This is a genomic window from Labrys sp. HAY1-8F (assembly GCF_056754975.1).
This window is the reverse complement of the sequence record NZ_JBPGWZ010000002.1, coordinates 2,999,824-3,115,166: the sequence shown is the minus strand read 5'-3', so window position 1 is coordinate 3,115,166 and position 115,343 is coordinate 2,999,824. Positions and strand designations below refer to the sequence as shown.

The 115,343-nt window shown below is 64.2% G+C and carries 94 protein-coding genes and 2 pseudogenes (2 of these 96 only partly in view); 57 read left to right on the top strand and 39 right to left on the bottom strand.

All coding sequences use genetic code 11. The features are described 5' to 3' along the window. The 3 genes from ACR9ZN_RS23445 to ACR9ZN_RS23435 all read left to right on the top strand — a co-directional run. Positions 1-162, top strand: partial view of an AraC family transcriptional regulator gene (locus ACR9ZN_RS23445; RefSeq protein ID WP_434958828.1) — the 3' end only. Its footprint begins 834 nt before the window's first position; only the last 162 of its 996 coding nucleotides appear in the window; its start codon lies off the left edge, out of view; the stop codon is at positions 160-162. 416 nt (positions 163-578) lie between these two features. Further along, positions 579-2,030 carry a biotin carboxylase gene (locus ACR9ZN_RS23440; protein ID WP_454811478.1) on the top strand — a complete coding sequence of 484 codons (1,452 nt, stop codon included), beginning with the start codon at positions 579-581 and terminating at the stop codon, positions 2,028-2,030. 48 nt (positions 2,031-2,078) lie between these two features. Then, positions 2,079-3,056 (top strand): C45 family autoproteolytic acyltransferase/hydrolase, encoded by a 978-nt coding sequence (locus tag ACR9ZN_RS23435; RefSeq protein ID WP_441772255.1) that lies wholly within the window; start codon positions 2,079-2,081, stop codon positions 3,054-3,056. 13 nt (positions 3,057-3,069) lie between these two features. On the opposite strand, the gene ACR9ZN_RS23430 is transcribed toward ACR9ZN_RS23435, so the two are convergent. Continuing rightward, entirely contained in the window at positions 3,070-3,864 is a 795-nt protein-coding gene (locus tag ACR9ZN_RS23430) for a restriction endonuclease (protein WP_434958825.1), read from the bottom strand. A 95-nt stretch (positions 3,865-3,959) separates the two neighbouring features. Here ACR9ZN_RS23430 and ACR9ZN_RS23425 point away from each other — a divergent pair, with 95 nt between their 5' ends. Then, positions 3,960-4,181 carry a SlyX family protein gene (locus tag ACR9ZN_RS23425; protein ID WP_322434554.1) on the top strand — a complete coding sequence of 74 codons (222 nt, stop codon included), beginning with the start codon at positions 3,960-3,962 and terminating at the stop codon, positions 4,179-4,181. Between the two features lie 28 nt (positions 4,182-4,209). Further along, the gene (locus ACR9ZN_RS23420) at positions 4,210-4,521 is read left to right on the top strand and encodes a hypothetical protein (RefSeq protein WP_481273295.1); all 312 of its coding nucleotides are present in this window, start codon (positions 4,210-4,212) and stop codon (positions 4,519-4,521) included. A 70-nt stretch (positions 4,522-4,591) separates the two neighbouring features. Here the strand turns inward: ACR9ZN_RS23420 and ACR9ZN_RS23415 are convergent, their stop codons facing one another. Beyond that, the gene (locus ACR9ZN_RS23415; RefSeq protein ID WP_481273294.1) at positions 4,592-7,897 is read right to left on the bottom strand and encodes a GH36-type glycosyl hydrolase domain-containing protein; all 3,306 of its coding nucleotides are present in this window, start codon (positions 7,895-7,897) and stop codon (positions 4,592-4,594) included. A gap of 407 nt (positions 7,898-8,304) precedes the next feature. Here ACR9ZN_RS23415 and ACR9ZN_RS23410 point away from each other — a divergent pair, with 407 nt between their 5' ends. Then, a complete protein-coding gene (locus ACR9ZN_RS23410; protein ID WP_434958822.1) occupies positions 8,305-9,192 on the top strand; it encodes a bifunctional 5,10-methylenetetrahydrofolate dehydrogenase/5,10-methenyltetrahydrofolate cyclohydrolase in 888 nt (295 codons plus the stop codon). Positions 9,193-9,394: 202 nt separating this feature from the next. On the opposite strand, the gene scpA is transcribed toward ACR9ZN_RS23410, so the two are convergent. From scpA to ACR9ZN_RS23395, 3 genes are read right to left on the bottom strand one after another with little or no spacing between them, the layout of a single operon-like run. Then, complete coding sequence (gene scpA / locus ACR9ZN_RS23405; RefSeq protein WP_481273293.1) at positions 9,395-11,560, bottom strand: methylmalonyl-CoA mutase; 2,166 nt, start codon at positions 11,558-11,560, stop codon at positions 9,395-9,397. Positions 11,561-11,568: 8 nt separating this feature from the next. Beyond that, the gene (locus ACR9ZN_RS23400; protein WP_481274386.1) at positions 11,569-13,572 is read right to left on the bottom strand and encodes an acetyl-CoA carboxylase biotin carboxylase subunit; all 2,004 of its coding nucleotides are present in this window, start codon (positions 13,570-13,572) and stop codon (positions 11,569-11,571) included. 26 nt (positions 13,573-13,598) lie between these two features. After that, positions 13,599-15,131, bottom strand: coding sequence for an acyl-CoA carboxylase subunit beta (locus ACR9ZN_RS23395; RefSeq protein WP_481273292.1), 1,533 nt, complete (start codon positions 15,129-15,131; stop codon positions 13,599-13,601). Positions 15,132-15,219: 88 nt separating this feature from the next. On the opposite strand from ACR9ZN_RS23395, the gene ACR9ZN_RS23390 reads away from it, so the two are divergent. From ACR9ZN_RS23390 to ACR9ZN_RS23365, 6 genes are all read left to right on the top strand, one after another. After that, positions 15,220-16,671, top strand: a complete 1,452-nt coding sequence (locus ACR9ZN_RS23390) for a helix-turn-helix domain-containing protein (protein WP_481273291.1) — start codon at positions 15,220-15,222, stop codon at positions 16,669-16,671. A gap of 13 nt (positions 16,672-16,684) precedes the next feature. Continuing rightward, positions 16,685-17,233 (top strand): cytochrome b, encoded by a 549-nt coding sequence (locus tag ACR9ZN_RS23385; protein ID WP_441772261.1) that lies wholly within the window; start codon positions 16,685-16,687, stop codon positions 17,231-17,233. Positions 17,234-17,323: 90 nt separating this feature from the next. After that, on the top strand, positions 17,324-17,614 hold the full coding sequence (locus tag ACR9ZN_RS23380) for a YciI family protein (protein WP_454811467.1): 291 nt from the start codon (positions 17,324-17,326) through the stop codon (positions 17,612-17,614). Positions 17,615-17,635: 21 nt separating this feature from the next. Further along, positions 17,636-18,055, top strand: coding sequence for an EVE domain-containing protein (locus ACR9ZN_RS23375; protein ID WP_441772263.1), 420 nt, complete (start codon positions 17,636-17,638; stop codon positions 18,053-18,055). Positions 18,056-18,073: 18 nt separating this feature from the next. Then, on the top strand, positions 18,074-18,682 hold the full coding sequence (locus ACR9ZN_RS23370; protein WP_481273290.1) for an HAD family hydrolase: 609 nt from the start codon (positions 18,074-18,076) through the stop codon (positions 18,680-18,682). A 31-nt stretch (positions 18,683-18,713) separates the two neighbouring features. Continuing rightward, on the top strand, positions 18,714-19,154 hold the full coding sequence (locus tag ACR9ZN_RS23365; protein WP_434958814.1) for an acetyltransferase: 441 nt from the start codon (positions 18,714-18,716) through the stop codon (positions 19,152-19,154). Here the strand turns inward: ACR9ZN_RS23365 and ACR9ZN_RS23360 are convergent. After that, positions 19,151-20,062 carry a LysR family transcriptional regulator gene (locus tag ACR9ZN_RS23360; protein WP_434958813.1) on the bottom strand — a complete coding sequence of 304 codons (912 nt, stop codon included), beginning with the start codon at positions 20,060-20,062 and terminating at the stop codon, positions 19,151-19,153. The two genes, ACR9ZN_RS23365 and ACR9ZN_RS23360, sit on opposite strands and share 4 nt — an antisense overlap. Before the next feature lie 101 nt (positions 20,063-20,163). On the opposite strand from ACR9ZN_RS23360, the gene ACR9ZN_RS23355 reads away from it, so the two are divergent. Next, positions 20,164-21,231: an aldo/keto reductase gene (locus tag ACR9ZN_RS23355; RefSeq protein WP_454811462.1), complete on the top strand. Its 1,068-nt coding sequence runs from the start codon at positions 20,164-20,166 to the stop codon at positions 21,229-21,231. 208 nt (positions 21,232-21,439) lie between these two features. Here ACR9ZN_RS23355 and ACR9ZN_RS23350 read toward each other — a convergent pair whose 3' ends face one another. The 5 genes from ACR9ZN_RS23350 to ACR9ZN_RS23330 all read right to left on the bottom strand — a co-directional run bounded on the left by ACR9ZN_RS23350 (position 21,440) and on the right by ACR9ZN_RS23330 (position 26,687). Continuing rightward, a complete protein-coding gene (locus tag ACR9ZN_RS23350; protein ID WP_481273289.1) occupies positions 21,440-22,318 on the bottom strand; it encodes a sigma-70 family RNA polymerase sigma factor in 879 nt (292 codons plus the stop codon). Continuing rightward, on the bottom strand, positions 22,318-22,770 hold the full coding sequence (locus ACR9ZN_RS23345) for a carboxymuconolactone decarboxylase family protein (protein ID WP_481273288.1): 453 nt from the start codon (positions 22,768-22,770) through the stop codon (positions 22,318-22,320). The genes ACR9ZN_RS23350 and ACR9ZN_RS23345 overlap by 1 nt, the downstream gene beginning before the upstream one ends. A gap of 355 nt (positions 22,771-23,125) precedes the next feature. Further along, positions 23,126-23,716 (bottom strand): PqiC family protein, encoded by a 591-nt coding sequence (locus tag ACR9ZN_RS23340; protein ID WP_481273287.1) that lies wholly within the window; start codon positions 23,714-23,716, stop codon positions 23,126-23,128. Further along, complete coding sequence (locus tag ACR9ZN_RS23335; protein ID WP_434958808.1) at positions 23,716-25,419, bottom strand: PqiB family protein; 1,704 nt, start codon at positions 25,417-25,419, stop codon at positions 23,716-23,718. Before ACR9ZN_RS23335 ends, ACR9ZN_RS23340 begins: the two co-directional genes overlap by 1 nt. Next, positions 25,416-26,687 (bottom strand): paraquat-inducible protein A, encoded by a 1,272-nt coding sequence (locus ACR9ZN_RS23330; protein WP_481271086.1) that lies wholly within the window; start codon positions 26,685-26,687, stop codon positions 25,416-25,418. The genes ACR9ZN_RS23335 and ACR9ZN_RS23330 overlap by 4 nt, the downstream gene beginning before the upstream one ends. 394 nt (positions 26,688-27,081) lie before the next feature. Here ACR9ZN_RS23330 and ACR9ZN_RS23325 point away from each other — a divergent pair, with 394 nt between their 5' ends. The 4 genes and pseudogenes from ACR9ZN_RS23325 (at position 27,082) to ACR9ZN_RS23310 (ending at position 31,100) form a co-directional block, all read left to right on the top strand. Further along, complete coding sequence (locus ACR9ZN_RS23325) at positions 27,082-27,972, top strand: phosphotransferase (RefSeq protein ID WP_481273286.1); 891 nt, start codon at positions 27,082-27,084, stop codon at positions 27,970-27,972. A gap of 93 nt (positions 27,973-28,065) precedes the next feature. After that, positions 28,066-30,510, top strand: a complete 2,445-nt coding sequence (locus ACR9ZN_RS23320) for a GcvT family protein (RefSeq protein WP_481273285.1) — start codon at positions 28,066-28,068, stop codon at positions 30,508-30,510. Positions 30,511-30,571: 61 nt separating this feature from the next. Continuing rightward, positions 30,572-30,807: pseudogene (locus ACR9ZN_RS23315) on the top strand (CopG family ribbon-helix-helix protein). Between the two features lie 5 nt (positions 30,808-30,812). Next, positions 30,813-31,100, top strand: a complete 288-nt coding sequence (locus tag ACR9ZN_RS23310) for a type II toxin-antitoxin system RelE/ParE family toxin (RefSeq protein WP_454811452.1) — start codon at positions 30,813-30,815, stop codon at positions 31,098-31,100. A 7-nt stretch (positions 31,101-31,107) separates the two neighbouring features. Here the strand turns inward: ACR9ZN_RS23310 and ACR9ZN_RS23305 are convergent, their stop codons facing one another. Together ACR9ZN_RS23305 and ACR9ZN_RS23300 are read right to left on the bottom strand one after the other, a co-directional pair. Then, a complete protein-coding gene (locus ACR9ZN_RS23305) occupies positions 31,108-32,142 on the bottom strand; it encodes an aldo/keto reductase (protein ID WP_481273284.1) in 1,035 nt (344 codons plus the stop codon). Positions 32,143-32,172: 30 nt separating this feature from the next. Further along, positions 32,173-33,354: an MFS transporter gene (locus ACR9ZN_RS23300; RefSeq protein ID WP_481273283.1), complete on the bottom strand. Its 1,182-nt coding sequence runs from the start codon at positions 33,352-33,354 to the stop codon at positions 32,173-32,175. Between the two features lie 116 nt (positions 33,355-33,470). Between ACR9ZN_RS23300 and ACR9ZN_RS23295 the strand changes: the two genes are divergently transcribed. Then, positions 33,471-34,379, top strand: coding sequence for a LysR family transcriptional regulator (locus ACR9ZN_RS23295; protein ID WP_454811446.1), 909 nt, complete (start codon positions 33,471-33,473; stop codon positions 34,377-34,379). 80 nt (positions 34,380-34,459) lie between these two features. Here the strand turns inward: ACR9ZN_RS23295 and ACR9ZN_RS23290 are convergent, their stop codons facing one another. Then, positions 34,460-35,824 (bottom strand): NAD(P)-binding domain-containing protein, encoded by a 1,365-nt coding sequence (locus ACR9ZN_RS23290; protein ID WP_434958800.1) that lies wholly within the window; start codon positions 35,822-35,824, stop codon positions 34,460-34,462. Between the two features lie 450 nt (positions 35,825-36,274). Between ACR9ZN_RS23290 and ACR9ZN_RS23285 the strand changes: the two genes are divergently transcribed. The 12 genes from ACR9ZN_RS23285 to ACR9ZN_RS23230 all read left to right on the top strand — a co-directional run bounded on the left by ACR9ZN_RS23285 (position 36,275) and on the right by ACR9ZN_RS23230 (position 51,885). Beyond that, complete coding sequence (locus tag ACR9ZN_RS23285) at positions 36,275-36,481, top strand: DUF1674 domain-containing protein (protein ID WP_481273282.1); 207 nt, start codon at positions 36,275-36,277, stop codon at positions 36,479-36,481. A 211-nt stretch (positions 36,482-36,692) separates the two neighbouring features. After that, the gene (locus ACR9ZN_RS23280) at positions 36,693-36,929 is read left to right on the top strand and encodes a hypothetical protein (protein ID WP_434958798.1); all 237 of its coding nucleotides are present in this window, start codon (positions 36,693-36,695) and stop codon (positions 36,927-36,929) included. 808 nt (positions 36,930-37,737) lie between these two features. Continuing rightward, the gene (locus tag ACR9ZN_RS23275; protein WP_481273281.1) at positions 37,738-40,188 is read left to right on the top strand and encodes a PAS domain-containing sensor histidine kinase; all 2,451 of its coding nucleotides are present in this window, start codon (positions 37,738-37,740) and stop codon (positions 40,186-40,188) included. A gap of 77 nt (positions 40,189-40,265) precedes the next feature. Next, positions 40,266-41,798 carry a tRNA (adenosine(37)-N6)-threonylcarbamoyltransferase complex ATPase subunit type 1 TsaE gene (gene tsaE / locus ACR9ZN_RS23270; protein WP_481273280.1) on the top strand — a complete coding sequence of 511 codons (1,533 nt, stop codon included), beginning with the start codon at positions 40,266-40,268 and terminating at the stop codon, positions 41,796-41,798. 139 nt (positions 41,799-41,937) lie between these two features. Next, entirely contained in the window at positions 41,938-42,660 is a 723-nt protein-coding gene (locus ACR9ZN_RS23265; RefSeq protein WP_481273279.1) for a nucleotidyltransferase family protein, read from the top strand. 69 nt (positions 42,661-42,729) lie between these two features. Continuing rightward, positions 42,730-43,347 carry a LysE family translocator gene (locus tag ACR9ZN_RS23260; RefSeq protein WP_481273278.1) on the top strand — a complete coding sequence of 206 codons (618 nt, stop codon included), beginning with the start codon at positions 42,730-42,732 and terminating at the stop codon, positions 43,345-43,347. A gap of 117 nt (positions 43,348-43,464) precedes the next feature. Further along, positions 43,465-45,891, top strand: coding sequence for a DNA topoisomerase (ATP-hydrolyzing) subunit B (gene gyrB, locus ACR9ZN_RS23255; protein WP_454811438.1), 2,427 nt, complete (start codon positions 43,465-43,467; stop codon positions 45,889-45,891). A 137-nt stretch (positions 45,892-46,028) separates the two neighbouring features. Further along, positions 46,029-46,955, top strand: coding sequence for a polysaccharide deacetylase family protein (locus ACR9ZN_RS23250; RefSeq protein WP_454811436.1), 927 nt, complete (start codon positions 46,029-46,031; stop codon positions 46,953-46,955). A 453-nt stretch (positions 46,956-47,408) separates the two neighbouring features. Further along, positions 47,409-48,359: a phosphoribosylaminoimidazolesuccinocarboxamide synthase gene (locus ACR9ZN_RS23245; RefSeq protein WP_434958791.1), complete on the top strand. Its 951-nt coding sequence runs from the start codon at positions 47,409-47,411 to the stop codon at positions 48,357-48,359. A 631-nt stretch (positions 48,360-48,990) separates the two neighbouring features. Further along, entirely contained in the window at positions 48,991-50,064 is a 1,074-nt protein-coding gene (locus ACR9ZN_RS23240; protein ID WP_454811432.1) for an acyltransferase family protein, read from the top strand. 462 nt (positions 50,065-50,526) lie between these two features. After that, the gene (locus ACR9ZN_RS23235) at positions 50,527-50,757 is read left to right on the top strand and encodes a helix-turn-helix domain-containing protein (RefSeq protein ID WP_434958789.1); all 231 of its coding nucleotides are present in this window, start codon (positions 50,527-50,529) and stop codon (positions 50,755-50,757) included. A gap of 396 nt (positions 50,758-51,153) precedes the next feature. Next, complete coding sequence (locus ACR9ZN_RS23230) at positions 51,154-51,885, top strand: glycerophosphoryl diester phosphodiesterase (RefSeq protein WP_454811430.1); 732 nt, start codon at positions 51,154-51,156, stop codon at positions 51,883-51,885. 4 nt (positions 51,886-51,889) lie between these two features. Here ACR9ZN_RS23230 and ACR9ZN_RS23225 read toward each other — a convergent pair whose 3' ends face one another. The 5 genes from ACR9ZN_RS23225 to ACR9ZN_RS23205 all read right to left on the bottom strand — a co-directional run bounded on the left by ACR9ZN_RS23225 (position 51,890) and on the right by ACR9ZN_RS23205 (position 56,586). Continuing rightward, positions 51,890-52,633 (bottom strand): MBL fold metallo-hydrolase, encoded by a 744-nt coding sequence (locus ACR9ZN_RS23225; RefSeq protein ID WP_454811428.1) that lies wholly within the window; start codon positions 52,631-52,633, stop codon positions 51,890-51,892. Between the two features lie 30 nt (positions 52,634-52,663). Further along, on the bottom strand, positions 52,664-53,740 hold the full coding sequence (locus ACR9ZN_RS23220; RefSeq protein ID WP_481273277.1) for an ABC transporter ATP-binding protein: 1,077 nt from the start codon (positions 53,738-53,740) through the stop codon (positions 52,664-52,666). 13 nt (positions 53,741-53,753) lie between these two features. Continuing rightward, complete coding sequence (locus ACR9ZN_RS23215) at positions 53,754-54,545, bottom strand: ABC transporter permease (RefSeq protein ID WP_441770846.1); 792 nt, start codon at positions 54,543-54,545, stop codon at positions 53,754-53,756. 2 nt (positions 54,546-54,547) lie between these two features. Next, positions 54,548-55,411: an ABC transporter permease gene (locus tag ACR9ZN_RS23210; protein ID WP_454811423.1), complete on the bottom strand. Its 864-nt coding sequence runs from the start codon at positions 55,409-55,411 to the stop codon at positions 54,548-54,550. A 92-nt stretch (positions 55,412-55,503) separates the two neighbouring features. After that, on the bottom strand, positions 55,504-56,586 hold the full coding sequence (locus ACR9ZN_RS23205; protein WP_481273276.1) for a polyamine ABC transporter substrate-binding protein: 1,083 nt from the start codon (positions 56,584-56,586) through the stop codon (positions 55,504-55,506). A gap of 121 nt (positions 56,587-56,707) precedes the next feature. Between ACR9ZN_RS23205 and ACR9ZN_RS23200 the strand changes: the two genes are divergently transcribed. Next, on the top strand, positions 56,708-57,331 hold the full coding sequence (locus ACR9ZN_RS23200) for a TetR/AcrR family transcriptional regulator (RefSeq protein ID WP_434958782.1): 624 nt from the start codon (positions 56,708-56,710) through the stop codon (positions 57,329-57,331). A gap of 60 nt (positions 57,332-57,391) precedes the next feature. On the opposite strand, the gene ACR9ZN_RS23195 is transcribed toward ACR9ZN_RS23200, so the two are convergent. After that, the gene (locus ACR9ZN_RS23195) at positions 57,392-58,681 is read right to left on the bottom strand and encodes a CynX/NimT family MFS transporter (RefSeq protein ID WP_481273275.1); all 1,290 of its coding nucleotides are present in this window, start codon (positions 58,679-58,681) and stop codon (positions 57,392-57,394) included. Between the two features lie 235 nt (positions 58,682-58,916). Here ACR9ZN_RS23195 and ACR9ZN_RS23190 point away from each other — a divergent pair, with 235 nt between their 5' ends. Both ACR9ZN_RS23190 and ACR9ZN_RS23185 read left to right on the top strand, forming a co-directional pair. Beyond that, the gene (locus tag ACR9ZN_RS23190) at positions 58,917-60,584 is read left to right on the top strand and encodes an amidohydrolase (RefSeq protein ID WP_481273274.1); all 1,668 of its coding nucleotides are present in this window, start codon (positions 58,917-58,919) and stop codon (positions 60,582-60,584) included. Between the two features lie 98 nt (positions 60,585-60,682). Continuing rightward, the gene (locus ACR9ZN_RS23185) at positions 60,683-62,035 is read left to right on the top strand and encodes an alpha/beta hydrolase family protein (RefSeq protein WP_481273273.1); all 1,353 of its coding nucleotides are present in this window, start codon (positions 60,683-60,685) and stop codon (positions 62,033-62,035) included. A gap of 84 nt (positions 62,036-62,119) precedes the next feature. Here the strand turns inward: ACR9ZN_RS23185 and ACR9ZN_RS23180 are convergent, their stop codons facing one another. The 5 genes and pseudogenes from ACR9ZN_RS23180 to xdhA all read right to left on the bottom strand — a co-directional run bounded on the left by ACR9ZN_RS23180 (position 62,120) and on the right by xdhA (position 69,498). After that, entirely contained in the window at positions 62,120-62,455 is a 336-nt protein-coding gene (locus ACR9ZN_RS23180; protein WP_454811411.1) for a hypothetical protein, read from the bottom strand. A 171-nt stretch (positions 62,456-62,626) separates the two neighbouring features. Further along, entirely contained in the window at positions 62,627-64,570 is a 1,944-nt protein-coding gene (locus ACR9ZN_RS23175; protein ID WP_434958777.1) for a solute carrier family 23 protein, read from the bottom strand. Positions 64,571-64,745: 175 nt separating this feature from the next. Further along, a complete protein-coding gene (gene xdhC, locus ACR9ZN_RS23170) occupies positions 64,746-65,636 on the bottom strand; it encodes a xanthine dehydrogenase accessory protein XdhC (RefSeq protein ID WP_454811409.1) in 891 nt (296 codons plus the stop codon). Beyond that, a complete protein-coding gene (gene xdhB / locus ACR9ZN_RS23165) occupies positions 65,629-68,013 on the bottom strand; it encodes a xanthine dehydrogenase molybdopterin binding subunit (protein ID WP_454811407.1) in 2,385 nt (794 codons plus the stop codon). The genes xdhC and xdhB overlap by 8 nt, the downstream gene beginning before the upstream one ends. Beyond that, a pseudogene (gene xdhA, locus ACR9ZN_RS23160) lies at positions 68,006-69,498 on the bottom strand (xanthine dehydrogenase small subunit). Before xdhA ends, xdhB begins: the two are co-directional and overlap by 8 nt. Before the next feature lie 547 nt (positions 69,499-70,045). On the opposite strand from xdhA, the gene guaD reads away from it, so the two are divergent. Both guaD and ACR9ZN_RS23150 read left to right on the top strand, forming a co-directional pair. Next, on the top strand, positions 70,046-71,377 hold the full coding sequence (guaD, locus tag ACR9ZN_RS23155; RefSeq protein ID WP_481273272.1) for a guanine deaminase: 1,332 nt from the start codon (positions 70,046-70,048) through the stop codon (positions 71,375-71,377). Between the two features lie 336 nt (positions 71,378-71,713). After that, positions 71,714-73,171: an NCS1 family nucleobase:cation symporter-1 gene (locus ACR9ZN_RS23150; RefSeq protein WP_434958773.1), complete on the top strand. Its 1,458-nt coding sequence runs from the start codon at positions 71,714-71,716 to the stop codon at positions 73,169-73,171. Between the two features lie 106 nt (positions 73,172-73,277). On the opposite strand, the gene dctA is transcribed toward ACR9ZN_RS23150, so the two are convergent. Then, entirely contained in the window at positions 73,278-74,582 is a 1,305-nt protein-coding gene (gene dctA, locus ACR9ZN_RS23145; protein ID WP_481274385.1) for a C4-dicarboxylate transporter DctA, read from the bottom strand. A 373-nt stretch (positions 74,583-74,955) separates the two neighbouring features. Next, the gene (locus ACR9ZN_RS23140) at positions 74,956-75,963 is read right to left on the bottom strand and encodes a carbon-nitrogen hydrolase family protein (RefSeq protein WP_481274384.1); all 1,008 of its coding nucleotides are present in this window, start codon (positions 75,961-75,963) and stop codon (positions 74,956-74,958) included. A 529-nt stretch (positions 75,964-76,492) separates the two neighbouring features. Here ACR9ZN_RS23140 and ACR9ZN_RS23135 point away from each other — a divergent pair. Then, entirely contained in the window at positions 76,493-77,455 is a 963-nt protein-coding gene (locus tag ACR9ZN_RS23135) for a hypothetical protein (protein ID WP_481273271.1), read from the top strand. A 13-nt stretch (positions 77,456-77,468) separates the two neighbouring features. On the opposite strand, the gene ACR9ZN_RS23130 is transcribed toward ACR9ZN_RS23135, so the two are convergent. Continuing rightward, the gene (locus ACR9ZN_RS23130; RefSeq protein ID WP_454811401.1) at positions 77,469-78,371 is read right to left on the bottom strand and encodes a LysR family transcriptional regulator; all 903 of its coding nucleotides are present in this window, start codon (positions 78,369-78,371) and stop codon (positions 77,469-77,471) included. Positions 78,372-78,691: 320 nt separating this feature from the next. On the opposite strand from ACR9ZN_RS23130, the gene gcl reads away from it, so the two are divergent. The 6 genes from gcl to ACR9ZN_RS23100 all read left to right on the top strand — a co-directional run bounded on the left by gcl (position 78,692) and on the right by ACR9ZN_RS23100 (position 86,377). After that, a complete protein-coding gene (gene gcl, locus ACR9ZN_RS23125; protein ID WP_434958770.1) occupies positions 78,692-80,467 on the top strand; it encodes a glyoxylate carboligase in 1,776 nt (591 codons plus the stop codon). Between the two features lie 176 nt (positions 80,468-80,643). Next, positions 80,644-81,420, top strand: coding sequence for a hydroxypyruvate isomerase (hyi, locus tag ACR9ZN_RS23120; protein WP_481273270.1), 777 nt, complete (start codon positions 80,644-80,646; stop codon positions 81,418-81,420). A 79-nt stretch (positions 81,421-81,499) separates the two neighbouring features. Beyond that, positions 81,500-82,396 (top strand): 2-hydroxy-3-oxopropionate reductase, encoded by an 897-nt coding sequence (glxR, locus tag ACR9ZN_RS23115; RefSeq protein ID WP_481274383.1) that lies wholly within the window; start codon positions 81,500-81,502, stop codon positions 82,394-82,396. Between the two features lie 138 nt (positions 82,397-82,534). Continuing rightward, on the top strand, positions 82,535-83,809 hold the full coding sequence (locus ACR9ZN_RS23110) for a glycerate kinase type-2 family protein (protein WP_481273269.1): 1,275 nt from the start codon (positions 82,535-82,537) through the stop codon (positions 83,807-83,809). Beyond that, entirely contained in the window at positions 83,809-85,059 is a 1,251-nt protein-coding gene (locus tag ACR9ZN_RS23105) for an allantoate amidohydrolase (protein WP_481273268.1), read from the top strand. Before ACR9ZN_RS23110 ends, ACR9ZN_RS23105 begins: the two co-directional genes overlap by 1 nt. Before the next feature lie 94 nt (positions 85,060-85,153). Then, on the top strand, positions 85,154-86,377 hold the full coding sequence (locus ACR9ZN_RS23100; protein WP_454811391.1) for a M20/M25/M40 family metallo-hydrolase: 1,224 nt from the start codon (positions 85,154-85,156) through the stop codon (positions 86,375-86,377). A 663-nt stretch (positions 86,378-87,040) separates the two neighbouring features. Here the strand turns inward: ACR9ZN_RS23100 and ACR9ZN_RS23095 are convergent. Beyond that, entirely contained in the window at positions 87,041-88,312 is a 1,272-nt protein-coding gene (locus ACR9ZN_RS23095) for a urate hydroxylase PuuD (RefSeq protein WP_481273267.1), read from the bottom strand. A gap of 234 nt (positions 88,313-88,546) precedes the next feature. On the opposite strand from ACR9ZN_RS23095, the gene ACR9ZN_RS23090 reads away from it, so the two are divergent. The 4 genes from ACR9ZN_RS23090 (at position 88,547) to puuE (ending at position 91,650) form a co-directional block, all read left to right on the top strand. Continuing rightward, the gene (locus tag ACR9ZN_RS23090; RefSeq protein WP_454811387.1) at positions 88,547-88,696 is read left to right on the top strand and encodes a hypothetical protein; all 150 of its coding nucleotides are present in this window, start codon (positions 88,547-88,549) and stop codon (positions 88,694-88,696) included. After that, positions 88,689-89,642 carry a LysR family transcriptional regulator gene (locus ACR9ZN_RS23085; RefSeq protein ID WP_454811385.1) on the top strand — a complete coding sequence of 318 codons (954 nt, stop codon included), beginning with the start codon at positions 88,689-88,691 and terminating at the stop codon, positions 89,640-89,642. Before ACR9ZN_RS23090 ends, ACR9ZN_RS23085 begins: the two co-directional genes overlap by 8 nt. A 220-nt stretch (positions 89,643-89,862) precedes the next feature. Next, positions 89,863-90,216 (top strand): hydroxyisourate hydrolase, encoded by a 354-nt coding sequence (uraH, locus tag ACR9ZN_RS23080; protein ID WP_481273266.1) that lies wholly within the window; start codon positions 89,863-89,865, stop codon positions 90,214-90,216. 3 nt (positions 90,217-90,219) lie between these two features. Continuing rightward, on the top strand, positions 90,220-91,650 hold the full coding sequence (puuE, locus tag ACR9ZN_RS23075) for an allantoinase PuuE (RefSeq protein ID WP_481273265.1): 1,431 nt from the start codon (positions 90,220-90,222) through the stop codon (positions 91,648-91,650). A gap of 353 nt (positions 91,651-92,003) precedes the next feature. Here puuE and ACR9ZN_RS23070 read toward each other — a convergent pair whose 3' ends face one another. Next, the gene (locus tag ACR9ZN_RS23070; protein ID WP_434958760.1) at positions 92,004-93,065 is read right to left on the bottom strand and encodes an AI-2E family transporter; all 1,062 of its coding nucleotides are present in this window, start codon (positions 93,063-93,065) and stop codon (positions 92,004-92,006) included. 11 nt (positions 93,066-93,076) lie between these two features. On the opposite strand from ACR9ZN_RS23070, the gene ACR9ZN_RS23065 reads away from it, so the two are divergent. From ACR9ZN_RS23065 to ACR9ZN_RS23045, 5 genes are all read left to right on the top strand, one after another. Beyond that, complete coding sequence (locus tag ACR9ZN_RS23065) at positions 93,077-93,214, top strand: hypothetical protein (RefSeq protein WP_441770864.1); 138 nt, start codon at positions 93,077-93,079, stop codon at positions 93,212-93,214. Between the two features lie 96 nt (positions 93,215-93,310). Further along, entirely contained in the window at positions 93,311-93,787 is a 477-nt protein-coding gene (locus tag ACR9ZN_RS23060) for a DUF992 domain-containing protein (RefSeq protein WP_441770865.1), read from the top strand. A gap of 437 nt (positions 93,788-94,224) precedes the next feature. Further along, complete coding sequence (gene glgX / locus ACR9ZN_RS23055) at positions 94,225-96,342, top strand: glycogen debranching protein GlgX (protein ID WP_481273264.1); 2,118 nt, start codon at positions 94,225-94,227, stop codon at positions 96,340-96,342. 133 nt (positions 96,343-96,475) lie between these two features. Beyond that, the gene (locus ACR9ZN_RS23050) at positions 96,476-96,853 is read left to right on the top strand and encodes a response regulator (RefSeq protein ID WP_434958756.1); all 378 of its coding nucleotides are present in this window, start codon (positions 96,476-96,478) and stop codon (positions 96,851-96,853) included. Between the two features lie 150 nt (positions 96,854-97,003). Then, positions 97,004-97,492 carry a response regulator gene (locus tag ACR9ZN_RS23045; RefSeq protein WP_441770867.1) on the top strand — a complete coding sequence of 163 codons (489 nt, stop codon included), beginning with the start codon at positions 97,004-97,006 and terminating at the stop codon, positions 97,490-97,492. Positions 97,493-97,501: 9 nt separating this feature from the next. Here ACR9ZN_RS23045 and ACR9ZN_RS23040 read toward each other — a convergent pair whose 3' ends face one another. Both ACR9ZN_RS23040 and ACR9ZN_RS23035 read right to left on the bottom strand, forming a co-directional pair. Continuing rightward, positions 97,502-98,731 carry an MFS transporter gene (locus tag ACR9ZN_RS23040; RefSeq protein WP_441770868.1) on the bottom strand — a complete coding sequence of 410 codons (1,230 nt, stop codon included), beginning with the start codon at positions 98,729-98,731 and terminating at the stop codon, positions 97,502-97,504. Between the two features lie 150 nt (positions 98,732-98,881). Then, positions 98,882-99,673: a response regulator gene (locus tag ACR9ZN_RS23035; RefSeq protein WP_441770869.1), complete on the bottom strand. Its 792-nt coding sequence runs from the start codon at positions 99,671-99,673 to the stop codon at positions 98,882-98,884. Positions 99,674-100,062: 389 nt separating this feature from the next. Here ACR9ZN_RS23035 and ACR9ZN_RS23030 point away from each other — a divergent pair, with 389 nt between their 5' ends. The 3 genes from ACR9ZN_RS23030 to ACR9ZN_RS23020 are packed head-to-tail and all read left to right on the top strand — an operon-like array spanning position 100,063 to position 102,528. Next, entirely contained in the window at positions 100,063-100,284 is a 222-nt protein-coding gene (locus tag ACR9ZN_RS23030; protein WP_481273263.1) for a NepR family anti-sigma factor, read from the top strand. Further along, positions 100,271-100,828, top strand: a complete 558-nt coding sequence (locus ACR9ZN_RS23025) for a sigma-70 family RNA polymerase sigma factor (RefSeq protein WP_441770871.1) — start codon at positions 100,271-100,273, stop codon at positions 100,826-100,828. Before ACR9ZN_RS23030 ends, ACR9ZN_RS23025 begins: the two co-directional genes overlap by 14 nt. Before the next feature lie 32 nt (positions 100,829-100,860). Further along, complete coding sequence (locus ACR9ZN_RS23020; RefSeq protein WP_481273262.1) at positions 100,861-102,528, top strand: histidine kinase dimerization/phosphoacceptor domain -containing protein; 1,668 nt, start codon at positions 100,861-100,863, stop codon at positions 102,526-102,528. Between the two features lie 500 nt (positions 102,529-103,028). Here the strand turns inward: ACR9ZN_RS23020 and ACR9ZN_RS23015 are convergent, their stop codons facing one another. Beyond that, positions 103,029-105,014 carry a response regulator gene (locus ACR9ZN_RS23015; protein ID WP_481273261.1) on the bottom strand — a complete coding sequence of 662 codons (1,986 nt, stop codon included), beginning with the start codon at positions 105,012-105,014 and terminating at the stop codon, positions 103,029-103,031. Between the two features lie 746 nt (positions 105,015-105,760). On the opposite strand from ACR9ZN_RS23015, the gene ACR9ZN_RS23010 reads away from it, so the two are divergent. From ACR9ZN_RS23010 to ACR9ZN_RS23000, 3 genes are all read left to right on the top strand, one after another. Next, complete coding sequence (locus tag ACR9ZN_RS23010; protein ID WP_434958748.1) at positions 105,761-106,039, top strand: DUF2934 domain-containing protein; 279 nt, start codon at positions 105,761-105,763, stop codon at positions 106,037-106,039. 233 nt (positions 106,040-106,272) lie between these two features. Continuing rightward, positions 106,273-108,012, top strand: a complete 1,740-nt coding sequence (gene argS, locus ACR9ZN_RS23005) for an arginine--tRNA ligase (protein ID WP_481273260.1) — start codon at positions 106,273-106,275, stop codon at positions 108,010-108,012. Between the two features lie 83 nt (positions 108,013-108,095). After that, on the top strand, positions 108,096-109,037 hold the full coding sequence (locus tag ACR9ZN_RS23000) for a Gfo/Idh/MocA family protein (RefSeq protein ID WP_481273259.1): 942 nt from the start codon (positions 108,096-108,098) through the stop codon (positions 109,035-109,037). 15 nt (positions 109,038-109,052) lie between these two features. On the opposite strand, the gene ACR9ZN_RS22995 is transcribed toward ACR9ZN_RS23000, so the two are convergent. From ACR9ZN_RS22995 to ACR9ZN_RS22970, 6 genes are all read right to left on the bottom strand, one after another. Next, positions 109,053-109,805, bottom strand: coding sequence for an SDR family NAD(P)-dependent oxidoreductase (locus tag ACR9ZN_RS22995; protein ID WP_454811368.1), 753 nt, complete (start codon positions 109,803-109,805; stop codon positions 109,053-109,055). Between the two features lie 66 nt (positions 109,806-109,871). After that, complete coding sequence (locus ACR9ZN_RS22990) at positions 109,872-110,876, bottom strand: substrate-binding domain-containing protein (RefSeq protein ID WP_434958744.1); 1,005 nt, start codon at positions 110,874-110,876, stop codon at positions 109,872-109,874. 40 nt (positions 110,877-110,916) lie between these two features. Further along, positions 110,917-111,915, bottom strand: coding sequence for an ABC transporter permease (locus ACR9ZN_RS22985; RefSeq protein WP_454811366.1), 999 nt, complete (start codon positions 111,913-111,915; stop codon positions 110,917-110,919). 223 nt (positions 111,916-112,138) lie between these two features. Continuing rightward, positions 112,139-113,125, bottom strand: a complete 987-nt coding sequence (locus tag ACR9ZN_RS22980; RefSeq protein WP_454811364.1) for an ABC transporter permease — start codon at positions 113,123-113,125, stop codon at positions 112,139-112,141. Beyond that, positions 113,122-114,669 (bottom strand): sugar ABC transporter ATP-binding protein, encoded by a 1,548-nt coding sequence (locus ACR9ZN_RS22975; RefSeq protein WP_481273258.1) that lies wholly within the window; start codon positions 114,667-114,669, stop codon positions 113,122-113,124. Before ACR9ZN_RS22975 ends, ACR9ZN_RS22980 begins: the two co-directional genes overlap by 4 nt. Then, a protein-coding gene (locus ACR9ZN_RS22970) for an aldo/keto reductase (RefSeq protein WP_441770879.1) crosses the window boundary here: on the bottom strand, positions 114,666-115,343 show its 3' portion. It continues 342 nt past the right edge of the window; only the last 678 of its 1,020 coding nucleotides appear in the window; its start codon lies beyond the right edge, outside the window — the gene reads right to left on this strand; it ends in the stop codon at positions 114,666-114,668. The genes ACR9ZN_RS22975 and ACR9ZN_RS22970 overlap by 4 nt, the downstream gene beginning before the upstream one ends.

Here is a 115,343-nt window from a genome sequence, read left to right as displayed (position 1 = left end):
CGCCTGGCAGCCGAATGGATCGGACGCGACCGCATGTCGATCGACACGGCCGCCCAACGCCTCGGCTATGCCTCGCAGGCTGCTTTCAGCCGCGCCTTCAAGCGCGTGACAGGCATGCCGCCGGGTGCTCTGCGCACGGAAGGCCCCCACGCGCAAGCCTGAGGGCGGCAAAAGACGACACCGATGAAAGTGTGGCTTTCTCCTTCTGCAAGACGAGAAGGCAGTCTGGCTTCATGTGTCTCGACCGAGATCCATCATCCGTTATGGCTATTGCTGGCACGGTTGCCGGCCTGCTGGAAGTGTGTCAGAAATTTGGCGGAGAGGACGTCGCCCCATAGAAGGGAGCCTCATGCCGGCTGGTGAGCCTGTTGTCGCCTGGTTGAGCCGTCGCAGGCCTGCTGCGGCACTTTTGGAGTGCGACAAGGGCGGCTGGGCCAAACGCTTGGTTTTCACCTCGCCGGTTTTCCCTCGCCGATACCCCACGGGACGACGGTGCGCTCTTCGAGCCCCGCGCTTCGCCTCTTTGGCCGTACAAGCCCTCCAACACGGCAAACCCTGCAGAGAATGGGATCCCCATCATGAGCGGACGTGAGAAGCTGCGCAGCCTGAGCGATATCTATCGTTTCCTGCGCATGAACGAGACGCCGATCTATGTCGTCACGCCGACGCCCTTCAACCTGCTCGGGCTCGATGAGTGGGTGGGTGGCCTGGAGTTCATCAATTATTTCGACATTTTCGACGGCAGGCACCCGCGTGTCTTCGTGCCGCCGCGCACCGGGCCGGTCGAGTTCAAGTCGATGGAGGACGTTGCCAACTATCTGGTGGCGCACCCTGCCTTCAGGGCTCGTATCCGCAAGAAGCCGCGTGGCAAGGCGATCTTCGTGATGTTCGACGAGGAGACCGAGGAACTCTGCGCCGAAGCCGGTGTCGATGTTGCCCTGCCGAAGGCCGCCTTGCGCACGAGGCTCGATTCCAAGATCGAGACGACGCGGCTCGGCAATGAGGCGGGCGTCGCCAGCGCCCCCAACACCATGGGCTTGGCCAGCAGCTACGAAGAACTCGGCGTGCTGGCCGCTGCAGCGGGTCTCGGCAGCGACCTCGTGGTGCAGACGCCCTATGGCGACAGCGGGCGCACCACCTTCTTCGTCAAGAGCCAGGCCGACTGGGATAAATACGCCGCCAAGATCATCGGCCAGGACTTGAAGGTGATGAAGCGCATCAATCACCTTCCCGGCACCATCGAAGGCTGCTGCACCCGCCACGGCACGCTGGTCGGCCCGGTGATGACCGACATTACCGGCTTTGCCGAGATCACGCCCTATAAGGGCGGCTGGTGCGGCAATGACGTCTCGCCGACCATTCTGCCAGGCGATGCGCCCGATCGGGTGCGCGAGATGGCACGCAAGCTTGGCGACCGGCTCTATGAGGAGGGCTATCGCGGCGTGTTCTGCTGCGACTTCCTGCTCGATACCGATACGCACGAGGTCTATCTGGGCGAACTCAATCCGCGCGTCTCCGGCGCTTCGCCGCCGACCAATCTGATCACCACCATCTATGGCGGCTGCCCGCTCTTCCTGTTCCACCTGCTCGAATTCCTCGATGTCGATTACGACCTCGACGTCGAGGCTGTGCAGAGCCGCTGGAAGGAATATGACCACTGGACCCAGCTCATCCTCAAGCAGACCGAGGATAAGGTGGAGATGATCACGCGGGTGCCGCAGTCGGGCATCTGGCGCATGAATGATCGCGGCGAGATCGCCTATCAGCGCTCCGCCCTCGACCTGACCAGCGTCGGCGACGAGAACGAGGCCTTCTACATGCGCGTGTACGGCGTGGGAGAATATTGCTACCATGGCGCCGATATGGGCTGTCTGCTGGCGCGAGGCCGGATGCAATCGGACGCCCGGGAACTGCTGGCGCGTGCCAAGAAATGGAACGCCGGCATCAAGGCGCAGTTCGAGTCGGTGCCTCTGTCCGCGATGACCGCCATCGTGCCGCCGGCGGACATGCCGTCAGCCAAATGGATCTAGCGGAAGTGGATCTGACCGAACGCGCCCGAAAGGCATGAGTGGAAAGAAATGAACGTAGGGTTCCGCAGCTTGCGGGAACAGGGGCCTGGCCCGGCTTGGAACGCGGTGTTCCAGGCCGGCTGGCCGGGCTGGCGACAATGGTTTCTGGAACGGGGCGGCGCGCAGGCGCCCAGCCTCACCGATGCGACGCGCGCCGTGCGGCGCTTCATGCCGGAAATGGAGGGGCTGTGGTCCGGACTGGTGGCGGCGGTGCCGTCGGACGAGGATGTCGCCCGCTTCCTGAGTTTCTGGACCCCGCCGCGTTATCTCGTCCATTGCAGCCAGGCCGTATTGGTCGATGATCACGGTCCCATCCTGGTGCGCAATTACGATCTGGCACCGGAGCTGAACGAGGGCACGCTGCTCCGCTCGCGCTGGCGCAGCCGGGACGTCATCGGCATGGTGGACGGTCTATCCGGCCTCGCCGACGGCATGAACGATGCCGGCCTGGTCGTCTCGCTTACCTTCGGGGGCCGGGCCGTGGCCGGCAGGGGCTTCGGCGCGCCGATGATCGTGCGCTATCTCCTGGAGGTCTGCTCCGACACGCATCAGGCGGTGGAGGCGCTGCGCTCGGTTCCCTGCCACATGGCCTACAATGTCACGGTGCTCGATCGCCAGGGCCGTTGGGAGACGGTCTATCTCTCGCCCGACCGGCCGGCGATCGTCTCCGGCAAGGCCTTCACCACCAATCACCAGCTCGGCGTGGAATGGCCGAGGCATGGCCGCCTCTCGCGCACCCTGGAGCGGGCGGCAGCCCTCGAGCAGATCCTGGCGAACCCAGCGCTCGACGGGGAAGGATTGTCTGCGGCCTTCCTGACGCCGCCCTTGCTGACGACGAGTTACGCGCTGGGCTTCGGCACGGTCTACACGGCCTGCTATCGCCCGGCCGCTGGGGCCGTGACCTTGCTCTGGCCCGGCCAGGCCGCAAGGCACTGGACCTTCCAGGACTACGGCCAGATCGAGTTCGAGGTGTCCTATCCGGATTGAGGGTAAAGAAGCCTCATCGCGCCGGCTGCAGCATGGCCTCGAGATCCGGCAATTCACTGTGATGGACGAGGAGCACGCCAAGCTTGCGTGCGAGTTGTTCGGCCGAGTTGGTGAAATCCCGGTTGGAGACCACCACGGCATAGTCGGCGTCGGTGAAGCCGGCGGCGGCATGGGCTTCCTGCACGGCTTTGTTGCCCACGGGGTTGCCGAAATAGAGCTTGCATTGCAGGGCGACGGTGGTGCCATCGCGCTGCGCCAGGATATCGATGCCCTGATCGCCGGACTGCCCTGTCACTTCGGCCTCCCAGCCCGCCTTGCGCAGGAGATCGGCGCAAAGATGCTCGTAATCCTGTGGCGAGATCTCTTCCATGGCGTCGGGAATGCGGGCGTCGGGTTCCACCGCCGCCCATTTGCCCACCATGCGGGTGGCAAGGGCGTCGAAGCGGGCGATTTCCTTCTCGTCGAGAGAGAGCTTGGTGGAGGCGCGAAAGCGCACTAATTCATCCCGCCATTTGTCGAACTCCTCGGCGCCATAGGCATTGACGCGCACGAGCTGGCGATAACGCTTGGTCAGAGCCGGGCCGTGGCGGCGGATCAGGCGGCGCCATTCGGGGCTGTCGCCGCCGACGGGCAAAAAGCCGAACCACGTCAGCAACCAGATCAGCACGAGGGCGGCAAGGGCCAGGCCGGCGGCCAGGCCCGTCAGGCGGTCGAGACGCGCCAGATTCATCGCGACGATGAAAACGATCGCGAATTTGGTCAGGCTGACCCATGCCGACGCGCGAAATATGCCGAATCCCCGAAACATGGGCTGGTTCTAGCGCAAATATCTTGCCAAGAGGTTGGATGAGGCCGGTACTGTCCGACACGACGAAGCGAGAATTGACGAAAGCGGGAATTGCCATGACCGAGATCGAAACGCTCAGCGCCCGTGTCGACGCGCTGGAGACGCGCGTGGCCTTCCAGGACGAGACCATCGAGGATCTAAACCAGGCTGTTATCGCGCAATGGAAACAGATCGAGGCGCTGAACCGTCTGCTCACCCAGCTCTCGGACCGCGTCGAGATCAGCGAGCAACGCGCCGATCTCGCCGGTTTGCCCGAACCGCCGCCGCCGCATTATTGAACACAACGCATTCATGCCGGAACCCATCGTGACCGAACCTTCGCAAACCAACTCCCCGATATCGCTCGCTCAGGCTGCTCACCTTCTGGGCGTGGAAGCCAAGACTCTGGCCAATGTTGCACGCCAGCACGGCTTCTTCACGGCCATGGGCCGCGAGGTCTTCTTCACCGAGGCGCAGCTTAAACAGGTGAAGGCGCTGCTGTCGGACAAGGCGCGAGCCGAGAAGAGGGCGGCCTTGCGCAAGAAAAAGCCTGTCTCCACCTTCGGCATGCACGAGAGCACGGAGCTGCGCAAGCAGCGCCGCCGCACCAAGAAGCGCCAGGGCAAGAAGGAAGAGTAGGGGTTCTTCCGGGTGTGCGGACGTCTCGTCCGCTCTTGGACACGCGGCGCGTGCACCCAGGAAGAGCCTTCTACGCCAGGTTCGACCGGCTGCCCTCAAGTCCTGCCACCATCGGTGGGTTTTCTTCCCTCACCCCGAAATGCCGGCGCTTGCCGAGCACCTGCTCGACGATGGCGCGGGTGAACAGCCCAGGGCCGCTCGAATAGATGCGCCAGCCACCATCGACGTCGATCGTTCCTGTTCGCACGCGACCCCATTCGGCACTGGCGACGTAGCGATCGGGGAAGGCGGCATCGGAAGAAGAGAAATAGGTGTTGCGCTGGCGCAGCGAGGCATTGGGCAAATGCTGCGTCACGGCGATCGGATTGATCAGGGCAAGGCCTTCCCAGGCCTTCTGCGCCTCGCCGAGCTTTGCCAAAGCCTCGCAATAACGCAGATGGGCATGCACATACATCAGGCCGATCTCTCGCCCGAAGAAGGACGAGGATTCGGCGCGGCGGAACAGCTTTTCCGGGCCGCCATCGTAGACGACGGGCCGATCCATCAGATGGGCACCGTCCGGCAGCAACAGATGCTCCTCGATCAGCTTGAGGTGGTGGCGGGCTTGGGTCTGCGTGAACAGGCCGCCGATGATGGGCTGCGTCATCGAGATCAGCGAATAGGACAGGCCCGTCCTGGTGTCGCTGGGATGCAGCAAGAGCTCGACGCCGCCCGATTTGGCGTCAACAGGCGCAATATCGGTCTCACCGGGCGCTGCCTCCGCCTCGCCGAAGATGGCGTGATCGAACAGGCCATAGCCGGCCACAACGCCGTCGCGGATCAGATGCTGGTTGAAATCGCCGCGCATCCGGGCGGCAAGATCGGAAAGTTCGGCACTGCGGGCCGTCTCGCCCCGACGCTTGAGGATGGAAGAATAGCGCACGACCTGTTCGTAGAGCAGCGCCATCGTCCAGCTCGACACCATCCAGTCGCGCAGATGCGGATCGGCGGGCTGGAGCGAATCGTTCCAATCGCCTTCGCCATAGCGCACCAGATGCGTGCCGGGGATGAAGCTGGCCGTGACGGTTTCGAGGAGCTTGTCGACATGGCTCGAGAGCGTCGACCGTGTTGGGGTCGCCGCGTTCTTGTCGTCGCGCCAGGGCGTCTCGGCGTCGAGCACGGTGAGGTCGCCGGTGGCTTCCACATAATCGCACAACGCTTTCAGCGGCCAGACGATGACGTCACCATGGCTGTCGCCCGCCCTTATATAGGGGTAGGGATCGAGCATGAACCATTGCGGCCAGTCCCCCCGCGACTGCGACTGCTCGCCGAACAAAGTGAGGAGGATGTGGCGCACCTCGGCATCGTGCTCGAGGGCCAGCATCAGCTCGATCGGCCCCTGGCAGACGTCGCGGGTGCCCCAGGCGGCGCCGGTATATTGTTCCAGGCCATGCGGCACGGTGAGGTGCATCATGGCGTCATGGGCGAGCCAGGGCAGCATCAGATCCTGCGCCTCGACATCCGGGCCGGTGCCCTCCAGGCGCAGGTCGCGGGTGAGAAGGCTCCAGAACCGCCGTGCCGGGACGAGCAGGCTCTCGGCATCCGGACCGGCGGCAAAGCGGTCGGCCAGCTTCTCGCCCTCGGCGGCCGATGTCATCGAGCCGGTGACGGCGAAGACGAGTTCGTTGGTGGCATGCGAGCGCAGGGCGACATAGGCGCCGTCGCGCGCCTTGCCGTCGACATAGAGGAGTTCGTCACCGCCCACGGTCTCGACCGCGGATGGCGTCGAGGTGACCAGGTGATAGGCCGCTTCCTTGTAGGTCTGCCCCCACAGCCAGTCCGAGCCCGGCGTGAGGCTGATGCGCTTGGCGGCGGCATCGATGGTGATGGTGCCGGTCTGCTCATAATCGCGCTCGCCCATCACAACATGGCCGAACACCAGGAAACGGCAGGGAGCCCCCTCGACGGTGACGCGCCATTGCATGGCCGGCGCATCTCCCGCGGCCACGGCCCGCACGGTCACGGTACGCCCGGGCAGGCGATAGATCCATCGGGCATCGCTGAGCCCGATGTCGAAGGCGCTCGGTACGCCCAGCAGGCTCCAGCCGTCGCCATCGTCCATCAGGATGCGCAGGCCGCTGCCGCGCGTGATGTTGTAGGGATCGCGCGAGACCGAGAACAGCTTGTGAAAGGAGGTGTTGCCGATGGTGAGCTGCGCTCCGAACACGCCATGCATCCAGGCGGTGGAGCACAGGGTCGCATCATCGAGCCGCATGCTGGTGCCGCTGCGTAGCAGGGCGCCGTGGCGGCGTGGCACCTGTGCTTCCTTGGCTGCGAGCACGACATGCCGGTTCTGCCCGCCATCCGGCACGAAGAAGGATAGCAGGGCGCCGTTCTGCACTTCCTCCGCCAGGCGCTCGGGGTAGCGCGCCGCGAGGTCTCCGGCTTCAAGCGGGAGCACCGGCAGCGGGGCGGCATCCTGCACGAGGCTGCGTGCCGGATCGGTCGGAGACGGCGCGTCCGTGCCGGTTTCGCTGGCCCGGCCGGCAGCGGCGACGGCCGCCGGTAGATCGGCTGGACCGGAAGCGGCAGGGTGGTTTGGCGTAAACAATCCGAAGAAGGTAATGTCAGCTTTCGAGCCTTGCCCGATGCTGACGGGCCGGGATTGCAGGGCGATGCAGCCGACCTCGTGCTGGCGGCGCTGCGAGGGCAGGTCGGTGCCGAAAGCCGCGTCGAACACGCCGGTGATGCGATAATCCGGGCCGAGGACCTGGATCGCGTCGGTGGCAAAGGCCACCGCACCGCTGGTGCAGCCTTGCGCCAGCCAGGGGAACTTGCCGCCTTGCGACAGGTTCTGCCGGCTCATCAGCACCGGGCCGAGAGCCTCGTGCTTTTCGACATGGTGATCGAGATATTGCGAGACATAGGCTTCGCTGTTCATCAGGAAGCCGCGGCTGCCCAGGCCGACATCCTGGATAAGGACGAGATCGCAGGGCTGCGCCGCACCTGCGCCCGACAGCTCGATTTGCCAGAACCAGAGCGCCTCGCCGGGATGGAGGGCAAGCCTCACCCGATAGGCGATGCTGCCGGCTTCGCCCTGCCAGACCGCGCTGGAACCACCAGCCGCGAATCGGCCTTTGGCACCGGGGCCGACCAGTTCCTGCACGATGGGGCTTGCGCCGCCGGCGCGCAGATAAAGCCGGCTGATGCCGCCATGGATAGGCGATCCCAGCACCTGGTTGAGCGTGACCCGGTCCTTGCCGTCGTCATGCTCGATGGCGAAGACCGTGCCGTTCTCCAGGAAGGAGACGCTGAGGCCGCCGGTGTTTCGGATGGTCCTGAGCTGGAGATCCTTTTCGCGCGGGATTGTAAATTGGCGCGTGCTGCCATCCGCCATGGCCTGTCTCCTCAAGCTGGCAGACCGATGCAGAGGCCTGCGAATCGCAGGGGCATTGGTCGACCTTGTCAGGACGCTACTCGGAAGGCAAAAGCGGGCCCTGTCAACGGTTCCAGGCGCGCGAGCGTCTACCTCTCCAGTGATGTTGCGGTTCCAAGTTGCGGAAGAGACGTCCGCGCTCTCAGCCGTGGCGGTTCATGCTCGAACCCAACCAATGTCGCGCTGGAAGCGGCGCGGCTGGGAGCGCGGACATCTCTTCCGCATCCTGCCTTTCCAAATCGCCCGTTCATCTGAGGGAAAAACAAGACAGAACAGGACGAGATGGGCTTGTTGCAGAAGGCGCCGCTGCGCTATAATTTATTCTGAAGAAAGAAATTCCACTGTCCGTAAACCATCGAAAGCTCGCCATGACCGAATTGATCGACGGCAACGTCCATGCGGCCAATGTCCGCGCCCGCACCAAGGTTCGCGCGGAGGCCTTTGCCGCCGCTCATGGGCGCAAGCCGCGCCTCGACGTGGTGATCGTCGGCAACAATCCGGCAAGCCGGGCCTATGTGAACACCAAGGCCAAGATGGCGCATGAGACGGCGATCGATGGCCGACTGATCGAATTACCCGAAACCGTCTCCAAGGAAGAGCTGCTCGGCGTGATCGCGGGCCTCAATGCCGATGCGGGCGTCGACGGCATCCTGGTGCAGTTGCCGCTGCCCGACCATCTCGATGGCCAGATGATGATCGATGCCATCCATCCGGCCAAGGATGTCGACGGCTTCCACCCGATGAATGTCGGCAAGCTGTTCACCGCGTCCAAAATCGACCCGGAAGCGATGCTGATCCCCTGCACCCCGCTCGGTTCGCTGCTGATGCTGCTCGACACCGTGGGCAAGGAAGGGCTTTCCGGCAAGAAGGCGGTGGTCGTCGGCCGCTCCAACATCGTCGGCAAGCCGATGGCGCAGTTGTTGCTCGCCTATGACTGCACCGTCACCATCGCCCATTCGCGCACCAAGGACCTGCCCGCCGTCTGCCGTGAGGCGGACATCTTGGTCGCCGCCGTCGGCCGGCCCGAGATGGTCAAGGGCGACTGGATCAAGGATGGCGCCGTGGTCATCGATGTCGGCATCAACCGCGTGCCCACCGAGGATGGCAAGGGCCGCATCGTTGGCGACGTCGCCACCAAGGAAGCCATGGGCAAGGCTTCCTACATCACCCCGGTTCCCGGCGGCGTCGGCAAGATGACGGTGGCCTGCCTGCTGCACAACACCATCGTGGCCGCCGAAGCGCGGGTGAAGGGGTAGGCGCGACACCAGCCGCTCCTTCTCCCCGTTCTCACGGGGAGAAGGTAAGGATGAGGGGAAGCGCAGCGGTAACAAACAGAGCTTTGCACAGCCCCTCACCTCTACCCTCTCCCCGCAAGCGGGGCGAGGGGACACAAGCGCCGTGTCATATTGGGAACCGCTGTCTCTCGTCCAATCCTTCACTTGCTCTTGTGAGTGTCCTTCACCCCTGCCGCCGGGCCTCGTTGCTCAACCGCCCTTCCAGCAGATCGAGCACGGTGCGCGCCGCGTCGAGGACCGGCGTGCCCGGGCCGAACACGGCTGAAACCCCAGCCTCGCGCAGGAAATCATAGTCCTGGCGCGGAATGACGCCGCCACAGACCACGGCGATATCGGCCCGGCCGCGCGCCTTCAGCTTTTCGATCAACTGGGGCAGCAGCGTCTTGTGCCCGGCTGCGAGCGAGGAGACGCCGACGACGTCGACCTTTTCGGCGAGGGCTAGGTCGACAGCCTCGTCCGGGGTCTGGAACAGCGGGCCGGCGACCACCTCGAAACCCATGTCGGTGAAGGCCGAGGCGACGACCCGGGCGCCGCGGTCATGGCCGTCCTGACCGAGCTTGGCCACGAGGATGCGCGGCTTGGCGCCGCGCTGCGCCGTGAAGGCGGCGATGCGGCCGGCGAGAATCTCAACTTCCGGCCCCTCGCCGAAAGCAGGGCGATAAATGTCCGCCACCACCTTGGGACGGGCGCTGTGGTCCCCGAATTCGACCCTGAGCGCGTCGGAGATCTCGCCCACCGTGGCGCGGTGGCGGGCGGCCTGGACGGCCGCCTCCAGGAGATTGCCTGTCCCGTTGCGCGCCACTTCGGTGAGCGCGGCAAGGGCCCTGGCCACCGCCTGCGGGTCGCGCCGGCGCCTGACATCCGCCAGGCGTCGGATCTGCGCCGCGCGCACGGCATGATTGTCGATGTCGAGGCTGTCGATCGCAGGCTCGTCCTCGAGCTGATAGCGGTTGACGCCAACAACCACCTCGTCGCCGCGGTCCACCGCCGCCTGCCGCTTCGTCGCGGCTTCCTCGATCAAACGCTTGGGTAGGCCGGCCGCCACCGCCGCCGTCATGCCGCCCATCGCTTCGACCTCTTCAATCAGCGCCCAGGCCTGGGTGGCAAGGTCATGGGTGAGGCTTTCGAGGTAATAGGAACCGGCCAGGGGATCGACCACCTTGGTCACGCCCGTCTCGTGCTGCAGGATCAACTGGGTATTGCGGGCGATACGGGCCGAGAATTCCGTCGGCAGCGCGATCGCCTCGTCGAAGGAGTTGGTGTGCAGCGATTGTGTGCCGCCGAGGGCCGCCGCCATCGCCTCATAGGCCGTGCGCACGATGTTGTTGTAGGGATCGCGCTCGGCCAGCGACACGCCGGAAGTCTGGCAATGGGTGCGCAGCATCAGCGATTGCGGATCCTTGGGGCCGAACTCGGTCATGATGCGCGACCACAGGAGGCGGGCTGCGCGCAGCTTGGCGACTTCCATGAAGAAGTTCATGCCGATAGCGAAGAAGAAGGAGAGCCGTCCGGCAAAGGCGTCGACGTCGAGCCCCTTGGCCAGCGCCGCCCGCACATAGTCGCGGCCATCCGCCAGCGTGAAGGCGAGTTCCTGCACCAAAGTCGCCCCCGCCTCCTGCATGTGATAGCCGGAGATCGAGATCGAGTTGAAGCGCGGCATCTCCCTGGCGGTGTAGGCGATGATGTCGGCGACGATGCGCATCGAGGCGGCTGGCGGGTAGATATAGGTGTTGCGGGTGATGAATTCCTTGAGGATGTCGTTCTGGATCGTGCCCGATAATTTCGCGCGCGATACGCCTTGTTCCTCGCCCGCCACGATGAAGAAGGCCAGCACCGGTAGCACCGCCCCGTTCATGGTCATGGAGACCGACATCTCTTCGAGCGGGATGGCGTCGAACAGGATCTTCATGTCCTCGACGCTGTCGATGGCGACGCCGGCCTTGCCGACATCGCCCTCCACACGCGGATGGTCGGAATCGTAGCCGCGATGGGTGGCGAGATCGAAGGCGACGGAAAGGCCCTTTTGTCCGGCGGCGAGCGCCTTGCGGTAGAAGGCGTTGGAGGCTTCCGCCGTGGAGAAGCCGGCATATTGGCGGATGGTCCAGGGCCGGCCAGCATACATGGTGGCGCGCGGGCCGCGCAGAAAAGGCTGCTGGCCGGGCAGGGAACCGAGATGGGTGACGCCGGCGAGATCGGCCTCGGTATAAAGCGGCTTGACCGCGATGCCTTCCGGGGTCTGCCAGGTCAGGCTGTCCGGATCGGCCTTGACCTCCTTCCTGGCCAAAGCACGCCAGTTTTCGAGGGGCGTATCGGTGACAGGTACGGACATTACGGACCTCATTCGAATTCGAGGATGAGTTCGTCGACGGCGAGACTGGCGCCCTCAGTCACGGCGATGCGGCTGATCGTGCCAGCCTTTTCGGCGCGCAGCACATTCTCCATCTTCATCGCCTCGATGGTGGCGAGCGCCTGGCCGGCCTCCACCGCTTCGCCCTCGCTGACGGTAATGGCGGCGACCACGCCGGGCATCGGGCAGAGCAGGAGCTTGGAGGTATCGGGCGGAATTTTCTCGCGCATCAGGCGGGCGAGCGCGGCAACGCGGGGGCTGCGCACCTGCACCAGGACGTCGCGGCCATGCCAGCGCAGGCGCAGTCCGCCGGCGGTGACGCCAACCTTCACGGCCATGGCCTCGCCACCGACGCTGAAATGGCCGAGGACCTGGCCGGGCGTCCAGCGGCTGGTGACGGCGAGCAGCGAGCCGTCGGCGAAGACGACATGATAGCCGCCGTCGACGGCATCGATGGTGAAGGGCAAGGCATGGCCTGCCAGGGTGGCGACGAAGTCGCGGCCGATGGCGCGGCGGTGATTGTCCATGGCGCCGGAGATGGCGCTGTCGCGGTGCTGGCGGATATGGCTGATCACCGCGGCCACGGCCGCCAGGCGCGGCAGGTCGGTGTCTCCAGGCTCCACACCGGTAAAGCCGCCCTGGTATTCCTCGGCGATGAAGGCCGTAGTCAGCTTTCCGGTGCGGAAACGCTCATGATCAGCCAGAGCCGCCAGGAAGGGCAGATTGTGGCCGATGCCCTCCAGCTCGAACTGGTCGAGGGCGCGGGCGAGGGCGTCGATCGCCTCCAGGCGGGTCGGCGCATAGGTGCATAGCTTGGCGATCATCGGATCGTAATGGATCGAGATCTCGCCGCCTTCCTGCACGCCGGCATCCACCCGCACCAGGCCACCCTCGCCATCCGGCCCCTCGGCCGGCGGACGATAGCGGCTCAGCCGCCCGATCGAGGGCAGGAAGTTGCGGTAGGGATCCTCGGCATAGACGCGCGCTTCCATGGCCCAGCCGGTGAGGCGGACCTCGTCCTGGGTGAGGGGCAGGCGTTCGCCGGCGGCGACGCGGATCATCGCTTCGACCAGATCGAGGCCGGTGACCAGCTCCGTCACCGGATGCTCGACCTGCAGGCGGGTGTTCATCTCCAGGAAGTAGAAATTGCGGTCCTTGTCGACGATGAACTCCACCGTGCCGGCGGAGTGGTAGCCGACGGCCCGGGAGAGGGCCACGGCCTGCTCACCCATGGCGCGCCTTGTCGCCTCGTCGAGGAAGGAGGAGGGCGCTTCCTCGATGACCTTCTGGTTGCGGCGCTGGATCGAGCATTCGCGCTCGCCCAGATAGATCAAATTGCCGTGCTGGTCGCCCAGCACCTGGATCTCGATATGGCGCGGCTCGGTGACGAATTTTTCGACGAAGATGCGGTCGTCGCCGAAGGAGGACTTGGCCTCCGAGCGTGAGGCGCGGAAGCCCTCGCGGGCCTCGGCGTCGTTCCAGGCGATGCGCATGCCCTTGCCGCCGCCGCCGGCCGAGGCCTTGATCATCACGGGATAGCCGATCTCGGCGGCGATACGGGCGGCTTCGCCCGCATCCTCGATCAGGCCCATATGGCCTGGTACCGTCGACACGCCGGCTTCGGCCGCCAGCTTCTTGGAGGTGATCTTGTCGCCCATCGCCTCGATCGCCTTGGGCGGTGGGCCGATGAAGGCGACGCCCGCCTCGGCGAGTGCCTTGGCGAAGGCGGCATTCTCCGACAGGAAGCCATAGCCTGGATGCACCGCATCGGCGCCCGCCTCGTGGACAGCGGCGAGGATGGCGTCGATCTTGAGATAGGACTGGGAAGAGGGCGGCGGGCCGATGCGCACGGCCTCGTCGGCCTCGCGCACATGCACGGAGTCGCGGTCGGCGTCGGAATAGACGGCGACGGTGGCGATGCCGAGCTTGCGGGCGGTGCGGATGACCCGGCAGGCGATCTCGCCGCGATTGGCGATGAGGATCTTCTTGAACAGGGTGGGCTTCGTCACGGTGTCGATCCTCACAGCGGCATGGTGTCGTGCTTGCGCCAGCGCGTCTCGGCCGCCTTGCGGCGCAGCGCCGCGAAGGCGCGGGCGATGCGCTTGCGCGAGGTGTGCGGCAGGATCACCTCGTCGATGAAGCCGCGTTCGGCCGCGATGAAGGGGTTGGCGAAGCGGGCCTCGTAATCCCGGGCACGTTCGGCGATCTTCTCGGCATCGCCGAGTTCGGCACGGTGCAGGATCTCGGCCGCACCCTTGGCGCCCATCACCGCGATCTCGGCAGTCGGCCAGGCATAGTTGACGTCGGCGCCGATATGCTTGGAGGCCATGACGTCATAGGCGCCGCCATAGGCTTTTCGGGTGATCAGCGTCACCATCGGCACGGTGGCCTGCGAATAGGCGAAGAGCAGCTTGGCGCCGTGCTTGATCACCCCGCCATATTCCTGGCCGGTGCCTGGCAGGAAGCCGGGTACGTCGACCAGGGTCAGGATGGGGATGGAGAAGGCGTCGCAGAAGCGCACGAAGCGTGCGCCCTTGCGCGATGAATCGATGTCGAGGCAGCCGGCCAGTACCAGCGGCTGGTTGGCGACCACGCCGACGGTCTGACCCTCGATGCGGATGAAACCGGTGACGAGATTGCGGGCGAAGGCCACGCCGACCTCGAAGAAGTCGCCTTCGTCGGCGACGGCCAGGATCAGCTCCTTCATGTCATAGGGCTTGGTGGAGCTGTCGGGCACCAGGGTGTCCAGGCGCATCTCCAGTCGCGACGGATCGTCGTGGAAGGGCCGCACCGGCGGCTTGTCCCGGTTGTTGAGCGGCAGGAAGTCGAACAGGCGCCGGATTTCTTCGAGCGCTTCGACATCGTTGTCGAAGGCACCATCCGCCACCGAGGATTTCTGGGTGTGGGTGCGGGCGCCGCCCAGTTCCTCGGCGCTGACGACCTCGTTGGTGACCGTCTTGACCACGTCGGGGCCGGTGACGAACATGTAGGAGGTGTCGCGCACCATGAAGATGAAGTCGGTCATCGCCGGCGAATAGACGGCGCCGCCGGCGCAGGGACCCATGATCACCGAGATCTGCGGCACCACGCCGGAGGCCTCGACATTGCGCTTGAAGACGTCGGCATAGCCGGCCAGCGAGGCGACGCCTTCCTGGATGCGGGCGCCGCCGGAATCGTTGAGGCCGATCACGGGCGCGCCGTTGCGCAGGGCCATGTCCATGATCTTGCAAATCTTCTGGGCATGGGTCTCGGACAGCGAGCCGCCGAGCACGGTGAAATCCTGGCTGAACACATAGACGAGGCGGCCGTTGATGGTGCCCCAGCCGGTGACCACGCCATCGCCCGCGACCTTCTGGGCCGCCATGCCGAAATCCACGGCGCGGTGGGTGACATACATGTCGAACTCCTCGAAGGAGCCCTCGTCGAGCAGGACTTCCAGGCGTTCCCTGGCCGTCAACTTGCCCTTGGCGTGCTGCGCCTCGATGCGTCTGATGCCGCCGCCGAGTCTCGCCTCCTCGCGGCGGCTTTCTAACTGTTCGAGGACGGCGCGCATCGGGCTTGCTCCACACGGACTGACATCCCGCCCTGTTAGCTTTTCTCCGCTCTTTGTTCTTGCTTGAAAGAGTGCGAATGCATGATTTATGCTAATTGGAGTTGCAAATTGCAAAATTGCGAACAAGGGTTTCCACTTGGCCGGCAAGCTCTTCATCGGCGCCCGCCTCAGGGCCATCCGCGAGGCCGCCCACGCGACGCAGGCGGCGTTTGCCCAGCGGCTCGGTATCTCAACCTCCTATCTCAACCAGATGGAGAACAATCAGCGCCCGCTCTCGGCCGCGGTGCTGTTGGCGCTGGCCGAGCGTTTCGACGTCGACATCGCCACCATTGCCCAGAGCGACGGTGACCGCCTGCTCTCGGCCCTGAACGAGGCCCTGGCCGATCCGCTCTTCGATGCCCTGGCGCCGAGCCTGCAGGAACTGAAGCTGGTCACCCAGAACGCGCCGGGCTTCGCCCATGCCCTGATCACCGCGCATCAGGCCTACAGGCGCAATTCCGAGCAATTGGCGAGCCTGGACGGGCGGCTGGCGGGAGGCCTGTCGGAGCCGACGCCCTATGAGGAAGTGCGGGATTTCTTCCACTTCCTCGACAATTACGTGCATGAGCTCGACACCGCCGCCGAAGCCCTGGCCGAGCGCCTGGGCCTGCCCCGCCGCGAGCCCGGCGCTGCCCTGACCGCTTATCTTGAAAGCCGCCACCGGGTCAGGGTGATGCAGGCGCCGGCCGAGGAGGGCATCATCCGCGGTTTCGACAAGGAGGCGCGGGTGCTGCGCCTGCACCCCTATTCCCCTGCCGCCACCCGGCATTTCCAGCTCGCTTTCCAGATTGCCGCGCTGGAGGCGGAAACCGAGATCGCCGCCATCCTGGCCGGGGCCGACTGGCGCAGCACCGAGGCGGTGGAGATTGCCCGCATCGGCCTCACCAATTATGTCGCCGGCGCGCTGACCCTGCCCTACCGGGCTTTCCTCGCCGCGGCGCGGGAGCTGCGCCACGACCTCGAACTGCTCGCGGCGCGTTTCGGCGCCAGTCTCGAACAGGTGGCCCATCGTCTCTCCACTCTGCAGCGGCCGGGCTCCAAGGGCGTGCCGGTGTTCTTCGCGCGCATCGACCGGGCCGGCAACATCACCAAACGCCATAGCGCTGCCAAGCTGCAATTCGCCCGCTTCGGTTCCGCCTGCCCGCTCTGGAACGTGCACCAGGCCTTCGAGGCGCCGGGCCGCATCATCCGCCAGCTCGCCGAAACGCCGGACGGCGAGCGCTATCTCAGCGTCGCCACCGAGATCGCCAAGGGCGGTGGCGGCTTCAACGCAACCCAGCGGCGCTACGCCATCACGCTGGGCTGCGAGATCGCCTACGCCAGGGATTTCGTCTATGCCGACGGCCTTGATCTTTCTAACCGCGCGGGTTTCGATCCGATCGGCATTTCCTGCCGCATCTGCGAGCGCCAGCACTGCCATCAGCGCGCCGTGCCGCCCCTGAAGGCGCATCTGTCGGTGAACCACGACCGGCGCGAAATCGTGCCCTATCGTATCGTCTAGGCTGGAGGCGGCGATGGGTTGGAGCCTGAGGGCCCGGCTGTTCCACTGGATCACGGCGATCGCGATCACCGCGCAATGGATCATCGGCCTCTTCCTCCTCGGCGGCATGGCGATGGCGGGCAATGTCTGGCTGACCACCCATCTGTCACTGGGCCTGGCCATCCTGGCGTTGACCTCGCTCCGCCTCGGTTCTCGGATACTCGACCGCGCACCACGGCGCGTCCGTTCCCCGTTTGCTGCGATCGTTGCAGCTCTCGCTCACAGCGCTCTCTACGCCTTGCTCCTGCTCGTGCCGCTTACGGGCTGGCTCGGCTATCGCCCGGCGCCATTCATGCCGCCGCCGCTCGCCTTCGGCCTGCTGCCCATGCCTGTATTGACGGGGCTGGAGGGCCTGTCGCCGCGCACGATGCTGAGCCTGCATGCGATGCTGACCTGGGCGCTCGTCGCCCTCGTCGTCGTCCATGTGCTGGCGGCCTTGTTCCACGCGGTCGTGCTGCGTGACGGAGTCCTTGGCGGCATGCTGCATGGACGCGGTCGTGGCGATGCCGATCGGGAAGCGTAGGCGCCAGCCGGAATCGGGCCTGGCTTGCCTCTCGACATCGTCTCGCGAAATCGCTACGCGAGGACAACCGACATCAGGAAAGGCGCCGCCATGCTATTTGTCATCCAATGCGAAGACATTCCCAATGGTCTCGAACTCAGGCAGGCGACCCGCCCGGCTCACCTCGATTATCTGAAGACGCAGGACGCCCACATCCTCGGCGCCGGCCCGTTCCTGGATGAAGCGGACAAGATGGTGGGTTCGCTCCTGATCGTGGACTTCCCCACCGAGGCCGAGGCCCGGACCTTCGCATCAAACGACCCCTATACCAGGGCCGGCCTGTTCGCCTCGACGAGCATCCGTCGCTGGCGCTGGGGCATCAAGCCCCCGGCCGGCCTCTGATCCGGCAAGGAGGCGGTTGTCATGGCCCAATGGCTGATCAAGTCTGAACCCGAAGTGTGGAGCTGGGACCAGCAGGTCGCCGCCGGTGCCAAGGGCACGCCCTGGGACGGCGTGCGCAATCATGCCGCCAAGCTCAATTTGATGGCGATGAAGAAGGGCGACAAGGCCTTCTTCTACCATTCCAACGAGGGCAAGGCCGTCGTCGGCGTCGCTGAGGTGGCGCGCGAGCATTATCCGGACCCGGCCACACCAGGCCAACCCTGGGTGCTGGTGGACTTCAAGGCGGTAGCCCCCTTCCCCAAGCCGGTGACTTTGGCCGATGTCAAGGCCGAGCCGAGGCTGGCCAATATGGCGCTGGTGAAGCTGTCGCGCCTGTCCGTGCAGCCCGTGACGGACGAGGAATGGCAGATCGTCTGTGCGATGGGTGGGTACAAGGTCTGAGCCCAGCTGAACCGTCCAATGGACCAGCCGCGCACCATCAAGGCCGTTGCTTTCGACGCGTTCGGCACGCTCGTCGAGGTCACCGACGAGCGCCGGCCCTATGTTCGTATTGCGCGAGCCTCGACAATTGGCGTTCTGGCCGCGTCAATCACGCGGCCGCTCGACCTCGGCGCTTTCGCCGATATGTGCGGCGTGCGGCCAAACCCCGAATGGAATGTTGATCTAGAGGCGGAGCTGGTATCCATCCGCGCCTTTGCGGAAAGCCGTGCGGTTCTTGTTGCGCTACGTCGGGCGGGCTATCGCATTGCCCTCGCCTCTAATCTTGCGCTGCCCTACGCGGCTCCGCTGGAGGCTTTGTTTGCTGATCTGTTGGATTGTGCCTGCCTCTCCTTCGAGGTCGGAGCGGCAAAGCCTGCTCCCGCATTTTATCGATCCCTCTGCCTCCAGCTTGGCTGTACACCAGCAGAAATCCTGATGGTTGGCGATAGCTGGCGAAGCGATTATGAGGGCGCGACGAGATCGGGCCTGCAGGCTCTTCATCTCGATCGCCGCAGCGTCGCGCAGGCTGGGCGGGGAGCTGTCACCATCACGGATCTCCGCCAGTTGCTCGCCATTTTGCCGGTGTGAACGTTATTCTATCTATTTGGACACCGGATTTATGATTACCCTTCGCTCCTCCCGCCCGGCGGATGTGCCCTCCCTGCTCGAGATCTGGCGCGGCTCCGTCAGGGCGACCCATGATTTCCTGCTCCCCGGTGATTTCGAGGCGATCGAGAAGCTGGTCGCCAACGACTATCTGCCGTCAGCGCCCCTGCATGTCGCCGCTGACGGCGACGGCCGGCCATTGGCCTTCATGGGCTTGTCGGTGCGCCATATCGATTCGCTGTTCATCGATCCCGAAAGGCGCGGCCAGGGCATCGGCACGCTGCTGGTCCGCCATGCCCGAGAACAGGGCGAGGGACCGTTGACCGTCGACGTCAACGAGCAGAACACGCAGGCTGTCGGCTTCTACCGCCACCTCGGCTTCGTCGAGACAGGTCGCTCCGCGCTCGATGGTGACGGACGCCCCTATCCGCTGATGCATATGCGCTTGGGTTAGTTTTTCGGAGCCTTGCCCTGATTCGCCGCAACGAAGTCGAGGAAGGCCCGCAGCGGCTGGGCCATCTGGCGGCGGCTGGGATAATAGAGGTGGAAGCCCGGAAAGGGCGGCGACCAGTCCGCCAGAAGGTGGACGAGCTGGCCTGATGCGAGCCCGGGGCGGACCTGATGCTCGAACAGATAGGCGATGCCGACGCCGGCGAGCGCCGCCAGGCAGGCGACCTCCGGTTCGTTGACGATGAGCGGACCTTCCACGGCAGCTTCCAGCGGCCGGCCCTCGCGCTCGAATTCCCAGTGATAGAGGCTGAGATCGGTCGGCCAGCGGAAATTGATGCAGCGATGGCGGGCGAGGTCATGCGGCGTCACGGGCGTGCCGTAACGGGTGAGATAGGTCGGGGCGGCGACGGCCATCAGCCTGAGTTCGCCGCCGAGCCGCACGGCGATCATGTCCCTCTCCACCATCTCGCCGAGCCGCACCCCGGCATCAAAGCGGTTGGCCACGATGTCGATCAGCCTGTCCTCGCTGACGAGGTCCACCGTGATGTCGGGATAGGCTGCGAGGAAGGGGCCGATCAGCGGCCCGATGACATGGATGGCGGCGATACGGGTGGCGTTGATGCGCAGCAGGCCGGCAGGACTGTCGCGCAGGCTCCGTACATCCGCGACGGCGGCGTCGAGATCGGACAGCGCCGGGCGCAGCCGGGCGAGGAAGCGCTCGCCAGCCTGGCTCGGTGCCACGCTGCGGGTGGTACGGTTGAGCAGGCGAACGCCGAGCCTCTCCTCCAGCGAGCGGATGGTCTGGCTCAGGGCCGAAGGCGACAGGCCGAGATGGGCGGCGGCCCGCGCGAAGCTGCCATGTTCGACCACGGCGACGAAAGCCCGCAATTCTACATGCTCGCTGCCGCGCATTCTATATGCTTTCCTTCATAAGCCATGCGCATTCTATAGCATTAACGAAGCAGTCTCCAGGGACCATCTTCCCGGCAGCATCGCAACGGAGGATGACCGCCATGACACTCGCTTTGGATGACTACCGCCTTCTCGGCCGCTCGGGCCTCAGGGTATCCCCACTGTCGCTGGGGACGATGACCTTCGGCACGGATTGGGGCTGGGGCGCCGACGAAGCCGAGGCCCGCCGTATCTTCGACGCCTATGTCGACCGCGGCGGCAATTTCATCGACACCGCCAACCAATATACCAACGGCACGTCCGAGCGCTTCGTCGGCGCTTTCGCCGCCGACCGCCGCGACCGGCTGGTGATCGCCACCAAATACACGCTGCCCTCCCGCCCCGGCGATCCCAATTCCGGCGGCAATCACCGCAGGAGCATGGTGCGTTCGGTCGAGGACAGTCTGAAGCGGCTCGGCACCGACTATATCGACCTGCTCTATCTGCACGCCTGGGACTTCACCACGCCGGTGGAGGAAGTGCTGCGCGGCCTCGACGACCTCGTGCGCTCGGGCAAGATCGTCTATGCCGGCATCTCGGATGCCCCGGCCTGGCAGATCGCCCGCATGCAGACCATCGCCGATCTCCGCGGCTGGGCGCCGCTGATCGCCCTGCAGGTCGAATACAATTTGATCGAGCGCACCATCGAGCGCGAGCTGGTGCCGATGGCCCGCGAATTGGGTCTCGGCGTCATTCCCTGGTCGCCGCTGGCCAGCGGCGTGCTCGCCGGCAAATATAGCCGAGCGGATCTCGACGACAGCGGCGGCTCGGCCGAAGCTTCGGGCACCCGCCGCAATGTCGCGCTGGGCAATGGGGCGCTCACCGAACGCGGCCTCGACATTGCTGAAGTGGTCAAGGCGGTCGCGGGCGAGACCGGGCATACGCCCTCGCAGGTGGCGCTGGCCTGGACACTCGCCAATCCCGCGGTCGCCTCGCCCCTCATCGGTGCCCGGACGCTGGCCCAGCTCGAGGACAATCTCGGCGCGCTCGAGGTGAGCTTCTCGGACGAGCAGCGCGACCGGCTCGAGGCGGCCAGTGCCATCGAACTCGGCTTTCCGCATGACTTCCTCAATCGTCCGCTGACACGCAATGTGATGTTCGGCGGGCTGAAGATCCCGACGCGGGGGTAGGGGTGTAGATTTCCTACAGTCGTGCCGCCCCTCACCCTTACCCTCTCCCCGTAAGGACGGGGCGAGGGGTGTCAGACGTTGCGCCTCGATGCGAGACAGGGCGCCTGCTGGATAGGGCGGGACATGGAAGTCTCCCTCGCCCCGTTTACGGGGAGGGTAAGGGTGAGGGGCAGCGCTACCTCAAACCAAGCTTGCTGCCATCTCCCCCTCAATGCAGGGTTGTCTCCCCGATATGCTTGAGCTTGTCGGGATTGCGGGTGACGTAGATGCCGACGATCCGGCCATCGCGTATGTCGAGGGCCGTGGTCTGCAGCGTGTCGTCGCGTTCGATGGTGATGAAGCCCGGCAGGCCGTTGATATAGGTGTAGCGCACCAGCTTTGACATGGTCTCGGCGAAGTAGTGGGCGAGGCCGGCCTGCAGCTTCATCACGTCATCGAGGCCGAAGATCGGCTTCATCGCGGCCGGCTTCTTGCCGCCGCCATCGGAATGCACGGCGACATCGGCGGCCAGCAGGGCCTGCAGCGCTGTCATGTCGCCGCTGCGCGAGGCCGCGAAGAAGGCGTGGGCGATCTCCAGTCCACGCTTCTTCGGCATGTCGAAACGCGGCCTGGAGGCGCGGACATGGGTGCGGGCCCGGCTGGCGAGCTGGCGGCAGGCGGCGGGATCGCGCCCGATGGTCTCAGCGATCTCGTCGAAGGAAACGCCGAAGACGTCGTGGAGCAGGAAGGCGGCACGCTCCAGCGGCGAAAGCCGCTCGAGCGCCAGCATCAGCGGCAAGGTGACGTCCTCGACCTCGTCCTCGCCCTCCTCGATCATCGGCTCGGGCAGCCAGGGGCCGATATAGGTCTCGCGCTGGCGTCGGGCCGATTTGAGCACGTCGAGGCAGAGCCGGGTGACGGCGCGGGTGAGGAAGGCCATCGGCTCGCGCACCTCGCTGCGATCCGCGTCGAGCCAGCGCAGGAAGGCATCCTGCACCACGTCCTCGGCGTCGGCGACCGATCCCAGCATGCGATAGGCGATGCGGATCAGGCGCGGCCGCAAGGGATCGAAGCTTGCAGCCGCATCGCTCTGGAGGACGCCCGGCATCAGGCCGCCGCTTTCGCGCGCACCGGATGCACGGCATTGAAGCCGACATTGACCCGGTTCCAGCCATTGATGGCGACGATCAGCAAAGTGAGTTTCACCTGTTCCTCCTCGGTGAACTGCGCCTTCACCGCTTCGTAGACGTCGTCGGGCGCGCGCTTGTCGGCGACCAAGGTGAGGGCTTCCGTCCAGGCCAAGGCCGCGCGTTCGCGTTCGTTATAGAGCGGCGATTCGCGCCAGGCGTCGAGCAGATAGAGCCGCTCCTCGCTCTCGCCAAGCTTGCGGGCGTCGAGGGCGTGCATATGCAGGCAGAAGCCGCAGCCATTGATCTGAGAGGCGCGCATCTTCACCAGTTCCATCAGGCTGGTCTCGAGGCCGTCGATCCCGGTCGAGAAATCGAGCCACTGCTTCATGATGGCGGGCGAGGCGGCGAAGGGGTTCAGTCTGGCTTTCATGATCATGTCCTCTTGATCGGTTTGCGCAGACATGACGAGCCAGCCTCCGCCGCTGTGACATGGCGGCGAAATTTTTTCGAAGTGACGAAGGCAACTGCACGATGGTTGGGGGAAGGCGCAACGCCAGCCACTCCTTCGCCCCGTTCTTACGGGGAGAAGGCAGGGATGAGGAGCTGCGCGAGGGATACCAAATGGAGCGTAGCGAAGCCCCTCACCTGTATCCCAGCCCACTCCAAGTGGAGTGGCCGATACCCGTAAGGACGGGGCGAGGGGGCACGAATGTCGCGCTCCTTCATCAATTCCGTCAGCTCGCCCAAGCCGTTGTCCTGACTCAGCCGGTCCGGCGTTCGTCCCTTCAGCGCAGCTTGGCGGCGATGTGTCCGGCGAGCTGGTCGAGGGCCGAGCTCATCGCCTCGACTTGGGCGGGCGCTCCGGTATCGGCCGGGGGCACGGCGATGCTGGCCTGGGCGGCGGCACTGCGGCCGCCATTGCGGTAATGCAGCCGCCATTGCGCCTGCAGCATGACCACGCCCTCGGCATTGGTGTCGAAACGGCTGACCGAAAGCTCCAGCGTCGCCGCTTCCTTGCCCGACACGGTCTGGCTGGTGGTCACCAGCGAGCCGGCGGGCAGGCGCCGGCGCAAATTCTCGGCGAGCACGCGCTGCACCATGGAGCCCATCGGCTCGCCCCAGCGTTCGAACTCGGAGACGCCGAGCTGGACGTCGCCGGAGCGGCGCACCAACTGTGGCCGATCGAGATATTTGGCGACATCCACCGTTTCGATCGACACCGAGACGGGCCGGCCCGCCACCCGTTGTCCGCCCTGGGAGGCCAGGGTGTAGATCTTGGCCTCGGGCGATGCGCAGGCCGCGAGCAGGCAGAGAGCCAGGCCCAGGCCCGTGAGGGCCGCGATGCGTCCAGAACGACGGAAGGAGGAGAACGGCATCAGTTGCTTCCTCTGGTCTTGCCCCGGATCAGGGATTCGGGGTGCTGCTGCATATAGTCGGTGAGCACGCGAATGGACCGCACGGCATCGTCGACCTGCGACATCAGGCGCGTGAGGTCGCGCTTGAAGCTGGACGAGCTGCCATAGCCCTGGTCGAAGGAGCCCAGGGTGGAATTGATGCGTTTCATCGACTGCTGGGCGGTGTCGAGCACCGGCTGCAGCCTCTGCATTGCCGGGGCGAGATCGGTCTTGGCCTTGTCGATCAGTTCCCTCGCGGAGGTGAGGGCGCCGGCGAGCGAGCGCAGCGATTCCTTGATCTCCGGTCCGGCGGCAAGGTCCTGGAACGACTTCATGGTGTCGTTGGCCTGGACCACCAGTTTGTCCAGCGGCAGTTTCGAGATGCGGTCGAGGATGTCGTTGACCGAACGCAGGGCCGAATCGAACTGGTTCGGACTGGTCGGGATCACCGGATAGATAGCGCCGGTTCCCAGTTCCGCCGGCCCGGCCTTGGGATCGATGTCGAACGACACCACGCTCTGGCCAGTCAGGTAATTGCTGGTCTTGATCTCGGCGCGCAGGCCCTTGGCGACCAGCGATTTCAGCACGGTTTCGGGATTGATCGGGCCGTCCGCGCCGACGATCTGGATGCGCTGCGGCTCGATTTCGATCAGCACCGGCGCGCGCGGCGTGTTTTTGGTGACGTCATATTGCAGGTTGATACTGACCACTTGCCCGATCTTGAGGCCATGCCACTCCACGTTGGAACCGGCGGCAAGGCCGCCGACCGAGGAATCGAAATAGACCAGATAGCGCAGGCGAACGGTATATTTGGCCTCGTCGGCACTGGCCTGGTCCCGGTAGAGGGTGAAAGCCGTCTTGGGAGCGGCGCGCTCGTTCGAAAGCACGTCGGCCGGCGTATCGAAGGCGATGCCGCCCGCGAGCAGGGCCTGGATGGAATCGAGCTGGAGCCGAAAGCCCTGGGGACCGGTGGTGAGGGAGACCCCGGAGGCATTCCAGAAATTGGTACTGGTGCGCACTTCCTTGTCATAGGGATCCCTGACGAAGGCGCGGATGGTGATGCCGTCGGCGAGGTTGGAGGAATCGTAGCCGAGGACCTGACCGACTTCGAGGCCGCGATGGAAGATCGGCGATCCCGCGCTGATCGAACCGATCTGCGTGGTCTTCAGGGCAAATTCCGTTCCGGGCGCGTCGGTGGGAATGACGGGAGGCAGCTCGAGGCCGGCGAAGCTGTCGGCTGTCGTGCCGGCCTTGCCGGGATCGAACTCGATATAGACGCCGGAGATGATGGTCGACAGGCCGGAAATACCGGAACTGGCCGACAGGCGCGGCCTGACGACCCAGAACAGCGTGCCCTCGCGCATCAGCGGTTCGGCCTGCTTGGTCATATCGGCGGCGACGATGACGTGGCTGCCGTCCGGCGCAAGCGCGACGCTCTTCACCGTGCCGAAGACGATGGCCTTGTAGCGGATCTGGGTCTTGCCCGGCTCCAGCCCTTCCGCCGTGCGCATGGTGATGGTGATCACGGGCCCCTTCTCCGACAGCGTGACCCAGCCCAGATAGAGCGCGATCCCGGCCGCCACGATCGGGATCAGCCAGATCGCGGACAGGCGGCGACGGCGCGGCGGATCGATATCCGGCGTGGCCGTGTCACTGCCGTTCTTGGAGGCGTCGGAGTCGGTCAATGGCCCTTCTTCCCTGTGTCGCGGCGCAAGACATCCCACATCAGCCGTGGGTCGAATGATTCGGAGGCGATCATGGTGATGATCACCACGCTGGCAAAGGCGATCGCCCCGATGCCGGGCTCGATGGTGGCGATCTCGCCCAGCTGCACCAGGGCGACCAGGATCGAGATCATGAAGATGTCGATCATCGACCAGCGTCCCACGAACTCGATGATCCGGTAGAGCACCGTCCTGTCCTGCAGACGCCAGGTCGAGCCGCGCTGGGTGGTGATCAGCAGCATCGTCAGGCCCGCCAATTTGAGCACGGGAACCAGGATCGAGGCGAAGAAGACCAGGGCGGCCAGTGGCCACAAACCGGCATCGGCCAGGGCGATGACACCGCTGATGATGGTATCGGGCTCGCCATGCCCGAGCGAGATCACCGTCATGATCGGGAAGAGATTGGCCGGTATGTAGAGGATGGCGGCGGTGATCAGCAGGGCCCAGGTTCTGGTGAGGCTGTTGGGCTTGCGTTGATGCAGGGGCGCCGAACAGCGTGGACAGGCCGCGTCATGGCCGGAAGCGGGCAGGTTCGACACGAGCCAGCAGGATTCGCACAGGGCGGTCGGGCGGCTCGGATCCACCCGGGGAGGATGGGGAGCCACGCCCTTGCGCGCAAAGCTGCGCCAGATGGTTTCGTCGTCCAGGAGGGAGCCGGTCGCCACCGTCACCAGCATCAGCGCCACCACGGCGAACACGGCGGGGCCGAGATCGACGTGTGCGAGATCGATCAGCTTCACATAGGCGACGAGAAGGCCGAGCATATAGACTTCGATCATCGCCCAGCGGCCGACGAAACTGGCGCCGCGATGGACGAGCGGCAGCCAGCGCGGCGGGCGCCGCATCCTCAGCCCGGTCAGGACCGTGAGGCGGGCGAGAATCTGCAGGCCCGGCGCCACCAGCATGGTGAAGGCGACGACGATTCCCAGTTCCCACAATCCCTGGTCGTAGAGCGCCTTGATGCCGGTGACGAGGCTGGCCACCTGCGCGCGCCCGGATATTTCGAGCTTGATGAAGGGCAGGAAATTGGCCATGGCAAAACAGATGGCACCGGCCCAGCTATAGGCGTAGGCGTGGCTCAGCGAGATGGCGCGATAATGCTCCATCGTGGCGCCGCAGCGCGAGCAGCGCGCGCGCATGCCGTCCTGGAGCGGCGGCACGTCATGCAGAAGCCCGCAATCGTGGCACTCCATGATCTGGGTGGAGCTTCGCGTCGTCGGGGTGATCACCCGATCTGTCCGGCCGGCTACCATGTCACCGTTGCACTCGAATCACAAAAGAACTCCGGCCCTGCCGCAACGTCATTTTGCCAATGGAGACGATGAATCTCCCCTGAAGTCTCTCATCGAGCCGATCGTAAATCCGATGTCTTAATATCGAACGGCTCTTTCCTAAACGTTCGCTAGCGGACGACTGCATTGCCGCCATCAGCCTTTTCCGGATCCCTTTTGTCGCATGCGGCGCGAAAAGCCAAGGCTTAGACGGCATAAGAATTATTAAGGCGTCGGCATCGCGGGCACCGAAGCGCTGCGCAAGCCTGGTATTGTGAGACGGGATATCTGGACGATTTGGTACCGATCGGGTTAGGCTCCCTCAACATTGAATAAACCATCCGGAGCCGCCATGCCCAAGGTGCCGCTTCATAGCCCCCGCGAGAGGGCGGCGACCCTGATGTGCTGGCACGGCAGGGTCGATCCGCAGCCGCTCGGCGGCGGCATCACCAACACCAATTTCACCGTCGATGACGGCAGCGGCCGCTATGTCGTGCGCATCGGGGATGACATTCCCCTACACCAGATCAGTCGCACTAATGAATTGGCGGCCAGCAAGGCCGCCTTCGCGGCCGGCATCTCGCCGGAAGTGGTGCACCACGAGCCGGGTGCCCTGGTGCTGCGCTTCATCGAGGGGCGCACCTTCACGCCCGAGGACGTGCGCGACCCCCGCAACCATCAGGCCATGATCGACCTCATCCGGCGCTGCCATCGCGAGATGCCGCGCTTCTTTCGGGGCCCCGCGGCGATCTTCTGGGTGTTCCAGGTCGTGCGTGATTACGGCCATACACTGAGGGAGGGAGCGAGCCGGCATCTGCAATTGCTGCCGCGCCTGCTGACCGAGAGCGAACGCCTGGAAGAAGGCGTCGGTCCTGTCGATATCGTCTTCGGCCACAACGACCTGCTCGCCGCCAATTTCCTCGACGACGGCAAGAGGCTTTGGCTTGTGGATTGGGACTATGCCGGCTTCAACTCGCCTTTGTTCGACCTTGGCGGTCTCGCCTCCAATTCCGAGCTCGATGCCGCGGCGCGCGAAACCCTGGCGGAGGCCTATTTCGAACGGCCCATCGATGACGGGTTGCGCCGGCGCCTTGCCGCCATGACTGCGGCCTCGCTGCTGCGCGAGACCCTGTGGAGCATGGTGTCCGAGATCCATTCCAGCCTCGATTTCGACTATGCCGCCTATACCGCCGAGAATCTGCGGCGCTACGAGGCTGCCTATCAGGCGTGGCGGGACGAGTAGTCCCTGGCAGCGCGGGCGTCCTCGCCCGCTGTTTCCTCCATGCGTCGTGTTTCCAAGAGCGGGCGAGGACGCCCGCGCTCCCAGGAGATCTCCATGTCCGACCTGCCCACTTCCGCCAAGATCGTCATCATCGGTGGCGGCATCATCGGCTGTTCCACCGCCTATCACCTCGCCAAGATGGGGCTCACGGACGTGCTGGTGCTCGAGCGCGGCAAGCTCACCTCAGGTTCGACCTGGCATGCCGCCGGCCTGGTGGGCCAGCTCAGGACCAATGCCAACATCACCCAGCTCCTCGGCTATTCCGTCGCCCTTTATGACCAGCTGGAGCGGGAAACGGGCCTCGCCACCGGCTGGAAGCGCAATGGCGGCCTCAGGCTCGCCTGCAACCAGGAACGCTGGACCGAGGTGAAGCGGCAGGCCACCACGGCGACCTCCTTCGGCCTGGAAATGCAGTTGCTCAGCCCGAAGGAGGCTCAGGACCTGTGGCCGTTGATGCAGGTGGACGACGTGGTCGGCGCCGCCTTCCTGCCGACGGACGGTCAGGCCTCGCCGTCCGACATCACCCAGTCGCTCGCCAGGGGCGCGCGCATGGGCGGCGTCAGCTTCCGCGAGGGCGTGACCATCACCGGCATCGAGGTCGAGGGCGGCGTCGCCAAGGCCGTGCTTACCGATCGAGGCCGCATTCAGGCCGAAAAGATCGTGATCTGTGCCGGCCAGTGGTCGCGCGAGATCGGCCGCATGGCTGGGGTCAACATCCCCTTGGTGTCGATGCAGCATCAATATCTGATCACCGAGCGGATCGAGGGCATCACCTCCAACCTGCCGACCTTGCGCGATCCCGATCGCCTCACCTATTGGAAGGAGGAGGTCGGCGGCCTGGTGATGGGCGGCTATGAGCCCAATCCGAAGCCCTGGGCCAATACCTCGGCCACCTCGCCATTCGAGTTCCAGCTCCTGGAGAACGATCTCGACCATTTCGAACCACTGATGGAGCTTGCCATCGGTCGTGTGCCCGCCATGGAAAATGCCGGCATCAAGCAGTTCATCAACGGGCCCGAAAGCTTCACGCCGGACGGCAATTTCATCCTCGGCGCGGCGCCGGAAACCCGAGGTATCTATGTCGGCTGCGGCTTCAACGCCTTCGGCATCGCCTCGGGCGGTGGCGCCGGCATGGCCCTGGCCGAATGGGTGGCCAAGGGCGAGCCTCCCTATGATCTGTGGGCCGTCGACATCCGCCGCTTCGGCAAGAACACGCTCGATACCGGCTGGGTGCGCCAGCGGACCATGGAGGCCTATGCCAAGCACTACACCATGGCCTGGCCCTTCGAGGAGTACCAGTCCGGCCGTCCCTTGCGCCGCTCGCCGCTCTATGACCGGCTGAGGGCGCAGGGCGCCGTGTTCGGCGAGAAGCTCGGCTGGGAGAGGCCCAATTGGTTCGCTGCCGCTGGCGAGGACGCCAGGGACGTCTATAGCTATGACCGCCAGAACTGGTTCGCTGCCGTCGGCCGCGAGCATAAGGCCTGCCGCGAGGCGGCCGTGGTGTTCGATCAGACCTCCTTTGCCAAGTTCACCGTGAAGGGGCGCGATGCCGACAAGGCGCTGTCCTGGCTCTGCGCCAACGACGTGGTCAAGAAGCCGGGCAGCCTCAGCTACACCCAGATGCTCAATCGCAAGGGCGGCATCGAGACCGACCTCACCGTGGCCAGGCTCGGGGATGGCAGCTACTACCTCGTCACCGGCACCGGCTTTGCCAGCCATGACTTCGACTGGATCCGGCGCAACGTCCCCGATGGGCTCGATGTCCAGGTCGAGGACGTCACTTCGCAATTTGCCGTGCTGGTGCTGATGGGCCCCAAGGCGCGCGAGATTCTCGGCGGGCTTACGGCTGAGGATCTCTCAAATGCCGCGGCGCCCTTCGGGAGTGCCAGGCCGTTGCACATCGCCGGGGCACGCGTCCTGGCACTACGCGTGACCTATGTCGGCGAGCTCGGCTGGGAACTGCATGTGCCGATGGAGTTTGCGCTGACGGTCTATGACGCGCTGATGGCAGCGGGTGCTCCGCTCGGCCTGGTCAATGCCGGTTATCGCGCCATCGAATCGCTGCGCCTGGAAAAGGGCTACCGGGCCTGGGGCGGCGAAATCGGGCCGGACCATTCGCCTTTGATGGCTGGGCTCGGCTGGGCGGCGAAGCTGAAGAAGGACATCCCCTTCCTCGGCCGCGAGGCGCTGCTCGACCAAGCCGCCAGGCCGCTGCCGCGCCTGCTCGCGGGCTTCACCGTCGCCGATCCCGAGGTCATCCTGCTCGGACGCGAAACCATCTATCGCAATGGCAAGCGCTGCGGCTGGCTGGCCTCGGCCGGCTTCGGCTACACGGTGGGCAAGAATGTCGGCTACGGCTATGTGCGCGATCCCGCCGGCGTCGATGCCGACTATGTGCTTTCCGGCAGCTACGAGCTCGAAGTCGCCACCGAACGGGTGAAGGCGCAGGTGTTCCTCGAACCGCTCTACGATCCGAAGATGGAGCGGGTGAAGGGGTGAAGGCACATCTTGTGAACCTATGTGGTTCGATTACATTCAAAAAGAACCACATAGGTGCGGCATGAGTGCTTTCACAGTTCGAACTCGCAGACGAAACGACGGACAGGCTCGACCGCCTGGCCGCCAAGCTTGATCGCTCGCGATCTTACGTCGCTGCTCGGGCGATTGAAGACTTTGTCGCCCGAGAAGTCTTGGCAGCTTGCGGAGATCGAAGCGGGCCTTGCCGATGCCAATCGGGGAGACTTCGCCACGGACGCCGAGGTCGAAACCGTTCTGGCCAAATATCTGCGGTCCTGACGGGCGTGGCAGTCCTGCGTTGGACCAGGCGGGCGCTTCGTCGTCTCGACTCCATAGGCGATCATATTGCTCGTGATAACTCAGCAGCGGCCAAGCGAGTGGTTGCGCGAATTGTGTCGGCAGCCGAGCATTTGAAAGCCAATCCGGCCCTGGGTCGAGCGGGACGGATCGGCGGTACGCGTGAACTCGTTCTGGGCGATATTCCCTATATCATTGCCTATCGTGTTGCGGACGCCGATATCGAAATACTCACGATTTTACACACGTCGCAGGAATGGCCTGAGGCTCTCTGACTCCCCCTCATGCTGCCGGCGGGTTCAGGCGGGCAAAGCCTTCCTGGCGGCGATAGGGGAAGTAGGGATAGGCCGCTTCCACGCTGCTCGCCGCGTCGAGCTTTTTGCGCTGTTCCGGCGTCAGGCTCCAGCCGATGGCGCCGAGATTCTGCCTGAGCTGTTCCTCATTGCGGGCGCCGATGATCACCGAGGAGACGGTGGGGCGGCTCGTCAGCCAGTTGATGGCGATCTGCGGCACGCTCTTGCCGGTTTCTGCGGCGACCTCGTTCAGGGCGTCGATGACGCGGTAGAGGCGTTCGTCCTCGACCGGTGGGCCGAAATCGGCGGTCTGGTGCAGACGGCTGCCGGCCGGCAGCGCCTGGCCGCGCTGGAGCTTGCCGGTGAGGCGACCCCAGCCGAGCGGGCTCCAGACCAGGGCGCCGACGCCCTGGTCGAGGCCGAGAGGCATCAGTTCCCATTCATAGTCGCGGCCGATCAGGGAGTAATAGGCCTGGTTTGCGACATAGCGTGTCCAGCCATGCCGGTCGGCGATGGCGAGCGACTTCATGATCTGCCAGCCCGAGAAGTTGGAGACGCCGAGATAACGGACCTTGCCTGCCTGGACGAGGCCGTCCAGCGTCGAGAGCACCTCCTCGATCGGCGTGCCCGCATCGAAGGCATGCAACTGCAGGAGGTCGATATGGTCGGTGCCGAGGCGGCGGAGCGCAGCGTCGACGGAGCGGATGAGGCGCTCGCGCGAGGTGCCGTAATCGCCGGGCCCGTCGCCCATCGGCAAGGCGGTCTTGGTCGAGATCAGCACTTCGCTGCGCCGGCCCTTGATGGCGGCGCCGAGAACCTCCTCGGATGCCCCATTGGAATAGACGTCGGCGGTGTCGAACAGGGTCACGCCGGCCTCCAGGCAGATGTCGAGAAGGCGGCGCGCCTCCTTCTCATCCGTGGTACCCCAGGCGCCGAATAGCGGGCCGCTGCCGCCGAAAGTGCCGGCGCCGAAACTGAGGACCGGCACTTTCAGGCCGGATGCGCCGAGACGACGATAGTCCATGATGATGTCCTTTCGAGAAACGGAACTAGATCAGGCCGACTGGCCGATGGCCTCGGGATGGCGGTCGAGCGCGGCACTCCACAGCGTCAGCACGAGGGCGGCGGCGACCAAGGCAGCACCGATCAGGGGCGTCATGCCCAAGCCGAGCGGTGAAGCCACCACCAGGCCACCGATCCAGGCACCCAGTGCGATGCCGAGATTGAAGGCGGCGATATTGAGGGCAGAGGCGACGTCGACGGCGGCCGGGCGATGGGCCTTGGCAAGCTGCACCACATAAAGCTGCAAGCCCGGCACATTGGCGAAGGACAGGAAGCCGAGGGCTGCCAGCGTCACCAGGGTCAGCATGGGCGAGGTCGCGGTGAAGGCGAAGACGGCCAGCACGGCAGCCTGCAGGGCGAATAGGACGATCAGGGCCTTGGCGGGATTGCGGTCAGCGATGCGGCCGCCGACGAGATTGCCCACGGCGATCGCCGCGCCATAGAGCACCAGGATCAGGCTGACGCTACCGGCGGCAAAGCCGGTGATCTTCTCCAGGATCGAGGCAAGATAGGTGAAGGCGACGAAGGTGCCGCCATAGCCGAGCGCCGTCATGGCGAAGACGAGCAGCAGGCGGCCGCTGCCGAGAACCCGGACCTGATCGATCAGCCTGGCCGGCGGCGCCTTGCGCAGCGTGGCGGGCAGCAGCACGGCGATGGCAATGAAGGCGATCAGGCCGAGGCCCGCGACGCCCCAGAAGGTGGCGCGCCAGCCGAAGCTCTGGCCGATGAAGGTGCCAAGCGGCACGCCGGTAACGATCGCCACCGTCAGCCCCATGAACATCATGGCAATGGCCGAGGCACGACGATCGGGTGCGACAAGATCGGCTGCGATGGTGGCACCCACCGAGAAGAACACGCCATGGGCGAAGGCAGAGAGTACGCGGGCGACCAGCAGCAATTCATAGCTGGGGCTGAGCGCGGCCGCGCTGTTGCCGACGACGAACAGCGCCATCAGGCCGAGCAGCAGGCCCTTGCGGCCAAGACGTCCGGTGAGGGCGGTGAGGATGGGTGCACCGAAGGTGACGCCGAGGGCGTAGACGCTGACGATCAGGCCGGCGAGCGGCAGGGTGATACCGAGATCGGCGGCGACCGTCGGCAGCAGGCCGACGATTACGAACTCCGTGGTGCCGATCGCATAGGCCGCGATCGTGAGGGCAAGGAGGGCGAGGGGCATGAGAATGGTCCCGATAAGGGTGAATGAGTGTTGGGACCAATATGATCGCTACGCATTGCCACGATAATCCGGCATAATGGGTGAATAGCTTTGAATTGAATTCATAAGAGGCTGCCATGGACAATCGGGCCGGCGAAATGGAGGTGTTCGTCACCGCGGCCGAGTTGCACAGTTTCTCGGCCGCCGGGCGCAAGCTGCATCTGTCCCCCTCGGCGGTGAGCAAGCTCGTTACCAGGATCGAGGACAGGCTCGGCGCCCGCCTGCTGGTGCGGACCACGCGGACCCTGCAGCTCACGCCCGAGGGGGAGACCTATCTCGCGCGCGCCCAAGCCATCCTCGCCGACATCGCAGAGACGGAGCGGATGATCTCGAGCGGCGGCGAGGTCGTGCCATCAGGGCGGCTGCGTGTCAGTGCGTCGGTGGGATTCGGGGCGCGCTGCGTGGTGCCGGTACTGCCCGATTTCCTGGCGCGCTATCCCAAGGTCGAGCTCGACCTCTCCCTCACGGACGAGGTCATCGACCTCGTCGAGGAAAGGGCCGACATCGCGATCCGTTCGGGGCCCCTTCGCGATTCGGGGCTGAAGGCGCGCAAGATCCTGGAAAGCCGGCGGGTGATCACTGCTTCGCCCGGCTATCTCGCCCGTCATGGCATGCCCGACAGGCCCGAGGACCTCGAGAGGCACAATTGCCTGCTGTTCAACTTCCGGCGCGGCCTCGACAGCTGGCCGTTCCGCGACCCCGGCTCGGTCATGGTGCGGCGTGTGCAGGTCGCCGGCAATCTCATGGCCAATAATGGGCCGACCATGCGCAAGCTCTGCATGGACGGCCTCGGGCTGGTACGCCTCGGCCGTTTCCACGTTCAGCCGGATATCGATGCCGGGCTGTTGGTGCCGGTGCTGGAGGACTACAACGCCCTCGACGTCGAGCTGATCCATGCCGTCTTCGTCGGCCATGACCACCTAGCCGCCCGCATCCGCGCTTTCGTGGATTTCCTGGCTGAAAAAATCGGGCGGGAGGAGCGTTGAACCCCTGGCGGTCCCAGGAAACGCAAACACCGGCCCCGCGTGAGTCGGGGCCGGCGTCCTGAATTCCGATCGCGGCTGCCTTACGCCACCTTGGTGGCTGCCTCCGGCTCCGTGCGCAGATAGGTTTCCATGCTGTCGTCGAGCGCCTCCACCCAGCTTGTATGGTGCTTGGGCGCCATGGTGCCGGTCATCAGAGAGCGGTAGCCATGGTCGCGGAAGCCCATGATGTCCTCCATCTTGTGGTGCTCCCACTCCATGAAGGTCTTGTTGGTGGCTTCGATGTCGAACTGGGGATAGTCGGTCTCGGCCAACAGTTCCTTCACATAGTCGCCCTGGTACCAGATCATCTGCTCGGCATTCTCGAGAGTTTCCTCGCGGGCACGCCAGGCGTCGAAATTGGCCTTGAGCTCGGCTTCCGGCGGCAGCTTGATGCGGCCCATCATCACGTCGCGGGCCCACCAGGCCTGCACGTCGAACATGTTGAAGGTGTAGAACTGGTCTTGCATGCCGATGTAGAAGAGCTGCGGGTTCCCGTCGAAAATCACGCCCTTGTAGAGATGGTCGGCCCACAGCCGGTTGGCCGTCTTCAGGCGCAGATCATCCGGCAGGAACGGGAAGTGGTGCTGATAGCCCGTGCACAGGATCAGCGCGTCGACCTCCTTGCTGGAACCGTCGGCGAAATAGGCCGTGCGGTTTTCCAAGCGCTGCAGCAGCGGGCGCTCCTCGAAATTGGCTGGCCATTTGAAGCCCATCGGCTTGGAACGGTAGGTGGTGGTGACGGACTTCGCGCCATATTTCCAGCATTGCGAGCCGATGTCCTCGGCCGAATAGCTGCGGCCGACAAGCAGGATGTCCTTGCCCTTGAATTCCAGGGCATCACGGAAGTCATGCGCATGCAGCACGCGGCCGTTGAAGTTCTTCACGCCCTCGAAATAGGGCACGTTCGGGGTGGAGAAGTGACCGGAGGCGACAACGACATAGTCGAACTCCTCGTCATACATGCGGTCTTCGGTGCGTTCATGCGCGGTTACCGTGAACTTCTTGGTGGCTTCGTCGAAGCGCACCATGCGCACCGGCGTGTTGAAGCGCACCCATTTGCGCACGTCCGCCTTCTCGACGCGGCCCTTGATATAGTCCCACAGCACCGCGCGCGGCGGGTAGGATGGGATCGGCTTGCCGAAATGCTCCTCGAAGGAATAGTCGGCGAATTCCAGGCATTCCTTGGGGCCGTTCGACCAGAGATAGCGGTACATGCTGCCATGCACCGGCTCGCCATATTCGTCGAGGCCCGTGCGCCAGGTGTAGTTCCACAGTCCGCCCCAATCGGACTGCTTCTCGAAGCAGACGATTTCGGGAATGGAGGCGCCCTTGCGGGCGGCGGATTGGAAGGCGCGGAGCTGAGCCAAGCCCGAGGGACCGGCACCGATCACGGCAACTCTTGTCATATATTCTTCCCCTCTGCCGTTATGGCGGTTGGTTTGAGCGTCTGGATTTCTATACTTATTGGCGCTCCGCCGGCCTCGTTCAAAGCCGTCGCCGCGCTGCTTGGCCGCCGCTGGCCCGATGGGGCTTGCTTGCATGACGCCGGGTGGGAGATGCTCGCCGGCATGCAATCCAAGCTCCGCGAACTTCACTGCGGATAATATTTATTTCCTGACTATAATCTCACCTGCCGCTGTGACAAGTCGGCTCTTCGTTTTTTTGATCTGGCTCCCATCTACGGGGAGAGTCTGCGAAGCGGGCTTGCCATCCCGACATGGTGAGCTTCACCTTCCAAAGGTCAAGTCTCATGGTCTTTGCGAGCGGGCAAGGCATTGCTCGCCGCTTCCCGCGAAATCGAGCCGGCTTTCGCAGAAGTACTTGATCGAACATACCATATTTGCGATGGAGGACCCATGTCTGCTCCTGAATCCGACACGCCTCCCAATGCTGCGCCTGGCAAGGTCCTGAGCGAAGCGGCCAAGCGCGCGCTCGTGGAGGCGGCCGAGCGCCGCAAGGCGGAAAAGCCGGTCGAGCATCCGCGCGAGATCAATGGCCGCGATGGCCCCGAACCCGTGCGTTATGGTGATTGGGAAGTGAAAGGCATCGCTTCCGACTTTTGAAGCCGTCATTGCCGGATGTATGGCAGCGCGTTGATCGCAGAATTGCCGCAAGTATTGCTGAATTGTTTCCGATGTATTCCTATCGGTAAATTCGTCATCACGAATAATTCACGCCTCAGATCTTTCTCGTGAATTGCGAGTGTGGACGCTACGTCGTACCTTCTGGATCATTGCACGCTCGTTTTTCATATGAGTTTTCGAGGAGATGGTCATGAAGATCTTTGCGATTTCTACGATTGCAGCGTTTGGTATCGTCCTTGCCGCTACGGCCGCCAATGCCCATGGCCGTCTGGTTACCGGGCCTGAATTATACGGTGCGCCCGCCTCGGCCCAACAGACGGGTGACAGTGATCAGCGCTTCGGCACCAGTGACAATGCCGTCCAGCCCCGCAAGGTCCATGCCGTCCAGCACGGTGCCCACCGGCTTCCTGACAGCCAAGCCTACTGAACCGCCACGCCGGACGTTTCATCACCTAGGCGTAGAAAGGCGTTCTTTTCCATCAGATCATAGTGAAGTGATATTGCGCGCCGCCCCGCTTGCCGGGGCGGCGTTTTTGTTGTGCTGCCGATTGCATGTTCCCTCGGAGATTTCCGCCGGCGATCAAGGCTTGTTAAGCCGGTAGTAACCATAATCGGTGCCAAGATGGCGGGTCGCTTCGTCATGTCTGGTTCCCTCATTGGGAGCCTTCACCTGCAAATTTCCTTGCATAGCCGCCGAATGACCTCTTCCGGCGGGAGTCAAGGGGAGGGTAAAGTGAACTGATTCGGGGGACGGGTTCACGGTCGTGCAGACCGGGAGGCCGCGCCTCCGCGCAAGGCCGGACGTCATGCGCAATGACAGCCGGTTCCCTTTGTGGGCGGGGCCGATCTCCATTCGGTCCGCGGGGCCCGCAAATGTGCGAGGGCAGGGCGCGTCGGTGCCTGCGCCCTTGGCAGACGGGGTCGCAGCAGCCTGGCGGTTTCCGCCCGTCGAAGGACGGGCGAGGCTGTCGCGGTCCTGCCAACGTCGCGTTGCGTTTCAGGGTGAGCGGAACGTCATTCGCCGGCGCCTGTCCGGTACCGAAGGGATTCGTCGAAGCAAGATGCGACAGGACAGACGGCAAGCCAGGCACAAAGGGTGGAGATTCCCAGGCGGACTCCCAAGCAGATTCCTGCTGATCGGGCCACGGACCCGATCAGCAGGAATCTGCAAGATATCAAACACAAGCAGAATTTCCTGGCGAGGCCCATCCGCGGACCTCGCCAGGAAATTCTGCTTGTCCGCCGGCATTTCCTTGACGGCCATGCTGCCCGTATCAGCCGCATTGGCCGCCGATGCCGTGCCGGCGACATCGGGCCTGTTCGGCAATCTCTCCAGTGCCGATCGCCGCATCCTTGCCATGCTGGCTCTGTTCGCCGGCCTGCTGATCCTGGCAACGGGCCTCGCCGTATTCTATCTGCGCGCCCGCAATGCCTGGCTCAAGCGTGACCGCGCCGCCAAGGCCGAAGCGCAGGTGCTGGCCGCTCGCGCCGAGCGTGCCGAAGCCCTGCTGATGTCCGAGCCGCAGCTGATCGCGGTCTGGTCCGGCACCGAGGACCTGCCGCTGCTGTCGGGTGAACTGCCGGGCGTCGCCATCTCTCCCTCCCGCCGCGGCCTGATCGGTACGGGCTGGCTCGATTATCACGATACCCGCACATTGGAGGAGCACATCGCGGCGCTGCGCGGACGCGGCGAGAGCTTCCACATGGTGGCGCGCTCGCGCCATGGCGGTTATGTCGAAGCGGATGGCCGCGCCATTGGCGGTCGTGCCGTGCTCAGGCTGCGCGACGTCACCGGCGACCGCCTGGAACTCGCCCGCCTCGCCGACCGGCATCGCCGCGCCAGCGAGGAGATCGAGGCGATCCGTTCTCTGCTCGACGAGGCGCCGGTGCCGCTCTGGCTGCGCAACGCCAACGACAAGCTGGTCTGGGTCAACAAGGCCTATGCCAGGGCTGTGGATGCCCAGGACGAGAACGACGTCCTCAGCGGTGATATCGAGCTGCTCGACCGGCCGGCGCGCGAGGAGGCCAATGCTGCGCGGCATGATGGCAAATCCTTCCTCAAGCGCGTGCCTGCTGTGGTCGGCGGTGCCAGGCGCACGCTCGACGTGATCGACATTCCCTCTTCCCGCGGCTCGGCCGGCATGGCGATCGACGTCTCGGAAGTCGAGACGATGCGGGCCGATATCGGCCGCCAGATCGAGGCGCATGTGCGCACCCTCGACCAGCTCGCCACCGCCGTAGCGATCTTCGATGCCGATCAGCACCTCACTTTCTACAATGCATCCTTTGCGGCGCTCTGGCAGCTCGACGCGGCTTTCCTGGACGGCAAGCCGACCGACAGTGAGATCCTCGACCGCCTGCGCGCCCAGCGCCGCCTGCCCGAGCAGGCCGATTTCAGGGCCTGGAAATCGAAGCTGCATGAAGCCTATCGCGCCTTCGAACCGGCCGAGCATTGGTGGCATTTGCCTGATGGCCGCACCTCGCGCGTGGTTACCACGCCCAATCCGGCCGGCGGCGTCACCTATCTGTTCGAGGACGTCACCGAGCGCATCGATCTGGAGGCCCGCTACAAGGCGCTGTCGCGCGTCCAGGGCGAGACGCTGGAAAATCTGAAGGAAGGCGTCGCCGCCTTCGGGTCCGACGGCAGGCTGCGCCTGTCCAATCCGGCTTTCGCCGCGATCTGGCGGTTGCCGCACGAGATGCTGGAGCAGCGTCCTCATATCGACGACGTGGTCTCGCGCTGCTCGGTCCTGTTCCGCGACGAGGCGGTCTGGCAGGCGCTCAAGGGGGTGATCACCTCCTTCGGCGATGCCCGCCATTCCACCGACCAGCGCATGATGCGGGTCGATGGCACGGTCATCGACGTCGCCACCGTGCCGCTGCCGGATGGCGGCACGCTGGCCACCTTCACCGACGTCACCGATTCGGTGAATTTCGAGAACGCCCTGGTCGAGAAGAACGAGGCGCTGGAGGAAGCCGCCCGCCTGAAGAACGACTTCGTCCACCATGTTTCCTACGAATTGCGCTCGCCGCTGACCAACATCATCGGTTTCGTGCAGTTGATGGCCGATGGCGCCGCCGGGCCGCTGAACGAGAAGCAGCGCCAATATGCCGGCTACATCAAGACCTCCTCCGACGCGCTCTATGCCATCATCAACAACATCCTCGACCTCGCCACCATCGATGCCGGCGCCATGACGCTCGACCTCGGCAAGGTCGATATCCGCGAAGCCATGCAGGGCGTGGCCGAGGCAGTGCAGCCGCGCCTGGCCGAGACCGGTGTCCGGCTGGAGATGAAGGCGAGCCAGGCCATCGGCAATTTCGAGGCAGACGGCCAGCGCGTGCGCCAAGTGTTGTTCAACCTGCTCTCCAACGCCATCGGTTTCTCGCAGGCAGGCGGCACCGTGACGCTCTCGGCCCTGCGCAAGGGCCAAGAGATCGTCTTCCGCGTCGAGGATCGCGGCCGCGGCATTTCCCAGGCTGTGATCGATCGCGTCTTCGACCGCTTCGAATCCCATGGCGGCTCGAGCGGCCATCGTGGCGTCGGCCTCGGCCTGTCCATCGTGCGCTCCTTCGTGGAGCTGCATGGCGGCACGGTCGAACTGGTCTCCGAGGAAGGCCGCGGCACCATCGTGACCTGCCGCTTTCCGGTCGATGCTTCCGCCCACAGGGAGGCTGCCGAATGATGAAAAGCCTGCCTATCCGCGTGGATCGCGCTCCATACCTTAACGATTATGCTCCGACGATCTGAAGGCCCAGCCCATTGACCGATCTCCTGACCCACCAATGGACCGTCGACCTCCCGAGCGAGGCGGCGACCGAGCTGCTTGCCCGCGACCTGGCGGCGACGCTGCGGGCCGGCGATCTCGTCACCCTCTCGGGCGATCTCGGCGCCGGCAAGACCGCCTTTGCCCGCGCCCTGATCCGTGAGATTGCCGAGGATCCGGAGCTGGAAGTTTCCAGCCCCACCTTCACGTTGATCCAGCTCTACGACACGCCGGTTTTCCCGGTTGTGCATGCCGATCTCTACCGCATCGGCCATGCCAGCGAGCTGGACGAACTGGGCTGGGACGAGGCGCCCGACGGTGCGCTGGTGCTGGTCGAATGGCCTGAAAAGGCCGGCGAGACGCTTCCCGCCGACCGACTCGACATCCGCTTCGTGCATGCCGGCCGCAGCGAGACCGCTCGGCGCGCGACGCTGACGGGCACAGGCGAGTGGTCGTCCCGGCTGCGCCGCTTCTCGCAGACCGGCGATTTCCTGCGCCATGCCGGCTGGCAGGATGCGTCACGTGAACATGTCCAGGGCGATGCCTCGACCCGTTCCTATGCCCGCCTCAGGCGCGGGGACTCCACGATAATCCTGATGAATTCGCCGGCGCGTACCGACCGCACGCCGGTGCGCTACGGCAAGACCTACAGCCAGATCGCCCATATCTCCCAGGATGTGAAACCCTTCGTGGCGATGGCGAAGGGGTTGACGGAGCGCGGCTTCTCGGCGCCGCAGATCCTCAAGGAGGATCTGCTGCATGGCCTGCTCCTGCTGGAGGATTTCGGCACGGACTTCATTGCCGAGGACAACAAGCCGGTTGCCGAGCGCTATGGCGTGGCCATCGACCTGCTCGCCCGCCTGCATGGCATGGAGCTGCCGGATACGCTGCCCGTCGCGTCGGCCATCAACCACAAGATCCCGCCCTTCGATCACGGCGCCCTGGATATCGAGGTCGAGCTTCTGATCGAATGGTACATGCCGATGATTGGCGCGCCCCAGTTGTCGCAACGCAATCGCGATCATTTCACGGCGCTCTGGCGCTCGGCCCTCGCGCCCGTCGTCAAGGGCGAGCAGAGCTGGCTGCTGCGTGACGTGCATTCGCCGAACCTGATGTGGCTGCCCCAGCGCGAGGGCATCAAACGCATCGGCCTGCTCGACTTCCAGGACGCCATGATCGGCCCGCCCGCCTATGACGTGGCTTCGCTTTGTCTCGATGCTCGGGTGAGCGTGGACCAGGAGCTCGAACTCCACCTCCTGACGCGCTATGTCAAGGCGCGCCGCGGCGCCGATGCGGCTTTCGATCCCGCCGGCTTTGCGCGCGCCTATGCGGTGATGGCGGCCCAGCGCAATACCAAGCTGCTCGGCCTGTTCGCCCGTCTCGACAAGCGCGACGGCAAGCCCGCTTATCTCAAGCATATTCCGCGCATCCGAGCCTATCTCGACCGCGCTTTGGCCCATCCCACCTTGGCCGACCTGAGGGAATGGTTCGAGACCTTCGTCTTCGCGATCGAAGCGAAGATGTCATAATACCAAGAGTCATTTTCAATGACTCTTGGTTCCTTCTGATGGTTTTCGTCAAATCTTTGATTTGATTTCGAAAATCGTCAGGTGTTCAAGCTGGGAATGCGCCAGCATTTTTTAAGCTTGATATGAGGACCGGTATCACATGACCCGCCCCTTCTCGACCGCCATGCTGCTGGCGGCCGGCCTCGGCAAGCGCATGCGCCCCCTGACCGATATCAGGCCCAAGCCGCTGATCGAGATCGCCGGCAAGCCGCTGATCGATCATGTGCTCGATCGTCTCGCCGCATCGGACGTCGAAACTGCGGTGGTGAACGTTCACTATCTCGCCGAGCAGATGGAGGCCCATCTCGCCGGCCGGCAGCAGCCGAAGATCCTGATCTCCGACGAACGCGCCGGCCTGCTCGATTCCGGCGGTGGCGTGCGCAAGGCCCTGCCCTCGCTCGGCAAGGCCCCCTTCATCGTCTGCAATTGCGACAGCTTCTGGATCGAGGGGCCGCAGAACAATCTCGAGGCGCTCATGGCGGCTTGGGATCCCGAACGCATGGACATCCTGATGCTGGTGGCGGCGACGGCAACCAGCATCGGCTTCGACGGGCGGGGCGACTATCATCTCGACAGCCGGGGCCTGCTCTCGCGCCGGCGGGAGAACGAGACCGCCCCCTTCGCCTATGCCGGGGTGCTGCTGATCAAGCCCGAACTGTTCGAGGGCACGCGTGAGATCTTCTCCCTAAACCGGTTGTTCGATGCAGCCGAGACCAAGGGCCGCCTGTTCGGGCGGCGTCTCGACGGCGTTTGGCTGCATGTCGGCACACCCGAGGCCGTCGGCGCGGCCGAAGCGAAGATCGCGCAGTCGGCGCTGGAGTGATCGGCGGTCCCAGGAAGCTTCCCACCCCGGCTACGACCGGCTATAAGGGGGTCCCACCGGAGCCTCCTCATGCTCGATCCCGCTGCCCTCGCCGTCTATGCCGGCGCGCTGTTCGTGGCCGCGGCCACGCCGGGGCCGGGCATCGCGGCGCTGGTGGCGCGTGTGCTCGGCAAGGGGGTACGCGAGAGCCTGGGCTTTGTTGTCGGCATTGCGCTCGGCGATCTCGTCTGGCTCGGATTTGCCGCGGCCGGCCTGGCCGTGCTGGCGCAGAGCTTCGCTGGCGTTTTCCTGGTGATCAAATATGCGGGCGTTGCCTATCTGCTCTATCTTGCCTGGAAGTTATGGACGACGGCGAACCTCGCCCAGGCCGTCGATCGCGACACTCGCAGCGAAAGCGGCTGGCGCAGCTTCCTCGGCGGTTTGTCGATCACCCTCGGCAATCCCAAGGTGATGGTGTTCTACACTGCGCTTTTGCCCAATCTGATCGATCTCGGCCATCTTTCGCCGGCGAGTTTCGTCGAGCTCGCCATTGTCACCGAGGCGGTGCTTGCGGCCGTGTTCGCCTTCTATATCGCCCTGGCCGGGCGGGCCCGGTCCCTGCTCACCAGCCCACGGGCGATGCGGCTGCTGGCGCGAAGCTGCGGCACCATCATCGCCGGCACGGCGGTGACGATCGCTACGCGATGAAAGATGCCAGTCATCCACTGATAAATATCTGATAAATCACAAAAATGTGCCGTTTTGGCATGAAATTCGGGTCGGGAATCCCTATATTCCTTTCCGAATCAAGGAATGAGTTGCTCAATGGCTGAACCCGCTTTGTCCGACACGCCCGAAAATGACTATGGCGCCGACAGCATCAAGGTCCTCAAGGGCCTGGACGCGGTGCGCAAGCGCCCCGGCATGTATATCGGCGACACGGATGACGGCTCGGGCCTGCATCACATGGTCTACGAGGTCGTCGACAATGCGATCGACGAGGCGCTGGCCGGCCATGCCGATATCGTCACGGTGACGCTCAACCCCGACGGCTCGGTCACCGTCACCGACAATGGCCGCGGCATCCCCACCGCTATTCATGCCGAGGAGGGCGTGTCGGCGGCCGAAGTGATCATGACGCAGCTGCATGCCGGTGGAAAGTTCGACCAGAACTCCTACAAGGTCTCGGGCGGCCTGCATGGCGTCGGCGTTTCCGTGGTCAATGCTCTCTCCTCCAAGCTCACTTTGCGTATCTGGCGCGACGGCGGCGAACACACGATGAGCTTCAGCCATGGCGATGCCGATGCGCCGCTCAGAATGGTGGGGCCGGCCGGCGACAAGCGTGGTACCGAGGTGACCTTCCTGCCTTCGACCGGCACCTTCACCAAGGTCGAGTTCGACTACGCCACGCTGGAGCGGCGCCTGCGCGAACTCGCCTTCCTGAATTCCGGGGTGCGCATCGTACTCACCGATCGCCGCCATGGCGGCGAGAAGAGCGAGGAACTGATGTATGAAGGCGGCCTCGACGCCTTCGTGCGCTATCTCGACCGCTCCAAGACCGCCCTGGTGCCGGCGCCCATCTATGTGAAGGTCGAACGCGACGGCATCGGCGTGGAAGCGGCGATGTGGTGGAACGACAGCTATCACGAGACGGTGCTGTGCTTCACCAACAACATTCCCCAGCGCGACGGCGGCACCCACCTGGCCGGCCTGCGCGGCGCCCTGACGCGCCAGGTCACCGGCTATGCCCAGTCCTCCGGTATCTCCAAGAAGGAGAAGGTGGAAATGACGGGCGACGATTGTCGCGAAGGCTTGACCTGCGTGCTCTCGGTCAAGGTGCCCGATCCCAAATTCTCGTCCCAGACCAAGGACAAGCTGGTCTCCTCCGAGGTGCGTCCGGTGGTGGAAAGCGCCATGAACGAGGCGCTGTCGACCTGGTTCGAGGAGCATCCGGCAGAGGCCAAGGTCATCGTCGGCAAGGTGGCGGAAGCCGCCGCCGCGCGTGAGGCCGCCCGCCGAGCCCGCGAACTCACGCGCCGCAAGGGCGTGCTCGACATTGCCTCCCTGCCCGGCAAGCTCGCCGATTGCCAGGAGCGCGACCCCGCCAAGTCCGAACTCTTCATCGTCGAGGGTGACTCGGCCGGCGGTTCCGCCAAGCAGGGCCGTTCCCGCGAGTTCCAGGCTGTGCTGCCGCTGCGCGGCAAGATTTTGAATGTGGAGCGGGCGCGCTTCGACAAGATGCTGTCCTCCGAACAGATCGGTACGCTGATCACCGCTCTCGGCACCGGCATCGGCTCGGAGGAATTCAACCCGGACAAGCTGCGCTACCACAAGATCATCATCATGACGGACGCCGACGTCGACGGCAGCCATATCCGCACGCTGCTGTTGACCTTCTTCTTCCGCCAGATGCGCGAGATCATCGACCGCGGCCATATCTACATCGCCCAGCCGCCGCTCTATAAGGTCTCGCGCGGCAAGTCCGAGCAATATCTCAAGGACGAGCGCGCGCTCGAGGACTATCTCATCGACACCGGCGTCGAAGGGGCGGTACTGCGGCTCGGTAGCGGCGAGGAACGCGCTGGCCAGGATCTGCGCGGCGTCATCACGGATTCGCGCACCATCCGCACCCTGCTCGGGCAACTCCACAGCCGCTATAACCGCACCGTGGTGGAACAGGCAGCCATCGCCGGCGCACTGAACATCGCGGTGGTGGCAGATCCCGCACTGGCTCAGCAGGCGGCCGAGGAGACCGCCCGCCGCCTCGATGAAATCGCCGAGGAATTCGAGCGTGGCTGGACCGGCCATCTCGACAGGGGCGGCTATGTCTTCGAGCGCATGGTGCGCGGCGTCAAGGAAGCCCACACGCTCGACGCCCAATTGCTCGCCACCGTGGATGCCCGCCTGCTCGACGAGCGCTCTCAGGCGCTGCGCGAAGTCTATGGCAAGCCGGCGACCCTCACGCGTCGTGGCGAGGAGGTCGAGGTGCACGGTCCCGTGGCCTTGTTCGAGATGCTGACCAATGCTGCCCGCAAGGGCCTGTCCCTGCAGCGCTACAAGGGCTTGGGCGAAATGAATCCCGACCAGTTGTGGGAGACCACGCTCGACCGCAATGCCCGCTCCCTGCTCAAGGTGCAGGTGAAGGAGGTGGTCGAGGCCGAGGACATCTTCACCAAGCTGATGGGCGACATCGTCGAGCCGCGCCGCGAGTTCATCCAGGACAATGCGCTGACCGCCCAAGTCGACGCCTGAGGCGCGGCATGCGCCGGTGGCTGCAGGCGCGGATCCGATTTTGCGATCGGGTCCGGCGCCGCAGGCTGCCGACGTCGTATGGATTTTGCCGAGAACTGATTGCCACTTTTCGGCGCGATGCTCTGGCGGGCGTCCTCGTGATATTAGCCGGTATCGGTCTGGCGCGGGCCGAGCCGGTGAAAAGCGTCGCCATCACCTTTGATGACCTGCCCTTTGCTGGCGCGGTGGGGGCGAGACCGGGCAATATCTCGCCGGTCGAGGTCGCCGCACGCAACAGCGAAGTCCTGGCGACGTTGCGCCGCCATCGGGCGCCTGCCATCGGGTTCGTGGTCGAGACGGCCGTGCAGGGCGTCGGGAGGCCGGCGACGGGCATTCTCGAGGCCTGGACCCGCGAGGGCCTGTCGCTCGGCAATCATGGCTATGCCCATATCGACACCAACAGCCTCGATCTTGCCGGCATCAGGGCCGAGATCGAGCAGGGCGAGACCACGATCCGGCCCCTGATGGCCAAAGCCGGCCAGCCGCTGCGCTTCATGCGCTTTGCCATGAATCACACCGGCGATACGCCGGAGAAGCGCGATGGCATCGCTGCCTTGCTGGCTGAGCGCGGCTACGAGCCGGCAGCCTCGACCATCGACAGTTCCGACTATATATTCGAAAAAGCCTATGGCCGCGCCTTGGCGGCAGGCGCCGTGGGAGACGCCGGGAAGATCCGTGCGGCCTATCTCGACCATACCGATCGGCAGATCGATTATTATGCCGGGCTGAGCCGACAGGTGCTCGGCCATGAGCCGCCACAGGTGCTGCTCCTCCATCTCAACCGCCTCAATGCCGCCGCGCTGGAAGAGATCCTGATGCTGTTCGAGCGCAAGGGCTATCGCTTCGTCACATTGGCCGAAGCACAGGCCGATCCGGCCTATGGCCAACCCGTCCGTTTCGTCACGCATTTCGGCCCGATGTGGGCTTATCGCTGGGCACGCGATCGTGGCATTGCCGTCGACGGCAAGAGAGAAGTCGAGCCGCCGCAATGGGTGGTGGACTATCAATCAAGCCAAGCAAAATGACCCGCCGAACGGTCCGATCGAAGTGAGGGGGAGATAAGGGGCGGTTTGCTCTGAAGCCGCCAAAGTCGCGCCTAGTCATCCGGCGTTCGATAGGCCTGAGGCCTCTTGGACCGGTTGCCCAGTCCTTGGCTGAGTCTATGGGCTCAGTCATCGAAACGGAACCGGTTCCCCGCGATCCGTTAATACCTATGATAGCAGAAGTCCGGGGTGAGTTGAACCCTGGAATTGCCGGTGCTTGCGCCCAAGCCGGTTCCTCATGATCGGGCCATGGCTATGATCACGAGAAATCGGCAAGACATCAAACATTTGTGGATCCTCCTGCCCACCGGATTTGCGGGCGTACATGGGTCCGGCACGGCAATGATCCGACATCGGGAACGGTGCGGCGGGTGTGACATGGCGGACGGGCCGTGCCATAAGCGCCGCATCCCCTTGCCTCAACACGGTCTTCCCATGCCCGATATTGCCGCCCTGCAAGATGCCTTCATCCCGGAACTGCCGAATTACTATCGCGGCAAGGTGAGGGAGAACTATGATCTTGCCGATGGGCGCCGCATCATCATCGCCACGGACCGCCTGAGCGCCTTCGACCGGGCGATCGCCAGCATCCCCGGCAAAGGGCAGGTGTTGACGCAGACGGCGCGCTATTGGTTCGAGCATACCGGCGATATCTGCCCCAATCATGTGCTCGATTATCCCGACCCCAATGTCGTGGTCGGGCAGAGATTGACGATCCTGCCGGTGGAGATCGTGGTGCGCGGCTATCTCGCCGGTACGACGGGTACTTCCATCCTGACCCTCTACAAGCAGGGCCAACGCGAGATGTATGGCACGCGTTTTCCCGACGGCCTGCGCGACAACGAGGCCTTGCCGCAGGCCATTATCACGCCGACGAGCAAGGCTTTCGATGGGGGCCATGACGAGCCGCTTTCGGCCGACGAGATCATCGCCAAAGGTCTGCTGAGCCAGCGTCAGTGGGATGAAGTGTCCGGCTATGCGCTGGCGCTTTTCGCTCGCGGCCAGGCCTTGGCCCGTGAGAAGGGGTTGATCCTGGCCGATACCAAATATGAATTCGGCACCGACGGCGAGGGGCGCATCGTCCTGGCGGACGAAATTCATACGCCCGATTCCAGCCGATACTGGTTTGCCGCCAGCTATCCGACGCGCTTTGCTGGCGGCGATAAGCCCGAAAGCTTCGATAAGGATTTCGTGCGCAACTGGGTGGCGGCGCGATGTGACCCTTATAAAGAAGCGATCCCTGCCATTCCCGCCGAACTCATCGCCGAAACCTCGAATATCTATATTCAGGCCTATGAGACGATAACCGGACAAGTCTTCGAAAGCCCGCACGGTGCAGACAAGCCTCTGGAGCGCATCCGCCGCAACCTCGCCCGTTACTTTTGAGGAATCGGGCAAACCGGCCCTTTCCATCCTGTCAGGCTTGGCCGCGCCCTCGAAAAAGGGCGCGGCCAAGTTCTATGGTCGCCTATGTTGCATAGCTCGAACATTACTGCTTGGCGATTGTGCCTGAGGCGCGACGAAGATTGACTTCACTAGGCCAGCTTATCTTGGGAAGCATTTACGTTGCATTCCTTGAATCTTGAATGAATTTCTGCAAAGAAAATCAAATCATTGCAGTATGTATTCAATATCATTTTCAATTAATGCGAATTAGTTTTTATATATATAGCATGAACTGTAAGAATATATAATATTTTTGTTTTATCATGGTTAAGAGTGTTGCAATTATTCGATTTTTGTGCAAACATTCCCGTGCGTCACTATGGAGTTTCGGCTAGGAGAAATCCTGCGCTGGCAATGAAGGTCGGCTGTCTGGGTGGGCGCAGTCGGCGGCGATGCGGTCGTGCCGGCTTCATCATGCGGCTTCGCAGTCACCGGCAATAGGCCGATGACCCTCAAGCGCCTTACGCTCCGAGGAAGGCACTGCATATCGCGAAGACGCGTGGAAACAAGGCGTTAGAGCAATGAGGCGTTCAGGCATGAACGCCCTTGCTCAAGACAAGGCGAGGTAAGGATGCAGCGTCATTTCGCGATCCCCGGCAATGGGGCCGCCAAACCGCATTTCCTGTTGCTCGACGGTTTGCGTGGCTTTGCCGCGTTTTGCGTGATGCTGATCCATCTCGGCAGCTGGCTGGCGGTACCCTGGGTCGCCAGGAACAGCTATCTGGCGGTCGATTTGTTCTTCTGCCTTAGCGGCTATGTGCTGTCCTATGCCTATATGGGGCAGACCCGCTCGATGGACAGTTTCAAATTTCTGCGCGTACGTCTGCTGCGCCTCTTGCCGCTGACAGTCCTCGCCCTCGCCATCAGTGCCGCCTATCTCGTTGTCCGCGGCGCCATCGAGCACGCACCGGTTCCCTATGCCGAGTTGCTGAATGCGCTGATGCTCTCCACCTTCAGCCTGCCGAATTTCAGCGCTCCTGCCGAAATCGGAGGGCCCAGTTTTTTCCCGCTGAATGTACCGCAATACACCATCCTGCTCGAGATCACCGCGAATCTGCTGTGGTGGCGCCTGCGCCACACCAATCTGGAGAAGGTCGCCGCCGCCATCGCCCTGGCCTGCCTGTGCGTCCTGATGATCACCGGCTTGGGCGGGGATACCCCCAATACCTTCCTTGCCGGCTTCCCGCGCGTCGGCGCCTCGTTCTTCATCGGGATCGTGCTCTATCAGATGCGGGACAGGCTGCCGGCGTGGGAGGGATGGACGGTTGTATTCGGGCTGCTGGTCGGCGTGATGGCCATCTTGTTCTTCTGGCCGACGGAACTGCCGCGGGCGATGCAGCTCACCTGGGTGGCTCTGGTTTCGCCCGCTTTGGTGGTGGCGGGTGCCAGGGCTCATTGTTCGGGCAGGCTTGCATCGTTTTGCTCGACGGCGGGTACCGTATCCTACCCGCTTTATTGCCTGCATTTTCCGATCTTCTGCTGGGTCAACGGCCTCTACCGCTCATTCTTCGGTGCGCAGAATTTCTATGTCGAAGCTCCCATCGTCGTGGTCGTCGCGATCATCGGCGGTTTGCTGGCGCATTATTGCTATGATGTTCCCATTCGCCACTATCTGAGTGCCAGGGCAAAGCGTGTTCATGCCTGAATTGTTTTTGTTGTAATTCTTTGTTTTAACGTTCTTTTTTGACCTCCTCGGATGTCGCCAGATCGCGAAATGGTCCGGATGTGGGCGACCCTGCAAAGGACGGCTTGATCTCCCGGGCGCGAGCTGTCAGTATCCGTGCGTGGCAACCATGGCAGGTGGAGTGCGATCCTTGCCGGTGGTCAAAAAGCCTAATTCGCTCCTGTTCCAACCAAGACAGATTAAAGGCAATACCTAAGGAAAGGGCCGATCTCCCTAGGCCTTTTCCCGTGTTTGATCGATATTGCAAAGCTGAAACAGTAGCTTAAGTAGTCCCTCGTGCAGTGTTGTGCTCGCAATGCACAAGCCGCGCAGACGGATACTTGGCAAATCGTTAATTGGAAGGCATGTTGTGCCGCCTTCACCATCCAGGACGGGAGACACACAACAAATCCATTTCCCCGGTTCTCAACAAGGAGGATTTATATGTCCCATACCGGAAGCGATCATACCCTTGCCCAGACCTGCACTTCCTCGGTGCCCGTCGGTACGGACCTCTTCAGGCAGGTCCGCGAAGCCAAGGGATACAGCAGGGAAGATCTCGCGGTCACCTGCGGTCTCACGGTCGATGAGATAGAAGACCTCGAACTGGGCAACGATGTCAGCCCCGCGCATCTGCGCCGCGTCGCGGCCGCCCTCGGCTTGCCGAGCGAATAACCGGCTGAGCCTTCCCTTCTGAGCTGCCTCAAGGGCCTGACGCCCTGGTGCAAAGCGTGGGCTTTGCGAGGTGGTTCGCTCAAGCGGACCTGGTCCAAGCCGAAGACCGGCACCGCCACAGTTCGTTCAATCGTCTCATGACCTAAGATTTGAGGTTGGCGTTCCCGGGGGGTGAACCCAGCCGATCCGAGGTCGGTCCAGGGACCGGTCCTCACTAAAAATCTGAAAAAATCAAAATTGCGTCTCCGCATCCCTATCCGGGTGCGGGGACGGTGCGTCTGGATCGGCCTGCCGTCGTGCGAAGAAGTGGGGGCAGCTGGGTTCGTGATCTTGCCATTGGCGGCGCTTCGGGCCATGGAGCGTGTGATCCTCTTGATCCGCTTCTGGAGACCGACGATGCCCCTCACCCTTCCCCGTGTCATTGGGCATCGCGGCGCTGCCGCGCACGCGCCGGAGAACACGCTCGAATCGATCCGCTGCGCAGCAGCCTTTGGCGTTGCGATGGTCGAGATCGACGTGCAGCTCAGCAAGGACGGGGTGCCCGTCGTCATTCATGACGATACGCTGGAGCGAACCACCACGGGGCGGGGACCGGTCATCGACCTTACCTGGCATGAACTCCAGGCTCTCGATGCGGGTGTGCGCTTCGGCCGTCCATTCGCCGGCGAGCGCATTCCAGACCTGCCTTCGGTGCTTGCGCTGTGCAAGGAGCTGAAGCTTGGCCTCAATGTCGAGATCAAGCCCTCGCCTGGCACCGATGTTCGCACCGCAGAGGTCGTCCTGAAGACGATCCGCGCCTTTGGCCCGACCGGGGCGCCGCTGATTCTCTCCTCCTTCTCGGTCGAAAGCCTGGAAGCGGCGAGAGACCTCGCCCCCGATCTGCCGCGTGGCTATCTGATCTGGGATCGCCCGGCCGATTGGGCCGACATTGCCGACAGGGTGGCAGCGGCCTCTATCAATTTCGACCAGGAGCGCGAGACGCCCGAAAGCATCGCCGCCTACAAGGCGACTGGACGTCCGCTGCTGTCCTATACCGTCAACACCGCCGAGCGGGCGCTGGAGCTGTTCTCCCTCGGCGTTGCCGGCGTCTTCACCGACTTCCCGGGCCGCATCCTGCGGGTGGCCTGAAGCGTCACGCCGGCGGCACACTCCTGCCCTTGCCTTCGAGCCAGGTGCGGATCAGCTGACGGTAGCGCTCGCCGCTGAAGCTGGGAAAATGCCCGCCATGCACAATGCCGACGGGCAGGCGCAGCAGCCGCTCCATCGAGGCGACGTAGTCCTGTGCGTTGGCGTGGTAGGTGTCCTCGATCAGCGGCCCGTCATAGAGGATGTCGCCGGAAAACAGCGTCGCTGTGCGTTTTTCCCACAGCGCGATGCCGCCCGGTGAATGGCCGGGCGTGTGGATCACCTCGAAGACGCGGTCACCGAGGTCGATGATATCGCCATCCTCCAGGAGGCGTGTGGCCGGTGCCCGCTTTACGGCATAGCAGGTCGAGCAATAGGGCTCCGGCGGCAGGGCGTCGAAAATCTCGTCGGTAACATAGGGATCGGCCAGGGTATTCTGCCGCGTCGGGTTGGCGAGAAGATCCGCTTCGGCACTATGGACGGCGCGGCATTCGAACTCGTGATGGCAGCCGATATGGTCGAAATGGGTGTGGCTCGCCACCGCGATCAGGTCCCGCTCGGTGACCACGGGCACCCATTCGCGCAGGGACACCACGCCCATGCCGCTATCAACCAGCATGTCGCGGTCGCGCCCGCGGACATGCCAGATGTTGCAGCGATAGAATTCCTGGATATAGGGCTCGCCGATGGCGGTGATGTCGTCGCCAAGACGCCTTACCTCGTACCATTTATCGGGGCTTATCCGCTGCATCGGGCGTTTTCCTGTCGTCGTCCGGACGCGTCAGGACAAGATCACCACATCATCGGGCTTGACCGCAAGCGCCAGAGACTGCCCCTCCATGAGGCCGGCCGATTGCGGCAGATGCGCGACCAGGGCCGGCCCGGCGGCGGGTTGGAGATGGCAGCGGTAATGCGTGCCGAAGAAAGCCCCGCCCGTGACTATGGCCTCGCCCAGGGAAACCATCGGCCCTTCCTCGCCCGCCGTCGGGCGGAAATGCTCGGGCCGGATGCAGAGCGTCACCGCCTCGTTCCTGCGAGGCTCGCCCGCAGTGAAGCCGGCGCAGGGCAGCACGATACTGCCCAGGGCGGTGTCGATGCGGGTCTGATCGCCCGAGAGATCGGCGACCTCACCGGCAATGAAGTTGGCCTCGCCCATGAAGCCGGCGGAGAACAGCGAGCGCGGCCGCATATAGACCTGGGACGGCGGGCCGAAATCTTCGATATGGCCTGCATTCATCACCACGATGCGATCGGCGATGGCCATCGCCTCCTCCTGGTCGTGGGTGACATGTACGAAGGTGGTGCCGACCCGCTTCTGGATCGCCTTCAGCTCGTCCTGCATCTGGCGACGCAGCTTGAGGTCGAGCGCGCCGAGCGGCTCGTCGAGCAGCAGCACGTCGGGATCGACAGCCAAAGCGCGGGCAAGGGCGACGCGCTGGCGCTGGCCTCCCGACAATTCATGCGGCTTCTTGGCGGCCGCCTTGTCGAGGCCGACCAGTGCGAGGTAGCTCAGCGCCTTCTCCTCGCGCTCGGCCCGCCCCATGCCGCGCATGCGCAGGCCGAAGCCGACATTGTCGATCAGGCGCATATGCGGGAAGAGGGCATAGTCCTGGAACATGGTGGTGGTGGGCCGCCGCGCCGGCGGCACGTTCGTCATGTCCTTGCCGCCGATCAGCACCTGCCCGGCGCTCGGCGTCAGGAAGCCGCCCAGGATCGAGAGCAGGGTGGTCTTGCCGCAGCCGGAAGGGCCGAGCAGCACGATGAACTCGCCGGCCGCGATCTCGAGCGAGACATCGTCCAGGGCGGTGAAGGCCCCGAAGGTCTTGCTGGCATTGCGGACGGAAACCGAGGCGGTCATGATTTCGGTTCTCTCATGATTTCTTGGCCCTTCCGAAGACGGTGAGTTCGACGATGACCAGCACCAGGATGGAGATGAGGAAGACCAGCGAGCCGATGGCGTTGGTCTTGGGGTTGAGGCCCGAGCGCAGGAGATTCCAGATCTCGACGGGCAGGGTGACGTCGAAGCGGGACAGCAGGAAGGCGATGATGAATTCGTCCCAGCTGAAGGTGACGGACAGGAAGAAGGCGGCGAGGATCGAGGGCGTGAGCATCGGGGCGGTGACCAGCGCCATCACCTTGAGGTCGCTGGCGCCGAGATCGCGGGCGGCTCGCTCGATGTTGATGTGGTGGTCGCCCATCGAGGAATAGATGATGGCAAAGCACAGCGGCAGGTTGATCACCACATGGCCGATGCTCACCGTCCACAGCGAGAGCGGCAGGTGCAGGGCGTTCAGCACCGTCAGCAGGCCGAGGGCGATGATGAGGTAGCTCACCGTCATCGGCGCGATCAAAAGGCCGCGTTGCAGCGCCGAGCCGGGCAGCTTGTAGCGCGCCAGGGCATAGGCGGCGAGGAAGCCGAGCAGGCAGGCGACGACAGAAGAGCCGATACCCACCATGAGGGAATTGAGCATGGCCGCCATCAGTTTGCCGTCGGCGAACACGGCCCGGTACCATTGCAGCGAGGCCCCGTTGAACGGCGGTACCGGCAGGCGGCCGTCCTGGAAGGAGAACAGCACCAGCACCGCCACCGGCAGGAAGATGAAGCCGAAGATCGCCACGGCATAAAGGCCGCTGAGGGCGTTGAACAAGGTCTTGCGCGTCATGCTCAGGCCCTCTCGATCTTCAGCCAGCGCGCGCAGGCGACATAGGCCAGCGTCACCACCACCATCAGGATGATCGACAGGGTGGCGGCCATGGGCAGGTCAGCCCGGCGCCCGAGCTGGAGCATGATGATCTGCGGCAGAACCAACTCGTTGTTGCCGCCGAGGATCTGCGGGGTGACATAGTCGCCGATGCAGAGCACGAAGGTGAGGAACGCTCCCGTCATGATGCCGGGCAGGGTCAGGGGGAGCACCACATGCCAGAAGGTCTGCAGGCCGTTGGCGCCGAGATCGGCCGCGGCCCGCCGGTAGTTCGGCGAGAGCTGGATCAGATTGGCATAGATGGTCAGCGTCAGCAGCATCACGAAGAAATGCACGAAACCGATCACGGTGGCGGTGCGTGTCGAGGCGAGGTCGAGTGGCTCGCCGATCACCCCGAGCGCGAGCAGTGCCTGGTTGATCACGCCGGCCTTGGAGAGCACCAGCAGCCAGGCATAGGAACGCACCACATAGGAGGTCCAGAACGGCAGCACCGCCAGGATGAGGGCGAGGCGCTGATAGCGCTTGGGCACGCGTTCGGCGATGATCCAGGCGAGGGGATAGGCGAGCAGCACCGAGAGCACCGTCACCATCGCCGTGATTTCCAGCGAATTGACGAGTCCCTTGAGGAGGGACTCCTTCTGGAAGAAGGCGAGATAGTTGTTCAGATCCCAGCTCTGGACGATCTGCCCGCCCTGTAGCGACCACAGGCTCATCGCCGCCATGAAGCCGAAGGGCACGACGAAGAAGGCCAGCGTCCAGCCGAGCGCCGGCAGGACGAAGCCCCAGGCCCTGCGGTGCTCGGCTGCTTCGAGACTGGATGCGGTCATGAGGGCTCCTTGGAGCGCGGACTTCCAGTCCGCTCTTCCCATCCTGCAAGCGAGGCGTTTTCAAGAGCGGACTGGAAGTCCGCGCTCCAACCTCACTGCTGCATCATGTCGGTCCAGGCGTCCTGCATCTTCTTGTCGAGATCGGCATTGGGCGCGGGATAGAGCTGAGCCTTGGCGAGATAGCCGGCCTGGTCGTTCCAGCGCAGGGCCGTCTTCTGGGCATCGGTCAGGTGGTCGCCGGCGCGTCTGTTGGCGGGCATCGCCCAATAGCAGGAGGAGGTGGCGAGGCGCGCCTGGCCTTCCGGGCTGAGGATGTATTGCACGAATTTCAGGGCCAGCTCCTTGTGGGCGGCATCCTTCATCACCCCGATCGACTGCGCCCAGCGCACGGCGCCCTGGTCCGGCACGGTCCAGTCGAGATTGGGCTTTTCGGCCGAGAGCGCAGCGGTGATCCATTCGCCGCCACCGACCAGGATGTCGACTTCGCCCGTGGCCAGGGCGGTCTGCGAGGCGGTGACCTCGCTGACCTGCTTGGAGACCTTCTTCATCGCGGCAAGTTTTTCCTGGATGGCCGGCAGGTCGGCGTCCGAGAGCTCGGCCGTCTTCTTGCCGAGGCCGACCTGAACCAGGCCCATCACCGGCATGTAATAGTCATAGATGGCGATGCGGCCCTTGTATTTGTCGGACCACATCACCGACAGGTCCTTCATGTCCTTCGGGTCGACCTTGGTCTTGTCGTAGGAAATCGTGTTGTAGCCGAACTTTTCGGTGGCGGCGTAGATCTTACCGTCCTTGCTGTTCTGGGCCTCCATGCGCACTCCCGGGAACGTGTCGGCCAACGGCAGGGCATCGGCGGGCATTTCGGCCAGCAGATTCTGGTCGACGGCGCGCTTGACGTCGATGGCGTCGATCACCAGCACGTCCCAATCGCCCGGCCGGGACTGGGCGATGATGGAGAGGCCCGCGCCGGTGCCTTCATAGGTCTTGAGGTTGACCTTGACGTTGTTGGCCTTCTCGAAGGGCTCGATCAGGGCCGGGTCGGTATGGTCGCACCAGACCAGGGCATTGAGCTCGTCGGCGGTACGGGCGGTTGCCATGCTCGAAAGGCCGGCCGTGCTGGCGAGGATGGTGGCGAGGAGGAGACGGCGCGCAGGGGCGCGGCTTGCGAATGTCATGTCAAACCTCTGGCTGGCGGCACGCATTGACGGTGCTCTAATAAAGAAATTGAGTGAGTTCATTTTTTAAGTCAATATCAATTTTAGAACACATTCAGAGGATGCGGCCAAGGGAGGTGATATGGCGGGACTACGCGCAAAGCAGAAGGCGGACAGGAACCGGCGCATCCTCGAGGCGGCCACGTGGCTCTTTCGGGACGTGGGCTATGATAGCGCCAGGATCGAGGACATCGCCGAACGCGCGGAAGTATCGGTCGGCACGCTCTACAACTACTACCAGAACAAGGGCGACATCCTGCTCGCCGCCGTCACCATGGAGGTAGAGGAGGTGCTGGATGCGGGCCGCCGCATCGTGGCCAATCCGCCTGCGACCGTCGCGGCGGCCCTGCAGGCACTGATCGAGCAATATTACGACCATTCCCTGGTCTATCTGTCCAAGGAAATGTGGCGGGTTGCCATGGCGCTGTCGATCCAGCAGCCCGACAGCCCGTTCAGCCGGCGCTACACCGAGCTCGACCGGCGGCTCTGTGGGCAGGTCTCGAGCCTGGTCCAGACCTTGCAGAGGCGCGGCGCCGTCCGTGCGGATGTAGACGCGGCCGCAGCCGGCGAGATGTTCTTCAACAATCTCAACCTGATGTTCATCGAATTCGCCAAGGACGAGGCCATGCCCCTGGAAGCGCTGAAGGCCCAGGTGGAACGCCAGAACCGGCCACTGTCAGGCTTGATCGCGGACACAGGGACTTGAGGCGGACCAGAACCGGCCGCGACGAGCCTTCTCCACTGCGTGAAGAAGGCTCGTTACGCCTCACTCAGCCTTCACCTGCACCATCTTGTCCTGCCCCGCTTCCAGGGCACTCCAGGCGGCGATGAGGGCGAAGGCGATGAACAGCAGCGTCGGTGCCGCAAAACTGCCGGTGATGCCGCGCAGCAGCCCCGCAAGCAGCGGGCCGAAACCGGCAATGATATAGCCGAAGCCCTGCGCCATGCCGGACAGGCGGGCGGCGACATGCGCATCGGGCGAGCGCAGGATGATCAGCGTCATCGCCACCGCGATCAGGCCACCCTGGCCGATGCCGCAGAAGATGGCGCCGATCCAGGTGAGCGACAGGGGCAGCCAGTAGCAGCCGGCAAATCCGACCGCGCCGCAGGCGAGCAGGACAAGGCAGACGAGGCGCTGATCGCGCCCGCGCATGGCCAAAGGCGGCGTCGCCAGGCAGGCCAGCATCTGCACGACAACGGAGCCCGACACCAGAAGCCCCGCACTGGTGCCTTCCATGCCGCGATCGCGCAGCATCGGTGCCATCCAGCCGAAGACGATATAGGCCATGGCCGATTGCAGGCCCATGAACAGCGTGACTTTCCAGGCGAGCCTGTCACGGAACAGCCCCTTGACGGCCGGCTTGGCGGCAGCGTGGTCATGGCCCGCCTTGAAAGCCTGCGGTGCCCAGATCATGGCGGCGGCGAGTGCCGGCACCCCCCACAAAGCCAGCGCGGCGGGCCAACTGCCGGACAGTGCCTTTTCGAGCGGCACGGTAAAGGCCGCGGCAGCGGCCGCGCTGCCGCACAGCGCCATGGTGTAGAGCCCCGTCATCAGGGCGATCTGCTTGGGGAAGTCGCGCTTGACCAGCCCGGGCAGCAGCACATTGATCATGGCGATGCCGGCGCCGGCCAGGAAGGACCCGACGAAGAGGAGTGGGGCCTGGCCGAGGCCGCGCAAACCCGTGCCGAGCGCGATGGTCAGCATGGAGGCGAGGATGACGCGCTCTGCCGAAAAACGCCGGGCAAGGCTCGGGGCGGGGAAAGAAAAGATGCCGAGGCAGACCACCGGCAGTGTGGTCAACACGCTCGACCACAGGGAATTGAGACCGGCGTCACGCACGATTTCCGGCAAGACGGTCGACAGGCTGGAGAATACCGCCCTCAGATTGGCGGCGATCAGCACCAGGCTGACGCCGAGCAGGACGCGCGCCGTCAGGCTCGCTCCACCGGGTTCCGGCCCCTCCTCGACATCGATCAGCGGCTCCCCCGGGAGCGGGTGCAATGCCTCAGGATCGGCGGAAGGCCGCAACGGCTTCTCAAAGGATCTGTCGGTCAAACGATGTTCGTTTCGAAATGGAGGAAACAACGGGCAGCCGGTGCGGGAAAGCGGCGCGAATAGTCCTAGCAATAGAGACATCGGCCATGGCGCTCAACCATCCTGCGTCCCGATGCATGCAGGGGAGGCATGCGCCAAAACGCGGCAGGCCCGCGGTGCCTCAATAGCTTGCCCGGCCTGCCGGAATAGGCTCTGTTGCGCGCCTTATTGCAACGGCAGGATTTCCGGGGGGCACATGCCGCAGGCCGATCTCATCATCCACAATGCCCGCATTCTCACCATGGATGAGGAGCGCTCGCGCGCCCAGGCGCTGGCGGTCGCCGGCAACCGACTGCTTGCCGTGGGCAGCGACAGCGAGATCCTGGCTCTGGCGGGGGAAGGCACAAGGCGCATCGATGCCAGGGGTGGCACTGTGCTGCCGGGCCTCAACGAAGCCCATATGCACATCTTCGGCGGCTCGGTGTCTCTCACCCAGCTTTCCCTGTTCGGCGTGAAAGGCTTCGAGGCCTTGAAGCAGGCCGTCACCGCCTATGCGGCCGCCAATCCCGATCTTCGCCTGCTCGTCGGCCTGTCGGCCGACTACACCATCCTGTCCGAGACCGAGAAGGTCAGCCGCCACCATCTCGACGCCATCCTGCCGGATCGGCCCTTCATGATGCTGGCGCCCGATCGCCATACCGCCTGGGCCAACACGGCCGCGCTGAAGGCGGCCGGCATCCTCGAGGGGCGCGACGTCGGGGTGGGCAACGAGATCGTCATGGGCGAGGACGGCCTGGCCACCGGCGAGCTCAAGGAAACCAACGCTATCGACCCGGTGGCGGAGATGGGCGTTACCGCCGGGCGCGACCATCTCGGTATCGGCACGGGCGGGGATCCCGATCATGTCACGCCCGAGGAGCGGGCTTCCGATCTGGCGCTGATCCGCCGGGGCCTCGCCTATTGCGCCGAACTCGGCCTCACCAGCGTGCAGGCCATGGACGGCAATCTCTACCAGCTCGAAATCCTGGAGCAGATCGAGCGCGAGCATGGCTTGCCGGTGCGCGTGCGCATGCCCTTCCACATGAAGAACTTCATGGATCTGAGCATGATCGAGGCCAAGGCGGCAGACTGGCGCCGGCGCTTCGACAACGACAGGCTGCGCTGCGATTTCGTCAAGGTCTTCGTCGATGGCGTCACCGAATCCGGCACCGCCGTGATGGTGGACGATTATGCCGACGAACCGGGTTGGAAGGGCGATCCGCTGTTCACGCGCGAGCATTTTGCGCGCGTCGCGGTCGAGGCCGACAGGCTCGGCCTGCAGGTGGCCGTGCATGCCATCGGCGATGGCGCCGTGCGCATCGTGCTCGACGGTTATGAGGCCGCGCGCAAGGCCAACGGGCCGCGCGACAGCCGGCATCGCATCGAGCATGTCGAGGTCGTCCATCCCGACGACGTCAAGCGCTTCGCCGAGCTCGGCACGGTGGCGTCCATGCAGCCCACGCATCCGCCCGGCTCGGCGGGCCTGCCCCTGGAACCCTATCTCACCCGCATCGGCGAGGCGCGCTGGCCGCTCGCCTTCGCCTGGCGGACCCTGAAGGATGCCGGCGCGCGTATCGTCTTTGCAACAGACTGGCCGGTCTCGCCATTGTCGCCGCTGAGCTGCATCCAGGATGCGATGACCCGCCAGCTCTGGAAGGACGGCATGCCCGACCAACGCCTGAGCCTGACGGAAACGCTTGCCGCCTATACCAGCGAGGGAGCCTGGGTCGAGTTCATGGAAGACCGCAAGGGCCGGCTCAAGCCCGGCTACCTTGCCGATATCGTGATCCTCTCCGGCGATATCGAGGCCACGCCTGCGGCCGAACTGGCGGCGCTGCGTCCGGTCGCGACGATCTGCGACGGCAGGATCACCCACCAGGCCTGAAACCCGGTCCGTTCACGAAGGCGTCACGACTTCGGTCGTTTGCTGTTCCCCGGGCAAGGCTTGGCTCCACTGCCAGGCCTTGATTGTGGGGACATGCGATGCCGGGTCGCAAGAGTGCCGTCATTCTCACCCATGGCATGGGCGAGCAGATGCCCATGGCGACCCTGCGGGGCTTCGCCGAAGCCGTCTGGGTTCACAATCCTGACATTGACGGGCGCCGGCGGGACGATCCGCCGAAGGGTGGAAACCCGGTCTGGTGGAAACCGGACACACGCAATGCCTCCTACGAACTCTATCGCATCACCACCCGGTCAGGCGGTCATCACGAGGGAAGCGATGCGCCGCGAGTCGATTTCTTTGAATTCTACTGGGCCGATCTCACCACGAGCACCACCACGGCCCAGTTGCGCGATTGGTTCATGTCGCTGCTCCTGCGTCGGCCGGGCCGGGTTCCCAGCGATGTCCGTGGCATCTGGCTGGCGCTCTGGATCGCCACGATCGGGGTGATCGGCCTCCTTTCTCTGCAGGGCCTGGCACAAATCCTCGATTGGAAGCTGGATAGCTGGGTGAAGGGGTTGCTCTGGGCCTTCACGGCCCTGAGCGCCATCTTCATCGGCTTCGCCGTCGCCTATTTCGGCGATGTGGCGCATTACATTCGGGCCAAGCCTGCCAATATCCAGGCGCGCCGCGAGATTCGGAAACGCGGCCTCGAACTCTTGCAGACACTCTCGAGGAGCGGCGAGTATGACCGCATCATCCTGGTCGGCCACAGCCTGGGCAGCGTCATCGCCTATGACCTGGTCCGGCTCCTGTGGGCGGAAGAATATGCGGCACGGACATTCGCGCCGGCGGGTAGGGTGGCGGATGCCTTGGCGGCGGTGAGAAAGGCGGGCGAGGACCTCAATGCAAAACCCTCCCACGCCGGTCTCCTCGATGCCTATCAAATCGCGCAAAAGGGGCTGTTCGCAGGCCTGCGGGAGGCGCATTCAGACCCGAAGAAACGCTGGCTGATTTCCGACCTCGTCACCCTCGGCTGCCCGCTCACCCATGCTGAATTTCTGATTGCGCGCGATCTCGAGGCCCTGAAGCAGGATGTCGAGGCACGCCGGCTGCCGAGTGCCCCGCCGGCCACGGAAGCCTCGGGCGATTATGCCTATCCTGTGCCCGATCCGACGGCGGCAGCGATGCGGCTGCACCACGCGGCCCCCTTCTCGCTGGTGCGTTGGACCAATATCTACGACCCGGGCAAGCTGGCCCTGTTCGGCGATATCATCTCGGGGCCGGTTCGCGGCAATTTCGGCACAGGCGTCAGGGATGTCGCTGTCAGAATAAGCGGGCGGGTGCCCCTGATCGGGCGGATCTTCACCCATACCCGCTATTGGGATGAGGATAAGGGAGCCGCCCAGAGCCTGGTGGCGCTGCGCCAGGCTCTGAAACTCGACGAACGATAGCACGAGCCCAGAATCGGGCGAACCCAGCAAGCAGACCTGCCGTTCCCGGCACGTTCGAGGGCCGTAGGCTCTCGGTGCCAACCCTCAGGATTTCTTGGGCTTCTTCTCCGGCAGGGGCAGGCTCGCCGCCTTGGAGTCGGAGGCATTGGCCTTGCCGGAGCTTTCCTCCGACGCCTCTTCGGCTTCCTCAGCGCCACTACCGGCGAGCCTATGCTTGATGGCCAAAGCATAGATCGTGTTCAGGACGTTCCGATCAGTCAATTCCGGATCGCTGAGGGCGAGGAAACCTGCCCGGGCGATACGTTTGCTGTTCGCCTTGGAGACACGGCCTACAATATACGCATGGATCTCTTCGTCGGTCAGACCCGACGTCGCTCCTTCAATCAGATATTCATAAATTTTCTTCTTGGTGTCGCCCACGTGTCGGTCCTTCGATTGTGAATCGGGCAGACCATGCGTCATCGGGGTGTCACAAACAACCCTGCCCGGGCGGCACCGGCGCGAGGCAAGGATTACAAACGCCGAAAGCCCCCGACAGGCGATGCGGGGGGCTTTCTTCGCGATCCGTCTGGCGTCAAGCGCCCGGGCGCTTCACACGAACCGCTCCTGCAATTGCACCAGATGGGAGGTGGCGATCGGATTGGCATTGGCGACGAGCTTGTCGAAGCGATGGTTGGCGATCTTGGCGATTTCGATCAGGCCCGTGGAACGCTCGACCGTCGGCGAGTTGGCCATGCGCGACCAACCGGTCGCCAGCACCCGCTCATAGCGCTCGACTTCATGCGCGCAGATGATCAGCGGGAAGCCGAAATGCTTGCGATAGGCCACGGCCAGCCTGTTCACCTCGGCCAGATCTTCATTGTCGATGCCTGCATCGGCGTGATCCAGCAGATAGGTACTGCCTGCGTCGCCTTCGCTGCCGAGATCGGCGAAGGAGTTCAGCAATTGCAGCTGTTCCGCGGCCGAGCCGGTGAGCAAGGCGTCATGGAAGGCCGAGCGCAGTGCGATGGTGTCGGCGAAGGGCCGCAAGGCATAGGCCCGTTCCAGCACCCAGGGCGTATTCTCGACCAGGCCGCCGAAGGTCCTGGCGAATTCGGCGCTGCTCATCTTGTTGACGTCGGCGAGGGTGACCAGCGTATGGCCGGGGCGGCCGGCCACGGCCGGGCTGTGCACCTTGCCGACATGGTTGAAGATGATGTTGAGCGCAATGGCCGAAATGGCGCCCAGCGTGATGCCCGAGCCGAAGATGATCTGGGCCCATTGCGGAAAGGCGTTGGCCACGAAGGGTTGCGACGTCACCAGCATGCCCAGGCCCACGCTGGTCGAGACGATCACGATGTTGTTGTGATTGTTGAAATCGACCTTGCTGAGCGTCTGGATACCGACCACGGCCACCGCCGCGAACATGGCGAGCGCGGCGCCGCCGAGCACGGGATGCGGGATGCCGGCCACGATGGCAGCCGCCTTGGGCAGCGAGCCCAGGATGATCATGATCACGCCGGCGGCAACGATCACCCAGCGGCTCTTGACCTGGGTAAGCCGGACCAGGCCGACATTCTCGGCAAAGCAGGTATAGGGAAAGGAGTTGAGTACGCCGCCGATGAAGGTGGCGACGCCGTCGGCCCGGATGGCGCGGCCGATGTCCTCGGGAGCGATGCGCTTCTTGACGATCTCGCCGGTGGCGAAGACGTCGCCTGTGGTCTCGACCATGGTGATGATCATCACCACCATCATCGACAGGATGGCGGTGATCGAGAAGGTCGGCCAGCCGAAATAGAAGGGCGAGGTGTAGCCGACCCAGCCGGCATTGGCGACTTCGCTGAAATGGGCATCGCCCAGGGCCCAGGCCACCAGCGTGCCGGCGACCAGGCCGATCAGCACCGCGACGGTCTGCATGAAGCCGGTGAACACGCGCTGGATGCCGACGATCAGAGCCAGCGTGCCGAAGGCGTAGGCGAGGTTCTTGAGCAGGACCGGGTCCTGCATCGCGTTTGGCCCCTTGCCCACCACGATGTCGTTGGCGGCCACGGGCAGCAGCGCCACGCCGATGATCAGGATCACCGACCCCGTCACCACCGGCGGGAAGAAGCGGGTCAGCCTGGCGAAATAGGAGGCCACGGCGAAGGTGAACAGGCCGGCCACCAGCACGGAGCCATAGATGGAAAGCAGGCCTTCGGTGCCGCCGCCGACGGCGAGGCCGATGGCGATCATCGGGCTCACCGCGGTGAAGGTCACGCCCTGGAGCAGCGGCAGCCGGACGCCGATATTGCCGATGCCGACCGCCTGGATGATCGAGGCGATGCCGCAGGTGAAGAGGTCGGCATTGATCAGGTGGATCAACTGCTCGGGGCTGAGCTTGAGCGCGCTCGCCACGATGATCGGCACCAGCACCGCACCCGCATAGAAGGCGAGTACGTGCTGGAAGCCATAGGTCGCCAGCTTGGCGAAAGGCAGAACCTCATCGACGGGGTGCACCCGCGCCGTTCGCTCCGAGGCGGTGCCGGCCGCCTCGCTGATCTGGGTTAGCGTTGTCATCGGGCGTCTTCCCTCCTGAGTTTGGCGGCCATCGCACCGGCCTCAGCAGGGTGTCGACGGCATTCTTATTGCTGTGGCATGGGCGTGCAGAGGCGATCCTCGCCGCGAGCGGGAGAAGGGCGCCGGTACTTCAGGTCAGGTTCTGGCCGGAGTCTGGCCGGTACGAGACCGGCGATCAGCCGGTCGAGGCTGCGATGCCCGTCTTGGCCGGAGCCCAGGCGGGGCGTTGCAGCCTGGCGGCGCGCTGGGCGAAGCATCGCACCAGCTCGGCCGCCGTCAGGCTGGCAATGATCTCGGGGCGCTTGTCGTCGACATCGGCGCCGCCGATCGGGCAGGTCAGTTCACCGAGCATGGCCAGGGTGCCGCTGTTGCGCAGGAACTGGCTTTCGAACCGCTTGCGCTTGGTCTTGGAGCCGATCATGCCGACATAGGCGGCATCGCGGCGTTCCAGGGCCGCCTCGGTCAGCCGGTAGTCGAGCGCATGGCTATGGGTGAGGATGATATAGGCGGCGCCGGCCGGGGCGTCCGCGATGGCATCGGCCGGATCCTCCAGATGGCGCACGCGGCAGTTTTCGGGCAGGCCGGCGAGCGTCTCGGCGCGATCGTCCACCAGCGTCACCGCGAAGGGCAGCAGGCTGAGCATGCTCGCGAGCGCCCGGCCGGTATGGCCGAGCCCGAATACCAGCACCGGCGGCCGCGCATCCATGAGCCTGGCCTCATGGTCGCCCAGCCAGGCGGCCACCTTGGTGGTCACCGGCGCGAAGCGCAGGGTGACATGGCCACCGCAGCACTGGCCCATCATCGGGCCAAGCGGCAGGTCCATGCTCTGTGCCTTGGGGCCGCAACCTTCCTTGCCCTCGGAGAGCATGGAACGCGCCACGTCGATGGCATGGAATTCGAGATGGCCGCCGCCGATGGTGCCGGCAACCGCATGGGATGTCACCAGCATCAGCGCGTCGACGCCGCGTGGCGTCGAGCCCAGCGCCGCCGCGATCTCGACCAGAATCGCCTGGCGGCCATCGGCTTCGATCGTGGCGAGGAGCTTGCCGATCTCGAGATCAACCATGGCCCCCGCTCCTCTCCCGCACCTTCGCGCGCATCGCCTCGACGGCGAAGAGGACGCGCTCGGGCGTGGCGGGCGCATCGAGATCGGGGAAGATCTTGTGGTCGCCGATGCTGGCCACCGCATCCGACAAGGCGTGCAGGACGGAGACCGGCAACACCAGCGGCGGCTCGCCCACGGCCTTGGAGCGGTGGATCGAAGGCATGTGGTTGGGCTTGTTCAAGAGGTCGATGTTGAAGATGCGCGGACGGTCCGAAGCCACCGGGATCTTGTAGGTGGAGGGCGCGTGGGTGCGCAGGCGCCCCTTATTGTCCCACCACAATTCCTCGGTGGTCAGCCAGCCCATGCCCTGCACGAAGCCACCTTCGATCTGGCCGATGTCGATGGCCGGATTCAGCGAAGCGCCGACGTCGTGCAGGATGTCGACCCGCTCGACCCGGTATTCGCCGGTGAGCGTGTCGATCGTGACTTCCGAGGCGGCGGCGCCGTAAGAATAGTAGTAAAAGGCGCGCCCGCGGCCGGCCTTGCGGTCCCAATAGATGTCCGGGGTGCGATAGAAGCCGGAGGAGGAGAGCTGGATGCGGTTGCTATAGACCTCCTTGACGAAATCCGGCCATTCGATCTCGCGATTGCCGACGCGCACGCGGCCGGGCAGGAATTCGACCTGGTCGGCGGGAATACCGTGCTTCTCCACGGCGTAGGCGACCATGCGCTCCTTGATGTTGTTGCAGGCGTTCAGCGCCGCCATACCGTTGAGATCGGTGCCGGAGGAGGCCGCCGTCGGCGAGGTGTTGGGTACCTTGGCGGTGGTGGTCGGCGTGATCTTGACCATGTCGAGATCGATCTGGAAGGCCTGCGCCACCACCTGGGCGACCTTGATGTAGAGGCCCTGGCCCATCTCGGTGCCGCCATGGTTCACGCTCACCGAACCATCGGTATAGACGTTCACCAGAGCGCCGGCCTGATTCTGCCAGCTATTGGTGAAGGAGATGCCGAACTTCACCGGTGTCAGCGCGATGCCGCGCCGGAAGACGCCACCCTGGGCATTCTGCCTGGCATTTTCGGCGCGGATTTCGGCGCGTCGGGCCTGATAGTCGCTCGATGCCTCGAGCTTAGCGATGATCTCGGCCGAGAGGTCTGCCTCCACCGTCTGGTGATAGGGGGTGAGGTCGCGGCCCGGCCCGCCATAGAAGTTGAGCTTGCGGATTTCGAGCGGATCCTTGCCGGTGGCATAGGCCACTTCCTCGATCAGGCGCTCGGCGCCGATCGCACCCTGCGGCCCACCGAAACCGCGGAAGGCGGTGTTGGAGACGGTATGCGTCCGCAAGGGCTGGGCGTTGAGGCGCACGGCCGGATAGAAATAGGCGTTGTCCGCATGGAAGAGTGCGCGGTCGGTCACCGGGCCGGACAGGTCGGCCGAGAAGCCGCAGCGGGCGGCGAACAGGATATCGACAGCCAGGATATGGCCTTCATCGTCGAAGCCGACTTCGTAGTCGATCACGAAATCGTGGCGCTTGCCGGTGGCGACCATGTCGTCGTCGCGATCGGGCCTGAGCTTGACCGCCTGGCCGGTGCGCCTTGCCGCCAGGGCAGCGATGGCGGCGAAGATGTTGCCCTGGGTCTCCTTGCCGCCGAAGCCGCCGCCCATGCGGCGGATCTCGCAGGTGATGGCGTTGCTCGGCACATCCAGTACATGCGCCACCGCATGCTGGATCTCGCTGGGATGCTGGGTGGAGGAATAGAGGGTGACGTCGCCGTCCTCGCCCGGCACGGCGAGGGCGATGTGGCTTTCCAGATAGAAATGCTCCTGGCCGCCGAGATTCATCGAGCGCTTGATGCGCCGGGGGGCGGCAGCCATCGCCGCATCGAGATCGCCGCGGTTGAGGCTCATCGGTTCGGCGACGAGGTCCAAGCTACCGGATTTCTGGCCGTCCTTACGGGCGGCGGCGATGTCGAGAACCGCAGGCAATTCCTCATAGGTGATCTTGGCCTTGGCCGCAGCCAGGCGCGCCTCGTTGCGGGTGCGGGCGATCACGGCGAAGATCGGCTGGCCGTAGAACATCACCTTGCCCTCGGCGAAGACCGGGTCGTCGTGATGGTTGGAGGGGCTGACATCGTTGACGCCGGGAACATCGGCCGCCGTAAGCACCAGTTCGACGCCGGGACTGTCCTTCACCGCCGAGAGGTCGATCTCCTTGATCAGGCCATGGGCACAGTGTGACAGGCCGAGAGCGGCATGCAGCAGGCCTGCCGGTTCGGGCATGTCGTCGATGTAGAGCGCCTCGCCGGCCACGTGCTTGTGACCGGAATCGTGACGGGTGGATTGATAGACGCCGCCGGTGACCTGATCGCGATTTGCAGCGAAGACGGGCTTATGCATGGGCGTCACTCCGGAGGATGCCGGCAACCCGGTGGACGGAACCGGTGGTGGTCTCGGCCTGGAAACGGCGGATCAGATTGGCGGCTACCGTCGAGCGGTAGCGTGCGCTGGCGCGCCAGTCGTCGAGAGGCTTGAAATCACTGGCCAAGGCGAGGGCCGCAGCTTCGGCGGCCTCGGCATTGAAGGCCCGGCCGGCGAGAGCCGCTTCGGCCGCGGCTGCGCGCTTGGGCGTGGCGGCCATGCCGCCGAAGGCCAATACGGCATTAGTGGTCAGGCCCGCCCCATCCAGCTCAAGGCGGAAGGCGGCGCACACGGCCGAAATGTCCTCGTCGAAACGCTTGGAGATCTTGGAGACGTGGAACAGCGTGCCCGGCCTGGGCTTGGGTACGATCAGGGCCTCGACGAAATCGCCAGGCTGGCGGTCCTGCTTCTTGTAGGCGATGAAGAACTGCTCGAGCGGCACGGTGCGCCGCTCACCGCCGCGCCGCAGCGTCACGCTGGCGCCGAGCGCGATCAGGAGCGGGGGGAATCGCCGATAGGCGAGCCGTTGGCGACATTGCCGCCGATGGTGCCGGCATTGCGCACCTGCTCCGAGCCGAAGCGGCGGATGAGTTCGTCGATCTGCGGGTCGAGTGCGCCCAGCGCGGCGCGCGCGTCGCTGACCGAGACCAGGGCGCCGATGACGAGGTGGTCGCCCTTGTCTTCGATGAGGTCGAGTTCACCGACGCGGCCGAGCGTGATCACGGTGGCCGGACGCAGCAGCATCTTGGTGATCCACAGGCCGACATCGGTGGCACCGGCCACCAGCGTGGCATCGGGATGGGCGGCCGTGAGTTCGGCGAGCTGGTCCGAGGTGGCGGGAGCGAACAGCCTGCGCCCGCCTTCGGAAATCTCGATGACCTCCTGGTCGGCAAGACCGGCCAGCTTGCGGGCGATCTCGACGCGGCCGACATTCAGCGAGTCGGCGCTGGTGGCCTCGATCTCATAGGCTCGGTCGAGCGCCGATACGATCGGGCCATAACCGGTGCAGCGGCACAGATTGCCGGCAAGAGCCTCCTCGATGCGCTCGCGCGAGGGCGCTTCGGCGGCGCCCAGCCACAGGGCGGTCAGCGACATCACGATGCCGGGAGTGCAGAAGCCGCATTGCGAGCCGTGCAGCTCCACCATCGCCTGCTGGACGGGGTGCAGGCCTCCACCAGCCTTCTTCAGATGCTCGACGGTGACGATGTGGCAACCGTCGAGAGTCGCCAGGAAGCGGATGCAGGCATTGATCGCCTCATAGCGCAGTTCGGTCTTGCCGTCGCCCTCTTGGCGCAGCCGTCCGACCAGCACGGTGCAGGCGCCGCAATCGCCCTCGGCGCAGCCTTCCTTGGTGCCGATGAGCCGGCGCTCGTTGCGCAGCCAGTCCAGCAGCGTCAGCGTGGGGTCGAAGCCCTCGAGCGAGAACTGGCGATCGTTCAGTAGGAATCGTACGGTCCGGCGCATGATCATCCATGTGGTTTTGGCGAGGACTGTTGACCAGTTTCCCGGTGTAGCCAACCCTGCAGCATAGTCGATGAAGGCACTGAAGCGAGCCAGGCGAAAATGCCCGGCCCCGAACATACCAATGCATGCCCGGCGACTGGCGACCCGAGAGTGGGTGCGCGGCGACGAACATGCCGGAGGGCTGGAGCCCGGCCGATCCACAACGGGATCGGACTATGTTTGGGGGGTGTCGATCCGGCCTCCCTGCGCCGGCGCCTCCTCCCAAGATTTCAACCGGGCTCGTTCCTGGCCTCTTTGTAGCACTTATAATTTCTCGTGGGGCGTCGCAGCGGTAGACAGGCCTCGCATGAAGGACTTCCCAATAAAATGTGACAATCGCCTGAAAGGGATATGGTTATGATGACTGGCATGATCGGTGAGCCATGCCATGGGATCCTGACGCAGTCGCAGGTCCCACGCTGGTGCCCGCATTGAAGGCACGGCGTCTTCACCGGAGAAAAGCGCTCTAGTCGCGCGCCCTGTGCGCCAGCCAGAAGGAAGTGACGTTGTGACGACGAAGGATATCTCGCGGGCGGATACGGCCCTGCGCGGCCGCCTGTTGTGGTTCGTAGAGCGCCCGGAGGAGCACGGCGCGAGCGCCGTGCGTTATATCGAGGACGGTCTGCTGGTCCTGGCCGGCGGCAAGATCCTGGCGGTCGGCGAGACGTCCGTTCTGCGTCCCCAGCTTCCCGCCGGCGCGGTTGTTCACGATCATTCGGGCAAGCTGATCACGCCCGGCTTCATCGATCCGCATATCCATTTGCCGCAGACGCAGGTGGTGGCGTCCTGGGCAGCCCAGCTGCTTGACTGGCTCAATACCTACACTTTCGTCGAGGAGCAGAAATATGGCGATCCGGCCCATGCGGCCCGCGGCGCCGCCTTCTTCTTCGACGAACTGCTTTCCAACGGCACCACCACGGCGGTCGCCTTCTGCTCGGTACATTCCACTTCGGCGGAAGCCTTCTTCGCCGAATCCGAGCGGCGCAACACCCGTATGGCCGCCGGCAAGGTGATGATGGACCGCTATGCGCCCGATGCTCTCACCGACACCGCCAAGTCCGGCTATGACGAGAGCAAGGCCCTGATCGGACGCTGGCACGGCCGAGGCCGGCAGCTCTATGCCATCGCGCCACGCTTTGCCATCACCTCCACGCCCGAGCAGCTCGAAGCTGCTGCCACCTTGTCGCGCGAACATTCGGACTGCCTGGTCGAGACCCATATCTCCGAGAATCTGGAAGAAGTCGCCACCGCCAAGCGGCTCTATCCCGACTGCGCCGACTATACCGCGATCTATGAAAAATACGGGCTGCTCGGCCCGAAGTCGCTGATGGGGCACTCGATCCATCTGTCCGAGAGCGAGCGCCAGCGTTATGCGGATGCCGATGCGGTGGCGGTGTTCTGTCCGACCTCCAACCTCTTCCTCGGTTCGGGCCTGTTCGACTGGAAGGCGATGCGCGATCCTGCCAGGCCGGTGCGCATCGGCGTCGCCACCGATATCGGCGGCGGTACCTCCTATTCCATGCTGCAGACCATGAACGAGGCCTATAAGGTGCTGCAATTGCAGGGCCAGCGCCTGGATTCGCTGGCGCTGTTCCATGCCATGACGCGCGGCAATGCCATTGCCATCGGCCTCGAAGATCTGATCGGCAGTTTCGAACCGGGCCATGAATGTGATGCCGTCGTGCTCGACGCCAAGGCGACGCCGGCCATGGCGCATCGCATGGAGACGGTGACCACCCTGGCCGAGGAGCTCTTCGTGCTGATCACGCTCGGTGATGACCGCGCGGTGGAGGAGACCTATGTCATGGGCGAGCCGAAGAAGCCGCGCAAGCGCAGCTGAGACGGAGTATCTGGCCTGAATTCGCCCACCGTCGCGGATTGGCGACGGTGGACTTTTTATTGCCGGCCTGCTGCGACTTTGCGCGCGCCCATGGTTTGCGGCTGTGCAGGTTGCTTCTCATTCGAGCAGTATTGGCTGAGTTGGCGATCGGGAGAGGTCAGTACAGATAAAATATCGGTTCTTATTGTTTTGATGTTGATTGACTTGTCTCTTGAGAAGGCTCTGACTGCGACATGCAGGGCCAAGATTCGGCTCAGCCATGACGAATGGAATTGCCGCCGGACATTACCAGACGTCATGCCATGATCTCCGGCGGCAGGGCAGGAGAGTCGATAAATGGAGATCAAGGGGGCATCGCCCGACCTCTACAACGAGGATCTGGCACCGGCAAAAGTCCGCAATTGGGGGCCGTTCAGCATCTTCAACGTCTGGACATCGGACGTGCACAGCCTGTGGGGTTATTATCTTGCGGCCAGCCTGTTCCTGTTCTGCGGCGGCTTCGTCAATTTCATCGTGGCCATCGGCATCGGCTCGCTGGTCATCTACGCGCTGATGAACCTGGTGGGTTATGCCGGCGTGAAGACCGGCGTGCCCTATCCGGTGCTCGCCCGGGCCTCCTTCGGCATCTGGGGCGCGAACCTGCCGGCTCTGGTGCGGGCCGTGGTTGCCTGCTTCTGGTATGGCGCCCAGACATCGGCCGCCTCGGGGGCCATCGTCGCGCTGCTGATCCGCTCGGAGAGCTTGGCCCAGTTTCATCGCGACGTGCATTTCCTCGGCCATTCCGGGCTCGAAGTAATCTGCTTCGTGGTGATCTGGGCCCTTCAGCTCCTGATCATCCAGAAGGGCATGGAGACGGTGCGTCGCTTCCAGGATTGGGCCGGCCCGGCGGTGTGGGTGATGATGCTGATCCTGGCGATCTATCTCTGCGTCAAATCCGGCAGCTTCGCCTTTTCCAGCGATATTCCCCTCGAGGTTCTCCTGGAGAAGACCAAGGATGCCGGCGTGCCCGGCACGCCCGGCTCCTGGACCTCGCTGTTTGCGGTCGCGGCGATCTGGGTGACCTATTTCTCAGCGCTCTATCTGAATTTCTGCGATTTCAGCCGTTACGCGCCCGACAAGGCCGCGGTGCGCACGGGCAATCTCTGGGGTCTGCCGGTCAATCTGGTACTGTTCTCCATGGTGGCTGGCGTCACCACCATCGCGGCCTATGACGTCTATGGCGAGGTGCTGCTGCATCCCGACCAGATCTCGGCGAAATTCGACAGCTGGTTCCTGGCTCTCCTCGCCGCGCTGACCTTCGCGGTGGCGACGCTGGGCATCAATGTCGTGGCGAACTTCGTCTCGCCGGCCTTCGACTTCGCCAATGTCTTCCCGCGCCGCATCGACTTCAAGAAGGGTGGCTATATTGCAGCGCTGATCGCCTTGGTGCTCTATCCCTTCGCGCCCTGGGAAGGCAGCGCCGCCAGCTTCGTCGGCGTCATCGGCTCCACCATGGGGCCGATCCTCGGGGTGATGCTGGTCGACTATTATCTCATCCGCAAGGGCGAGATCGATGTCGAGGCGCTCTATCGCGAGGATGGCGAGTTCCGCTTCCAGGGCGGCTGGCATGTCAAGGCGCTGATCGCAGCCGGCATCGGCGCGCTGTTCTCCTCCATCCTGCCCAACCTGACCAATTGGCTGCCGGCCTGGTGGGGCATCTATGGCTGGTTCTTCGGCGTCGCCATCGCGGGCGTCATCTACTATGTGCTGCGTTCGCTGGCGCCGGGCGTGAAGGTGTCGGGGGCAAAGGCGTAAAAGGTACTTGGGCGAGGGAGATGCGCCGCCGCCGCTCCCTCGTTCCGTACGAAGCTGGGGCGATGGCTCCATCCCTGACCCAAAGTGGGGCGAGTGGCCTTCTTTGTCAGTCCGCCATGTCGCCATTCTCTCCGAGCACCTTGGCGGCTCTTGCCCGGTCGAGGTCCCCTTCCCAGGCGGCGATGACCACGGTGGCGACGCAGTTTCCGACGAGGTTGCCGACGGCGCGGGCCATGCCGATGAACCAGTCGACCGAGAGGACGAGCACGAGGCCGATGGCGGGGATGGAGGGGATCGTGTTGAGCGTGGCCGCCAGGATCACGATGGCCGAGCCCGGTACGCCGTGGGCCCCCTTCGAGGTCAGCAGCGAGACCCCCAGCACCAGAAGCAGATCCCCGAGCGACAGCGGCGTGTTGGTGGCCTGGGCGATGAAGACGACAGCCAGCGTGAGATAGATCGAGAAGGCATCGAGATTGAAGGAATAGCCGGTGGGAATGACGAGGCCGACCACCGATTTGCGCACACCCAGATACTCCAGCTTGCGCATCACCTGCGGCAGGACGGCGTCCGAAGAGGCGGTCGCCAGGACGATGGCGAGTTCCGCGCGCAGATAGGCCAGGAACCGGAAGATGTTCAGGCCGGTCATCCACATGATGCTGCCCAGCACCACGATGACGAAGGCGGCGACGGCGACATAGTACAGGCCGACCAGCGAGACGAGTTGCTGCAGCGATCCGACGCCGTATTTGCCGACCGTGTAGGCCACGGCGCCGAGGACGCCCAGGGGCGCGAGGCGCACGATGAGCGACATGGCCTTGAACAGGATCGTCGCCACGGCATCCACGAAGGAGGAGATCCTTTCTGCCTTCTCGCCGCCCACGAGCGCGAGGCTGATACCGAAAACGATGGCGAAGAACAGGACTTGCAGCACGTCATTGCGCGCGAGGGCATCGATCGAGGTGGTCGGGATGATGTTGAGGATGAAACTGCCGACGCCGGCGCCCTGCATCTTGTGCGCATTGTCGGCATAGCTGCCCATAGCGCCGGCATCGAGCTTGGTGGCATCGACATTCATGCCGTGGCCGGGGCCGGCGACGAGGGCCAGCAGCAGGCCGAGGGCGAGGGCCACCGTGGTCACCACTTCGAAATAGATCAGCGCCTTGACGCCGACGCGCCCGACCTTGCGCAGGTCCCCGGCGCCGGCGATGCCGTGCACCACCACGCAGAAGACGATCGGCGCCACGATCATCGAGATCAGCTTGAGGAAACCGTCGCTCAGGACCTTCAACTGAACGGAGAAGCCCGGCGCGGTCATGCCGAGCACGACGCCGAGCGCGAGGGCGACGAGAACCTGGAGGAAGAGGGAATTGATGAGTGGTTTTCGGCCGGCCGGGGCCGTGATGGCATCCATGGTCATCGGAATAGTCCTGTCCGAAGGGGCAGCGGTCGGTGGTTGTCCCGCAACCGGCCGGCACGTCTTGCGCCTGGGGTGACGACGAGCCCACCCCCGCGTCGCCGACGGCGCGCGTCAGGCTCGCTCAGGAAATTCAAGCAAGGAGCATGCCAGCTGGTGTTTGCCGTGGCCTTCGTGCCGAAAGGTGGACACCCTCTTGCGCAGCAATGATGCGGCGACAGTGACCAAAGGGGCCAGGGGGCAATGCAGTTCACATAAGGAGGAAACGCTCCGATTTGTCATTGCCGGGTCAAGCCCGGCAATGACAAAGGTCGTGCAAACTCGAAGACGCTTAAGTGAACGGCATTGGCCTTTGGGTCTCTTTTGCCGATCAGAACGAAGTGCGGGCGTCGCTTCTGGGATCGCCGTCTATCTTATGCGCCTCGTAAAGATCGGAGCGGGCGGTTCGTCGCCATGGCCGCGCGGGATGCTCGCGATCGGCCGAGATGTCGGAGACGAGGAGGGCCGGCGTGCCGTCTGACGGGCATTGGGCTTTCCATCGGCCGTCCGGCGCGGCTATTCCAGCGGGGATCGTCACGCTTTGCGGCGCATGGGCGGCGTAACTGACCCAATAGGCATTGCTGGCGGCATGTCCCAATGCCTCCGCCGCGAAAGGCGGCGCGGCCGATGGGGTCTCTCCCGTCGTCGAGAACAGGACGCAATCGACATCCAGACTCTCATACTCGGTGAATATCTCCGGATAGTGCGCCTCCATACCGAGCGCACAACCGAAACGGAGGTCGTCGACCTCGAAGGTCACCGGGCCTTTCCCCGGCGAATACATGAAGGAGATCTTGGTGTTCGAGAGCAGGCGCTCGTCATAGCGGGTGACAAGGTCGCCGCGATCGGAGACGACATAGAGGCTGTTGTGCGGCCGGTGCGGCGGCGTGAGGCGATGGACCGACCCGAACGCTGTCCAGAGCCCAAGTTCCCGCGCGAGCGTGCTGATCATGTCCAGTTCCTCGCGAAGAACCGCCCAGTCGAATCGAGTCCAGTCGGAAGGGCCGATATCCCCAGGGCCGTTCTGCGACATGATGCGCTTGTTGGGGGAGCAGGTTGCGCCCTCTGGGAAATGGATGAGCCGCGCGCCTTCCTTATGAGCCTCACGCATCAAGCGCCGCATTTCCTCGCCAGTGGCGCGGAAACCGGAACTATCGCGGGGATCGTTGAAGAGCGAGGTTTGCGCGACCGCCAGCCGTAGCGATTGCGTGTCGGTATGGCTCGGCGACGGATCATGTCCCGATGTCTGGCGAATATGTCTGAGAGCGGCGGTATAGGACTCGCCCGTTTTGGCTGCGCGCGCACGGACACGGCGCTTGAGATTGCCATTCTGCGTCATTGTCAGGCCTTTCACGCCCCGGACGCAAGTTCCCCAGCAACCACGCCCGAAACGACCGGACCACGACAACGACCCGAGACAGAAGTCCCTTTGCCTCCGTTTAAGGCCATGCTGGGGAAGGCCTTGGGAGGTTGGGCGTCGGTCACGCCTATGCGCAAAATGTCGGCCCGGTGGTAATTCGTCAAGTGGCCATGGACGCGTGCAAACCCGCCGCGGCAACCTCCCTAGTCCATATTACCCGGGGGCGTTGCCGAGCTCGAAGCTCTCCACCATGCCTTCCGAAGTCTGGAGGCGAATGCGGACAAGATGGCTTGGAGCATGCCACAGGTCTACTTGCTTCAAGATCGGAGAAAATCTTCTCTCTCTCATAATAATTCTCTCCTACGGCACCGATTGTATCGAATTTATCTCAAGAGGTATGCATCTACCGCGCGGCAATTTACATAATTGTCAAATAATACTTCTTGAGAGACATCGATGCGTCCGTATAGACTGCTTCATATACTTCGCAGGTCATTCGGGGTGGGCAATGAACTGGAACGGCGCCTTTCCTTTCGACAGTCACGACATGTCGGTGCTTTACACCATGGAGGTCGCACGGCACGAGGAGCGGCAAAGGCGCGGTGCCGAGATCGCAGCGGCCAATGCCGCGCTCGATATCTATGCCGGCATCGACGGCACCGGCCCCTATTCCGACCGGGCCTATGAGACGGAGTTCGGCAATAGTTTCGTACAGCGCCTGTATCGGAGCTGGGGCAACGAAGCGCGATATTACCGGCGCGGCCCGAGCCTCGACGGCGTCTCGACGCCGGCCCTGGGGATCGGCGCCTATCGCTCTGTGCGGGAGCGCTATCGGCACAAAGCGTCCGGACCCAAACGTATCTTCTTAGCCGGCTATAGTCGTGGCGGTGCGGCAGTGGTCTATACCGCTTCGCTGCTCGCGCTGAAGGGGATTGCCGTCGACGGCCTATTCCTGTTCGATGCGGTCGACAGGCAGCCCTTCAATGCGCCGCTCTTCATTCCGCCCAATGTCCGGGTGTGCTTCCATGCCCGCCGGGATCCGAAGACGGGTTCACGGTCGCTGTTCGGCAGCTATGCGACACGGCGCATGCCGGGCGCGCCCACCATTTACAAGCAGCAATATTTCTTCTGTACCCATGGCGGCATGGGTGGCACGCCCTGGGGCGTCGCCGACCCGGACGGCATTATCAACGAATCCAACGATTATCTGCCGCCCGGCGCCGGCGGGGCGCGGCGTCCGTCCGTTTCGGCGGCGGAGCGGCTGGCCGGCGACCGGACGACCCGCGAAATCCTGAAATATACGGCACCGGGAGCCTATGGCGCCCTGGAGGCCAATGACGCCTACAAGCATTTCGGCAGGACAAAGGTGACCTTGGCCCAGGAGCAGGCCGAGTCAGCCCGGGTCTGGATCTGGATGTCGACGGCCCTGAAGGTCCTGCGCCGGGAACTGGCTGCCGTCCCGGTCTCCTGAGCAGCGGAAACGTTTATTGGCGGCCTGGCTGGGCCCGCCAATCGGCCAGGAAGCGGCGCGCGAAGCCCAGGAAGCGTGCCAGCACCGGGCTGGGCTCTCGCTGATAGACCATGCTGACGTCGGCAGTGGGGGTCGGTGGCACGAGGTCGCGGTAAATAACTTCGGGCCGCGACAGGGCGCTGACGCTGCGCGGGGCAAGGGCGATGCCGAAGCCCGCCGCGACCAGGCTGGTGAGTGAATAGGATTCGATCACCTGTTGGCTGATGCGGGGAATGAAGCCGGCCTCGACGCAGCATTGGCGCAGATAGACCGCAAAGCTGGAATCGCGCAGGCGCAGGAAGACATGCTCGTCCTCGTGGAGTTCGGCGAGAGCGATGGAGCCGCGCTCGGCGAGGCGATGGCCTGATGGCAGGAAGACGCCGACAGGCTCGCGCCAGGCGGTCTCGCGGACGAGTTCGGCATCCTCGGGCGGCATGCGCAGGAAGCTGACGTCGACGGCCCGGGTCGAGAGCGCATTGAGCTGGGCTTCGGGGGCCATTTCGTGCAGGCCGATCACCACGCCCGGAAAGCGGCGCCGGTAGTCCGCCATCAGGGCGGCGAGCGGGCCGAGCAGCATGGAGCCGGTTGCCGCCACGTTGAGCGCGCCCGTCATGCCCTGGCCGATCGCCTTGACCTGCGTCGCGGCAAGTTCGGCGCTGGCGATGATGCTGCGCGCATGGGCGAGAAAGGCCGTGCCGGCTTCGGTGAGCATCACCTTGCGGCTGGTACGCAGGAACAGCACGGCGCCGAGCTCATGCTCGAGGTCGCGGATTTGCTGGCTCAGCGGGGGCTGCGAGATGTGCAGGCGCTGCGCGGCGGCCGTGAAGCTGAGTTCCTCCGCCAGGGCGATGAAGTAGCGCAGATGGCGCAGTTCCATGGCAGCCACCGATCCATATCTTTTAGCTATTGATTATACCGAACCATATATTGGACTAATAGTCGTTCCCCTGCAATCTTCAGGCAGCAATGAGCGGGAAAGACCGCTCCGTCGAACAATTCATACCGCCTTGGATTCGATCCCGTCGGTCGCATGCGAGGCGCGATTTTCAAGAACGACATTCAATCCCGTTGAATCGAATATCGTTCATGATTTCAAAAAGATAGACGCGTCTTTCCGATCCAGTCGGATCGGAAAGCGCTATGAAACCGACGCAAATTCCGATCCGCGGATCGAAGAATGCTTGAGGAGAAACGCTCATGGCCCGCATGACCGCGGCGGAAGCTGCTGTGCACATCATGGAGAAGGAAGGCGCCCAGTGTGCTTTCGGCGTCCCCGGTGCTGCAATCAACCCGCTCTATGCCGCGCTGCGCCCGCGCAACCAGATCAAGCATGTCCTGGCCCGCCATGTCGAGGCGGCGTCCCACATGGCCGAAGGCTATACGCGTGCCAAGGCCGGCAATATCGGCATTTGCATCGGCACCTCCGGCCCGGCCGGCACCGACATGATCACGGGTCTCTACTCGGCGGCGGCCGATTCCATTCCAATTCTGTGCATCACCGGCCAGGCGCCGCGCGCCCGTCTGCACAAGGAGGACTTCCAGGCCGTCGACATCGCCGCGATCGCCAAGTCCGTCACCAAGATGGCCGTCACCGTGATGGAGCCCGCCCAGGTGCCCGGCACCTTCCAGCAGGCCTTCCATCTGATGCGCTCGGGCCGCCCCGGCCCCGTGCTGATCGACCTGCCCTTCGACGTGCAGACGGCCGAGATTGAGTTCGATCCGGAAACCTATGAGCCGCTGCCCGTCTACAAGCCCAAGGCCACCCGCGCCCAGATCGACAAGGCCATCGCCCTCCTCCAGGCGGCCGAGCGCCCGCTGATCGTGGCCGGCGGCGGCATCATCAATGCCGATGCCTCCGACAAACTCGTCACTTTCGCCGAACTGACCGGCGTGCCGGTGATCCCGACCCTGATGGGCTGGGGCACCATCCCCGACGACCACCCCTTGATGGTGGGCATGGCCGGCCTGCAGACCAGCCACCGCTACGGCAATGCCACGCTGCTCGCTTCCGACTTCGTGCTCGGCATCGGCAATCGCTGGGCCAACCGGCACACCGGCACAATGGAGGTCTACACCAAGGACCGCAAATTCGTGCATGTCGACATCGAGCCGACCCAGATCGGCCGGGTCTTCGCGCCCGATTACGGCATCGCCTCGGATGCGGGCCTGGCCCTCGATGTCTTCATCGAAGCCGCCCGGGAACTGAAGGCGCAGGGCAAGCTCAGGGATCGCTCCACGTGGCTGGAGGAATGCCGCGAGCGCAAGAAAACCCTGCTCCGCCGCACCCATTTCAGTGAGACGCCGATCAAGCCGCAACGCGTCTATGAGGAGATGAACAAGGCTTTCGGCCGCGACACCACCTATGTCTCGACCATCGGCCTGTCGCAGATCGCGGCCGCCCAGTTCCTGCATGTCTACAAGCCCAGGGGCTGGATCAATTGCGGCCAGGCCGGTCCGCTCGGCTGGACGCTGCCGGCGGCGCTCGGCGTCTGCGCTGCCGATCGCAGCGCTTCGGTGGTGGCGATCTCGGGCGACTACGATTTCCAGTTCCTGATCGAGGAGCTGGCCGTCGGCGCCCAGTTCAACCTGCCTTATGTGCATGTGCTGGTGAACAACGCCTATCTCGGCCTGATCCGCCAGTCTCAGCGCGGCTTCAACATGGACTTCCAGGTCCAGCTCTCCTTCGAGAACATCAACACGCCGGAACTGGGCGTCTATGGTGTGGACCATCTCAAGGTGGTCGAGGGCCTGGGCTGCCGCGCCATCCGCGTCACCGACCCCGAGAAGCTCTATGACGCCTTCCAGGAGGCCAAGCGCCTGGCCGCCGAACTGCGCGTGCCGGTGGTGGTCGAGGTGATGCTGGAGCGCGTCACCAACGTCGCCATGGGCACCGATCTCGACAAGGTCACGGAGTTCGAGGATCTCGCCCTCGACGCCTCCGACGCGCCCACCGCGATCGCGCTGCTGGACTGAGTTTTTACCCTCCCCTGGAGGGGGAGGGTCGGCCAATAGGCCGGGGTGGGGTGAGAACCGCTGCCCCTGGCCAATGTGATTGAATGAGAGCTCGTTCTCCGACGGTCGAGCCATCACCCCACCCCGACGCTAGCGCGTCGACCCTCCCCATCGAGGGTAAGACACCGGGAACCGCCATGCCTAAATTTGCCGCCAATCTGACCATGCTGTTCAATGAAGTGCCGTTCATGGAGCGCTTCGCGGCAGCCGCCCGCAACGGCTTTGCGGGCGTGGAATATCTGTTCCCCTATCCTTTCCCGGCGGCCGATCTGGCTGCCGCCCTGAAGGAGCACAAGCTCACCCAGGTCCTGCACAATCTGCCGGCCGGCGACTGGGCGGGCGGGGAGCGCGGCATCGCCGTGCTGCCCGATCGCAAGGCGGAGTTCCGTGAAGGCGTTGCAGAGGCCATCACCTATGCCAAGGCGCTGGACTGCAAGCTGGTCAACTGCCTGGCCGGCATCGCGCCCGCCTCCGTCGATGCGGGGCAGGCAAGGGCCACCTTCGTCGAAAACATCGGCTATGCCGCAAGCGAGCTCAAGAAGGCCGGCATCCGCCTGGTGATCGAGGCGATCAACACGCGCGACATTCCCGGCTTCTACCTGACCAACACCCGCCAGGCGGCCGAGATCATTGCCGAGACCGGCTCGGACAATGTCGGTCTGCAATACGACATCTACCACATGCAGATCATGGAAGGGGATCTGGCCCGCACCATCGAAAAGCACCTGCCTGAGATCTGGCACGTGCAGCTGGCCGACAATCCCGGCCGCAACGAACCGGGCACCGGCGAGATCAACTACCCCTTCCTCTACCAATGGCTCGACCAGCTCGGCTACGCCGGCTGGATCGGCTGCGAATACAAGCCCAAGGGCGAGACCGAAGCGGGCCTGGGCTGGTTCAAGCAGGCTCGCTGAGCCCGTCCCATAAATCCCCTTCTCCCCTTGCGGGAGAAGGCGACTGGCTGGCGCTTGCGCCTAAGGAACAAGGATCTTCATCATGAATATCGGCTTTGTCGGACTTGGCATCATGGGCGCCCCGATGGCGGGACACCTGATTGCGGCCGGCCACACCCTCTTCCTCAACACGCTCGGCAATGTGCCCGAGGACCTGATCAAGGCCGGCGGCAAGGCCGAGGCGAGCGCCGCCGACGTCGCCCGCAAGGCCGACATCATCATCACCATGGTGCCCGACACCCCGGATGTGGAGACGGTGCTGTTCGGCAAGGGTGGCGTCGCCGAGGGCCTCTCCGCCGGCAAGCTCGTCATCGACATGAGCTCGATCTCCCCGGTGGAGACCAAGAAGTTCGCCAAGCGCATCAACGAACTCGGCGTCGACTATCTCGACGCGCCGGTCTCGGGCGGCGAAGTCGGCGCCAAGGCGGCCTCCCTCACCATCATGGTCGGCGGTCCCGAGGCCGCCTTCGAGCGCGCCAGGCCGCTGTTCGAAAAGATGGGCAAGAACATCACTTTGGTCGGCGGCAATGGCGATGGCCAGACCACCAAGGTCGCCAACCAGATCATCGTCGCCCTCAATATCGAGGCCGTCGGCGAGGCCCTGCTGTTCGCTTCGCGCGCCGGTGCCGACCCGGCCAAGGTGCGCCAGGCCCTGATGGGCGGTTTTGCCGCCTCGCGTATCCTGGAAGTGCATGGCGAGCGCATGGTCAAGCGCACCTTCGATCCAGGCTTCCGAATCGCCCTGCACCAGAAGGACCTCAATCTCGCCTTGACCACGGCCCGCCAGCTCGGCCTCTCCCTGCCCAACACCGCCACCGCCCAGGAATTGTTCAATGCCTGCGTCTCGCATGGCGGCGCGGCCTGGGATCATTCCGGCCTGGTCCGGGCGCTGGAGATCATGGCCAATCACGAGATCGGCGCACCGGTCAAGGGCTGACGCCAGCCATCGGTCTTTCCCGCTCCCGGGTGGGGGAGACCGTCGGTTCCGGTGCAGAAGCTCCTCGTTTCGACGTATCTTTGCGATTCCAGACGCTTCCGTCTGATCGCAAAACGCTTTGGCACAGAAAGGTTCGCCATGCCTGAACGGGCATTGTTGACATCGATGTTCGAGGCAGCGGTGGCTGCGGCGACACCTTCTGCCTGCATGCCGGCCTTCCTGCCGCGGCCGCCGAAGGGGCGGACCATCGTGGTCGGGGCCGGCAAGGCCGCCGCCGCCATGGCCAAGGCGCTGGAAGAGTCATGGCCCGGCCCGCTCGAAGGCCTGGTAGTGACGCGTTACGGCCATGCCGTGCCGTGTCGGCGTATCGCGGTGATCGAAGCCGCCCATCCCGTACCGGACCTCAACGGTGTCAGGGCGGCGGCACGCATGCTCGCCCTGGTGGAAGGGGCTGGCGAGGACGATCTCGTCATCGCGCTGATCTCCGGCGGCGGCTCGGCCCTGCTCAGCCTGCCGGCGGAAGGATTGCTGCTTTCCGACAAGCAGGCGATCAACAAGGCGTTGCTCAAATCGGGCGCGCCGATCGACGAGATGAACTGCGTGCGCAAGCATCTGTCCGCCATCAAGGGCGGGCGGCTGGCCGCCGCCGCCTTCCCGGCACGTGTCGTCAGCCTGGTGATCTCGGACGTGCCGGGCGACGATCTCGCCGCCATCGCCTCTGGCCCCACCGTGGCCGATCCCACCACCTTTGCCGACGCCAAGGCCATCCTTGCCCGCTACGGCATCGATGGGCCGGCACCGGTGATCGCTCATCTCGAAGCGGCCCAGGAGGAGACACCCAAGCCCGGCGATCGGCGCCTCGCCCGCGGCGAGATCCATCTGATCGCCTCGCCGCAGCAATCGCTGCTGGCAGCGGCCGCGGTTGCCCGCAAGGCCGGCATCACCCCGATCATTCTGGGCGATTCCCTGGAGGGGGAAGCCCGCGACGTCGGCATCGTCATGGCCGGTATCGCCCGCCAGGTCGCCCAGCACGGCCAGCCCGCAGCCGCACCCTGCGTGCTGATCTCCGGCGGCGAGACCACGGTTACCGTGCGCGGCAAGGGGCGGGGTGGGCGCAATGTCGAATATCTGCTCTCGCTTGCGATCAAGCTCGGCGGACAACGTGGCATCCATGCCCTGGCCGGTGATACAGACGGTGTCGACGGCGCCGAGGAAGTGGCCGGTGCGATGATCGATCCGACAAGTCTTGCACGCGCACGCGCCGCCGGGCTTGATCCGATCGCCAGCCTCGACAACAACGATGCCCATACCCTGTTTCAGGCTCTTGGCGACCAGATCGTCACCGGTCCGACCTTGACCAACGTCAATGATTTCAGGGCTGTGCTGATACTGCCCGAAGGAATGAAGCTGTGATGAGATTAGCCCTCGCAACATCAGCCATCCCCAGTGGTGTCCGTGCCATGGCCCGGCTCGATGAGTTAGCATTCTGCTCCGCCGACGAGGGAGCTCTGACCCGGCTCTATCTCACGCCTGAGCATGCCGCGGCCATCGCGCTGGTGAAGGGCTGGATGGAAGAGGCCGGCATGACGACGCAGCTCGATGCGGCCGCGACGCTGATCGGCCACTATCCCGGCGCCACGCCCGATGCGCCCGTGCTCATCCTGGGTTCCCACATCGATACCGTGCGCAATGCGGGGCGCTATGACGGCAATCTGGGCGTGATCGTCGCCATCGAGGCGGTGGCGGCGCTGCATCGCGCCGGCGAGAAGCTGCCCTTCGCCCTCGACGTCGTCGCCTTCGGCGACGAGGAGGGTGTGCGCTTCCCGGTGACGCTGACGGGGTCGCGCTCGCTCGCCGGCACCTTTCTATCCGGCAATCTCGACGCAACCGACAAGGCCGGCATCAGCCTGCGCGAGGCCTTGATCGATTTCGGCTGCGATCCCGACGCCGTGTCCCGCCTCGGCCGCGATCCCCGCCGCACGCTGGGCTATGTCGAGGTCCATATCGAACAGGGGCCGGTGCTGGAGGCGGAGGATCTGCCCGTCGGTGTCGTCACGGCCATCAATGGCGCCAGCCGCTTCAAGGTCGAACTCACTGGCAAGGCCGGCCATGCCGGCACGGTGCCGATGGGGCTGCGCCTCGATGCCGGCGCGGCTGCGGCCGAGATGATCCTGGCGACCGAGCTGATCACCACCACCTCGGGTGATCTCGTCGCCACGGTCGGCGCCTGCGAATTCCGCCCCGGCGCGGTCAACGTCATCCCCGGCAGTGCGCATTTTTCGGTCGATATCCGCAGCCCCGACGACAACATCCGCAACGCCGCCATCGCCGAGCTGACGGCCCGGTTCGAGGCGATCGCGGCCCGTCGCGGCGTCGCCTTCGCCATCCAGAAGACCTATGACGAGCCCGCGGCCCGTTGTGATGACGGCCTGATCGAGACCTTCGAGGCGGCGGTGGCCGCGACCGGCCTCAAGCCCCTGCGGCTATCGAGCGGCGCTGGCCATGACGGCCTCGCCATGATCAGCCTGTGCCCGATCGCCATGCTGTTCCTGCGCTGCAAGGGCGGTGTCAGCCACAACCCGGCCGAAGCCGTCCTCACCGAGGACGTCGGCGCTGCCCTGGAGGTGCTGATCGACTTCCTCAAGCGCCTGCCCGCCTCCTAACTCTTTACCCTCCCCTGGAGGGGGAGGGTAAAGCAACCGAACCTTCGAGGCCGATCTGGAATTGGCCCATCCACCCCATCTGAACGAGACCATAATGAGCATCAAGGACACTATCCGCACCTATCTGGAAAGCGAGCGTGAGCGGCAGACCGAATTCCTCGCCGAACTCGTGCGCACCCCGTCCGACAATCCGGCCGGTGATTGCGCCGCCCATGCCGAGAAGGCCGCGCGCCTGCTCGAGGGCCTCGGTTTCACCGTCGAGCGCCATGTCGTGCCCGAGGCGCTGGTGCGCCAGCACGGCATGATCTCGGCCACCAATCTGATCGTGCGCAAGCGCTTCGGGGACGGGCCCGTCATCGCCCTCAACGCCCATGGCGACGTGGTGCCGCCCGGCGAGGGCTGGACGCGCGACCCCTATGGCGCCGAGATCGTCGATGGCTGGATGGTCGGCCGCGGCGTCGCCGTGTCGAAGTCCGACTTCGCCACCTATGCCTTCGCCCTGCTCGCTCTGGAAAAGGTCGGCCGCGAGCTCAAGGGCACCATCGAACTCCATCTCACCTATGACGAGGAAGCCGGCGGCGAGATCGGTCCCGGCTGGCTGCTGTCGGAAGGCCTGACCAAGCCGGATCTGGCGCTCGGGGCCGGCTTCTCCTACGCCGTCGTCAACGCCCATAATGGCTGCCTGCATCTCGAAGTCGAGGTGAACGGGCGCTCGGCCCACGCCGCCAAGCCCTGGACAGGCGTGGACGCGCTCGAAGCAGCCACCAACATCCTCGGCGCCCTCTATACGTGGCGCGCCTCGCTGGCCCAACGTGTTTCGGCGGTGCCTGGCATCGGCGCCCCGCAGCTCACCATCGGCCTCATCCATGGCGGCATCAACACCAATGTCGTGCCCGACCGGGTGACCTTCCGCCTCGACCGGCGCATGGTGCCGGAAGAAAAGGGCGGGGACGTCGAGGCTGAATTGCGCAAGGTGATCGAAGGCGCGGCCCAGGCGAGCCCTGCCGCGCGGGTCGAGGTCCGCCGCATCCTGCTGGCCGAGCCGCTGACGCCGCTGCCGGGCTCAGAACAGCTCTCCGAAGCGCTGACCCGCGAGGCAAGCCGCGTGATGGGTGCGCCTGTCACCACCAATGGCGTGCCGCTCTATACCGATGCCCGACACTATGCCGCCAAGGGCATTCCGATCGTGCTCTACGGCGCAGGTCCCCGCACCATCGAAGAGGCCAACGCCCATCGCGCCGATGAGCGGCTCTATTTGCCCGACCTCTACAAGGCGACCGAGGTCGTGGCCGCTGCGCTGGCAGATCTGCTCTCCTGATTCAGCGCAGGCGAGGGAAAGGTCACCGTGCCCGCACGCCTGCCTTCACTCGTTGGACCCGATTTGCCGAAGGGCCTTCCCCGCAAAGGGGAGGCCCTTTGTTTTGAGAGGCCCTTTTCGAGCGTCGGCGATCCCTGTCTCGACCGGCCGTCGCGTCCGGCCGTGCCCGTCGCTTCTGCCGGCGGGACCGGGACGGGTGGCATCGTTTCGGGCTGCACATCGGTGTTTGCATACGGTCGCCAAACGGACGGTTGGGGAGGGTGGGCAATGCGATATCCGCCGAGCGCTGGCGCGACGGTGACGCGATCTCGTTGCATGCGGAGACCGTTCGATGCAGCCTCGCCGGGACGCTGTGATCGGTTGTTCTGGTCGCGATGCCTGCATGCGGCAGCACGCAGCCGAGGCAGGACGTCGTCTCCCTTCTTGTTGAGTCCGGCAATTTTATCGCGCGCGATACCATCGCTCGGCAAGGAAAGATGGCAGGCCACTTGCAATGTCGGGCGTGATGCTTGTTCGCCCTGGCGTCAATGGCCCGCCTCCTCACGCAACAGCGGAGCGGCATGCCGACAGGACCTGCCTGGCACGTCACGCAAAAAAGGCCCCGCGAACGGGGCCTTGCACGATGGTTCTGGAAAGGGAGGAGGGATTGGTGCCGGCCCGGCCTCAGCGGCCGGCGAGCTGAACGGCTGGCTTGGCTTGCGCCGCGGCCTTCTCACGCCTGAGCACCCACTCGCGCACCACACGGCGTTCTTCCGGGGTCATCTCGGTGACGTTGTTCGGCGGCATCGCGTGGGTCATCACGGATTGCACAAACACTTCATGCTCGTTGCGGGCGATATTGGTGGGCGAATCCAGGAGCACGCCCTTGGGCGGCATGTTGATGCCCTGATAGACCGGCGTCTCGGCATGGCACATGGAGCAGCGGCTGGTGATGATGTCGTGCACCGCCGCCGGAACGGTGGCGGCGAGAACGGTTTCGGTTGCCGCCGGCGCCTCGATGGCGCCGAGGTCGAAGGCATCGCGGAAGGCCGGCGAGCGGAAGGCGCTGATCCAGATGGCGCCGAAGATCAGGATGGCCGCAAGCGCCCAGGTCCACCACTTGTCGCCGCGTCCGGCATGGCGTTCGTTGTAGAACACCCGGATCAGCGCGCCGGCGACCAGGATCAGGCCGACAACCAGGAAGGCGAAGGGACTGGAATAGGTCAGCGGATAGTGGTTGGACAGCATCAGGAACAGCACGGGCAGCGTCAGATAGTTGTTGTGCGCGGAGCGCTGCTTGGCTGCCTTGCCGAGCGCCGGATCGGGCACCTGCCCGGCCTTGAGCGCAGCGATCACCTTGTGCTGGTTGGGGATGATGATGAAGAACACATTGGCCGACATCATCGTCGCCATCAGCGCGCCAGTGTGGATGAAGGCGCCGCGGGCCGAGAACATCTGCTGGAAGAACCAGGCCATGAACACCACGAAGACCAGGCCGATGCCGGCCAGCAGCGTCTCGTTCTTGCCGATCGGGGATTTGCACAGGAAGTCATAGACCAGCCAGCCGGCGGCCAGACCGCCAATGCCGACCACCAGGGCCACGGCCGGCGACAGCACCCGGACGCTGGGATCGATCAGGAGCAGGCTCGACTGGGCGTAATAGACCCACAGCAACAGGCAAAAGCCGGTCAACCAGGTCGAATAGGACTGCCATTTGTGCCAGGTGAGGTGCTCGGGCAGGAAGTCCGGCGCCACCAGATATTTCTGCACCTGATAGAAGCCGCCGCCATGGACTTCCCAGGCTTCGCCGCCCTGCCCCGCGGGGATCTTCGGGGTGGGACGCATGCTCGCGTCCAGATGCATGAAGTAGAACGAGGAGCCGATCCAGGCGATTCCGGTGATGACATGTGCCCAACGCAACATCAGACTGCCCCATTCGTACAGGGTCATCAGCATTGGTTATTTCCTCCCATTTCCGTCGTAGTCCGCAAAGCCGTCCTTTACTACGGGCTTACGGGCTGCATGATTGTTCCCGACAGTCACGGCAACAAATGCCGCCCTGTGGAGCTGACAGGCAAGAATCTCGCCAGTTTGATGACCTTCGACCCTCATTCAGATCGTCGAATGGGTTCGAAGGTGGATAGTCGATCCAGGCCAAAGATATTGGCCGCAAGCAGAACGAGGTGAAGCATGATCAAGCAGAAGCGAGGTTTTGGCCGGCGCTCCGGGTGTGCCGGTCAACCGATGACGATTGCTCCCAGTCACCTTCGTTTCATCCCGTCGAAGCTGGTCGAAACCACAGCCGACGATCTGCCTTACGGAACCGCCCGCCATGCTTGAAAATTTCCGTTCCTTCGCCCGTGCCGTCGAAGCCGGCAGCTTCTCCGAAGCCGGCCGTCGCATGCGCGTTTCCGCCAATGTGATCAGCCAGCGCATCCAGGCGCTGGAAAACCACCTCGGCTGCCGGCTGTTCAATCGCACCACCCGCAATATGGGCCTGACCGAACAAGGCCGGATCTTCTACGACCACGTCATCGACGCCCTGCACACCATCGAAATGGCCGAGGCCAATATTGGCGAGCTCGGTGCCATGCCGCTCGGTTCGATCCGGGTCGCCGCGCCGCTCGGCCTCGGCCGGCGCCTTGTCGGCCCGACCGCAGCGGCCTATCGCGATGCCCACCCGCAGATCGACGTGCAGTTGCGCCTGTCCGAGCGCCGCCTCGACATCATCGCCGAATCCTGCGACCTCGCGCTGCAATTCGTCACCTATGCGGACAGCTCGATGATCATGCGCAAGATCGCCGACGCCGAGCGTGTCCTGTGTGCCTCCCCCGCCTATATCGAACGCACCGGCATGCCGATGACGCCAGCCGATCTGGCGCGCCACCAATGCCTGCTGCTGCGCTTTCCCGGTTCGCGCGAGTTCCGCTGGTCTCTCAGCCAGGACGGCGATGAGATCAGCGTTCCGATCAAGGGCTCGCTCGATGCCGATGACGGCGATGTGCTCACCGCCTGGGCGCTCGACGGGCGCGGCATCGTGCTCAAGCCGGTCTACGAAATTGCCGATGCGCTTGCCCAAGGTCGTCTTGTTCCCGTTCTGACCGCCAATCCGCCACCGCCTGCCACGCTGGCCGTGCTCTATCCGACGCGAAATCTCGTACCGCTCAAGGTGAAGGCTTTTGCCGACCTGTTGGTCGAGCGGGGCCGACGCTATCTCGCGACCGAACTCGCCCGACTGGGTCCCCTGCCGTCAGGCCTGTCATCCTTGCAGGAGAATGAAGCCTGATACGCTCCATCAAGCCTGAGGATGGCCTGCAGCAGAAGAGTATTCTTTACCGAAACATCTTCACAAAATATTTGGAAATGCCGGGCCGCAAATTCGTTATCGTCTGGGGTGCGCCTTTAATGGCCGTGCCAGATTTCCGGAAGCAAAAACATTTCACGATCCGGGTGGATCGCAAGGGCGTGCTCCAAGCCGCTCAGGGACAGGATTGGGTGAGGACGATATGGGAAGGCTCTCCACGCATGTGCTCGACGTCAGCCGGGGCAAGCCCGCGCAGGGCGTGACCATCGAACTCCAGCGTCTGGATGCATCGGGCGGGCGCGTCACCGTGACCACGACGACGACGAACCAGGAAGGCCGCACCGATCAGCCCCTGATGGTGGGCGATGCCTTTGTGCCCGGCGTCTATGAACTGGTTTTCCATATCGGCGCTTATTTTCGTGGTCTCAGTGCCATCGGTGCCGGCGAATTTCTCGATGTCGTGCCCCTGCGCGTAACGCTGGCCGACAAGGACGGACACTATCACGTGCCGCTGGTCTGCTCGCCCTTCAGCTATTCCACCTATCGGGGGTCGTGAGCGATGAGCGAGACGTCACAAGCGCCCTATGATCGCGATCTCATCGGCTATGCCGGCAAGCCGCCGCAGGCGGCCTGGCCCGGCAAGGCGCGGGTCTGCCTGCAATTCGTGGTGAATTACGAGGAAGGCGGCGAGAACTGCATCCTGCATGGCGATGCGGCCTCGGAAGCCTTCCTGTCCGAGATCGTCGGCGCCCAGCCCTGGCAGGGCCAGCGCCACATGAACATGGAATCCATCTACGAATATGGTTCGCGCGTCGGTTTCTGGCGCCTGCACCGGATGTTTACCGAGCGCCGGATCCCTGTCACCGTCTTCGGTATCGCCACCGCCATGCAGCGCAATCCCGGGGCCGTGGCCGCCATGGCCGAGGCCGGCTGGGAAATCGCCAGCCATGGCCTGAAATGGATCGATTATCGCGACTACACCAAGGAAGGCGAGCGCGCGCATATCGAGGAAGCCATCCGCATCCATGCCGAACTCACCGGCTCCAGGCCGCTCGGCTTCTATCAGGGCCGCACCTCGGCCCGGACGCTGGAACTGACCATGGAGGAAGGTGGCTTCCTTTACTCGGCCGATTCCTATGCCGACGAACTGCCCTATTGGGTCGAGGGGCCCCGCGGTCCCCAACTGATCGTGCCCTATACGCTCGATGCCAATGACATGCGCTTCGCCACGCCCCAGGGCTTCAACAGCGGCGATCAGTTCTTCGCCTATCTCAAGGACAGCTTCGACACGCTCTATGCCGAAGGCGGCGAGCAGCCGGCGATGATGTCGATCGGCCTGCATTGCCGCCTGGTCGGCCGGCCCGGCCGCGCCGCCGCGCTCGCCCGCTTCCTCGATTATGCCCGCGGCCATGCCGATGTCTGGTTCGCCACCCGCCTCGACATCGCACGCCATTGGATCCGCCAGCACCCGCCGGAAGGCGGCTATGTGCCGACGCGCATCAACCGGGCTCTGTTCGTCGAGCGTTTCGGCGGCGTGTTCGAGCACTCGCCCTGGGTGGCTGAGGGCGTCTATGACAAGGGGCTGACGCCGGCCGAGGACACGGCCGAAGGCCTGCATGCGGCCATGACGAAGGTGCTGAACGCAGCTTCCGACGAGGCCAAGCTCGCCTTGATCATGGCGCATCCCGATCTGGCCGGAAAACTCGCCCAGGCCAAGATGCTGACCGCCGAATCCTCCGCCGAACAGGCCTCTGCCGGCCTCGACCGCCTCACGCCGGAGGAACTCAAGCGGTTCACCGAGCTCAACGACGCCTATAAGGCCCGGTTCGGCTTCCTGTTCATCATGGCGATCAAGGGCCGCTCGAAGGCCGAGATCATCGCCGCCTTCGAGCGGCGCCTGCAGCATGACCGGGCCCAGGAATTCGCCGAGGCCCTCAAGCAGATCGGCGAGATCGCCCGCCTCAGGCTGAAGGACATGCTGCCCGGCTGAGCGGCGGCAAGGGGAAGGGCAGCGCGCCGACCGCAAGATGGTTGCACCGTCGTCGTGGCGACTCACCCCTTCGAGGTCGCGTCGCCCCTCACCCGTACCCTCTCCCCGCGAAAAGCGGGGCGAGGAGGACTTCGACCGAGCGCCTCATGCCGGAAACGCGCGATCTCGCCTGACCGTGGGGAGAGATGAAAGACAACAGGACCATTCGCGACGACTGCGCTCCCTCGCCCCGCCTGTTGCGGGTGTCGTCCACTCCATTTGGAGTGGACTGGGGTAAGGGTGAGGGGCGGCGCCACCGTGAGCGGTGAGCCATGGTCACCGCACTTCCTTCAACCTCGCTTCGCGAGACAACTTCAGGCTTCCAGGAAACGGCCGATATTGTTGAGGGGGCCGACCCCGTCGCAGATGATCTTGAGGATGGCGAGCATCGGAACCGCCAGGATGGCGCCCGGCGCGCCCCACAGCCAGAACCAGAAGATCAAGGCGAGGATGATCAGCACCGGGTTAAGCGTGAAGCGCCTGGCCAGCAGCATCGGCGTGACGATCTCGCCCTCGATCAGATGGATCACCAGATAGAGCCCGGCTGGCAGGAAGGCCGCCAGCATCGTGTCGAACTGCAGCAGGCCGGCAAAGGCGAACAGGGCGACCCCGAAGAAGGGCCCTATGATCGGCACGAAATTGAGGGCGAAGGCGACGACTCCCCACAGGATCGGATCGCCGAGCCCGGTGGCCCACATGGTCAGGCCGGTGGCCAGCCCCACCAATCCGTTCATCACGGTGATCGTGGCCAGATAGATCGAGATGTTTTCCTCGATCTGCTGCGACAGCGTGACGACCTGCCGCTTGTCGCTGAAGCGGGGCAGGATTTCGACCATCCTGCGCAGGAAGGTGTCCCCCGATACCAGCAGGAAGTACAGGATCAGGATCGTTTCGAAGAAACCGCTGGCGAAATGCTGCGTGCCCCGGAAGGCCGCACCGAGAATGTCGACATTGGCGCCCCCACCGGCGCCGATCTGCTGCATGAAGCTCTGGAAGGTCTGGATCGGTCGACTGAGGACGGACAGGCGCTCCTGCAGTCGCGGCAGGGCTTCCGGTAGGCGGGTTGCCCATTCGGTGGCCGGCCCCGCGACGGCGGCCCCCAGCCCTACGAACAGGCCGAAGAAGACGAAGATCATCAGGAGGGCCGCGATGCTGCGCGGCAGGCGAAGTCGCTCAAGCTGGCGCATGACTGGTTGAAACAGCAGTTTCAGCACGAAAGCAAGCACCAGCGGCAGGATGATGTCGGCAGCGACATAGGCGATCGCCAGGCTCGCCAGGACCAGCAGGCAGGCCTGGATGATGGTTCGGGGATCAAGAGGAAGGCGTGCCTCCTCCAGTTCGCCTTTGATGTCCGTCTGGGCGGTGGGTGTGTTCACTGGAATAGGTGTTGTCTGATCTTGCATGCAAGGCCCTGCTGGTGGTCCGAGGCTGCCGCATCGAGGCATTGGAATGCCCGAGCCCGATCTGCAGCGTAACGTCCAACGTGGTTGGCGGCATCAGAGTTCCGGTCGATCCGGATGTGTGATGCCGCGATCGCACGCAGGACCATCGCGGAACCATCCATGACACGGATGGTTAGCATCCGTGAATGCTTCGGCAATCATCGACGAAAGGATGTTCCATGCGTGGTTCCACTGTCGTGGCTGGTACAGCTTTGGCGATTGCACTCGCCTGTGGGGGTACGGCTTCCGCCGCCTCCAGTGTCCGGCTCGGCGTCTTGCGCTGCAATGTCGCCGGCGGGCTCGGGTTGATCGTGACGTCCTCCAAGGAAATGAGCTGCGTCTTCAGATCCAATCGGGGCTATTCGGAACGTTATTACGGCACGATCCGAAAATTCGGCCTCGACATCGGCCGCACCCAGCGTGGCGTGTTGGTCTGGGGCGTGTTCGCGCCCGGTCAGGGCCGCATGCGTGGTGCGCTTGCCGGCAATTATGGCGGTGTCGGTGCATCGGCGACGCTCGGGGTCGGCGGCGGGGCCAATGCACTCGTCGGTGGATCGGGACGTTCGATCACCCTGCAGCCATTTTCGGCCCAGGCCCAGACCGGCATTGGTTTGGCCGCGGGCGTTGCCGCACTCGATCTGCGGGCTTTCCGCTGAAGCCGATCGAAGAGCGCCAGGGCCGTCACGAATCCAGCGTCGCGACGGCCGCGGCGCTTTCCGGACCTTATGCGTTTCATGTGAAACCGGATCTGCGACGATGCCCGGGGAGTGGGGTGGTCTCATAGTCTCGTGTCAAAACGTAAAGTTAGGTATTCTGGTATTTAAAATTGAATATATGTGACAATAATATCAGAGCAATATCACTCGGTTTTAAAGTAAGGACATTGCGTACTTTCATGTACATGCGGTTGCGAAAAAATATCTTAAACGAAAGAGGTCTTATCCAAATAGCATTGCCTGTCTGCCGTTTCGCGATGGGGTGCAAATGCTTGCATCTGCCCATGTTGCAGTGCAATGTGTGACGGTGATGCGTTGCATCTCCCGCTGCTCGATGCGCGGGTGGCTCGCAGGACGACCGAACGGGAGACGACGGTATGACCCAGTTCTTCGGCACGAGGGTGCGTGAGGGACATCCCCATCCGCGCGGCGCGATCTGGGACGGGGCCGGTACCAATTTTGCGCTGTTTTCGGCGCATGCCAGCAAGGTCGAGGTCTGCCTGTTCGACTCGAGCGGCGAGCAGGAACTTGAACGCATCGAACTGCCTGAGTTCACCGACGAGATCTGGCATGGGTATCTGCCCGATGTCAGCCCCGGCACGCTCTATGGCTATCGTGTGCACGGCCCTTACGAGCCGAAGGCCGGTCACCGCTTCAATCCCAACAAGCTCCTGCTCGATCCCTATGCACGCGCCCATGTCGGCGCGCTGAAATGGGATCCGGCCTTGTTCGGCTATACGCTCGGCGAGGGCGATCTCAGCTTCGACACGCGCGACAGCGCCCCCTTCATGCCACGCTGCATGGTGGTCGATGCGCGCTTCGACTGGCCGGGCAATCGCTCGCTTGTGCCCTGGGACCAGACCATCATCTACGAGACCCATGTAAAGGGGTTCACCAAGCGCCATCCCGGGATCGCGCCGGCCCTGCAGGGCACTTATGCGGGCCTCGCCTCGATCCAGTCCCTCGAGCATATCCGCTCGCTTGGCGTCACCACGGTCGAACTCCTGCCGGTGCATACCTTCGTCGACGACGACCAGTTGCTCCAGCGCGGCCTCAGGAACTACTGGGGCTATAATTCCATCGGCTTCTTCGCACCCGATCCGCGCTATGCCGCCGATCCCCCGGGCGTGCTGGCCGAATTCAAGCAAATGGTGGCGCGCTGCCACGATGCAGGCCTCGAGGTCATCCTCGACGTCGTCTACAACCACACGGCGGAGGGCAACGAACTCGGCCCGACCCTGTCGTTCAAGGGCATCGACAACGCCTCCTATTATCGGCTGATGCCCAACGAGCCGCGCTACTACATCAACGACACCGGCACCGGAAACACCCTCAATGTCAGCCATCCGCGCGTGATCCAGATGGTGACGGACAGCCTGCGCTACTGGGTGAACGAGATGCATGTCGACGGCTTCCGCTTCGACCTCGGTACCGTGCTGGCCCGCGATGTCGACGGCTTCAATCCCGACAGCGGCTTCCTCAAGGCGGTCAGCCAGGATCCCGTGCTGGAGAACGTCAAGCTGATCGCCGAGCCCTGGGACGTCGGGCTCGGTGGCTATCAGGTCGGCGGCTTCACGCCCGGCTGGGCCGAGTGGAACGACGTCTATCGCGATACCGTGCGTGACTTCTGGCGGGGCGAGGCCCGGCCTGCAGCCCTGGCGCCCCGCCTGTGCGGCTCACCGGACAAGTTCGACCATCGTGGCCGCAAGTCTTGGGCCTCCGTCAACTTCGTCACCGCCCATGACGGTTTCACGCTGCGCGACCTGGTTTCCTATAATGACCGCCATAACGAAGCCAATGGCGAGGACAATCGGGACGGCAGCTCCAACAACCGCTCCTGGAATTGCGGCGCCGAAGGGCCAAGCGACGACATAGCCGTCAAGGATCTGCGCGAACGCCAGATGCGCAATTTCCTGGCGCTGCTGCTGCTCTCGCAGGGGACGCCGATGATCGTGGCCGGCGACGAGTTCGGGCGCAGCCAGCAGGGCAACAACAATGCCTATTGCCAGGACAACGAGATCAGCTGGCTTGATTGGCAGGCAGCGCAAGAGGGCAAGGCGCTCACCGATTTCGTCCGCAGGCTGACGGTTCTCCGGCGCAAATATCCGATCCTGCGGCGATCGCGTTTTCTGATCGGCGAGCGCATCAACGAGGCGATCGACGTGCGCGAGGCGACCTGGATCCATCGCAGCGGCGAGGAAATGACGAGGCCGCGTTGGGACGATGCCGATGAACCCTCCTGCTTCGGCCTGTTGCTGGACGGCCGGGCCCAGGCCAGCGGCATCCGCAAGCGTGGAGCGGACGCCACACTGCTCGTCCTGCTCAATGCCCATCACGAGACGCTGAACTTCACCTTGCCGCCCTGCTATGACGGTTCGGCGTGGAAACGCCTGATCGCCACCGATGATCCGGATCTACCTGAAACGAACATCGCCGTCGGTCAGGCCTATGCGCTCTCCAGTCGTTCCCTGGTTCTGTTCGAGCGGGTCGATTGAACCGGCCCTGTTTTCCCGTCGGATAGGCTATAGTGCCGTGAGTGCCCGAAGCGCCCATTTCAGCAGCTAGTGATTCTCCGTTCCGGAAGCGGTTTTCCGGCAGCAATCCCGATTTGAGTTCGAGATCCGAAGCATGGCCGACCACGACAAGAGAACCATTCTCGTCGTCGAAGACGAGGCAGTCATTCAGTTGCTCGTCGTCGATATCCTGAACGATCTCGGCTTCGCCACGCTTGAGGCCAAGGATGCCGATTCGGCCATTTCCCTTCTGAAGAGTGCTGATAGCATCGATCTGCTGATTACGGATATCGGGCTGCCGGGCATGAATGGCTGGGATCTGGCTCGGCTGGCACGCCAGGCCACGCCGGCCCTGAAGGTGCTCTTCCTCACCGGTTACGAGGCTGCCGAGCGCCAGGATCTCGAAATGGATGAAGGGCAGGACGTCATCGTCAAGCCCTTCGAGACCGGTGAATTCGAGGCCAAGGTCCGGTCGATGCTGCCCGCAGGCTGAGCCGGAACAAAGGCGAGCTTCGGGCGTTCGTTCCCCAGAGCAGCATATTGAAGCGACGACGCGGCCTTGTTCCAACCCGTTGTTTCAACACGCCTTTGCGATGCCAACCCATCGCAGGACGTCCTGACGGAGCCTGAGGGGACAAGAGTCGTGAAACAGCAAGCCTTCGCCGAACCGGCAATGCACAACGCACCGGAACACCATGCCGGCCCACGCAAGCCGGCGCATGGCAGCCCCGGTGCCGCACCAGGACGTGACGATATCGCTAGCTCCCCTCCGGTAACAGTGGTGCTGGTCGACGATGACAAGGATGTCAGGCTGATCACGGCCGATCTGCTCGAAGATGCCGGCTTCAGGGTTTTGCAGGCGGCGCGCGCCGAGGCGGCGCTCGACATCCTGGCCTCGAACGGGGATGCCCGGGTGCTGATCACCGATGTTCGCATGCCCGGGCCGATGAGTGGCTATGACCTCGCCTTGAAGGCCAGGGAGCGCTGGCCCACGCTGGAAATCATGTTCGTCTCCGGCTTTGGCTTGCCGGAGCGCCGCCGGCTCTATTTCGACTGCCTTCTCGTCAGCAAACCCTTCAATCCCGACGACTTCGTCAACAAGGTCCGCGGTCTGGCGGATCGGGCAGGCTGAACCGCCCGCTCAGGCCATGTCGGGCAGGGCTCGCAGTCTCGGCACGCGGGAAAGCAGGATCACCAGGAGCTGCACCAGGAAGCCGATAGCCGCCGCACCCAGGCAGGCCGCCGCGCCGGCGTGAGAGGCGATGAAGGCGCCCGCCGCCGCTCCGACTGGCCTCGCGCCGAAGGTTGCGGTCATGACCAGCGCCGAGACGCGTCCGAGCATGGCGTTGGGTGTAACCGCCTGCCGGAGGGTGGTGGTGGTGATCGTCCACAGGATCGGTCCGGCACCGAACAGGAAATAGCTGAATCCGGCTATGATCGGGGAGGGGAACCATACGGTCCCCAGCATGAGGAGCGCGGCGCAGAAGCCGCCAAGCGGCCCGAGCACGATCATGGTGCCGAACGAGACGCGCCGCGCCAGCATCGGTGCGGCGCTGGCACCGGCAATCATGCCTGCGCCGTAGATGCCGAGGGTGATGCCGACTTCAAAGGCCGTCATCCCGAGGACTTGCACGGCATAGGCGACATAGATGGCCTGGATGCAGAACCAGCCGATGTTGAAGAAGACGGCGGTGAGGAGGATGGGCCTGAGCAGGTCGTGGCTGGTGACGAAGACGGCGCCCTCCTTCAAATCGTGCAGGAGCCTGCGGCCGGTATGAGCCGCCATGTCTTCCTTCGGCAGGCCGGCAAGTAGGACCACCGCCCAGATCGAGAGGATGGTGGAGAGGACATAGGCGACCGGTGCGCCGATCCAGCCGACGAGGGCGCCGCCCAGGGCCGGGCCGCCGGCATAGGCGGCACTGCGCGCCAATTCCAGCCAGCGATTGGCGTCGGCAAGCTGGGCGCGTGGCACCAGCGTAGGAATCAGAGCCGGCGCAGCCACGCTGTAGCACACGGTGCCGATGGCACCGGCGCAGCCGAGCAAGGCCAGCAAGAGCAGATTCATCTGGCCGAGGCCGAGCAGCAGGATGGTGAGCGCGAGGGAGAGCGCCCGCAGCGCTTCCGATGCCACCATCAGTCCTCGCCGCGAAGCGCGATCGGCGACCAGACCGGCCGGGATGGAGAGCAGGAGAAAAGGCAGGGTCTGTGCGGTCTGCAGCCAGCCCGTCTCGGCGGGGCCGGCGGCAAACAGGATCACGGCCGCCAGGGGAGCGGCGGCGAGGGCGATCTGTTCGGAGAGCTGGGCAAGAAGATTCGACCAGCCGATGCGCCGGAAGGCCGGCGGCAGGCGGTCGGGGTGGAACGTCCTCATGACAATCCTCGGCAAGAAAGGGCTGCCGGGACAAAAGCCGATGGCGCGAGTGCCAGCCACCCGTTTCCTGTGCCTGCCGTGGAGGCGGAGCTTATCGGGCTCTCAGGACGAGATTCGCCTGGACGGCACGCATCAGTGCTGTCGTGGTCTTCAGGCTGGGCGCAGACTGGCCCGCTTGTCGAAGAACAGCGCCTGGCTAATGGTGGCCTTCACGATTTCAGGCCGGAAGGGTTTGGTGATCAGGAAGGCCGGTTCAGGCTGCTGGCCGGTCAGCAGCCTTTCAGGATAGGCGGTGATGAAGATCACCGGCAGTTCCACGCTCGCCAAAATCTCGTTCACGGCCTTCAGGCCGGAACTGCCGTCGGCGAGCTGGATGTCGGCGAGGATCAGGCCTGGCGGATGCTCCCTCACCCGGGCGAGCGCCTGGGCATGGGTGCGTGCGATGCCGACGACACGATGTCCGAGTTCCTCCACGATCGATTGCAGATCGAGCGCAATGATCGGCTCGTCTTCGATGATCAGGATCTCGGTGGCAATCTGGCGAGCGACGTCCTCGGTGGCCTCGGTCACCAGGGCGATGACTTCCTTTTCGTCGATGCGCATGATGGTGGCGGCCTCTTCCGAGGCAAAGCCTTCCATCGTGGTCAGCAGGAACGCCTGGCGCGAGCGCGGTGCCAGGCGCTCAAGGCGCTGTTCCGGCGAGATGCCCTCGACCTGCTTGGCAGGCTCCATGTTCAGAGACAGGGAGGACCACAATCTCAGGAACACCTGATAGAGCGCGATGCGCGGCGGCAGGGCGCGCGGAAAGGACGCTGGGTCGGCAACCAAGGCCTCCAGCGTCTCGACCACATAGGCGTCGCCGCTGGCCTGGCTGCCGCTCAGAGCCCGGGAAAAACGCCTCAGATAAGGCAGTTGCGGCGCGATCTCGGCTGCGATCGACATTGTGTTTGCTCTAACTCTTTGTTTCGACGCGTCTTTGCGATTCTAGGTGATTCCGTCCCATCGCAAAACGCTTTGATCGGTCGCTCATGCGGCCCGGAAGAGCACCACAGACGAATAGTTCCTGACAATGAATTTATTTCTTCGACAGGATGGAACGTATCCGAAGGGGGATGCGTTTCGCCGATTGGCATTGCATGATCTCTTCACCCAAGACAGGCCTTCTCGCCTGCTCAGGTCGAATTTACCGGCGAAGCCCGTGGTTGGGCCTCGCCGGGAAATTCTGCAAATGTTTGGTATCTTGCAGGTTCCCCTCCATCGGACCCATGGCGATCCGTGAGGAACCTGCTTGGGAGCGATGGTGGTGCCGGTGCCGTTTCACGGGAGTAGTGATGTCGAGGAATAAGAAGCCAGACGAGGATCTGCCCAATCAGAGCCCCCCGGGTGACGGCAAGCTCGATCCACAGATCCGCGACTATGTCGCTCGCTCCCTCCAGGCCCATTACGAATCGATCGTCCGGGCCCCCGTGCCTGACAGGTTTTTGACACTCCTGGCCGAGCTCGAAGAGCAGGAGAAGAAGGCCGGGGAGGGCAAGGACGATGAGCGGCGATAGCTTCAAGGACGGGCTCGTCGCACATATTCCCAGTTTGCGTGCCTTTGCCGCGTCTCTGTCGGGCTCGATCACCCTGGCGGACGATCTGGTGCAGGATACGCTGCTGAAGGCCTGGGCCAATGCCGACAAGTTCGAGCCAGGCACCAATATGCGGGCCTGGTTGTTCACGATTCTGCGCAACATCTACTACTCGCTCTACCGCAAGCGTTCGCGCGAGGTGCAGGACAGCGATGGGATCTATGCCGAACGTCTAGCCGTTCACGCCGACCAGGAAGGGCATCTGGCGATCGCCGATTTCACGGCGGCCCTCGCCAAGCTGCCCGAGGAGCAGCGTGAGGCCCTGATCATGGTGGGTGCCTCGGGCATCTCCTATGAGGAGGCGGCGGAGATCTGCGGCGTCGCCCTCGGTACCATCAAGAGCCGCGTCAACCGGGCGAGATCGCGGCTGACCGAGATGCTCTCGACCAATGATGCGGACGATACGGGGCCGGATGCCAAGATGCTGGCCGCCCTGCGGGTCGGTGGACGCGAGCCTCCCTCGTGACGGCCCGCTTTCGCCATACCTTTAATAAGGTCTTGGCCTTCGATACGGTCCAGGCCAAGCTTCTGACCTTCTTCCTGTTGGTCGCCATACCGGTCGGCGCCATCACCAGCATCATAGCGGTGGTGACCTATCGCGACAACGTCAAGACGATCGAGACGTCCCAGGCGCAGACCGTCGGCAATTTCGTCGTCCGCATGGGCATCTGGTATGTCGGCGTGCTCCGGGGACTGATGATCTCGGCCGCCGAGGTTACGACGGGCGCCTCCTGCGAGGCGGTCGGCAAGGCCAATGTGGGGCAGCTCGACGGCTACCAGGCCCTGCTGATCCAGGGTGACGGCGGCCCGACCTGCCTGTTTTCCGACATATCCGGCCTGGACCAGGCCGCTCTCGCCGCCGAACTGGCGGCGCAGGCCGCCAAGCCGGTGATCCAGCCCCGCGCCGTGCTTTCGTCGGTGACCAGCCGTTACGATTCGATTGTGCTCGCGGGCGAGCGCCGGCTCGTCGTCTATGCCAGGCGCGAAGGCAAGCCGGATGCGCCGGGCTGGCAGGCGCTGCTGGTGATCGCCCCGCAGGCCCTCGATCGTGTCTTCAATCTCGGCGAGGGCGATCGCGATTTCGTCGCTGCCCTGATCACCGCGCATGAGGATATCGTGTTCGCTCGGGGGCGCCCAGCCGGCGACAATGGCTGGCTGCCGGGCAAGGGCACCTTTCCCGTCACCCGTCAGCGCTGGGTCGCCGTCAGCGGAGCCGGCCAGACGCGGGTCTATTATGCCATGCCGGCGGCGGCACCCGATCTCTACATCGTCGCCAGCTTCCGCGACATTCATCTGCGGGCGGCGCGTTCGCAATTCCTTTTCCTGCTGCTGGCGCCCCTCGCCGCCCTGCTCTTGCTGCTGGTGGTCTTTGCCCGGGTGATGAAGCGGCATCTGGTGCAATGGCTCAAGGGCATCGAGGCCGCGTCCCGGGCCCGGCGGCATTCCGGCTGGGGGCGCGTACCGCTCAGCGCCCAGATGCCATCGGACATTCGCAATGTGGTCGTCGCCTTCAACGACATGGTGGAGGAGCAGGAAGCCCGCGAGAATCGCCTGCAGACGACGCTTGCGGCCAATCACGCCCTCACCCGAGAGTTGCATCACCGGGTGAAGAACAATCTTCAGGTGATGCAGAGCTATATTGGCCTTTCCAAGAACGCCTATGCCGGCGATGCCCGCATGGCTCTGAGCGAAGCCGAATGCCGGGTTCACGTGCTGTCGGCCGCCTACCGGGGAGCCCTGTCCGAGGGCGAGATGCATCCGGTTGCGATCGAGCCCTTCCTTCGCGACGTCACGCTGGTGATCGGCAGGTTGCTGTGCCACTCCGGACAAGATGTGACTTTACGTGGCCTCACCGAGACGACGCTGCCGGTGGATCGGGCGATCCCCCTCGGCTTACTCGTGGTCGACTATGCCTCCACGATCCTGCATGCCGGCTCGGCACTCGTCCTTACCCTCGATATCGAGGATCTCGATGGCGGGCGGTTCGGTTTCGGGTTTTCCGCCGACAGGCCGGTCGAACCACCACAGTCCTCGCGCATCCTGCTGGGCCTCGTGCAGCAGCTCGACGCGGCCGAGACGAAGGACGTCGTCACGCGCGATCTGGGCGCCTGGGAACTGGCCGTCGCAGTCGATGAGGAGAAGCAGATGGGAGGCCGGGCGCCCTGAAATTTTTTACCGGCGCAGCGCCTTCAATCGACGCTTCCGCAGCGGAATAACTCTTGCCAACGGTCGTATAGTGCCTATGTTTTCCAGGAGGGTACCGGCAGGCGGCCGTCGGTTTGGCGATGTTCTCCCGCCGGTGCTGCTCAGGCTAGGTGCCGCCTTATGTCCGGTCCCGGCTGGATTGTTAGGAAATTGTAACTGAACTTTGCGCCCCCTGGCGCGTTAACAATCAAGCATGATCGGACGTTCGGCCGAGTATCAGGGGTATAGAACATGATGAACACTCTGCTTGCGGTTCTTTCGACCTTACTGGCCACGGGGCTTTGCGCCCTCGCGGTAGCGTCGATGCGCCAGCCAGCCCGCGTCAGGGTCGTCGCGCGGCGCAACAGGCGGTTCCCGCCCCGGGACTGAGCCGGTTTCATAGCAAGTAGGACGGAATGGGGGAGGAACGCGGGTTCCTCCCCCATTCCGTTTATTGTGACCGTTCCTGCTGAAAATCCGTCTCATCCGTCGATCGCCGCCCGGATGCGGCGCGAGAGCTGGTCGATCGAATAGGGTTTGTAGAGCGGCCTCGTGTCGAGGCCGGGAATGTCGACCCGGCCATTGTCTTCCGGTGCATAGCCGGTGGTGAACAGCACCTTGATGTCCGGGGAATGGGCTCGGGCGCGGCTGGCGAGCTCGCCGCCGTTCATCCCGGGCATAACGATGTCGGTGAACAGCAAGGTGATCTGGCGGCCGGCTGCGACGAAACCGAGCGCCTCGCTCGGGGATGCGGCTTCGAGAATGGTGTAGCCGAGCCCACTCAGGGCTTCCACTGCCATGGAGCGCACCCTTTCCTCATCTTCCACCACCAGCACAATCTCACCGGGATGGCCATGGAAGGTGGCGGGAAGTCCGTCCCATAGGGGGCGCTGGGCCTCGGCAGCCTCCGACCGCGGCAAATAGAGCTGGATGGTGGTGCCCTGTTCCGGCATGGATGCGATGGTAACGTGACCGCCGGTCTGGCGCACGAAGCCGAAGACCTGGCTGAGGCCCATGCCGGTGCCCTTGCCCACGCCCTTGGTGGTGAAGAAGGGGTCGAAGGCGCGAGCGGCCACTTCATCCGACATGCCGATACCCGTATCCATCACAGCCACACTGAGATAGGGGCCGGATGCGATGCCGAACTCCTCGGCCTGGCTGCGGCCCAGCATGACATTGCTGGTCTCGATGCTGAGTTCGCCCCCGTCGGGCATGGCGTCGCGGGCATTCACCGACATGTTGAGCAGGGCGTTCTCCAGCTGACTCCTGTCGGTCTCCACCGCCCAGCCGTCCGGAGCCAGGATGGTGGTGATGTGGATATGCTCGCCGAGCGTGCGCGACAACAGATCGGTCATGTCGGCGATCATGGCGTTGGGCGACACCGCTTCCACCGTCAGCGGCTGCTGACGGGAGAAGGCGAGCAGGCGCCTGGTCAGCGCAGCGGCACGCTCGGCGCCGTCGAGCGCGCCGTCGATATAGCGCCCCACATTGGTCTGGCCGCGTTCCAGCTTGCGCTTGAGCAAGGTAAGGCCGCCGATGACCACGGCCAGCATATTGTTGAAATCATGGGCGATGCCGCCGGTGAGTTGCCCCAGGGCCTCGACCTTCTGCAACTGATGCAGGCTGTTCTCAGCCGTCGCCCGGGCGGCTATGGCGGCCTGGACGCGCTGCTCCAGCGTCTCGTTGAGTTCGCGAAGCTCGGCCTCTGCCTGTCTCTGCCTGGAAATGTCGGTGTTGGTGCCGAACCAGCGCAGGATGCGGCCGCTATCGTCCTTGACGGGGGCGACGCGGGTGAGGAAGGGTCGGAAGACGCCATCCCTGCCGCGGAGCGGGAAGACCATCTCGAAAGCGCTGCCTTGTTCGAGCGACTCCCGCCAGCCGCCGATGATATCAGGCAGCTTCGCGCGGTCATGTACCGACCGCCAGCCCCATCCCTGCATCTGCTCGAACGAGGATCCCGTATAGTCATACCAGCGCTGATTGTACCAGTAGATGCCGCCATGCGCGGCGGCCATCCAGCACAGGATCGGGATGTTGTCTGCCAGGGTGCGGAAATTGGCCTCGCTCTCGCGCAGGGCCGTTTCGGCCGAGCGGATGCGCAGCAAGGCGCGGACGGAAGCGACGAGCTCGACCGGCTCCCAGGGTTGGGCGAGGCAGGAATCGGCGCCAGCTTCCAGCGCCCGCATGCGATGATCACCCGAAACGAAGGAGGCCGAGGTTTGCAGTACCAGGGTTTCGGGATAATCCCGCTTGATGATGCGGCAAAGATCATAGCCGCTGATGTCGGGCAGCCTCTCTTCGAGAAGCACCAGGGTCGGCCGTCGCTCGCGGACCAGGACGAGAGCATCGAAGCCCGAGCCTGCCTCGACCACCTCGATTTCGCTCGCTCGGCCGAGAGCCTCGGTCTTGGTGCGCCGATCCGCTTCATGGTCGTCGAGGTTGAGGACGAGATGGCGTCGAAACTCCATTGTACACCCACCTCGATGACGGCCCTGCCATAGGCGGGGCTCCAGTCCGCATCCTAATACCAAGTTTTAAAAATATTGACCCGTGGAGGCCATGCTTTACCGGGTGCGACGCCCACAATGGGTCAATATTTTTCAACCTGGGCATACATGGACGCCCACAACGTTTTGCTTGGGAGAACGCCCCGCATGGTGGAAGGTTCCGGCTCGATGCACAGCCGGTCTTCGAACGGTCCGGCGTCCTTGGCGCCCGTCGCCACGGTCCGATATTGCCGTGCCCAAGGGCGTGAAGCTTGACAGATGGGGTCATTCAAAGCGCTTTGAGATGTCGATTTTGGTTGTAATCCGGCGTCCTCACTCTATCTTAAGCATGGTCGTGCGCCCGCCTTCCGAAGATTACTCCGCCAAGGGGGAAGGAAATTGATCGCAGTGGGGAACCGCGGGGATCATGGCGGGTTGAGGTTAAGTACCACAGCGCGATGATTGTCATGCCTGGCTTGTTCCGGGCACCCGGATGACATGCGTTCAAGGTCGTCCGCGGGGACCGGAAGCGGCCGATCGTGGCAGATCCATGTCGAGCCTCATGAAGGCGTGCATGCTCTAGAGCAAAGCGCGTTCATGGCTGAACGATCGTTTGCTCTAGGTTCTTGTTTCGACGCGTCTTTGCGATTCTTGCCGCGTCCGTCAAATCGCAAAACGCTCTAGGCCATGGGCGTTCCTTGCCATAACCCAGACCGGGAGAGACATCGATGAGCAATGAGATAGAACAAAAGATCCGCGACAAGGCCCATGAATTGTGGGTTTTGGACGGACAGCCGGAGGGGCGCGAATTGTTCCATTGGGACTTGGCGCGCCAGCTCGTCCTGCAGGAGAATACGGCGGAGTTCACGCTCGTGCCGACGCCGCCCTGCGTCGAGGATTTGATCGACCCTCTGGCCGCACCGGACAATCTGCGTGAGATCCCGGACCTGACCCATCTCGGGGAAGAAGCGGTGGAAGCCGAAGTGCCGCTCAAGAGGATCGCTTGAGCCCGATCGCCGAAGGTGGGCTTGTCCCTCCGAATGGCCGGGGCGCAGGGTGCGTTCCGGCCCGAATTGCGGTGGCTTGCGTCGCCTCTGCATTTTCCAGACCCAATCCTTGAAAATACGCCCTTTCGAGCGGCTGAAATCGCAAAATCCGGCCCCGATGTGTGCCCGACACTTGCCTCTGCGCCGCAAGGTGCTTACTGCGAACGCTGACCGAATTGATAGGAAGCGTCCGCATGTCTGCCTCTTTGAACCGCCTCGTCGACGAGATGTTGGCGAATGCCTTTTCAGCCTGTGGATTGCCGACCGAAACAGCCCGTGCCGCCCGCTCCACGCTGCCTGAGCTTGCCGACCTGCAGTGCAACGGCGCCATGCCGCTGGCCAAGAGCCTCAAGCGCAATCCACGCGAGCTGGCAGAGCAGGTGGCCGAAAAGCTGAGGGACCTGCCGGCCTTCAAGGAAGTGTCGGTAGCCGGCCCCGGCTTCCTCAATCTGCGCCTGTCCGATGCCTTCCTGTCCGAATGCGCCGCCGCCCAGGCCGCCTCGCCCGATCTCGGCATCGTCCAGCTGCCGGCGGACACCGTAGTGCTCGACTATGGCGGCCCCAACGTCGCCAAGGCGCTGCATGTCGGTCATATCAGGGCGCTGGCAATCGGTGAGAGCCTGAGGCGTATCAATGCGGCCCAGGGGCTGGACGCGATTTCCGATATCCATCTTGGTGACTGGGGCCTGCAAATGGGCCAGCTGATTTCGGAGATTCGCCTGCGCTGGCCCGACCTCGGCCCGGGCGAGACGCCGGATCTGACAATGGACGATCTGCAGCGCCTTTATCCGGAGGCTGCCGCGGCCTGCAAGGCTGATCCCGCCCGCATGGAGCTCGCCCGCGCCGCCACGGCCGCTTTGCAGGCCGGCGATCCCAATGCCACCGCGATCTGGCAGAAGCTGCGCGACATCTCGCTGACGGCTCAGCGCGAAGACATCGATCTGCTCGACACACATTTCGACCTTTTCCTGGGTGAAAGCGATGTGCAACCGCTGATTCCGGACATGATCGCCGACATGCGGGCCAAGGGTGTGGCCGTCGAGAATGACGGCGCCCTGATCGTCGACGTCGCCATTCCCGGCGACAACAAGCCGATGCCGCCGCTGCTGCTGCAGAAGAAGGATGGCGCGGCGCTCTATGCCACCACCGATCTCGCCACCATCGTGGCCAGGGTTCGGGATCAGGATCCCAGCCGCATCATCTATGTCGTCGATCAGCGCCAGGAGCTGCATTTCCGGCAGGTCTTCCGCGCAGCCGAACTGGCCGGGATCGCGCCGGGCGTGGAATTGATCCATGCCGGCTTCGGTACGGTGAATGGTGCGGACGGCAAGCCCTACAAGACCCGCGACGGCGGCGTTGCCCAGCTCAAGGATCTGCTCGCCGATGCGATCGAAAAGGCGCGTCAGCGCCTCGACGAGGTGATCGCAAGGCGCTCGGTCGATCCCGCGTTGGACCTCGACACGCTGGCTCGTCAGGTCGGCATCGGCGCGGTTAAATATGCGGATTTGTCGTCGTATCGCCTCTCCGGCTACATTTTCGACATCGAGCGGATGACCGCCCTGGAGGGCAAGACCGGTCCCTATGTGCAATATGCCTGCGTACGTACCGGCTCGATCCAGGCTGAGGCCCGGCTCAAGGGCTTCGAAGTCGGTCCGATTGCGGTCGAGGCGCAGGCCGAGCGCAATCTGGTGCTCGAATGCACCCGGTTGCCGGAGGTGGTTGCGTCTGCCACCCGGAACAACGCGCCCAACGAGATCGCCGACCACGTGTTCACGGTCGCCCAGGCTTTCAGCCGCTTTTACGATGCCTGTCCCGTTCTCAAGGACAACACCGAGGCCGAGCGTGCCTCGCGCCTGGCTTTGTGCGGCCTCGCGCGCGCCGTGCTGGAGAAGGAACTGTGGCTGCTCGGCATTGAAGTGCCGGAGAAGATGTAACGTCAGGCGCGGGAGTCTCTTCCCGCGCTTCCCGTTTGCTGCTACGCACGCCTCTAATTGACTGACAAATAGAGGCAGATAGCATGAGCCAGCATTCCATCGCCATCATCGGCGTCGGCAAGATCGCGGTCGACCAGCATCTGCCGGTCATCGCCAAGAACCCGGCCTTCCGGTTGGCGGGCCTGGTCAGCCAGCGCGGCATCGAGCAGCCTGGCGTGCCGACCTTCCGCACGCCGGCCGAACTCTATGCCGCCCTGCCGGATCTCGACGCGGTGGCGATCTGCACCCCGCCTTCCGTGCGCCACCAGGTGGCGCTGGAGGCGCTGAATGCCGGCATGAACGTGCTCCTGGAAAAGCCGCCCGCCCCGACCGTGAGCGAACTGGCCGATCTCGTGCGCCAGGCCGCTGCCCGGCGCTGCGTGCTGTTCGCCACCTGGCACTCGCAATACAATGCCGGCGTCGCGGAAGCGAAGAGACATCTTGCCGACCGGAAGATCGCATCCCTCGCCATCACCTGGAAGGAGGACGTGCGCCGCTGGCATCCAGGGCAGGAATGGATCTGGCAGCCCGGCGGCTTTGGCGTGTTCGATCCCGGCATCAACGCCCTGTCGATACTCACCGAGATTGCGCCGGAGCCCTTCTTCGTCACGGCCGCGACGCTGACCTATCCCGCCAATCGCGATACGCCGATCGCGGCCAACCTTACCTTCGCCTCCGATGCCGGCCAGCCCGGCGCGGCGTTGACGGCCGAGTTCGACTGGCGCCAGACCGGAGACCAGACCTGGACGATCGAGATCGTCGTGGAGGACGGCACCAGGCTCACTCTCAGCGATGGCGGTTCGAAGCTTGCCGTGAACGGAACGCTGGTCGTGACGGAGCCGATGGCCGAATATGAGGGCATCTACGCCCGCTTCGCCGACCTGCTCGATCGTGGCGAGAGCGCGGTGGATGCCGCTCCCTTCCATCTGGTCGCCGACGCGATGGTGGTGGGCAAGCGCGAGACGACAGACGCCTTCGAGTGGTGATCGCTCGAAGCGGCCTCAATAGGTTGCCCGGCCGCCCGAGAGATCGAACACCGCGCCCGTGGTGAAGGAATTCTCCTTGGTGGCCAGCCAGCAGATCATCGCGGCCGCCTCGGCGAGCTCCAGCATGCGTCCGCGCGGAATCTTGGAGAGGATCATCTTCAGGAATTCGGGATCCTGGCTCATCGCCATCGTCGTCTTGGCCACGGCGGGCGTTACCGCATTGACGGCAATGTCGTATTTGGCGAGTTCCTTGCCCAGCGACTTGGTCAGGGCCAGCACCCCGGCCTTGGTGGCGGAATAGGCCGGTGCGCCGGGATTGCCTTCCTTGCCGGCGACCGAGCTCAGATTGACGATACGCCCGTAATTGCGGGCGATCATGTGCGGCACCACGGCATGACAGACGTGGAAGGTGCCGACCAGCCCGACATGCACCACCTCGGCGAAGGCCTCAGGCGGGTATTCCCAGGTGTTGGCGTTGGGACCGACGATCGCAGCATTGTTGATGAGCACGTCGATCTGGCCGAAACGCGCCAGGGTCTGCTTGACGCCGGCCTCCACCGAGGTGAGGTCGCCGATATCGACGTTGAGGGCCTGGACCTTGCCGTCCCGGCCATATTTGGCCTCCAGGGCCTGCAGGAGGGAAGCATCCCGATCCCAGATCGAAACGTTGCCGCCGCTGGCCAGAATGCGTTCGGCGACCGTCAGCCCGATGCCCTGGCCACCTCCGGTGACGATGGCGGCCTGTCCTGCAAAATCGTAGCTGTTCATGGGAACGTCCGGGGAAACTGAGGTGAGGGAAGGCCGGCGCGGGCGAGTTCCCGCGCCGGGTCGGAATCAGAAGTTGAACTGGTCGATGTTGCCGGCGTCGAAGGTCGTCAGCTCGGCCTGGGTGTTGATGATGTGATCGGCCCCGATGGTGATCTGCCCGAGACCGGGAACCTCGAATTTGGTGCCGGGCTCGTTCTTGATGGTGCCATTCTTGACGCCCACGGCGAAATAGGAGGTAAGCAGGCCTTCATTGTAGGGGCTCCAGAGCTGGAAGGCCTTGAGCGTGCCGTCCTTGATGAAGGGCCGCATCTGGTTGGGCGTGCCGAGGCCGGTGAGCGTGATCTGCTTGGCCTTGCCCTGGGTCTGCAGCACCTGCGCCGCCGCGGCGACGCCTACGGTGGTTGGCGAGATCACGCCCTTGAGGTTGGGGTATTTCTGGATCAGCGCTTCCATCTCCGTGGTGGATTTCTGCGGATCGTCGTCGCCATAGGCCACGGTGACCAGCTTCATCTTGGCATATTTGGGATTGCTGGCGAGGCTCTCCTTCATCGCCGCGATCCAGGTGTTCTGGTCGGGTGCGTCGGTGGTGGCGGAGAGGATGGCGATCTCGCCTTCATAATTGATCTGCGAACCGAGGAGCTCGACCTGGCTCGGCCCGGTCTTGGTGAAGTCGACGGGCAGGATGCCGGCATCGCGATGGTCGAGATTGCCGACGAGGTCGCCATTAACAGCCAGCACCAGGATGCCGCGCGAGCGGGCGCGGTCGAGCACCTGGTTGAGGGCATCAGGGCTGTTGGGGGAGATGGCGATCACACCGACGCCGCGCTGGGTCTGCGCGGTGATGAAGGGGATCTGCGAGGTGGCTTCGGCGGTCGCCGGGGCCTGCATGTCGAAATCGCAGCCGACCTTGGCGCAACCGTCCTGGAAGCCCTTCACCAGTGAATCGAAATAGGGATTGCCGGTGTTCTTGGGAATATAGACGATCGAGACCTTGTCAGCCGCCTGCGCATTGACGGCGGCGGTCAAAGCGAGCCCGAGCGACAGCCCGAGTAGAAGCGTTTTCCTCAGCATGGTTCCCTCCTGATGATGATCGCAGGCCGGTTTCTCCCGGCTATCTCTGGTTGCGGGCGTAGATCGTGTTGGTCGCGATGATGGAGATGATGAGAAGGAGGCCCATCACCGTGAGCTGGTAGGTCACGGGGATGTTGGCGACCGTCATGCCCGTGGCGATGATCACCAGGAGCCAGGAGGCGATGAAGGTGCCGGCGATGGTGCCGCGCCCGCCGAAGATGTAGGTGCCGCCGAGCATGACGATCAGCACCATCTGCAATTCGCCGCCGGTGGCGAGATCGTAGCGCACCGAGGCCAGCCGCGAGGCCGCCAGCAGGCCGCAGAGCGCGCTGGTGAGGCCCATCGCCAGGAACAGGGCGAACTTGATGCGCCTGACCTTGATGCCGGCATGGCGCGCGGCGATCTCGCTGGTGCCGATCTGGTAGATCTGCCGGCCCAGAATGGTGGCGCCGAGCACGAAGGCCAGCACCAGCGAGGCGGCGGCAAAGATCAGCACCGGCACGGGCACGCCGAAGAGGGTGCGATAGTCGATGCCGACGAACCAGGCCGGGAACTTGCCGATGGATCTATCGCCGGCCAGCACCTGGGCGAGGCCGCGATACATGATCAGCGTGCCGATGGTGACCATCAGCGAGGGTAGGCGCAACCACAGCACCATGAAGCCATTGAAGGCGCCCATGACGAGGCCGGCGGTTAGGCTCGCCGCCATGGCCCAGCCGATCGGCAGGCCGGCCTGGTACGCGGTGCCGAACAGGCAGGCCGTGAGGGCCATGGTGGAGGCGGGAGACAGGTCGATTTCACCGGCGATGATCACCAGGGTCAGCACCAGGGCGATGATGGAGAATTCGGCGTAGTAGGTGGCGCTTTCCAGGATGAAGGTCAGCGAGGCGAAGAAGGGCGAGAGCAGGCAGGCGATGACGATAGCGCCAGCCAGCAGCACCAGGGTCATGGTCTCAGGCCGCACCAGCACCGTACGCCAGAGCGGCAGCGGCTTGGCGGCGTCCTGCGGGGAGACGGCGGTGGCGGGGGTGTGGCTCATGGGAGCCTCCTTTGCCGGCCGAGGCGCGGGTTTTTTACCCTCCCCTGGAGGGGGAGGGTCGGCCTGAAAGGCCGGGGTGGGGTGAAAAAGTGCGAAGGTGGTAATGATGGAGCCTGTTCCTGTGAAGAAGACACCCCACCCCGAAGCTTCGCCTCGACCCCAGGCACTTCCAAGAGGAATGGCCGATCCCTCCAGGGGAGGGTAAAATGCGTGCCGGTGCTGGTCATGCCGCATCCCTCGCCAAGAGGCCCTTGAGGCCGCCCTGCCGGACGCTGCGGTCGATCACCAAAGCGGCGAGGATCACTGCGCCGTAGATCGCCTGCTGCCAGAAGCCGGACACGCCGAGGATCGGCAGGGCCACGCTGACGGCGCCCAGCAGGAGCACGCCGAGCACGGTGCCGGCGACCGAGCCCGAGCCGCCATTGATCGATACCCCGCCGATGACCACGGGCGCGATCACCGTGAATTCGAAGCCGACGCCGGTGATGCCGGGGTTCACATAGCCGAAGCGCGAGGCGTACATCACGCCTGCGAGCCCGGCGAGCGCCCCGGACAGCACGAAGACCAGCACGGTGATCGGCGCGGCGCGGATGCCGCGCAGCGGCGCCGCCACCGGATTGGAGCCGATGGCATAGATCTGGCGCCCGAGCCTGGAATAGCCGAGGAAGAGATAGGTCGCGATCGCCACGGCAAAGGCGATCAGGATGATCCAGGGGATGCCGAAGACCGGCGACGTCTGGCTGAGCTCGATCAGGCCTCGCGGAATATATTGCGGATCGACCTGGCGGGCGTCGGAGATGAAGAAGATCAGGCCGCGATAAAGGCTGAGCGTGCCGAGCGTCACGATGATGGACGGCAGCTTGAAGGTCGTCACCACCAGCCCGTTGACCAGGCCGAGCAGGGCGCCGACGGCGATTGCGGCGATGACGCCGACCAGGACAGGCAGGTCTGGATGGTCACGCCAGAGCATGCCGGCGACGATGGCGGAAAAGCCGAGGATCGAGCCGATGGAGAGGTCGACATGGCGGGCGACCAGCACCATCATCTCGCCCATCGCCGCCACCATGATCAGGGGCACGGCCAGCAGCACGATGCGTAGCGTTTCGGTGGAGAGGAAGCGCGGCTGGATCAACCCGACGATGAGGGCAAAGAGCGCGATCATCACCACGATGCCGGCTTCGCGGCGGCGGAAGAGGTCAGCGATGTTCATGCGGCGGCTAGTCCATCCCGGCTCGACTTGCGGCGCGGCACGGCGGCCTGCATCACGCTCTCCTCGGTGGCCTCGCCGCGGGGGAGATTGGCGGTAAGGCGTCCCTCCGACATCACCAGCACGCGGTCACTGAGCGCCAGGAGTTCCGGCAGTTCGGAAGAAATCAGCAGCACGGCCCGGCCCGAGGCGGCCAACTCGCCGATCATCTCGTAGAACTCTGCCTTGACGCCGATATCGATGCCGCGCGTCGGTTCGTCGAGGATGAGAACGTGCGGATCGGTGAGCAGCCAGCGCGCCAGGATGGCCTTTTGCTGGTTGCCGCCCGAAAGCTCGCCGATGGGCTGGCGCTGGCTGGCGAGGCGTATGCGCAATCGGCGCACCTGTTCGCGGGCGATCGAACGCTCGAGGGCGCGACGGATCACGCCGCCCGGAGCGATCCTGCCCGGCACGGCCGCGGTGATGTTCTGCTCGACCGGCAGGGTGCGAAAGATGCCGGCGACCGCCCGGTCCTCCGGCACGAAGGCGAGGCCATGGGCCACCGCATCCGCCGGCTCGCGGATGGTGACGGTCTTCCCGTCAACCTCGATGCTGCCGCTGGCGGCGGGAACCACGCCGAACAGCGCGCGGGCGACATCGGTGCGGCCGGCACCGACCAGGCCGCCGAGGCCGACGATCTCGCCCTTGCGCACCTCGAAGCTGATATCCTCGAACTTGCCGGGTAGGCTCAGGCCCCGCACTGCCAATGCAACCGCACCGATCTCGGACTTGTGCTGGGGAATGTAGCCCTTCACCTCCCGGCCGATCATCAGGCGGATGATGTCGGCGTCGGAGAGCCTGGCGGTCTCTTCGGTGGCGATCTTGCTGCCGTCCCGGAAGATGGTGAGGCGGTCGCACAGCACCCGCACTTCCTCGAGCCGGTGGCTGATGAAGATGATGGTGCGGCCTTCCTGCCGGAGCTGGCGGGCGATGCCGAACAGGGTTTCGACCTCTTTGGGCGTCAGCGGGGCCGTAGGCTCGTCCATGATGATCAGCCGGCTGTCGCTGGCCAGCGCCCGGGCGATTTCCACCATCTGCTGGTCGGCGATGGAAAGACCGCGCATCGGCTTGGCGACATCGATGACGATGCCGAGCCGGGCCATCAGGCCCTCCGCTTCGCGCCGGAGTTCGCTCCAGCGCACCCGCCCGAGCGCCGGGCCTTGATGGCGGCCGAGCACGAGGTTTTCGGCGACGGAGAGATCGGGAAAGGAGATCGGCTCCTGATGGATCAGGGTGATGCCGAGCTTCTGGGCGATCAGGGGCGTCGACACCTCGACGGGCGTTCCGTTCAGGGTGAGCGAACCGCGGCTGGGCCGATGCACGCCGGCGATGATCTTGGCGAAGGTCGATTTGCCCGCCCCGTTCTCGCCGAGCAAGGCGTGGATTTCGCCGGCACGGAGGTCGAGATCGACGTCGCGCAATACTTCCACGCCGGCAAACTGCTTGGAGATGCCGCGGGCCGAGATCAGGATCGGCAGCTCCGTTGCAGGTTTGCCCGCATGGTTCATGGCGTGGGCGCGTCCTTGTCGATCAGGCCTTCCGTCTTGAGGTCCGACCAGAAACCGGGAGGGATCGGGGCGTGATGCGAGGCGACGTTCTCCACCATCTCGCTCGGCTTCACGGCGCCCGGGATTTCTGAGACAACGGCAGGGTGGGCCAGCACGAATTGCAGCGCCGCCGCCGGCAGGGCGACGCCATGGGCCTTGCAGACCGCCTCGATGCCACGCACCTTGGCCTGCACGGCCTCTGGCGCCTTGCTGTAGTTGTAGTTGGCGCTGCCGCCGGAACCGGTGACCAGGATACCCGAGGCGAAGGGGGAGCCGATGACGACGCTGACCTTGCGCTTCACGCATTCGGCCATGCCGGTATGCAGGCAGCCCTGGTCGATCAGGGTGTAGGGCATCGCCACCAGCACGAAGTCGAGATCGACCAGCGGAGCTACGGTCTCCAGGGCGTCGGCGGTGTTGATGCCCATGCCGATAGCCTTGATCTCGCCGCGCTTCTTCAATTCCTCCAGCGCCTTGATGCCGGAATAGACCAGGTCCTTCTTGCGATAACCGAAATCGGGGCCCTGGTAGGCGGCGTCGAGGTCGTGGATGACCAGGGCGTCGATGGTGTTGAGGCCGAGCCGCATCATCGACTGCTCGTAGGAGCGCATGATGCCGTCATAGCTGTAGTCGTA

Bases quoted from the DNA above. Each gene is read 5' to 3' on its own strand.
- ACR9ZN_RS23040 (WP_441770868.1), bottom strand. From the start codon at position 98,731: ATGAGGACGTTCCACCCCGACCGCCTGCCGCCGGCCTTCCGGCGCATC.
- ACR9ZN_RS23440 (WP_454811478.1), top strand. From the start codon at position 579: ATGAGCGGACGTGAGAAGCTGCGCAGCCTGAGCGATATCTATCGTTTC.
- ACR9ZN_RS23060 (WP_441770865.1), top strand. From the start codon at position 93,311: ATGCGTGGTTCCACTGTCGTGGCTGGTACAGCTTTGGCGATTGCACTC.
- ACR9ZN_RS22980 (WP_454811364.1), bottom strand. From the start codon at position 113,125: ATGAACATCGCTGACCTCTTCCGCCGCCGCGAAGCCGGCATCGTGGTG.
- ACR9ZN_RS23240 (WP_454811432.1), top strand. From the start codon at position 48,991: ATGCAGCGTCATTTCGCGATCCCCGGCAATGGGGCCGCCAAACCGCAT.
- ACR9ZN_RS23300 (WP_481273283.1), bottom strand. From the start codon at position 33,354: ATGCCCCTCGCCCTCCTTGCCCTCACGATCGCGGCCTATGCGATCGGC.
- ACR9ZN_RS23000 (WP_481273259.1), top strand. From the start codon at position 108,096: ATGAGCCAGCATTCCATCGCCATCATCGGCGTCGGCAAGATCGCGGTC.
- xdhC (WP_454811409.1), bottom strand. From the start codon at position 65,636: ATGGTTGATCTCGAGATCGGCAAGCTCCTCGCCACGATCGAAGCCGAT.
- ACR9ZN_RS23095 (WP_481273267.1), bottom strand. From the start codon at position 88,312: ATGCTGATGACCCTGTACGAATGGGGCAGTCTGATGTTGCGTTGGGCA.
- ACR9ZN_RS23360 (WP_434958813.1), bottom strand. From the start codon at position 20,062: ATGCGCGGCAGCGAGCATGTAGAATTGCGGGCTTTCGTCGCCGTGGTC.
- ACR9ZN_RS23290 (WP_434958800.1), bottom strand. From the start codon at position 35,824: ATGACAAGAGTTGCCGTGATCGGTGCCGGTCCCTCGGGCTTGGCTCAG.
- ACR9ZN_RS23340 (WP_481273287.1), bottom strand. From the start codon at position 23,716: ATGCCGTTCTCCTCCTTCCGTCGTTCTGGACGCATCGCGGCCCTCACG.
- ACR9ZN_RS22990 (WP_434958744.1), bottom strand. From the start codon at position 110,876: ATGCTGAGGAAAACGCTTCTACTCGGGCTGTCGCTCGGGCTCGCTTTG.
- ACR9ZN_RS23010 (WP_434958748.1), top strand. From the start codon at position 105,761: ATGAGCAATGAGATAGAACAAAAGATCCGCGACAAGGCCCATGAATTG.
- ACR9ZN_RS22975 (WP_481273258.1), bottom strand. From the start codon at position 114,669: ATGAACCATGCGGGCAAACCTGCAACGGAGCTGCCGATCCTGATCTCG.
- ACR9ZN_RS23035 (WP_441770869.1), bottom strand. From the start codon at position 99,673: ATGTCGATCGCAGCCGAGATCGCGCCGCAACTGCCTTATCTGAGGCGT.
- argS (WP_481273260.1), top strand. From the start codon at position 106,273: ATGTCTGCCTCTTTGAACCGCCTCGTCGACGAGATGTTGGCGAATGCC.
- ACR9ZN_RS23410 (WP_434958822.1), top strand. From the start codon at position 8,305: ATGACCGAATTGATCGACGGCAACGTCCATGCGGCCAATGTCCGCGCC.
- ACR9ZN_RS23305 (WP_481273284.1), bottom strand. From the start codon at position 32,142: ATGGACTATCGTCGTCTCGGCGCATCCGGCCTGAAAGTGCCGGTCCTC.
- gyrB (WP_454811438.1), top strand. From the start codon at position 43,465: ATGGCTGAACCCGCTTTGTCCGACACGCCCGAAAATGACTATGGCGCC.
- ACR9ZN_RS23110 (WP_481273269.1), top strand. From the start codon at position 82,535: ATGCCTGAACGGGCATTGTTGACATCGATGTTCGAGGCAGCGGTGGCT.
- ACR9ZN_RS23130 (WP_454811401.1), bottom strand. From the start codon at position 78,371: ATGGAACTGCGCCATCTGCGCTACTTCATCGCCCTGGCGGAGGAACTC.
- ACR9ZN_RS23280 (WP_434958798.1), top strand. From the start codon at position 36,693: ATGAAGATCTTTGCGATTTCTACGATTGCAGCGTTTGGTATCGTCCTT.
- ACR9ZN_RS23050 (WP_434958756.1), top strand. From the start codon at position 96,476: ATGGCCGACCACGACAAGAGAACCATTCTCGTCGTCGAAGACGAGGCA.
- ACR9ZN_RS23375 (WP_441772263.1), top strand. From the start codon at position 17,636: ATGGCCCAATGGCTGATCAAGTCTGAACCCGAAGTGTGGAGCTGGGAC.
- ACR9ZN_RS23215 (WP_441770846.1), bottom strand. From the start codon at position 54,545: ATGACGCGCAAGACCTTGTTCAACGCCCTCAGCGGCCTTTATGCCGTG.
- ACR9ZN_RS23210 (WP_454811423.1), bottom strand. From the start codon at position 55,411: ATGACCGCATCCAGTCTCGAAGCAGCCGAGCACCGCAGGGCCTGGGGC.
- ACR9ZN_RS23395 (WP_481273292.1), bottom strand. From the start codon at position 15,131: ATGCGCGCCGTCCTCGAACAGTTAGAAAGCCGCCGCGAGGAGGCGAGA.
- ACR9ZN_RS23260 (WP_481273278.1), top strand. From the start codon at position 42,730: ATGCTCGATCCCGCTGCCCTCGCCGTCTATGCCGGCGCGCTGTTCGTG.
- ACR9ZN_RS23325 (WP_481273286.1), top strand. From the start codon at position 27,082: ATGCCCAAGGTGCCGCTTCATAGCCCCCGCGAGAGGGCGGCGACCCTG.
- ACR9ZN_RS23245 (WP_434958791.1), top strand. From the start codon at position 47,409: ATGCCCGATATTGCCGCCCTGCAAGATGCCTTCATCCCGGAACTGCCG.
- ACR9ZN_RS23230 (WP_454811430.1), top strand. From the start codon at position 51,154: ATGCCCCTCACCCTTCCCCGTGTCATTGGGCATCGCGGCGCTGCCGCG.
- ACR9ZN_RS23350 (WP_481273289.1), bottom strand. From the start codon at position 22,318: ATGCCGGGCGTCCTCCAGAGCGATGCGGCTGCAAGCTTCGATCCCTTG.
- ACR9ZN_RS23175 (WP_434958777.1), bottom strand. From the start codon at position 64,570: ATGACAACGCTAACCCAGATCAGCGAGGCGGCCGGCACCGCCTCGGAG.
- ACR9ZN_RS23355 (WP_454811462.1), top strand. From the start codon at position 20,164: ATGACACTCGCTTTGGATGACTACCGCCTTCTCGGCCGCTCGGGCCTC.
- ACR9ZN_RS22995 (WP_454811368.1), bottom strand. From the start codon at position 109,805: ATGAACAGCTACGATTTTGCAGGACAGGCCGCCATCGTCACCGGAGGT.
- ACR9ZN_RS22985 (WP_454811366.1), bottom strand. From the start codon at position 111,915: ATGAGCCACACCCCCGCCACCGCCGTCTCCCCGCAGGACGCCGCCAAG.
- ACR9ZN_RS23100 (WP_454811391.1), top strand. From the start codon at position 85,154: ATGAGCATCAAGGACACTATCCGCACCTATCTGGAAAGCGAGCGTGAG.
- dctA (WP_481274385.1), bottom strand. From the start codon at position 74,582: ATGGATGCCATCACGGCCCCGGCCGGCCGAAAACCACTCATCAATTCC.
- ACR9ZN_RS23205 (WP_481273276.1), bottom strand. From the start codon at position 56,586: ATGACATTCGCAAGCCGCGCCCCTGCGCGCCGTCTCCTCCTCGCCACC.
- ACR9ZN_RS23015 (WP_481273261.1), bottom strand. From the start codon at position 105,014: ATGGAGTTTCGACGCCATCTCGTCCTCAACCTCGACGACCATGAAGCG.
- xdhB (WP_454811407.1), bottom strand. From the start codon at position 68,013: ATGCATAAGCCCGTCTTCGCTGCAAATCGCGATCAGGTCACCGGCGGC.
- glgX (WP_481273264.1), top strand. From the start codon at position 94,225: ATGACCCAGTTCTTCGGCACGAGGGTGCGTGAGGGACATCCCCATCCG.
- ACR9ZN_RS23320 (WP_481273285.1), top strand. From the start codon at position 28,066: ATGTCCGACCTGCCCACTTCCGCCAAGATCGTCATCATCGGTGGCGGC.
- ACR9ZN_RS23030 (WP_481273263.1), top strand. From the start codon at position 100,063: ATGTCGAGGAATAAGAAGCCAGACGAGGATCTGCCCAATCAGAGCCCC.
- ACR9ZN_RS23140 (WP_481274384.1), bottom strand. From the start codon at position 75,963: ATGACGCAGAATGGCAATCTCAAGCGCCGTGTCCGTGCGCGCGCAGCC.
- ACR9ZN_RS23380 (WP_454811467.1), top strand. From the start codon at position 17,324: ATGCTATTTGTCATCCAATGCGAAGACATTCCCAATGGTCTCGAACTC.
- ACR9ZN_RS23225 (WP_454811428.1), bottom strand. From the start codon at position 52,633: ATGCAGCGGATAAGCCCCGATAAATGGTACGAGGTAAGGCGTCTTGGC.
- ACR9ZN_RS23220 (WP_481273277.1), bottom strand. From the start codon at position 53,740: ATGACCGCCTCGGTTTCCGTCCGCAATGCCAGCAAGACCTTCGGGGCC.
- gcl (WP_434958770.1), top strand. From the start codon at position 78,692: ATGGCCCGCATGACCGCGGCGGAAGCTGCTGTGCACATCATGGAGAAG.
- ACR9ZN_RS23135 (WP_481273271.1), top strand. From the start codon at position 76,493: ATGAACTGGAACGGCGCCTTTCCTTTCGACAGTCACGACATGTCGGTG.
- ACR9ZN_RS23435 (WP_441772255.1), top strand. From the start codon at position 2,079: ATGAACGTAGGGTTCCGCAGCTTGCGGGAACAGGGGCCTGGCCCGGCT.
- ACR9ZN_RS23235 (WP_434958789.1), top strand. From the start codon at position 50,527: ATGTCCCATACCGGAAGCGATCATACCCTTGCCCAGACCTGCACTTCC.
- ACR9ZN_RS23090 (WP_454811387.1), top strand. From the start codon at position 88,547: ATGATCAAGCAGAAGCGAGGTTTTGGCCGGCGCTCCGGGTGTGCCGGT.
- ACR9ZN_RS23025 (WP_441770871.1), top strand. From the start codon at position 100,271: ATGAGCGGCGATAGCTTCAAGGACGGGCTCGTCGCACATATTCCCAGT.
- ACR9ZN_RS23190 (WP_481273274.1), top strand. From the start codon at position 58,917: ATGCCGCAGGCCGATCTCATCATCCACAATGCCCGCATTCTCACCATG.
- ACR9ZN_RS23265 (WP_481273279.1), top strand. From the start codon at position 41,938: ATGACCCGCCCCTTCTCGACCGCCATGCTGCTGGCGGCCGGCCTCGGC.
- ACR9ZN_RS23185 (WP_481273273.1), top strand. From the start codon at position 60,683: ATGCCGGGTCGCAAGAGTGCCGTCATTCTCACCCATGGCATGGGCGAG.
- ACR9ZN_RS23365 (WP_434958814.1), top strand. From the start codon at position 18,714: ATGATTACCCTTCGCTCCTCCCGCCCGGCGGATGTGCCCTCCCTGCTC.
- ACR9ZN_RS23370 (WP_481273290.1), top strand. From the start codon at position 18,074: ATGGACCAGCCGCGCACCATCAAGGCCGTTGCTTTCGACGCGTTCGGC.
- ACR9ZN_RS23085 (WP_454811385.1), top strand. From the start codon at position 88,689: ATGCTTGAAAATTTCCGTTCCTTCGCCCGTGCCGTCGAAGCCGGCAGC.
- ACR9ZN_RS23430 (WP_434958825.1), bottom strand. From the start codon at position 3,864: ATGTTTCGGGGATTCGGCATATTTCGCGCGTCGGCATGGGTCAGCCTG.
- ACR9ZN_RS23200 (WP_434958782.1), top strand. From the start codon at position 56,708: ATGGCGGGACTACGCGCAAAGCAGAAGGCGGACAGGAACCGGCGCATC.
- ACR9ZN_RS23425 (WP_322434554.1), top strand. From the start codon at position 3,960: ATGACCGAGATCGAAACGCTCAGCGCCCGTGTCGACGCGCTGGAGACG.
- ACR9ZN_RS23345 (WP_481273288.1), bottom strand. From the start codon at position 22,770: ATGAAAGCCAGACTGAACCCCTTCGCCGCCTCGCCCGCCATCATGAAG.
- ACR9ZN_RS23105 (WP_481273268.1), top strand. From the start codon at position 83,809: ATGAGATTAGCCCTCGCAACATCAGCCATCCCCAGTGGTGTCCGTGCC.
- ACR9ZN_RS23385 (WP_441772261.1), top strand. From the start codon at position 16,685: ATGGGTTGGAGCCTGAGGGCCCGGCTGTTCCACTGGATCACGGCGATC.
- scpA (WP_481273293.1), bottom strand. From the start codon at position 11,560: ATGTCCGTACCTGTCACCGATACGCCCCTCGAAAACTGGCGTGCTTTG.
- ACR9ZN_RS23150 (WP_434958773.1), top strand. From the start codon at position 71,714: ATGGAGATCAAGGGGGCATCGCCCGACCTCTACAACGAGGATCTGGCA.
- hyi (WP_481273270.1), top strand. From the start codon at position 80,644: ATGCCTAAATTTGCCGCCAATCTGACCATGCTGTTCAATGAAGTGCCG.
- ACR9ZN_RS23295 (WP_454811446.1), top strand. From the start codon at position 33,471: ATGGACAATCGGGCCGGCGAAATGGAGGTGTTCGTCACCGCGGCCGAG.
- puuE (WP_481273265.1), top strand. From the start codon at position 90,220: ATGAGCGAGACGTCACAAGCGCCCTATGATCGCGATCTCATCGGCTAT.
- uraH (WP_481273266.1), top strand. From the start codon at position 89,863: ATGGGAAGGCTCTCCACGCATGTGCTCGACGTCAGCCGGGGCAAGCCC.
- ACR9ZN_RS23390 (WP_481273291.1), top strand. From the start codon at position 15,220: ATGCTAATTGGAGTTGCAAATTGCAAAATTGCGAACAAGGGTTTCCAC.
- ACR9ZN_RS23285 (WP_481273282.1), top strand. From the start codon at position 36,275: ATGTCTGCTCCTGAATCCGACACGCCTCCCAATGCTGCGCCTGGCAAG.
- ACR9ZN_RS23415 (WP_481273294.1), bottom strand. From the start codon at position 7,897: ATGGCGGATGGCAGCACGCGCCAATTTACAATCCCGCGCGAAAAGGAT.